The organism is Micromonospora sp. NBRC 101691 (assembly GCF_030269285.1).
In the GTDB taxonomy this organism is placed as follows: Bacteria; Actinomycetota; Actinomycetes; order Mycobacteriales; family Micromonosporaceae; genus Micromonospora; species Micromonospora echinospora.
Map to the genome: position 1 here is coordinate 284,167 of NZ_BSTB01000003.1, position 115,343 is coordinate 399,509.

At 72.9% G+C, this 115,343-nt stretch carries 94 protein-coding genes, 1 tRNA gene and 1 other RNA gene (1 of these 96 running past the window's edge); 33 read left to right on the forward strand and 63 right to left on the reverse strand.

Annotation, left to right across the window (positions count from 1 at the left end):
- Nucleotides 1-70: 70 nt before the first annotated feature.
- The 4 genes from QSK20_RS07985 to QSK20_RS08000 form a co-directional block, all read right to left on the reverse strand.
- Nucleotides 71-2,227: a sigma-70 family RNA polymerase sigma factor gene (locus QSK20_RS07985; RefSeq protein ID WP_285787929.1), complete on the reverse strand. Its 2,157-nt coding sequence runs from the start codon at nucleotides 2,225-2,227 to the stop codon at nucleotides 71-73.
- Nucleotides 2,228-2,371: 144 nt separating this feature from the next.
- Nucleotides 2,372-3,319, reverse strand: coding sequence for a hypothetical protein (locus tag QSK20_RS07990; protein WP_285787930.1), 948 nt, complete (start codon nucleotides 3,317-3,319; stop codon nucleotides 2,372-2,374).
- Nucleotides 3,316-4,473, reverse strand: coding sequence for a WxL protein peptidoglycan domain-containing protein (locus QSK20_RS07995; protein ID WP_285787931.1), 1,158 nt, complete (start codon nucleotides 4,471-4,473; stop codon nucleotides 3,316-3,318). The genes QSK20_RS07990 and QSK20_RS07995 overlap by 4 nt, the downstream gene beginning before the upstream one ends.
- A gap of 33 nt (nucleotides 4,474-4,506) precedes the next feature.
- A complete protein-coding gene (locus QSK20_RS08000; RefSeq protein WP_285787932.1) occupies nucleotides 4,507-6,030 on the reverse strand; it encodes an HtaA domain-containing protein in 1,524 nt (507 codons plus the stop codon).
- Nucleotides 6,031-6,164: 134 nt separating this feature from the next.
- Here QSK20_RS08000 and QSK20_RS08005 point away from each other — a divergent pair, with 134 nt between their 5' ends.
- The 4 genes from QSK20_RS08005 to QSK20_RS08020 are packed head-to-tail and all read left to right on the forward strand — an operon-like array spanning nucleotide 6,165 to nucleotide 9,866.
- Entirely contained in the window at nucleotides 6,165-7,001 is an 837-nt protein-coding gene (locus tag QSK20_RS08005) for a neocarzinostatin apoprotein domain-containing protein (RefSeq protein ID WP_285787933.1), read from the forward strand.
- Entirely contained in the window at nucleotides 6,998-8,014 is a 1,017-nt protein-coding gene (locus tag QSK20_RS08010) for a heme/hemin ABC transporter substrate-binding protein (RefSeq protein WP_285787934.1), read from the forward strand. The genes QSK20_RS08005 and QSK20_RS08010 overlap by 4 nt, the downstream gene beginning before the upstream one ends.
- Nucleotides 8,011-9,039 (forward strand): FecCD family ABC transporter permease, encoded by a 1,029-nt coding sequence (locus QSK20_RS08015; RefSeq protein WP_285787935.1) that lies wholly within the window; start codon nucleotides 8,011-8,013, stop codon nucleotides 9,037-9,039. The genes QSK20_RS08010 and QSK20_RS08015 overlap by 4 nt, the downstream gene beginning before the upstream one ends.
- Nucleotides 9,036-9,866 (forward strand): heme ABC transporter ATP-binding protein, encoded by an 831-nt coding sequence (locus QSK20_RS08020; protein ID WP_285787936.1) that lies wholly within the window; start codon nucleotides 9,036-9,038, stop codon nucleotides 9,864-9,866. Before QSK20_RS08015 ends, QSK20_RS08020 begins: the two co-directional genes overlap by 4 nt.
- Before the next feature lie 72 nt (nucleotides 9,867-9,938).
- Here the strand turns inward: QSK20_RS08020 and QSK20_RS08025 are convergent, their stop codons facing one another.
- From QSK20_RS08025 to QSK20_RS08035, 3 genes are all read right to left on the reverse strand, one after another.
- On the reverse strand, nucleotides 9,939-10,244 hold the full coding sequence (locus QSK20_RS08025; protein WP_285787937.1) for a DUF2470 domain-containing protein: 306 nt from the start codon (nucleotides 10,242-10,244) through the stop codon (nucleotides 9,939-9,941).
- Nucleotides 10,241-10,882 carry a biliverdin-producing heme oxygenase gene (locus QSK20_RS08030; RefSeq protein WP_285787938.1) on the reverse strand — a complete coding sequence of 214 codons (642 nt, stop codon included), beginning with the start codon at nucleotides 10,880-10,882 and terminating at the stop codon, nucleotides 10,241-10,243. Before QSK20_RS08030 ends, QSK20_RS08025 begins: the two co-directional genes overlap by 4 nt.
- Before the next feature lie 63 nt (nucleotides 10,883-10,945).
- Nucleotides 10,946-12,031, reverse strand: a complete 1,086-nt coding sequence (locus QSK20_RS08035) for a hypothetical protein (protein ID WP_285787939.1) — start codon at nucleotides 12,029-12,031, stop codon at nucleotides 10,946-10,948.
- A gap of 208 nt (nucleotides 12,032-12,239) precedes the next feature.
- On the opposite strand from QSK20_RS08035, the gene QSK20_RS08040 reads away from it, so the two are divergent.
- A complete protein-coding gene (locus tag QSK20_RS08040; RefSeq protein WP_285787940.1) occupies nucleotides 12,240-13,034 on the forward strand; it encodes a nucleotidyltransferase domain-containing protein in 795 nt (264 codons plus the stop codon).
- A 117-nt stretch (nucleotides 13,035-13,151) separates the two neighbouring features.
- Here QSK20_RS08040 and QSK20_RS08045 read toward each other — a convergent pair whose 3' ends face one another.
- From QSK20_RS08045 to QSK20_RS08055, 3 genes are all read right to left on the reverse strand, one after another.
- Nucleotides 13,152-14,081 carry a phosphatase PAP2 family protein gene (locus QSK20_RS08045; protein ID WP_285787941.1) on the reverse strand — a complete coding sequence of 310 codons (930 nt, stop codon included), beginning with the start codon at nucleotides 14,079-14,081 and terminating at the stop codon, nucleotides 13,152-13,154.
- 216 nt (nucleotides 14,082-14,297) lie between these two features.
- Nucleotides 14,298-14,370, reverse strand: a tRNA-Ala gene (locus QSK20_RS08050).
- Nucleotides 14,371-14,456: 86 nt separating this feature from the next.
- A complete protein-coding gene (locus QSK20_RS08055; protein WP_285788066.1) occupies nucleotides 14,457-15,047 on the reverse strand; it encodes a YqgE/AlgH family protein in 591 nt (196 codons plus the stop codon).
- Between the two features lie 200 nt (nucleotides 15,048-15,247).
- Between QSK20_RS08055 and QSK20_RS08060 the strand changes: the two genes are divergently transcribed.
- Both QSK20_RS08060 and mdlC read left to right on the forward strand, forming a co-directional pair.
- Nucleotides 15,248-16,051, forward strand: coding sequence for an S-methyl-5'-thioadenosine phosphorylase (locus QSK20_RS08060; RefSeq protein WP_285787942.1), 804 nt, complete (start codon nucleotides 15,248-15,250; stop codon nucleotides 16,049-16,051).
- Nucleotides 16,052-16,183: 132 nt separating this feature from the next.
- Nucleotides 16,184-17,779 (forward strand): benzoylformate decarboxylase, encoded by a 1,596-nt coding sequence (gene mdlC / locus QSK20_RS08065; RefSeq protein ID WP_285787943.1) that lies wholly within the window; start codon nucleotides 16,184-16,186, stop codon nucleotides 17,777-17,779.
- 54 nt (nucleotides 17,780-17,833) lie between these two features.
- Here mdlC and QSK20_RS08070 read toward each other — a convergent pair whose 3' ends face one another.
- The 8 genes from QSK20_RS08070 to pruA form a co-directional block, all read right to left on the reverse strand.
- A complete protein-coding gene (locus tag QSK20_RS08070) occupies nucleotides 17,834-18,769 on the reverse strand; it encodes a hypothetical protein (protein WP_285787944.1) in 936 nt (311 codons plus the stop codon).
- 117 nt (nucleotides 18,770-18,886) lie between these two features.
- Nucleotides 18,887-19,262: a transfer-messenger RNA gene (ssrA, locus tag QSK20_RS08075) on the reverse strand.
- Between the two features lie 106 nt (nucleotides 19,263-19,368).
- On the reverse strand, nucleotides 19,369-19,848 hold the full coding sequence (smpB, locus tag QSK20_RS08080; protein WP_285787945.1) for an SsrA-binding protein SmpB: 480 nt from the start codon (nucleotides 19,846-19,848) through the stop codon (nucleotides 19,369-19,371).
- A 130-nt stretch (nucleotides 19,849-19,978) separates the two neighbouring features.
- A complete protein-coding gene (ftsX, locus tag QSK20_RS08085) occupies nucleotides 19,979-20,854 on the reverse strand; it encodes a permease-like cell division protein FtsX (RefSeq protein WP_285787946.1) in 876 nt (291 codons plus the stop codon).
- 110 nt (nucleotides 20,855-20,964) lie between these two features.
- On the reverse strand, nucleotides 20,965-21,645 hold the full coding sequence (gene ftsE / locus QSK20_RS08090; RefSeq protein ID WP_088980521.1) for a cell division ATP-binding protein FtsE: 681 nt from the start codon (nucleotides 21,643-21,645) through the stop codon (nucleotides 20,965-20,967).
- A 119-nt stretch (nucleotides 21,646-21,764) separates the two neighbouring features.
- On the reverse strand, nucleotides 21,765-22,886 hold the full coding sequence (prfB, locus tag QSK20_RS08095) for a peptide chain release factor 2 (protein WP_285787947.1): 1,122 nt from the start codon (nucleotides 22,884-22,886) through the stop codon (nucleotides 21,765-21,767).
- Nucleotides 22,887-23,076: 190 nt separating this feature from the next.
- Nucleotides 23,077-23,595 carry a PadR family transcriptional regulator gene (locus tag QSK20_RS08100; protein WP_088985282.1) on the reverse strand — a complete coding sequence of 173 codons (519 nt, stop codon included), beginning with the start codon at nucleotides 23,593-23,595 and terminating at the stop codon, nucleotides 23,077-23,079.
- Nucleotides 23,596-23,914: 319 nt separating this feature from the next.
- Nucleotides 23,915-25,543 carry an L-glutamate gamma-semialdehyde dehydrogenase gene (gene pruA / locus QSK20_RS08105; RefSeq protein ID WP_285787948.1) on the reverse strand — a complete coding sequence of 543 codons (1,629 nt, stop codon included), beginning with the start codon at nucleotides 25,541-25,543 and terminating at the stop codon, nucleotides 23,915-23,917.
- Nucleotides 25,544-25,969: 426 nt separating this feature from the next.
- Here pruA and QSK20_RS08110 point away from each other — a divergent pair, with 426 nt between their 5' ends.
- Complete coding sequence (locus tag QSK20_RS08110) at nucleotides 25,970-26,983, forward strand: hypothetical protein (RefSeq protein ID WP_285787949.1); 1,014 nt, start codon at nucleotides 25,970-25,972, stop codon at nucleotides 26,981-26,983.
- Between the two features lie 66 nt (nucleotides 26,984-27,049).
- Here the strand turns inward: QSK20_RS08110 and QSK20_RS08115 are convergent, their stop codons facing one another.
- Nucleotides 27,050-27,559 carry a DUF6912 family protein gene (locus QSK20_RS08115; RefSeq protein WP_285787950.1) on the reverse strand — a complete coding sequence of 170 codons (510 nt, stop codon included), beginning with the start codon at nucleotides 27,557-27,559 and terminating at the stop codon, nucleotides 27,050-27,052.
- A gap of 178 nt (nucleotides 27,560-27,737) precedes the next feature.
- On the opposite strand from QSK20_RS08115, the gene QSK20_RS08120 reads away from it, so the two are divergent.
- Both QSK20_RS08120 and QSK20_RS08125 read left to right on the forward strand, forming a co-directional pair.
- Nucleotides 27,738-27,968, forward strand: a complete 231-nt coding sequence (locus tag QSK20_RS08120; RefSeq protein ID WP_285787951.1) for a helix-turn-helix domain-containing protein — start codon at nucleotides 27,738-27,740, stop codon at nucleotides 27,966-27,968.
- 99 nt (nucleotides 27,969-28,067) lie between these two features.
- The gene (locus tag QSK20_RS08125; protein WP_285787952.1) at nucleotides 28,068-28,664 is read left to right on the forward strand and encodes an Rv3235 family protein; all 597 of its coding nucleotides are present in this window, start codon (nucleotides 28,068-28,070) and stop codon (nucleotides 28,662-28,664) included.
- 109 nt (nucleotides 28,665-28,773) lie between these two features.
- Here the strand turns inward: QSK20_RS08125 and secA are convergent, their stop codons facing one another.
- A complete protein-coding gene (gene secA, locus QSK20_RS08130; protein ID WP_285787953.1) occupies nucleotides 28,774-31,692 on the reverse strand; it encodes a preprotein translocase subunit SecA in 2,919 nt (972 codons plus the stop codon).
- 169 nt (nucleotides 31,693-31,861) lie between these two features.
- Between secA and QSK20_RS08135 the strand changes: the two genes are divergently transcribed.
- Nucleotides 31,862-33,022: a GNAT family N-acetyltransferase gene (locus tag QSK20_RS08135; protein WP_285787954.1), complete on the forward strand. Its 1,161-nt coding sequence runs from the start codon at nucleotides 31,862-31,864 to the stop codon at nucleotides 33,020-33,022.
- Between the two features lie 119 nt (nucleotides 33,023-33,141).
- Entirely contained in the window at nucleotides 33,142-34,251 is a 1,110-nt protein-coding gene (locus tag QSK20_RS08140; RefSeq protein WP_285787955.1) for a GNAT family N-acetyltransferase, read from the forward strand.
- Between the two features lie 76 nt (nucleotides 34,252-34,327).
- Here the strand turns inward: QSK20_RS08140 and hpf are convergent, their stop codons facing one another.
- The 5 genes from hpf to mtrA form a co-directional block, all read right to left on the reverse strand.
- Nucleotides 34,328-34,954 carry a ribosome hibernation-promoting factor, HPF/YfiA family gene (gene hpf / locus QSK20_RS08145; protein ID WP_285787956.1) on the reverse strand — a complete coding sequence of 209 codons (627 nt, stop codon included), beginning with the start codon at nucleotides 34,952-34,954 and terminating at the stop codon, nucleotides 34,328-34,330.
- Nucleotides 34,955-35,196: 242 nt separating this feature from the next.
- Nucleotides 35,197-35,901: a ComF family protein gene (locus QSK20_RS08150; protein ID WP_285787957.1), complete on the reverse strand. Its 705-nt coding sequence runs from the start codon at nucleotides 35,899-35,901 to the stop codon at nucleotides 35,197-35,199.
- Between the two features lie 5 nt (nucleotides 35,902-35,906).
- Nucleotides 35,907-37,739 (reverse strand): LpqB family beta-propeller domain-containing protein, encoded by a 1,833-nt coding sequence (locus QSK20_RS08155; protein WP_285787958.1) that lies wholly within the window; start codon nucleotides 37,737-37,739, stop codon nucleotides 35,907-35,909.
- Nucleotides 37,736-39,412, reverse strand: a complete 1,677-nt coding sequence (gene mtrB / locus QSK20_RS08160; protein ID WP_285788067.1) for an MtrAB system histidine kinase MtrB — start codon at nucleotides 39,410-39,412, stop codon at nucleotides 37,736-37,738. Before mtrB ends, QSK20_RS08155 begins: the two co-directional genes overlap by 4 nt.
- A 91-nt stretch (nucleotides 39,413-39,503) precedes the next feature.
- Nucleotides 39,504-40,193, reverse strand: coding sequence for an MtrAB system response regulator MtrA (gene mtrA, locus QSK20_RS08165; protein WP_285787959.1), 690 nt, complete (start codon nucleotides 40,191-40,193; stop codon nucleotides 39,504-39,506).
- A gap of 171 nt (nucleotides 40,194-40,364) precedes the next feature.
- Between mtrA and QSK20_RS08170 the strand changes: the two genes are divergently transcribed.
- Nucleotides 40,365-40,517: a hypothetical protein gene (locus QSK20_RS08170; protein ID WP_285787960.1), complete on the forward strand. Its 153-nt coding sequence runs from the start codon at nucleotides 40,365-40,367 to the stop codon at nucleotides 40,515-40,517.
- 140 nt (nucleotides 40,518-40,657) lie between these two features.
- On the opposite strand, the gene ahcY is transcribed toward QSK20_RS08170, so the two are convergent.
- From ahcY to nfi, 8 genes are all read right to left on the reverse strand, one after another.
- Nucleotides 40,658-42,154 (reverse strand): adenosylhomocysteinase, encoded by a 1,497-nt coding sequence (gene ahcY, locus QSK20_RS08175; RefSeq protein WP_285787961.1) that lies wholly within the window; start codon nucleotides 42,152-42,154, stop codon nucleotides 40,658-40,660.
- Between the two features lie 288 nt (nucleotides 42,155-42,442).
- Nucleotides 42,443-43,606, reverse strand: coding sequence for a mannose-6-phosphate isomerase, class I (manA, locus tag QSK20_RS08180; RefSeq protein WP_285787962.1), 1,164 nt, complete (start codon nucleotides 43,604-43,606; stop codon nucleotides 42,443-42,445).
- Nucleotides 43,607-43,608: 2 nt separating this feature from the next.
- On the reverse strand, nucleotides 43,609-44,607 hold the full coding sequence (locus tag QSK20_RS08185; RefSeq protein ID WP_285787963.1) for a cation diffusion facilitator family transporter: 999 nt from the start codon (nucleotides 44,605-44,607) through the stop codon (nucleotides 43,609-43,611).
- Nucleotides 44,608-44,671: 64 nt separating this feature from the next.
- Nucleotides 44,672-45,865 (reverse strand): SIS domain-containing protein, encoded by a 1,194-nt coding sequence (locus tag QSK20_RS08190; protein WP_088980536.1) that lies wholly within the window; start codon nucleotides 45,863-45,865, stop codon nucleotides 44,672-44,674.
- Nucleotides 45,862-46,041: a Trm112 family protein gene (locus QSK20_RS08195; protein ID WP_088980537.1), complete on the reverse strand. Its 180-nt coding sequence runs from the start codon at nucleotides 46,039-46,041 to the stop codon at nucleotides 45,862-45,864. Before QSK20_RS08195 ends, QSK20_RS08190 begins: the two co-directional genes overlap by 4 nt.
- 62 nt (nucleotides 46,042-46,103) lie before the next feature.
- On the reverse strand, nucleotides 46,104-47,489 hold the full coding sequence (locus QSK20_RS08200) for a phosphomannomutase/phosphoglucomutase (protein WP_285787964.1): 1,386 nt from the start codon (nucleotides 47,487-47,489) through the stop codon (nucleotides 46,104-46,106).
- Between the two features lie 61 nt (nucleotides 47,490-47,550).
- Nucleotides 47,551-48,693, reverse strand: coding sequence for a hypothetical protein (locus tag QSK20_RS08205; RefSeq protein ID WP_285787965.1), 1,143 nt, complete (start codon nucleotides 48,691-48,693; stop codon nucleotides 47,551-47,553).
- A gap of 218 nt (nucleotides 48,694-48,911) precedes the next feature.
- On the reverse strand, nucleotides 48,912-49,562 hold the full coding sequence (gene nfi, locus QSK20_RS08210) for a deoxyribonuclease V (protein WP_502888871.1): 651 nt from the start codon (nucleotides 49,560-49,562) through the stop codon (nucleotides 48,912-48,914).
- Between the two features lie 179 nt (nucleotides 49,563-49,741).
- Between nfi and QSK20_RS08215 the strand changes: the two genes are divergently transcribed.
- Nucleotides 49,742-50,362 (forward strand): HD domain-containing protein, encoded by a 621-nt coding sequence (locus QSK20_RS08215; RefSeq protein WP_285787966.1) that lies wholly within the window; start codon nucleotides 49,742-49,744, stop codon nucleotides 50,360-50,362.
- A 76-nt stretch (nucleotides 50,363-50,438) separates the two neighbouring features.
- Here the strand turns inward: QSK20_RS08215 and QSK20_RS08220 are convergent, their stop codons facing one another.
- The 4 genes from QSK20_RS08220 to QSK20_RS08235 are packed head-to-tail and all read right to left on the reverse strand — an operon-like array spanning nucleotide 50,439 to nucleotide 55,853.
- Nucleotides 50,439-50,882: a hypothetical protein gene (locus tag QSK20_RS08220; RefSeq protein ID WP_285787967.1), complete on the reverse strand. Its 444-nt coding sequence runs from the start codon at nucleotides 50,880-50,882 to the stop codon at nucleotides 50,439-50,441.
- On the reverse strand, nucleotides 50,882-55,105 hold the full coding sequence (locus tag QSK20_RS08225) for a toxin glutamine deamidase domain-containing protein (RefSeq protein WP_285787968.1): 4,224 nt from the start codon (nucleotides 55,103-55,105) through the stop codon (nucleotides 50,882-50,884). The genes QSK20_RS08220 and QSK20_RS08225 overlap by 1 nt, the downstream gene beginning before the upstream one ends.
- Nucleotides 55,106-55,123: 18 nt before the next feature.
- On the reverse strand, nucleotides 55,124-55,471 hold the full coding sequence (locus QSK20_RS08230; protein WP_285787969.1) for a hypothetical protein: 348 nt from the start codon (nucleotides 55,469-55,471) through the stop codon (nucleotides 55,124-55,126).
- Complete coding sequence (locus QSK20_RS08235) at nucleotides 55,464-55,853, reverse strand: YbaB/EbfC family nucleoid-associated protein (protein ID WP_285787970.1); 390 nt, start codon at nucleotides 55,851-55,853, stop codon at nucleotides 55,464-55,466. Before QSK20_RS08235 ends, QSK20_RS08230 begins: the two co-directional genes overlap by 8 nt.
- 113 nt (nucleotides 55,854-55,966) lie before the next feature.
- Here QSK20_RS08235 and QSK20_RS08240 point away from each other — a divergent pair, with 113 nt between their 5' ends.
- The gene (locus tag QSK20_RS08240) at nucleotides 55,967-57,202 is read left to right on the forward strand and encodes an SUKH-3 domain-containing protein (protein WP_285787971.1); all 1,236 of its coding nucleotides are present in this window, start codon (nucleotides 55,967-55,969) and stop codon (nucleotides 57,200-57,202) included.
- A gap of 93 nt (nucleotides 57,203-57,295) precedes the next feature.
- Here QSK20_RS08240 and QSK20_RS08245 read toward each other — a convergent pair whose 3' ends face one another.
- Nucleotides 57,296-58,735 (reverse strand): aldehyde dehydrogenase family protein, encoded by a 1,440-nt coding sequence (locus QSK20_RS08245; RefSeq protein WP_285787972.1) that lies wholly within the window; start codon nucleotides 58,733-58,735, stop codon nucleotides 57,296-57,298.
- 264 nt (nucleotides 58,736-58,999) lie between these two features.
- On the opposite strand from QSK20_RS08245, the gene QSK20_RS08250 reads away from it, so the two are divergent.
- On the forward strand, nucleotides 59,000-60,574 hold the full coding sequence (locus QSK20_RS08250; protein WP_285787973.1) for a S8 family peptidase: 1,575 nt from the start codon (nucleotides 59,000-59,002) through the stop codon (nucleotides 60,572-60,574).
- Between the two features lie 80 nt (nucleotides 60,575-60,654).
- Here the strand turns inward: QSK20_RS08250 and QSK20_RS08255 are convergent, their stop codons facing one another.
- A complete protein-coding gene (locus QSK20_RS08255; RefSeq protein ID WP_285787974.1) occupies nucleotides 60,655-61,491 on the reverse strand; it encodes a G5 domain-containing protein in 837 nt (278 codons plus the stop codon).
- Nucleotides 61,492-61,880: 389 nt separating this feature from the next.
- Here QSK20_RS08255 and QSK20_RS08260 point away from each other — a divergent pair, with 389 nt between their 5' ends.
- From QSK20_RS08260 to QSK20_RS08280, 5 genes are all read left to right on the forward strand, one after another.
- On the forward strand, nucleotides 61,881-62,207 hold the full coding sequence (locus QSK20_RS08260; RefSeq protein WP_285787975.1) for a hypothetical protein: 327 nt from the start codon (nucleotides 61,881-61,883) through the stop codon (nucleotides 62,205-62,207).
- A 116-nt stretch (nucleotides 62,208-62,323) separates the two neighbouring features.
- On the forward strand, nucleotides 62,324-62,887 hold the full coding sequence (locus tag QSK20_RS08265; protein ID WP_285787976.1) for a hypothetical protein: 564 nt from the start codon (nucleotides 62,324-62,326) through the stop codon (nucleotides 62,885-62,887).
- 64 nt (nucleotides 62,888-62,951) lie between these two features.
- The gene (locus QSK20_RS08270; RefSeq protein WP_285787977.1) at nucleotides 62,952-64,253 is read left to right on the forward strand and encodes a sigma-54-dependent transcriptional regulator family protein; all 1,302 of its coding nucleotides are present in this window, start codon (nucleotides 62,952-62,954) and stop codon (nucleotides 64,251-64,253) included.
- A 39-nt stretch (nucleotides 64,254-64,292) separates the two neighbouring features.
- The gene (adh, locus tag QSK20_RS08275) at nucleotides 64,293-65,798 is read left to right on the forward strand and encodes an aldehyde dehydrogenase (RefSeq protein WP_145834032.1); all 1,506 of its coding nucleotides are present in this window, start codon (nucleotides 64,293-64,295) and stop codon (nucleotides 65,796-65,798) included.
- On the forward strand, nucleotides 65,798-66,226 hold the full coding sequence (locus tag QSK20_RS08280; RefSeq protein WP_285787978.1) for a DUF779 domain-containing protein: 429 nt from the start codon (nucleotides 65,798-65,800) through the stop codon (nucleotides 66,224-66,226). Before adh ends, QSK20_RS08280 begins: the two co-directional genes overlap by 1 nt.
- Nucleotides 66,227-66,300: 74 nt before the next feature.
- On the opposite strand, the gene QSK20_RS08285 is transcribed toward QSK20_RS08280, so the two are convergent.
- The 6 genes from QSK20_RS08285 to QSK20_RS08310 all read right to left on the reverse strand — a co-directional run bounded on the left by QSK20_RS08285 (nucleotide 66,301) and on the right by QSK20_RS08310 (nucleotide 72,440).
- A complete protein-coding gene (locus tag QSK20_RS08285; RefSeq protein ID WP_285787979.1) occupies nucleotides 66,301-66,975 on the reverse strand; it encodes a G5 domain-containing protein in 675 nt (224 codons plus the stop codon).
- A 165-nt stretch (nucleotides 66,976-67,140) separates the two neighbouring features.
- On the reverse strand, nucleotides 67,141-67,950 hold the full coding sequence (locus tag QSK20_RS08290; protein ID WP_285787980.1) for an ABC transporter permease: 810 nt from the start codon (nucleotides 67,948-67,950) through the stop codon (nucleotides 67,141-67,143).
- Nucleotides 67,947-68,858, reverse strand: a complete 912-nt coding sequence (locus QSK20_RS08295) for an ABC transporter permease (RefSeq protein ID WP_285787981.1) — start codon at nucleotides 68,856-68,858, stop codon at nucleotides 67,947-67,949. The genes QSK20_RS08290 and QSK20_RS08295 overlap by 4 nt, the downstream gene beginning before the upstream one ends.
- A 103-nt stretch (nucleotides 68,859-68,961) precedes the next feature.
- On the reverse strand, nucleotides 68,962-70,113 hold the full coding sequence (locus tag QSK20_RS08300; protein ID WP_502888872.1) for an ABC transporter ATP-binding protein: 1,152 nt from the start codon (nucleotides 70,111-70,113) through the stop codon (nucleotides 68,962-68,964).
- The gene (locus QSK20_RS08305) at nucleotides 70,113-71,297 is read right to left on the reverse strand and encodes a polyamine ABC transporter substrate-binding protein (RefSeq protein WP_285787983.1); all 1,185 of its coding nucleotides are present in this window, start codon (nucleotides 71,295-71,297) and stop codon (nucleotides 70,113-70,115) included. The genes QSK20_RS08300 and QSK20_RS08305 overlap by 1 nt, the downstream gene beginning before the upstream one ends.
- A gap of 771 nt (nucleotides 71,298-72,068) precedes the next feature.
- The gene (locus tag QSK20_RS08310) at nucleotides 72,069-72,440 is read right to left on the reverse strand and encodes a DUF3499 domain-containing protein (protein ID WP_285787984.1); all 372 of its coding nucleotides are present in this window, start codon (nucleotides 72,438-72,440) and stop codon (nucleotides 72,069-72,071) included.
- 197 nt (nucleotides 72,441-72,637) lie between these two features.
- Between QSK20_RS08310 and QSK20_RS08315 the strand changes: the two genes are divergently transcribed.
- The gene (locus QSK20_RS08315) at nucleotides 72,638-73,087 is read left to right on the forward strand and encodes a metallopeptidase family protein (RefSeq protein ID WP_088980571.1); all 450 of its coding nucleotides are present in this window, start codon (nucleotides 72,638-72,640) and stop codon (nucleotides 73,085-73,087) included.
- A 67-nt stretch (nucleotides 73,088-73,154) separates the two neighbouring features.
- On the opposite strand, the gene QSK20_RS08320 is transcribed toward QSK20_RS08315, so the two are convergent.
- From QSK20_RS08320 to QSK20_RS08330, 3 genes are all read right to left on the reverse strand, one after another.
- Entirely contained in the window at nucleotides 73,155-73,412 is a 258-nt protein-coding gene (locus tag QSK20_RS08320) for a WhiB family transcriptional regulator (RefSeq protein ID WP_088980572.1), read from the reverse strand.
- Nucleotides 73,413-74,080: 668 nt separating this feature from the next.
- The gene (locus tag QSK20_RS08325; protein WP_285787985.1) at nucleotides 74,081-76,639 is read right to left on the reverse strand and encodes a bifunctional FO biosynthesis protein CofGH; all 2,559 of its coding nucleotides are present in this window, start codon (nucleotides 76,637-76,639) and stop codon (nucleotides 74,081-74,083) included.
- Nucleotides 76,640-76,818: 179 nt separating this feature from the next.
- Nucleotides 76,819-77,883 (reverse strand): hypothetical protein, encoded by a 1,065-nt coding sequence (locus tag QSK20_RS08330; RefSeq protein ID WP_285787986.1) that lies wholly within the window; start codon nucleotides 77,881-77,883, stop codon nucleotides 76,819-76,821.
- Nucleotides 77,884-77,984: 101 nt separating this feature from the next.
- Between QSK20_RS08330 and cofD the strand changes: the two genes are divergently transcribed.
- Both cofD and QSK20_RS08340 read left to right on the forward strand, forming a co-directional pair.
- A complete protein-coding gene (gene cofD, locus QSK20_RS08335) occupies nucleotides 77,985-78,932 on the forward strand; it encodes a 2-phospho-L-lactate transferase (RefSeq protein WP_285787987.1) in 948 nt (315 codons plus the stop codon).
- On the forward strand, nucleotides 78,929-80,017 hold the full coding sequence (locus QSK20_RS08340; protein WP_285787988.1) for a coenzyme F420-0:L-glutamate ligase: 1,089 nt from the start codon (nucleotides 78,929-78,931) through the stop codon (nucleotides 80,015-80,017). Before cofD ends, QSK20_RS08340 begins: the two co-directional genes overlap by 4 nt.
- Nucleotides 80,018-80,146: 129 nt before the next feature.
- Here the strand turns inward: QSK20_RS08340 and QSK20_RS08345 are convergent, their stop codons facing one another.
- Both QSK20_RS08345 and QSK20_RS08350 read right to left on the reverse strand, forming a co-directional pair.
- Complete coding sequence (locus QSK20_RS08345) at nucleotides 80,147-81,136, reverse strand: ArsR/SmtB family transcription factor (protein WP_285787989.1); 990 nt, start codon at nucleotides 81,134-81,136, stop codon at nucleotides 80,147-80,149.
- A gap of 243 nt (nucleotides 81,137-81,379) precedes the next feature.
- Nucleotides 81,380-82,423: a hypothetical protein gene (locus tag QSK20_RS08350; RefSeq protein ID WP_285787990.1), complete on the reverse strand. Its 1,044-nt coding sequence runs from the start codon at nucleotides 82,421-82,423 to the stop codon at nucleotides 81,380-81,382.
- 159 nt (nucleotides 82,424-82,582) lie between these two features.
- Between QSK20_RS08350 and QSK20_RS08355 the strand changes: the two genes are divergently transcribed.
- Nucleotides 82,583-83,179 (forward strand): NUDIX hydrolase, encoded by a 597-nt coding sequence (locus QSK20_RS08355; protein ID WP_502888873.1) that lies wholly within the window; start codon nucleotides 82,583-82,585, stop codon nucleotides 83,177-83,179.
- Here QSK20_RS08355 and QSK20_RS08360 read toward each other — a convergent pair.
- On the reverse strand, nucleotides 83,148-84,239 hold the full coding sequence (locus QSK20_RS08360; protein WP_285787992.1) for a mannose-1-phosphate guanylyltransferase: 1,092 nt from the start codon (nucleotides 84,237-84,239) through the stop codon (nucleotides 83,148-83,150). The genes QSK20_RS08355 and QSK20_RS08360 overlap by 32 nt on opposite strands.
- 78 nt (nucleotides 84,240-84,317) lie before the next feature.
- Nucleotides 84,318-85,463, reverse strand: a complete 1,146-nt coding sequence (locus QSK20_RS08365; RefSeq protein ID WP_285787993.1) for a glycosyltransferase family 4 protein — start codon at nucleotides 85,461-85,463, stop codon at nucleotides 84,318-84,320.
- A gap of 137 nt (nucleotides 85,464-85,600) precedes the next feature.
- On the opposite strand from QSK20_RS08365, the gene QSK20_RS08370 reads away from it, so the two are divergent.
- Nucleotides 85,601-86,281 (forward strand): TIGR03089 family protein, encoded by a 681-nt coding sequence (locus tag QSK20_RS08370; protein WP_285787994.1) that lies wholly within the window; start codon nucleotides 85,601-85,603, stop codon nucleotides 86,279-86,281.
- 107 nt (nucleotides 86,282-86,388) lie between these two features.
- Here the strand turns inward: QSK20_RS08370 and QSK20_RS08375 are convergent, their stop codons facing one another.
- The 3 genes from QSK20_RS08375 to QSK20_RS08385 all read right to left on the reverse strand — a co-directional run bounded on the left by QSK20_RS08375 (nucleotide 86,389) and on the right by QSK20_RS08385 (nucleotide 90,301).
- Nucleotides 86,389-87,105 carry an SDR family NAD(P)-dependent oxidoreductase gene (locus tag QSK20_RS08375; protein WP_285788069.1) on the reverse strand — a complete coding sequence of 239 codons (717 nt, stop codon included), beginning with the start codon at nucleotides 87,103-87,105 and terminating at the stop codon, nucleotides 86,389-86,391.
- 471 nt (nucleotides 87,106-87,576) lie between these two features.
- Nucleotides 87,577-89,565 (reverse strand): acetoacetate--CoA ligase, encoded by a 1,989-nt coding sequence (locus QSK20_RS08380; protein WP_285787995.1) that lies wholly within the window; start codon nucleotides 89,563-89,565, stop codon nucleotides 87,577-87,579.
- 217 nt (nucleotides 89,566-89,782) lie between these two features.
- Nucleotides 89,783-90,301, reverse strand: coding sequence for an acyl-CoA thioesterase (locus QSK20_RS08385; RefSeq protein WP_285787996.1), 519 nt, complete (start codon nucleotides 90,299-90,301; stop codon nucleotides 89,783-89,785).
- Nucleotides 90,302-90,324: 23 nt separating this feature from the next.
- Here QSK20_RS08385 and QSK20_RS08390 point away from each other — a divergent pair, with 23 nt between their 5' ends.
- From QSK20_RS08390 to QSK20_RS08405, 4 genes are all read left to right on the forward strand, one after another.
- The gene (locus QSK20_RS08390) at nucleotides 90,325-90,978 is read left to right on the forward strand and encodes a phospholipase D-like domain-containing protein (RefSeq protein ID WP_285787997.1); all 654 of its coding nucleotides are present in this window, start codon (nucleotides 90,325-90,327) and stop codon (nucleotides 90,976-90,978) included.
- Nucleotides 90,979-91,381: 403 nt separating this feature from the next.
- Nucleotides 91,382-92,215, forward strand: coding sequence for a hypothetical protein (locus tag QSK20_RS08395; RefSeq protein WP_285787998.1), 834 nt, complete (start codon nucleotides 91,382-91,384; stop codon nucleotides 92,213-92,215).
- 5 nt (nucleotides 92,216-92,220) lie between these two features.
- The gene (locus QSK20_RS08400; RefSeq protein WP_285787999.1) at nucleotides 92,221-93,162 is read left to right on the forward strand and encodes a hypothetical protein; all 942 of its coding nucleotides are present in this window, start codon (nucleotides 92,221-92,223) and stop codon (nucleotides 93,160-93,162) included.
- Entirely contained in the window at nucleotides 93,162-95,441 is a 2,280-nt protein-coding gene (locus tag QSK20_RS08405; RefSeq protein ID WP_285788000.1) for a BREX system ATP-binding domain-containing protein, read from the forward strand. The genes QSK20_RS08400 and QSK20_RS08405 overlap by 1 nt, the downstream gene beginning before the upstream one ends.
- Here the strand turns inward: QSK20_RS08405 and QSK20_RS08410 are convergent.
- The 4 genes from QSK20_RS08410 to QSK20_RS08425 are packed head-to-tail and all read right to left on the reverse strand — an operon-like array spanning nucleotide 95,422 to nucleotide 101,901.
- Complete coding sequence (locus tag QSK20_RS08410) at nucleotides 95,422-96,675, reverse strand: cation:proton antiporter (RefSeq protein WP_285788001.1); 1,254 nt, start codon at nucleotides 96,673-96,675, stop codon at nucleotides 95,422-95,424. The genes QSK20_RS08405 and QSK20_RS08410 overlap by 20 nt on opposite strands.
- 4 nt (nucleotides 96,676-96,679) lie before the next feature.
- Nucleotides 96,680-97,834 (reverse strand): hypothetical protein, encoded by a 1,155-nt coding sequence (locus QSK20_RS08415; RefSeq protein ID WP_285788002.1) that lies wholly within the window; start codon nucleotides 97,832-97,834, stop codon nucleotides 96,680-96,682.
- Nucleotides 97,831-101,613: an FxSxx-COOH system tetratricopeptide repeat protein gene (fxsT, locus tag QSK20_RS08420; RefSeq protein ID WP_285788003.1), complete on the reverse strand. Its 3,783-nt coding sequence runs from the start codon at nucleotides 101,611-101,613 to the stop codon at nucleotides 97,831-97,833. Before fxsT ends, QSK20_RS08415 begins: the two co-directional genes overlap by 4 nt.
- A 27-nt stretch (nucleotides 101,614-101,640) precedes the next feature.
- Nucleotides 101,641-101,901 (reverse strand): hypothetical protein, encoded by a 261-nt coding sequence (locus tag QSK20_RS08425; protein ID WP_285788004.1) that lies wholly within the window; start codon nucleotides 101,899-101,901, stop codon nucleotides 101,641-101,643.
- A gap of 158 nt (nucleotides 101,902-102,059) precedes the next feature.
- Between QSK20_RS08425 and QSK20_RS08430 the strand changes: the two genes are divergently transcribed.
- Complete coding sequence (locus tag QSK20_RS08430; RefSeq protein ID WP_285788005.1) at nucleotides 102,060-103,388, forward strand: aKG-HExxH-type peptide beta-hydroxylase; 1,329 nt, start codon at nucleotides 102,060-102,062, stop codon at nucleotides 103,386-103,388.
- On the opposite strand, the gene QSK20_RS08435 is transcribed toward QSK20_RS08430, so the two are convergent.
- Nucleotides 103,370-104,533 carry an acyl-CoA dehydrogenase family protein gene (locus QSK20_RS08435; RefSeq protein WP_285788006.1) on the reverse strand — a complete coding sequence of 388 codons (1,164 nt, stop codon included), beginning with the start codon at nucleotides 104,531-104,533 and terminating at the stop codon, nucleotides 103,370-103,372. The genes QSK20_RS08430 and QSK20_RS08435 overlap by 19 nt on opposite strands.
- 243 nt (nucleotides 104,534-104,776) lie before the next feature.
- Here QSK20_RS08435 and QSK20_RS08440 point away from each other — a divergent pair, with 243 nt between their 5' ends.
- Both QSK20_RS08440 and QSK20_RS08445 read left to right on the forward strand, forming a co-directional pair.
- The gene (locus tag QSK20_RS08440) at nucleotides 104,777-106,204 is read left to right on the forward strand and encodes a UDP-glucose dehydrogenase family protein (RefSeq protein ID WP_285788007.1); all 1,428 of its coding nucleotides are present in this window, start codon (nucleotides 104,777-104,779) and stop codon (nucleotides 106,202-106,204) included.
- A gap of 195 nt (nucleotides 106,205-106,399) precedes the next feature.
- Nucleotides 106,400-111,343 carry an SCO7613 C-terminal domain-containing membrane protein gene (locus tag QSK20_RS08445; protein WP_285788008.1) on the forward strand — a complete coding sequence of 1,648 codons (4,944 nt, stop codon included), beginning with the start codon at nucleotides 106,400-106,402 and terminating at the stop codon, nucleotides 111,341-111,343.
- Nucleotides 111,344-111,506: 163 nt separating this feature from the next.
- Here QSK20_RS08445 and purE read toward each other — a convergent pair whose 3' ends face one another.
- From purE to QSK20_RS08460, 3 genes are all read right to left on the reverse strand, one after another.
- Nucleotides 111,507-111,998, reverse strand: coding sequence for a 5-(carboxyamino)imidazole ribonucleotide mutase (purE, locus tag QSK20_RS08450; RefSeq protein ID WP_285788009.1), 492 nt, complete (start codon nucleotides 111,996-111,998; stop codon nucleotides 111,507-111,509).
- Between the two features lie 44 nt (nucleotides 111,999-112,042).
- Entirely contained in the window at nucleotides 112,043-113,203 is a 1,161-nt protein-coding gene (locus QSK20_RS08455; protein ID WP_285788010.1) for a 5-(carboxyamino)imidazole ribonucleotide synthase, read from the reverse strand.
- A 169-nt stretch (nucleotides 113,204-113,372) separates the two neighbouring features.
- Nucleotides 113,373-115,343 carry the 3' portion of a thioredoxin domain-containing protein gene (locus QSK20_RS08460; protein WP_285788011.1) on the reverse strand. It continues 69 nt past the right edge of the window, so the window shows 1,971 of its 2,040 coding nt (coding positions 70-2,040); its start codon lies beyond the right edge, outside the window — the gene reads right to left on this strand; its stop codon occupies nucleotides 113,373-113,375.

Below are 115,343 nucleotides of genomic sequence, written 5' to 3' on the forward strand. Positions count from 1 at the left end.
GTCCGCACTGCCTCACCGGGCAACACCGCGCCGCGTCCCACCGCCTCACCGGGCAACACCGCGCCACGCCTCACCGCATGTCGGCACCGATGCCCTGGTCCCGGCGGTTGAGCAGGAACGTGCTCTGCGGCAGCGTCCCGTCGGCCGGTCGTGGCCCCTCGGCCAGGTCAGGGTCCCCGCTGCGCAGGGTCGTGGTGGTCCAGTCCGGCTGGTTCCACGAGTTGTCCTCGTCGTCGACCCGGTCCCCGAGCCAGGTCTCTCCGTCGTTCGCCAGGGCCAGGTTGTGCCGCAGCAGCGCCGCCGAGCCGACGAACGCGAACCCGGCCTTGCCGTTGCGGTACGCGGTGCTGCGGGTGACCCGCAGCGTCCCGTGGTTCCCGGACTCGGTGAACCCGTAGCCGGCGTTGTCCCAGGCGGCGCTCCGGGTGACCACGTGCCGCACCCTCGGGGCCGGGTCCCCGCCGCCGAGCTTGAAGCCGTTGCCGCCGCCCGCGTCGAAGCCGGGGGTGTCCCACCGGTCGACCCCGTTGCCGAACGCCCAGGACCGCTCGACCGTCACCGGGTCGGTGAACTCGCTGAGGTCCAGCCCGTCGGCCGAGTTGTGGTACATCCGGCAGCCGCGCACCAGGTTGCCGGTGCCCGAGCCGTACTTGAAGGCCAGTCCGTCCGCCGTGCCGCCGTCGTCGGTGGTGTCGTGGTTGCCGTGGAAGTCGCTCTCCAGCACCTGGTTGGCCACCGTCCCCGGGCCGCGCAGCAGCAGGCCGATCCCGCCGTTGTCGTGCACGGACAGCCGGGAGAACACGGTCTGGCGACAGGAGACGCAGACGTACGCGTGGCCGGGGGCGTTGGTGATCTCCACCCCGCGCACCGTCCAGTGACTCGCCCGCTGGGTGATCGCCCACTCGCCGGTGGGCACCCGACTCGCGTCGATCACCGCCCGCTCGCCCGGGTGGCTGCTGAGGGTGATGCGCTGCCCGGCGGTGCCGCTGGTGGTGATGACCACGGGTGCGGTCAGCCGGTGCGTGCCGCCACGCAGCACGATCGTCTGCCCCGGACGTACCACCGCGACGGCGTGGCCCAGCGTGGCGTACGGGCTCCCCGCGCTGCCGGTGCCGGAGTCCGAGCCGTCCGGTGCGACGTGGATGTCGGTCGCCCCGGGCGTGGGTGCGACGGTCGGGGCGGTGGTGGGCGGTGCCACACCGCCACCGGCCGGTACGGACGGCCGCACGGCCGCCGGGGGGCCGGCCGACACGGGTCCACCCGGATCCGGGTTCCGGAACACCACGTACCCGATGCCGCCGGCCGCGACCGCCGCGGCGGTCGCCCCCACCACGATCTTGTGGCTGAGGAAGCCCTGGATCACGGCCCAGAGCGACACGGCCCCCGGGACCGCCGGTACGCCCGCCACGAGGCCGGCGGCGACCGGGAAGGTCGCCACGCCGGGCAGCAGCCGTTCCGGGGCCAGCAACGCGGCCCGGTACGCCCCGCACCTCGGGCAGTCCCGGCCGTGCCGGCCCAACCGCTTCCGCCACAACGGGCCGGTCGTGCCGTCCCAGTCCCGGGTCAACGCATCCAGTTCCGGGCAGCGGGGCGTCACCCCGAGCGCATGGACGACGACCCGGGCGTCGTCGAGTCGCGTCCGCATCCGGCCCAGCCGTACCGCCGCGTGCTTCGGGCTGATCGACAGGGCGTCGGCCAGTTCGGCGCGGCTCAGCTCGCCGATCGCCTCCCGCCACCACCAGGCCAGCAGCCGCCGGTCGTCGTCGTCCAGCCACCGGGCGGCGTCGACCAGTTCCCGGCGCTGTTCGCTGAGGACCAGCTCCGCGACCGTCCGTTCCGCGAGGTCACCGCCCGGGTCCGGCAGGTCCGCGTCGGTCTCCTGCCGGCGGCTCCGGCTCCGCGCCTGGTCGCGGAGGTGCTGCTGCACCTGCCGGTACGCGATCGAGATCAGCCAGGAGCGGAAGCGGTCCGGGTCCCGCAGGTCGGGCAGGGCCCGGATCGCCCGGACCATGGTCTCCTGGACCAGGTCGTCGACGTCGGCGTGCCCGTTCAGCGCACGGCCGACGACCCCGTAGAGCACCGGCAGGTGCGCGGAGACCAGTTCGGTGAGCGCCGCCGCGTCACCCGCGCGTGCCGCGACGACCAGCGCGACCGTCTCCGGGTGGGGCGGCTCGGTCGGTTCCGGGGCGGCGGTCCAGGCCGGCGCGCCGACGTCACTGCCCGTCACGGCCGCGGTCCCTCCTCACTCACGTGCGACGCCCACGTGCGACGGTGGCCCGCAGGACCGGGCCGGACAACCGCTGCAAAGATAGACCATCGCCGCTGAGATGGTTGGGCTTCCCGCCGAACGAATCACCCCCGGTGCCGTGGCCTACCCGACGGACGGCCCTGTTCCCCCGGGGCGCTCCGCCGGCCGGGCCGGTCCGGTCCGGGGACGACGCCGGAGCAACTCCACCGCCAGCAGGACGACGACGGCGACACCGAGCAGCGCGGTCGGTCCCCACGGCCGGCTCTCGACGGAAGCCCGGAACGGGGCGGCCACCCCGGCGGTGACCACCCGGCCCTCGACCGTCCACGTGCCGAAGGCCAGGGCCGGCAGGGACACCGGGACGCGTACCGCCCGCTCCTCCCCCACCGCCAGGTCGGGCACCGCCGGGGGTGGGACGAAGCCGCTCGGGTCGTCGCCCCGCCCGACGGTCAGCGACATGGTGACGGAGGCGGGCGCGGTGCCGTCGTTGCGCAGCCGTACCACCAGGGTGTGTCGGGCCGGCCCGCCGAGCCGGCTCCACCAGCCCCGGTCACGTTCGACCGTCACGGCGGTGACCAGCGGCGGGTGGGTGGCCCGGTGGTCCGCCGTCGGGGCGGGTCGGGCGCCCGCGTCGCCGGTCAGGGCCAGCGGCGCGGCGGCGGTGAGCCGGCGGTCCAGCGTGGTCACCCGCACCTGGCAGGGACACCCGCCGGGCGGTACGGCGGTGGTCAACGCGGCCCCGCCGAGGCCGCTGCCGGCGAGGTGGGTCTGCACCGACGAGTCGACCGCGCACCCGGCCGGGCCGGTGCCGCACACCTCGATCACCACGGTGCCGGCCGGCCAGCCCGCGAGCCGGACGAGCACCCGGCCGCCCGGTCGTGCCTCGGCCCGGTCGAGCGTCACCGTCGGCGCCACCGGGGCAGAAGACGCCGCAACCACCGGGGTGGGGGCCGACGCAACCACCGGGACGGGTGGCGGTGCCGCGACCGGGGTCGGCAGCGCCCCGGCCGGGGTCGCCGCCACGGCCACGAGCGCTCCGGCGGCCAGGACGACTGTTCGGAGCGGCCTCATCCGGCCGGCGTGGTAACGGTGGCGGCAGGCGTGGGCCCGGGCTCGGCCGGCGCGGTCCTGGCGTCGGCTGCGCGGGCGCGTCGGCGGGTGCCGCGTACCCGCGTGACGATCAGCCACGCCGCCCCGGCCAGCAGCACCGCCACCCAGAACCAGGGCATCGCCCAGGTCGAGGCGGTACGGCTCAGCGTCGGCAGCGGACCGTCCACGGTGGCCGGGTCCACGGCGACCCGGACGCTCAGCCGGCCGGTCGGGACGATGCCGTTGATCTGCTCGGTCACCACGAAGGCGGCTCCGGGCAGCAGTTCGGGCACGGCGACCGGCTCGGTCCCGGCGAGCCGCCAGCCGAACGGGGCGGCGACGTGCACCTGCCCGCTGCCGGTGAGCCGGACGTTACCGGTGTTACGTAGCCGGTAGCTGACCACGACCGGACCGGTGCCGAACGGGTTGGCCGGGTTGTCGTACGCGATCTTGAGGGCCTCGACCTCCAGCGCGGGACGGACCGCACCGGCCACCCGGAGGTAGATCCGGGCGGCCACCCGGCGGTCGACCGTGACGGTCCGCCCGGCGGCGTCGGCCCGCGCCCCGGTGGCCGAGACGACGATGCCGCCGGCGTGGTCCCCGGGACTGGCGTTGGCCGGCACGGTCACCTGGAACGGCACGATCACGCGTTTCCCGGCGGGTATCCGGTAGGTCCGTTCGGCGAGGGTCACCCAGGAGCCGAGGTCGGTCGCCGGCCGGCTGGCGGGTTGCAGGGCGAAGCCACCGTCGCCGGTGGTGAACGCGCCGGCCCCGTAGACCGCGAAGGTCATCGGGGTACGGCTCAGGTTGGTGATCGCGACCCGGTCCTCGATCCGCCGGCCGGGTGCGGCGTCGTACACGAAGTAGGCGCGGCCGGTGGGGCCGGACGCGTTGGACGGCTGGACCGCCCAGGTGAAGCCGTCGGCGGCACCGGACGGGGCGGCCGGAGCCGGGGCGCTGGGAGCGGGGGCGGCAAGCCGGAGATCTGGCGTGGCGGGAGCCGGGGCGGCGTGCCGGAGGGCCGTCGCCCGCGACGGGGCGGCGACGGCGGCGGCCGGTCCACCGGCCAGCACGGTGACGATCGCGGCGAACGCCGCGACCACGGTCGTCAGGTGCGGGTGAGGGCACCTCGTCATCGTCGGTCGCACAACAAGGTGCCCTTCCGCTCGTCAGGACAGGGTCAGGGTGAGGGTGGCGGTGTAGTCACCGGGCGCGGTGGACGCCGGCACGCCGAGGTCCAGCGCCGCACCGCACTGGAAGGTGCCCGCGCTGACGCCGGCCGCCGCGCCGCAGAGCGTGCGCGCGCCGCCCAGCCCGGTGCCGGCGCCCGGCACCGCGCGGCTGCCCGGGGTGACCACCCCGGGCGTGCCGACCAGGCCGTCGGTGACCACCGACGCGCTCGGCGTCCAGCCGAGGTTGTCGGCGGCGATGACCCCGCCGGGGGTGCCGGTGAAGTCCTCCACCTGACCGACCACGTTCCAGCCGGCGTTGCTGCCCCGCAGGTCGCTGACGGTGACGGCGTTGAGCGCGCCGCCGGCCACCGCGCCGGGAGCGGCGGCGGAGAGCGCCACCGACGCGCCGGCCGAGGTCAGGGTCAGCGGGCCGGTCTGGAGCACCTGGGTGGTGATCTCCTGGTCGGCGCCGCCGCCCGGTCCACCGGAGCCGGCGAAGGTGACCGGCGTGGCGGTGTCCTGGCTCCGGTCGGTGGAGCCGTGCGCGGCGAAGGTCAGCACGTAGCACTGGGTCGCCGTGCAGTCGACCGGGTCCCCGTTGCCGTCGGTGTACGTCGGCAGCACGTCCAGCGTGGTGCTGAAGGTGCCGTCGGCGTTCAGTTTGGCCTGCCCGCCGGAGGAGGACGCCGCCTTGTGCACCCACTTGACCGGCTTGTAGGGGCGGGCGTTCGTCCAGAACTCGGCGGTCTTCGGTCCGAAGGCGACGTAGAAGCCGACACCGTTGTTGGCGTCGGCGTCGAAGCCGGAGCCGGTCACGGTCAACGTCGCGCCGGCCGGGTCGACCGCCGCCGACGGGGTCACGGTGACCGAGGGGGCGGCCGGTCCACCGCCGCTACCGGTGCCGAACCCGAACGACAGCGGGTCGAGGACCGTGCCGGCGGCGAAGAAGCCGTTGAAGGCGGTCGCGCCGGTGGCGGTCATCGTGGTGGTCAGGTTGCTCCAGTTCACCGTGTCGCCGGAGACCACCGGGGCGACACCGGAGGTGCCGAGGGTGGCGATCTCCGCCTGGTCCAGGCTGACCGGCTCGAAGCCGCCGCCGCTGACCTCCAGGTCGACGTCGGCGCGCAGGGAGCCGCCGGCCGCGTCCACCGCCACGGTGGGGTTGGCCAGCGTGATGGTGAAGAAGTGCGCCGGGTACGAGAAGACGACAGTCCCGCCGTACCGGACGGTGGTCGCCCCGGTCGCGGCGTCGTACGAGCCGCCGGTGGCGGTGAAGCGGAACGTGCCGTCGGTGTTGCGGGTGGCCCCGTCCTCGACGGCGATCGGCGGATTGCCGTTGCCGGTCGAGACGTAGCTGCGGAACGAACTCTTGAAGCCCCAGTCGAGGCTTCCCCCGCTGACGTCGACGGGTGCCGCCACGGCGGCACCGACCACGGTCAGCGACGCGGCGGCACCGAGCACGGCCGCCGCCGCCCAGGGAATCGACCGGCGGAGTGTGCCGCCGGTCCTGAGTACGGGCATCGGGTGTTCCTCTCTTTCAGGGGAGGGCCGACTTAGGTTAGCCTCACCTAACTTTTGCGAGAATCCACCGATCACCCTCTTGCGTCAGCCACAAGATCCTCTTAGGTTAGCCTAACCTAATCGAGGAGGTCACGATGACTGCCCGCCTGGTGACGGCGCTGGTCGGCACCGCCGCGGTCGCGGCGGGTGTGTTCGCCGCCGCTCCGGCCCACGCCGACACCGTCGGCAGTGGACCGAACGGCCAACGACTGACCGTCAGCCGCACCGCCGACCTGCCCCGTGGTGGCGCCACCGTGACCGTCTCCGGTTCGGGCTACGACAGCACCAAGGGCATCTACGTCGCGTTCTGCGTCGACAACGGCAGCGGTGCGGCGCCCTCGCCCTGCGGTGGGGGCGTCGACATGGGCGGCACCTCGGGCCTGTCGCACTGGATCTCCTCGAACCCGCCCTCCTACGGCGAGGGGCTCGCCGTGCCGTACGGGTCGGGCGGCACGTTCCGGGTCCAGCTCCGCGTCTCGCCGAAGGTCGGCGACGTGGACTGCGCCGTCCGCCGCTGCGTGGTCTCCACCCGCAACGACCACACCCGGGGTTCCGACCGCAGCCAGGACGTCCGGGTACCGGTGACCTTCGCCGGTGCCGCAGTCACCCCGACCAGGACCACCGCCGCACCGCCGTCCGCCCCCGCCCCCGGCGCGGGTGCCCCGGCCAGCAGCCGCCCCACCGGGGGCGCGCCCGCCACGGCCCAACCGACCGGCGGACCCGCCGGGGTGACCGCCTCCGCCGGCTCCGCCGCACCGGCCGACGGCGGCGGGGCCGGCGCACCCACCGCCGGCACGGAACCGGCGGCCAGCCAGGTCACCGACAGCACCGGCACCGGCCGCTGGTGGACGGTCGTGACGGCCGGTCTCGCCGTCCTGCTCGTCGCGCTCGTGGCGGTACGCGTCCGCAACCGCCGCCGGGAGCGGGCGTGAGACGACCGGCCCTCCTGCTCGGCGCCCTGGTCCTGCTCGGCGGCTCGGTGACCGCCTGCGGTCCGGGCGGCTCCCCGACCGCCGCACCGGCCGCCGGCTGCGGCCCCGCCACCGCCGTGGTCACCGACACCGACGTCGACCCGGTCGGCCCCGATCCCGGCAGCGTCCTGCCGGTCACCGTGGGCTCGGCCGACGGGACCAGGGTCACCGTCACCGACGCCAGCCGGATCCTCCCGGTGAACCTCTACGGCTCGATCGCCGAGATCGTGTTCAGCCTCGGTCTCGGTGACCGGGTGGTCGGCCGGGACACCTCCACCACCTTCCCCGCCGCCGCGCACCTGCCGGTGGTCACGCCCACCGGGCACGACCTCTCCACCGAGGCGATCCTCCGGCTGGCCCCCACCGTCGTGCTGGCCGACGAGAGCATCGGCCCGCCGGAGGCCCTCAAGCAGCTCCGCCGCTCCGGCATCGCCGTGGTGCTGGTCGACGACGAGCAGACCCTCGCCGCCGTACCGGCGCACATCCGGGCGATCGCGGCGGCCCTCGGCGTGCCGGAGCCCGGCGAACGCCTGGTCGCCCGGGTCGACGCGGAGATCACCGCCGCCCGGCGCAGTGCCCCGACGGACGCCGACCCGCTGCGGATCGCCTTCCTGTACGTACGTGGGACGGCCGGCGTGTACCTGATGGGCGGCCGGGGCGCCGGATCGGACGAGATGATCCGGGCCATCGGCGCGGTCGACGCCGGCACCGAGATCGGACTCACCAAGTTCCGGCCGCTGACCAGCGAGGGGCTGATCAACGCGGCCCCGGACGTGATCCTGGTGATGTCCGAGGGGCTGGCGTCGGTCAAGGGCGTGGACGGGCTGCTCGCCCTGCCGGGGATCGGGCAGACGCCGGCCGGCCGGGACCGGCGGATCGTGGACATGGACGACGGGCTGCTGCTCACCTTCGGGGCCCGCACCGGCCGGGCGATCCAGGCCCTGGCCACGGCGGTGCACGGGACGTGCCGATGAGACGGGTGGCCCTGCTCGCCGGACTCGGGGTGACGCTCCTCCTGCTCTGTCTCGTCGCCGCCGGCACCGGGCAGGTCCGGGTGCCCCCGGCCGAGGTGCTCGGCTCGATCCTGCACCGCGTCGGCCTCGACGTCGGACCGCTGCCCGGCGTCGCCCACGGCGAGGACGCGCTCTGGGTGGTCCGGTTCCCCCGCGTGGTGCTCGCCGTGATCGTCGGGGCCTCGCTCGGCTGCGCGGGCGCGCTGATGCAGGGCGTGTTCGGCAACCCGCTCGCCGAGCCGGGCGTCATCGGCGTCTCCTCCGGCGCGGCCGTCGGGGCGGCCACCGCCATCGTCACCGGGCTCTCCGTTTTCGGCGGGTGGACCGTCGCCGGGGCGGCCTTCCTCGGCGGTCTCGCCGCCACCGCGCTGGTGTACGCGATGTCCCGCACCGACGGACGGACCGAGGTGGTCACGCTGGTGCTGACCGGCATCGCGGTCAACGCCGTGGCCGGGGCGCTGATCGGTCTGCTGATGTTCTTCGGTGACGCGGACGCCGTCCGGGCGATCGCCTTCTGGCAGCTCGGCAGCCTGGCCCAGGCCAACTGGGCGAGCGTGGCGGTGACCGCGCCGTGCGCGGCGGTCGGCGTCGCGATCGCCGTCGCCACCGCCCGCCGGCTGGACCTGCTCGCCCTCGGTGACCGGCCGGCCCGGCACCTCGGCGTCGACGTGGAACGGCTACGGGTGGGCATGATCGGCGTCACCGCCCTGCTCGGCGCGGCGGCCGTCGCCTTCACCGGCGTGATCTCCTTCGTCGGCCTGGTGGTGCCGCACCTGGTACGGATGGTCGCCGGCCCCGGGCACCGGGTCCTGCTGCCGGCCAGCGCGCTCGGCGGCGCGATCGTCGTGGTGGCCGGGGACCTCGCCGCCCGAACCCTGGTCGACTACCAGGAACTGCCGCTCGGGGTGCTGACCGCCGTGGTCGGCGGACCGTGCTTCTTCTGGCTGCTGCGCCGCACCCGGGCCAGGGCGGGAGGCTGGGGATGAGCCGGCGCGGGTCCTTCCGTCCCCCGGTACGGCCCGACCGGGGCGGCGTCCACATGCGGGTCCGTGGTCTGGACGTACGGCGCGGGACGCGCGACGTCCTCAGCGGCGTGGACATCGACATCCGCGCGGGCGAACTGCTCGCGCTGGTCGGGCCGAACGGCGCCGGCAAGAGCACGCTGCTCGGCGCGGTCTGCGGAGACCTGCCGGTCAGCGCCGGCACGATCGAGTTCGACGGCGTGCCGCTCTCCGGCTGGGCGCCGATCGACCTGGCGCGCCGCCGGGCGATGCTGCCGCAGCGGTCCACCCTGTCGTTCCCGTTCACGGTCGCCGAGGTGGTGGCGATGGGCCGCGCGCCGTGGACCGGTACGCCGTACGGGGCACAGGACGACGAGGCGATCGCGGAGGCGATGCGGCTGACCGGGGTGGAGTCCTTCCCGGGGCGGGTCTTCTCGGCCCTCTCCGGGGGCGAGCAGGCGCGGGTGGCGCTGGCCCGGGTGCTCGCCCAGCGGACCCCGATGCTCCTGCTCGACGAGCCGACCGCCGCGCTCGACCTGCACCACCAGGAGCTGGTCCTCACGCTGGCCCGGGACCGGGCCCGCAGCGGCGACACCGTGGTGGTCGTGTTGCACGACCTGGGGCTCGCCGCCGCGTACGCGGACCGGATCGCGTTGCTCGCCGGGGGCCGGCTGGTCGCCGACGGGCCGCCGGCCGAGGTGCTCGTCCCGGAGTCGCTCAGCACGGTGTACCGGCACGAGATCGAGGTCCTGCCGCACCCGCGCACCGGCACGCCACTGGTGCTGCCCAAGCGCCCGGCCGACGAGCGGTGACCGGCCCGTCCTGATCGCGCCGCCGACCGGGCGGTCTGGCGGCGGTGTTCGGTGCGGTGGCGGGCGGTGGCCTCAGGAGGCGTCGGCGCGGGGCGTGATCCCCAGCTTCCCGCACGCCTCCCGGTACATCCAGGCCGCCTCGGCGCGGATCTGACGCCGCTCGGTGAGCCGGCTGCGGAACGGGATCCGGACCGGCACCGGCGCGCCGTCGACGGTGGCGACGAACTCCATCGCCTCGTCGTCCATCCCGGACATCCGCGCCTCGGTGGCCCGGGGCTGGCCGCCGAGGCCCTGGCAGATCAGCCGGCAGTCGTCGGCGTGGTCGTCGTTCATGTGCCGGGTCACCGCGGCGACCACGTCCGGCCCGAAGGTCGTCACGCGGCGGCCCCCGGCAGCACGGTCCGGCCGAGTTCGGCCAGCATCGCGGTGTTCAGCCGGTAGGCGAGCGAGACCTCGTCCAGGAAGCGCTGCCGCTCCACCTCGTCCCAGGGCACCTCGTCGAGGAGGTTTCGGTAGTGCTCCTTGAAGGTCCGCGCCTCGATGCCGGGGAAGAGGAAGAACCGGACGCCGTCCTCGGCGAGCCCGAACGACCGCTGCACCGCGCGCAGCATCACCTGCCCGCCGGAGAGGTCACCGAGGTACCGGGTGTAGTGGTGCGCGACGTATCCCGCCGGCCAGGTGAAGGCGATCTCCCGCAGCCGGGCCCGGTACTCCAGGGTGGCCGCCCCCGGCACGATCCGCTCGGCCCAGTCCGGGCCGTGCAGGAACTCCAGGTCCGCCGCGAGGGACGGTGCCCGGTGCAGCGCGTCGGTGACGAAGGGGCCGGCGACCGGGTCGGTCCGCATGACCTCCGCCGCCTCTTCGAGCGTCTGGTAGACGACGAAGAGCTGCTCGGGCAGGGCCGCGTAACCGCCCCGGTCCAGCTGGCCGCCGAGCAGGGCGTCGAAGTACCCGAGGTGCTGCGCCACCCGGTGGTCCGGCCTGGTGCGCTCCCGCAGTTCCGCCGCGAATCCCATGATCCACCTCCCTTAGGTAAGGCTAACCTTAATGATCGCCGAGGGGAAGGGTTCGTCCGCGGATCAGACGTGATCTCGCCCGTTCGGTCCCGCCTCCTTCCGGGAATGGTTGCTCAGCCCCCGGTCCCCGGCAAGGAGCCGGATGTCCCGGATCGAGGAGCGAGGGAAGACCACCCGGCCGAGCAGGGTGAAGTCGGCGGAGTACACGTCGACGAAACCGTCGTCGTGGTCGCGGTCGGCGTACTCCTCGGCGAACAGCGACGCGCCGACCAGCAGGTGCCGGCCGTCGTAGGCGAGACCGCGACCGAAGCCCTCGGTGGTCAACAGGTCGACACCGTCCAGCGCGACGGTCTGCTCGACCGACCGGCAGACGAGCATGCCCCGCTCGTGGATCACCACGTTGTGACAGCACATCCCCCCGGCCGGGACGATCTCCCGCAACCGGAACCCCTCGTCCAGCAGCCAGACGTCGCTCTTGCGGCCGGTTCCGGCGCTGTGGTTGTGCGCCACGACGTAGATCGTGTCCCCGTGCCGGTAGACGGAGTTGAAGTGCCGGTAGTGCGGGGAGGCCCGTCCCCTGCGGTCGGCGGGGGTCAGCTGGACCGTGCGGTGGGCGGTCGACCAGTGCCGGCCGGACCGGCGGTCGACGTCCGGGTAGCACAGCAGCCGGTTGCGCAGGGTGTCGACCACGACCAGGTCGTCGTCGACGAAGTCGATCTGGTGGACCCAGCGGCTGAGCCCGTAGAGGTGGGTGACCATTCGCCATCCCCCGCCCGGCTCCGGGACATGGTCGGGACCGAGGGGGAAGGAGACGATCCGGCCGTGCCGGCCGGTGATCTGGAACGCGTAGAGCCGCCCGTCGCGCAGGGTCAGACCGAAGTGCCGCCCCGGCGAGAGCATCCTCGGCCGGCCGTCGGCCCACACCACGATCCCGTGGCTGGTGGACGTCACGAAGGACAGGTCCGCCGGAAGGTCACCGACCGCGTGCGGCACGGCGGCCCAGGGGGCGTGCGGCGGCACGTCGAGGGCCCGCGCGAGTTCCCACCGGCCCACGATCCGGTCCGCGCCGAAGGCGTCGGCGAAGCGGTCGTACCGCGCGGAGAACCGGGTACGCGGCGCCTCCGGCGGTACCCGACGGAACGGCGTCATGCGAACTCCCTTCGTCGCGGTCCAACGCCCGACCGGTTGATGGCAGGCTGGGAAGCTTGGAGAAACATGGCAGCATTTGCGGTGTTCACGCCCCTGGTAAACGTCAGTGCCCCGGGCAGCGGGAACCGGGCTAAGCTGCCCGGGAACCACCCTGTCGCGGACACCGTCGCGAGGGCCCGCCCCGGAAGGGCGCTGCTACGTTCTCCCGGTGGAGACAGTGGAGCAGACGGTCGCCCGGTACCTGACCGCAGTCGACGCGGCCCTGCCCGGGTTCGTCGAGATGCTGTACCTCACCGGCTCGGTCGTGCTCGGGGCGTACCAGCCGGGCCACAGTGACATCGACACGGTGATCGTCACGGCCCGCCGCCCGACGTCCGGGGACCTCGCCGCCCTGGCCGCCGTGCACGCCGACCTGCCGCCGGAGCCACCCCTGGGCGGCGTGTACCTCGACCGGGAGACCTTCCGCCAGCAGCCCGCCGACGCCCGGGTGGTCCCGTTCGCCGTCGACGGGGAGTTCCGGGCCGACCAGCCCTGCGGCGACCTCAACCCCGTGTTGTGGCTGCTGCTCGCCCGGTACGGAAGGGCGGTCCGGGGCCCGGCCGTGCCGGAACTGGGGCTGACCGTCGACCCCGACGGGCTGCGCCGCTTCAACCTGGACAACCTGCGGACGTACTGGCAGCCGTTGGCGGCGGCCGCGCGGGCAGCCGTCGACGCGACACCGGACGACCTGCCGGCCGAGCGGACCCGGGTGGGCGCGGCAGGTCTGGCGTGGTTGGTGCTCGGCCCGGCCCGGCTGCACTTCACGCTGGCCCACGGGGACGTCGTCTCGAAGGCCGGTGCCGCCGCCTACCTGGCCGGGATCCTCCCCGCCTACGGGCCGCTGGCCGACCGGGCACTGCGCTGGCGGCGGGACGAGCCGGTCACGTTCACCGTGGCCGACATCCGCGCCGCCGCCGACTCCGTCGACGCCGTCGTGGCGGACGCGCTCCGCCGCTGGGGCTGATCACGTGCCGACGAAGGGACGATGGGCTGTCGTCGGCCTCCCCGAGCAGGAGGCTGGGTCACCGTTCCGCCCACCACACGGTCGCGGGCGAGTCGGCGCCTCGGCTACCGACGTGGTTCAGGTGATCGCCGCGACGCTCACCGCGCCGAAGATCGCCGCCAAGGCGCTCAGAGCGGCGATGGCAGAGGTGACGACGGGGCGAAGCGCGGCGCCTGCTACCCGTCCCGGAGCGGGTAGCAGGCGCGCGACGGGAAGGATCGCCGTCTCCGGCAGCCGTGCGGCTATCGCCACCGTCACCAGCCAGCAGGCTCCGAGCATCCAGCCGGCCAGGACATCGCTGAGGTAGTGCACACCGAGATACACCCGTGACAGGCCCACCGCCACGGCGAGGATGCCGGCGGCCGTCCAGGCCGTGGCCCGCAGGGTACGGCTGGCCGTCACCATGGAGACCAGCCATGCCACCGTGCCGAGGATGACCAGCGTGCTGGCCGTGTGCCCGGACGGGAACGAGAACCCGGATTCGAACACCGCCCGGTGCAGCGGATCGGGCCGGTCACGGCCGATCAGCACCTTGATGCCCGCCACGAGCACTGCCCCGCCGCCGCCAGCGATGGCGGCGAGCACGACGGGCCGCCACGATCGCAGCCGCAGCGCGACAGCGCTGGCCGCTACGACGAGGACGCTGGCGAGCAGTACCTTGCCGCCGATGTCGGTGACGAGCACCACGACAGTGTCGACGCCTGCGGTGCGCCGATCGGCTATCCACTCGACGACCGGCCGATCGACGACCGTGAAGTCGTCGTTGTCGAGCACCCCGTCCAGGATCTCCAGGAAAGCCATGATCAGCGTAAACGCTGACGCCGCGCCCGCAGCGAGGACGAGCAGGCCCCGTGCCGTCGGATTCTCGTCGAGCCAGAGTGCCAGTCGTCTGCGGCCCGCGCGTGCGCGAACTCGGCGTACGGCCGGTCGCGCGCAGACCACGACTCCGAAGGCGACCGCCACCGTGACCAACGCGATCGCCAGACTGATGAACGTGGTTGCGCTCAACGACGATCCCACCTTCGCTGCGCAGTGGCTCGGAGACATCGCACGGATCCAGCATTCCGAGTCGACCGTTAAGGCGTTTCCAAACAGAGGTTAACGGTCGACCAAGGGCTCCCCGAGCCCGTGCGGTGGCCGCGCGCGGTTCGCGGCGTCAGCAGGCCGGACGCAACGAACGCCCTGGTTCGGGATACCGTCCCGTACCAGGGCGTTTCACAAGGGTGGAGCCGAGGGGACTCGAACCCCTGACCCCCACACTGCCAGTGTGGTGCGCTACCAGCTGCGCCACGGCCCCTTGCCGGTGTCCCCGGTCGCCCGGGCACGGACGAAACTATACACACACCGGCGCGCATGGTCATCTCGCGGGGGTGCCCCCCTGGGTCAGTTGAGCGACACGTCCGGCGGGAAGTGGGCCACGGCCGCCATCATCCCGCCCTGCCGGCGCAGCACCATCGGCCACAGGTCGTCGGGACGGTCGACGAAGGCGTCGCCGGGCAGGGCGTCCAGGACGAGCCAGGAGCCCTCCTCGATCTCCTGCTCCAGCTGCCCGGCACCCCAGCCGGAGTAGCCGGCGAAGACCCGGATGCCGGAGACGTTCTCCCGCATCCGCTCCGGGTCGACGGAGAGGTCGATCGTGCCCACCGCGCCGAGCACCTGGTGGAAGCCCTTGAGCCGGCGGACCGGATGGCGCATCCGGGCCAGGCAGATCGCCGAGTCGGGTTGCACCGGGCCGCCCTCGAAGAGCACCGCCGGATCCCGGGCCAGCGCGCTCCAGTCGCCGAGCACGTCGGAGACGGGCACCTCGGTGGCCCGGTTGAGCACCACCCCCAGCGCCCCACCGGGCTCGTGCGCGACCAGCAGCACGACGGTGCGGTCGAAGTTGGGATCCTTCAGAGCCGGGGTCGCGACCAGCAACTGCCCGGTCATCGACGCCATCGAACGACCGCCGATCGCCTGTCCCTCTCCCTGCATACCGCCCATCCCCTAACCGTGCCGCGACGCGGTCACGCCACCTGCGGAACCTCCTGCCAGGACGTCGCCGAGTGCACCGGGTCGACCCGGTGCACCGGGAGCGTCCGTGTTCTCAACGCCATGCCTGGCACCATAGCCTGCACCTTGCACGGTGGCTAAGGTCTGACCGGCCGGTAGTGCTACGAGTTTGGGGAGAATCGATGGATCCTACGGCGGAGATTGCGGTCATCGGTGGATCGGGCCTCTACGCCCTCCTCGACAACGCTGTGGAACACCGGGTGGAGACGCCGTACGGGCCACCGTCGGACGCCATCACCGTCGCCGAGGTGGCCGGTCGGCCGGTGGCCTTCCTGCCCCGGCACGGACGCGACCACCGGCACCCGCCGCACCTGATTCCCTACCGGGCCAACCTGTGGGCGCTGCGGTCCCTCGGGGTGCGCCGGGTGCTGGCGCCCTGCGCGGTCGGTGGGCTCCGGCCGGAGCTGGGTCCGGGCACCTTCGTGGTGCCGGACCAGCTGATCGACCGGACCAGCGGCCGGACGCAGACCTACTACGACCGGGGCGCGGTGCACGTCTCCTTCGCCGACCCGTACTGCCCCGCCGGGCGGCGCACGCTGCTGGACGCGGCGGCCGGCCGGGGGGTGTCGGCGGTCGACGGCGGCACGGTGGTGGTGGTCGAGGGACCGCGCTTCTCCACCCGTGCCGAGTCCCGCTGGTTCACCGCGATCGGTGGTTCGGTGGTCAACATGACCGGGCACCCGGAGGCCGTCCTCGCCCGTGAGCTGGCGCTCTGCTACACCTCCATCGCCCTGGTCACCGACCTGGACGCCGGGGTGGAGGGCGGCCACGCGGTGACCCACGAGGAGGTGTTCCGGGTCTTCGGCGAGAACACCGACCGGCTGCGGGAGATCCTGCTGGACGCGGTCGCCGCCCTCCCCGCCGAACGGGAGTGCACGTGCGGCGCCGCGCTGGACGGCATCAAGCTGCCCTTCCCGCTGCCCTGACCAGCGTCGCCCCCGAGGGGGGCATTGGCAGATTGCCGGCGTGATCCCCTCCCACGTTGGTTAGATTCGTCCGGTCGGGGCAGCCCCGCAGGCCGCCCCGACCACCGGACGAGGGCACGGGGGGCCGAGGCGATGGCGACGGTCCGCGACACCAGCTACGAACTGCTCCGCGCCCTCGGCATGACCACCGTCTTCGGCAACCCCGGCTCCACCGAGCAACCGTTCCTCCAGGACTTCCCGGCGGACTTCCGGTACGTGCACGCCCTCCAGGAGGCGTCCGCGGTGGCGATGGCCGACGGGTACGCCCAGGCCACCCGCCGGCCCGCGCACGTCAACCTGCACACCGCGCCGGGCACCGGTAACGGCATGGGCAACCTGGTCACCGCCTGGCACAACCGCACGCCGCTGGTCGTCACCGCCGGCCAGCAGACCCGGCAGATGCTGCTGACCGAGCCGCGCCTGGCCAGCCCCCGGGCCGTCGAGCTTCCCCACCCGTACGTCAAGTGGAGCCACGAACCGGCCCGCCCGCAGGACGTCCCGGCGGCGCTGATGCGGGCGTACGCCACGGCGGTGCAGCCGCCGGCCGGGCCGGTCTACCTCTCCCTGCCGCTGGACGACTGGCACCAGCCGGCGGACCCGCCACCACAGGTGCGTACCGTGGCGACCCGTGTCGCGCCCGATCCGGACCGGCTGCGGGAGTTCGCCGGGATCCTGGCCGGCAGCCGCGATCCGGTGCTGGTGCTCGGCGCGGCCGTGGACCGCGCGGACGGGTGGCCGGCGGCGGTCGCCCTGGCCGAGCGGCTCGCCTGCCCGGTCTGGTCCGCCCCGGCCCCGGAACGGGCCGTCTTCCCCGAGGACCATCCCCAGTTCCGGGGGGTCCTCCCGTTCGCCATCGGCCCGCTCGCCGAGCGGCTACGCGGGCACGACACGGTGCTGGTGCTCGGCGCGCCGGTGTTCCGCTACTACCCCCACGTTCCGGGCGACCACCTGCCGCCGGGAGCCCGGCTGCTGCACGTCACCGACGATCCCGGGGAGGCGGCCCGCGCCCCGGTCGGGGACAGCCTGCTCGGCGACGCCCGCCTGGCCGCCGAGGCGCTGCACGACCTGTTGCCCCCGGCCCGACGGACGCCACCGCCGCCCCGTCCGGATCCGCCGCCACCGGAGACCGGGGCGCCGCTGAGCGCGGACGCGTTCTTCGCCACGCTGGGCGGTCTCTGGCCCGCCGACGGGGTGCTCGTGCAGGAGTCACCGTCCAACCTGGCCGCGTTGCGTCGGCACCTGCGGATCCGTCGACCGGCGTCGTACTTCACCATGGCCAGTGGCGGGTTGGGTTTCGGGTTGCCCGCCGCGGTGGGCATCGCGCTCGCCGAACGGGACACCGGGCGCGACCGGCCGGTGGTGGCGGTGGTCGGGGACGGCTCCTTCCACTACTCGGTGCAGGCCCTGTGGACCGCCGCCCAGCTGCGCCTGCCACTGGTCGTGCTGGTCCCGGTCAACCGCCAGTACGCCATCCTCAAGGCGTTCGCCGCGCACAAGCAGACCCCGGGCGTGCCCGGACTGGACCTGCCCGGGCTGGACGTCACCGCGATCGCGGGCGGCTACGGCTGCGCCACGGCGGTGGCCGGCACCCCGGACGAGATCGCCACGGCGGTGGCCGCCGGCCTGCGCGCCGACCGCCCCACGGTCGTCCCGGTGCCGATCGACACCGAGGTGCCGCCGCTGCTCTGAGCGGCCCGAGGGGGCGGTCCGCGCCGGTCGCCCACGCGTCCGCCCCTCAGGTGGTCATCCGCCGAGCAGCGACACCGGCCCCCCGTTCACCACGTCCAGCACGGTACGGGCGCCGAGCGGTGCCTTGAGCGTCGCGCTGACCGGTTCCAGCTTCAACTGGTCGGTGCAGACCCCGGTGCTCCGGACCACCCCGGCACCGACCACCACCACGTCGTCGAACTCGGCGACCAGCGGCTCGATTCCGGTGTCGCAGGCTCCCACGCCGACCCGCCAGGTCAGCTCGGTGCCCTCGGCGGAGACGACGTTCTGGGCGGCGGCCAGTTCCGGGGCCGGCGTCCCGCTCGGTCCACCGCCGTCCGGTACGGCGGTGACCGCGCTGGGCGCCACGGCCACCCGGGCGACCGGTACGGCGAGTTCCTCGACGGTGAACAGCCAGGCCGGCACGGTGGCCTCGCCCCGGCTGGTGCGCAGCTCGGTGGTGCCGAGCTTGACCCCGGTGACGGTCAGCGGCGTGCAGGACACCACCGTGGAGGTGCCGGCGACCGGCCCGTCCGGGCCCGGCTCGACCGTCGGTCCGGGGACCTTGGGCCGCCCCTCGCACGGCGGCGGGTCCCCCAGGTCCAGCTGCCGGTACGCCTCGGCGGCGCTGAGCAGCGGCACCTTCAGCGTGCCGTCCGGGAAGCTGACCGTGCCCTCCGCCGGGCGGGCCGTGGGGATCGGGACCTGCTCCCGGTACCAGCCGGCCTGGAAGGCCTGCTCGCTCTCGGGGGTGAACTTCGGATCACCGGCGAGGACGGTGGGGCTCTCCAACGGGATGTAGCTGGTCGTCCAGGCGGGGCCGGGCTGCCACGCCTCGGCCACCTCGGCGGCCCGCCGCTGGAACGACTCCCAGCGGTCCTCCGGTTCGGCCGGCGTGGCCCCGTTCTGGGCGCAGCCGGTCAGGGCCAGCATGATCGGCAGGCCCAGCAGCAGAGTCACTCGTCGACGCATGCCGGTTCGACGTACGCCGGGGCGTTCCCGGTTCCCACCGACCGCGATGTGCCGACGACTCCCCGCAGACGGCGATGCGCCCCGGTCCGCTGGTGGGACCGGGGCGCATCGCGATGCTGGTGGAGGTGCCGGGAATCGAACCCGGGTCCTTCGCCGCCTTGTCAGGGCTTCTCCGAGCGCAGCTCGCTGTGCCTCTACTCGGCCCCTCCGATCACGCGAGCGAGTCGGTGTGACGGGCCCAGTCGCTGATTCATCTCGCCGCACGGACCCCGCGACCGGGTCCGATTGGCCAGCCTCCTAGCTGATGCCGGCTAACTGGGTCGAAGGCGCTCCCAGGCCGACAGACTTGCTACTCGCCTCAGGCGGCGAGAGCGAAGTCAGCGCGATTGTTCTTGGCGCTTATTGGTTTCCGACGACCGATTCACGAGACGACGTCGGCTTCCTCGGCTCGCTTCCCCTGACGCCACGCACGAAGTCGAAACCAGTCACCCCCTCGAATGGCTGCCCCTGTCGGCAGCTCCACCAAGCCTAACGCCTGCCGCAACGGGTTTCATCCCGAGCCCCTCCCCGCGCCAGCCAGCCGGACAAACGGGGACGAATCACTCAGACATTCCCTTACCGCGCCGGCCCATCGCCCGGTTGATCTCCCGGTCCGCGTCCCGCTTGGCCAGGTCCTGGCGCTTGTCGTACGCCTTCTTGCCCTTGGCCAGCCCGATCTCGACCTTGGCCCAGCCGTCGGAGAAGTAGACCTGCAACGGCACCAGGGTCAGCCCGCCCTCCCGGCTCTTGCCGATCAGCCGGTCGATCTCCAGACGCTTGAGCAGCAGCTTCCGGGTCCGCCGGGGCTCGTGGTTGGTCCACGTGCCCTGGACGTACTCGGGGATGTGCATGCCGTGCAGGAAGAGCTCCCCGTCACGCTCCTGGGCGAACGCGTCCACCAGGGACGCCCGCCCCGCGCGCAGCGACTTCACCTCGGTGCCGGTCAGCGCCATGCCCGCCTCGTACGTGTCGAGGATGCTGTAGTCGTGCCGGGCCCGGCGGTTGGAGGCGACGACCTTCCGCCCCTTCTCCCGTGGCATCGGCCCACACCCCTTTCGTGATCGACCCGGCGGACAGCCCGCATGCTACCTGAACGTAAAGGACCCTCCGGCACCATTTGTTCCCGGTGCCGGAGGGTCCTCATCGCCCGGAGGTGACCCGCAGGAGTGACTAGACCCGCAGGTAGAAGCGGAGCGTGACCCAGGCGGTGACCGCGCTGACCAGACCGCCCACGCCCGCCATCAGCGGGAACATGATCAGGATGTCGCCCCAACTGACCGGGGAGAGCAGGCCCTGGAGCGACTGCAACGACCCGTCGAAGAGGAACTGTTTGGCCCCGACCAGGGCGAGCAGGCCGAGTAGTGAGCCGATCAGACCGGCGACCACGGCCTCCAGCACGAACGGCGCCTGGATGAACCAGTTGGAGGCACCGACCAGCTTCATGACCGCGACCTCACGCCGCTTGCTGTACGCCGCGACCTGGATGGTGTTGGCGACCAGGAGGAGAGCCGCGATGGCCATCACGGCGGCGGCGGCGAGCGCGATGTTCTGGATCGCGGTCAGGATGTTGAAGATCTTGTCGAGCAGTGCGCTCTGGTCGACGATCTCGTCGACCGCCGCGTCGTCCTTGTACTGGTCGTAGATCGACCGGTACTCCTGCGGATTGGTCAGCTTGAGCCGGAACGACTCGGGCAGCACGTCCGCCTGGACGGCGCCGACCAGGTCCGGCGCGTCCTGGAACATCTGCTGGAAGCGCTGGTACGCCTCGTCCTTGTTGACGTAGACGACCTCCTCGACCAACGGGTCGCCGTCCAGCTTGACGCGGAGCGCGTCACGCGCCTCGGCGGGGACGTCGGTCTTGAGGAAGATCGACACCTCGATGTTCTCGTAGTAGAGCTCCTTCATGTCGGAGACCTGGCGGTACATCAGACCGCTGGCGCCGAGCATGGTCAGGGACACCGCCATCGTAATGATCATGGCGATGGTCATGGTCACGTTGCGCCACAGTCCGACCAGCACCTCGGACAGGACGTATTTAACGCGCATCGGGTATTCCTCCGGGTCTCCGGCAAGTGTTCGTCGTCAGATCGGGCCGCAGGGCCCCGTACCGGGGGCGGCGAGCCGCAGGCCCGCCTGGGGGCGGCGGGCCGGCAGGCTCAGCCGTAGACGCCGCGGGCCTGGTCCCGCACGATGCGCCCGCTCTCGATCTCGACGACCCGGCGGCGCATCTGGTTGACGATGTTGGAGTCGTGCGTGACCATCACGACCGTGGTGCCGGTGCGGTTGATCCGGTCCAGCAGGCGCATGATCTCGATGGAGGTGTCCGGGTCGAGGTTTCCGGTCGGCTCGTCCGCCAGCAGGATCAGCGGCCGGTTCACGAACGCCCGGGCCACCGCCACCCGCTGCTGCTCACCACCGGAGAGCTCGTGCGGGTACCGGTGCTCCTTGCCACCGAGTCCGACCAGCTCCAGCACCTCGGGCACGACCCGGCGGGCGACCGCCTTGGTCTTACCGATCACCTCGAGGGCGAACGCCACGTTCTCGTACGCGGTGCGGTTGGGCAGCAGCCGGAAGTCCTGGAACACACAGCCGATGGAGCGCCGGAACTGGGGCCGCTTCCAGGACCGCATCGACGTGACGTCCTTGCTGTTCACGATGACCCGCCCCTTGTTCGGGCTGACCTCGTGCAGCAGAAGCTTGATGATGGTGGACTTGCCGGAGCCGGAAGGGCCGATGAAGAAGACGAACTCGCCCTTCTCGATCGAGACCGACACGTTGTCGAGCGACGGGCGGGACGCCTTCGGGTACGTCTTCGTCACTTGCTCAAGCTGAATCACGGAGAGGGAGTCTACGCCGTGTGACGGGCGGGGCGTCCCCCACGCCCCGCCGACACGTCCGGAGTCATCGATTTAGTAGGTTACGCGACAATCGATCAACGCGCAGCGCCCGGAGTCGATCACGCAGCGTCAGCAGCGATCTGCCGCTGCTTCCGCCACCGGATCCCCGCCTCGATGAAGGCGTCCAGCTCACCGTCGAAGACCGAGGTCGGGTTGCCCGTCTCGTGCTCGGTACGCAGATCCTTCACCATCTGATACGGGTGCAGGACGTACGAGCGCATCTGGTCGCCCCACGAGCCGGCGGCGTCGGTCTTCAGCCCCTCCAGCTTGGCCTGCTCCTCCTGGCGCTTGCGCTCCAGCAGCCGGGCCTGGAGCACCCGCATCGCGGACGCCTTGTTCTGGAGTTGGGACTTCTCGTTCTGGCAGGTGACCACGATGCCGGTCGGGATGTGGGTGATCCGGACCGCCGAGTCGGTGGTGTTGACGCTCTGGCCGCCCGGCCCCGAGGACCGGTAGACGTCGATCCGCATCTCGTTCTCGGGGATGTCGATGTGGTCGGTCTGCTCCACCACCGGCAGCACCTCGACCCCGGCGAAGCTGGTCTGCCGCCGCCCCTGGTTGTCGAAGGGGCTGATGCGGACCAGCCGGTGGGTGCCGGACTCGACGCTGAGGGTGCCGAACGCGTACGGGACCTTCACCGCGAAGGTCGCCGACTTCAGCCCGGCCTCCTCGGCGTACGAGGTCTCGTAGACCTCGGTCGGGTAGCCGTGCCGCTCGGCCCAGCGCAGGTACATCCGCAGCAGCATCTCGGCGAAGTCCGCCGCGTCCACGCCGCCGGCCCCGGCCCGGATCGCCACCAGCGCCTCCCGGGAGTCGTACTCCCCGGAGAGCAGGGTGCGGACCTCCATCTCCTGGATGGCCTTGCCCAGCCCGGCGATCTCGCTCTCCACCTCGGTGAGCACGCTGGAATCCGACTCGGCCTCGGCCAGCTCCAACAGGACGCGGGCGTCGTCGAGCCGGGACCGCAGGCTGCCCAGCTTGCTGATCTCGCCGTTGACGTACGACAGCTGCGAGGTCACCTGCTGGGCGCGGGCCTGGTCGTCCCACAGGTCCGGCGCGGAGGCCGCCTGCTCGAGCCGGGCCTTGTCCTCACGCAGCCGGTCGAGGTTGAGGACGGCCTCGATGTTGCGCAGGGTCGCGTCGAGTTCCTTGAGCTGTTCGGCGTAATCGGCAGCGGTCACGACAGCCAAGCGTACCGGCGGGAGCAGGCGACTGGCCGGCGAGCCCCGCCGACGGAGCGGAAAGCTTCCGGGCGAGGGGCGCGGCGGGCGTCGCCGGCCCCTGATCCGGGTGCGTGGTGGCGTCGTGCGGGTGGGCAGCGGGCTGGTGCGGCCCCACGGTCCGCGGGCGGGCCCGGCGGCGGATCGGCGCTCAGCCGGGGACCGGGGCGTTCTTCAGCCAGGTCAGCGCGGCCTTGTGGTAGGCGACCGCGAACTCCAGGGCGCTCGCGTCGAAGGAGGCACCCTCCTTCTTGGCATTGCGCACCTGTTCACGGACGTGCGCCAGCGCCTCGGCGTGGTATTCGTTCGCCGAGGTGTAGAGGTTGCGCAGCTGGGTCGCCGAGTGCAGTTCGCCGAAGGCGATCCGCAACGCGACCGGGTTGCGGATGGTGTCCTTGCCCGGCCCCTCCGCCAGCCAGCGGGAGAACGTCCGCTTCCCGGAGGGGGTGATCGCGTACGGCTGGCTGGAGCGTGGACCGGGCTTGCCCATCCGTACGAGTCCGCGCTCGGCCAGTACCGGCAACTCTCGGTAGACCTGACTGCGGGTCATCGACCAGTAGGGCGCCAGCCGGCGCTCGGCGGCGGCCATCAGTTGGCCGCCTGTCATGGGACCCTCGTGGAGCAGCCCGAGCAGGGCCGCCGCTGTGGGGTTGATTCCGGAATCCGCCATGCCCATTACGCTGCCACTTTGCTGACCTGGCGTCCAGGATTTGGCGCAATCAGCACACCCCGTGACTTCCTATGTGCACTGTCGGAGGACGACAGTCCGTTGAGGATGATCGATATGTTCGGGGGCCTGGAGAACGCCTACCTATATGATCATCTGGTTACGCAGGGTACAGGATGCAAGGATCCGCCTGTCCGTTTTCGCCCAGATTCCGCCTCGACGGGTCAGTCCGACGGCACGCCGAGGGCCCCGCCCCGCCGATCGGCGGCGGAACGGGGCCCGTCGGGACGACACCGTCCGGACGCGATGCGCCCGGACGACCTCAGCCCATGTGCGGGTAGGTGTGATCCGTCGGTGGGACGAAGGTCTCCTTGATGGTCCTCGGTGACATCCAGCGAACCAGGTTGTGCCAGGAGCCGGCCTTGTCGTTGGTTCCGCTGGCCCGGGCCCCTCCGAACGGCTGCTGCCCGACCACCGCGCCGGTCGGCTTGTCGTTGACGTAGAAGTTGCCGGCCGCGTACCGCATCTTCTCCGCGACGGCCTCCACCACCCGGCGGTCCGTCGCGAAGATGGACCCGGTCAGCGCGTACGGGGCCACCGACTCGGCCTGGGCGACCACGTCGTCGAACCGCGCGTCGTCGAAGACGTGCACGCCGAGGATCGGACCGAAGTACTCGGTGGTGAACGTCTCGTGCGTGCCGTCGGTGCACTCGAACAGGGTCGGCCGGACGAACCAGCCCACCGAGTCGTCGGCGGTGCCGCCGGCCAGCACCCGGCAACTGTCGTCAGAGGAGATCAGCTCCAACGCGGCGGTGTGCCGGTCGAACGCCTTCGAGTCGATCACCGCACCGCCGAAGTTCGAGAGGTCGGTCACGTCCCCGTAGGTCAGTGACTCGGCGGTGGCGGCCAGCCGGTCCCGCAGCCCGCCCTCCCAGATGGAACGGGGGACGTACGCCCGCGACGCCGCCGAACACTTCTGTCCCTGGTACTCGTAGGCGCCCCGGATCAGCGCGGTGTGCAGCGCGTCCACGTCGGCGCTGGAGTGCGCCACCACGAAGTCCTTGCCGCCGGTCTCGCCGACCAGCCGGGGGTAGCCCCGGTACCGGGCGATGTTCTCCCCGACGGTCCGCCAGAGGTGCTGGAACACCTTCGTCGAACCGGTGAAGTGGATGCCGGCCAGGTCGGGGTCGGCGAGCACCACCTCGGACACCTCCTCGCCCCGGCCGGTGACCATGTTGATCACACCGGGCGGCAGACCCGCCGCCTCGAACAGGCGCATGGTGAAGTGCGCCGCGAACTGCTGGGTCGGCGCGGGCTTCCACACCACGGTGTTGCCGAGCAGCGCCGGCGCCGAGGGCAGGTTGCCGGCGATCGCGGTGAAGTTGAACGGGGTGATCGCGTAGACGAAGCCCTCCAGCGGGCGGTGGTCGAACCGGTTCCACACCCCGGGCGACGACAGCGGCTGCTCCTCCAGCAACCTCCGCGCGAAGTGCACGTTGAACCGGAGGAAGTCCACGAACTCGCAGGCCGAGTCGATCTCCGCCTGGATCGCCGTCTTCGACTGGCCGAGCATGGTGGCGGCGTTCAGCGTGTCCCGCCACGGGCCGGCGAGCAGCTCGGCCGCGCGCAGGAAGATCGCCGCCCGCTCCTCGAACGGCAACGCCCGCCACATCGGAGCCGCGTCCAGCGCGGCCTTGACCGCCGCCCGCGCGTCGGCGTGGTCGGCGTGCGCGGTGACCCCCAGCACGTGCGCGTGCCGGTGCGGCTGCACCACGTCGATCCGCTCGCCGCCGGCCATCCGCTGCTCACCGGCGACGGTCATGGTCAGGTCCAGCCGCTCGGCGGCCAGCTCGGCGAGGCGCCGCGTGAGCCGCTCCCGGTCGGCACTGCCCGGCTCGTAGGCGCGTACCGGCTCGTTACGCGGTTCGGGTACGGAGAACACGGCGTCCATCACAGCTCCTGGCGATCTCGACGGCGGTGGCGAAACCGGACCCGCAGCCGCCGACCGGACGGCCGGCAACCGGGCGTGACGCCTCACCGGATCGCGGCGACGGGACCTGCCGGGATTCTCCCACGGCCCAACCCGCCCACCTAGCGCGGACGCGGCCCACCCGGTCGGTGTGGTCGCAGGGGCCCGTCGGGTGGTTGCAGGGGTCCGTCGGGTGGTCGCAGGGGTCCGTCGGGTGGTTGCAGGGGTCCCCTGTTCAGCAGAAAGCGGTAACAGGGGACCCCTGCTCACACCCGGGCCGGGCGGCCCGGGCGGGCGCGTACCCTGGGGAGCCGGTGACCCCGCTCGCCACCTTCCCGTACCCGGCGGAGACCATGCCCGTACCCGTCGGAGGCGGGGCTGGCGCGCGTTCGCGTCGAAGGGGAGACGATGACCCAGCAGTCCGGCAGCTCGACGGCCGCGGACCCGGACCAGCCGGTCGACGGCCCGTCGACCGGGGAGACCGGCGTCCCGGCGGGGGCACCGGCACTCGCCCCGGCGGCCGTCGTCCTCGCGCTGCTCGCGCTCGGCTGGCTGACCGCCATGCTCTGGTCCACCCGGGCCGCGATCACCTCCGCACAGGCCGGTGTCACGGCGGTCAGCCTCTCCGCGTACGCGCTGCCCGGGGTGATCTCGGCGGCCCTGGTCGCCGGCGGTGGCTCCGCGCTCGCGGTGACCAACCTGCTGGCCCGCCGGGGCGTCGACCGGGCCACCCTCCGCTTCGTCACGGCCACCGGGGTCGGCCTGCTCGTCGGGCTGCTCACCGCCGTGGCGATCAACCTCTTCTACGCCGACAACGCGACCACGAACGTGATCGCCGGCACCACCGCCGCAGCCGCCGTCGTCGGTGGCGCGCTGGCCGGCGCCCGTAACGCCAGGGTGGTCGGGGCCATGGTCGCCGCCGCCCTCGCCGTCCTGGTCTTCGTGGTGGTGTTCAGCCGGGTCCGCGACCCGCTCTTCGAGCTCTACGGCGGTGGCGGCAGCCAGGAGGCCATGTTCGGGGCGGCCCGGTGGGTCTCCCGCACCGAGTCCCTGCTCGCCGGGCTGGTGACCGGCCTGGTCGCCTTCGGCTACCTCCACCTGGCCCGGCGGCGGTCGCTGCGGCGGGACCCGGACGCGCCGGCCGACCGGTGGCCGGCGTACCTGGTGGCCGGCGCCGGGTCCGGCCTACTGCTGTTGCTCACCGAGGTGATCATCCGGATCGGCGGACGCGACCTGCTCGACCTGGCCGCCGCGCTCAGCGAGGCGGACGCGGTGGCCCAGACCACCCTGGGCACCTCCCGGCTCGACAACGGCATCTGGGTGCTCTTCGTGGGCGCGCTCACCGCGATGATCGCGTTCGGCCGTACGCTCGGCCCGACCCCGGCCGGCGACGCGGACGGCACCGACCCGGCCGAGGGCTGACCGGCCGAGGGCTCGACCGACGCCGCCGACGGCCGCGTCGAGGTCCGCCGGGTGGCCGGCCGGCGCTCAGGAGACGGTACGCAGCAGCAGGTCCAGCTCGGAGGGGTCGTACCACTCCAGTTCGTGGTCCTCCACGCCGTCGACCGTGAACTGGGCGTCCTCGTCACCGGCGAGGGCCCGGTCGACGACCGCCACGGCGGCGGTCACGTCCACGACCGCCTCCTCGCCGTCGACGTGCAGGGCGGCCACCGCCTTCAGCGTGACGGGCCGGGCCAGGTGGACGGCGCTGGAGCCCAGCTCGCCGTCGGGCCGGCCGAGCGTCGCGGCCGGCACGTCCACCGAGACCACCACGCGGCGGCGGGGCGCGGACGGGTCGTCGTGCAGCAGTCGCAGCGCGTCCTGGGCGGCCCGGGTGAACGCGACGTACTCCAACTCCTCCTCGTCACCCTCGGCGTACCACTCGCGCAGGCCGGGCGTCACCGCGTGCACCGCGCCGGCCGGCAGGCCCTCGTCACGCAGTCGGGTCAGCATCGGTACGGTCGCCGGCACGTACACCCGGACCCGGTCGTCGGTCACGCTGTTCTCCCCGCTCGAGGCCCGGCCGGTCCGCCGGCCGGGACGCCGGCCGTGCCGGACGCCGTGACCGTAGTACACCGGGGGCGACCGGCGGGAAGGCATCCCCGCGCAGCCCGGTGCGCCCGGGACCGCACCGGTGGCAAACTGAGGCAAACGCCGTCAACGCGAGGGGTCTGACATGGAACCGAGGTTCCTGCTGCTGTCCGACGTGGCGGCCGAGCTCAACGTCACCGACTCGCAGGTGTACCACATGGTCCGTAGTGGCGAGCTGCCCGCCATCAAGATCGGCGGCCGGGGGCAGTGGCGGGTGGAACGCGTCCGCCTGGAGGAGTACATCCAGCGCAAGTACGCGGAGACCGCCGAGTGGGTGCGAGCCAACCCGCTCAACGAACGCGACCCCGCCGAGTAGCCGACCGGTAACCGAAGGACATTGACCGTAGCCGCTCCATGCCAGAAGATGAAGGCTGTCGGAGGCAAACGTAGGCAAACGAACGAATCGGGGGATCTGATGGTCGACTCCTGCGGTCCGGTGCCGTCACGTCCCCCGGTCCGGTTGCGCCCCGCGCCGCCGCTCGACCCGCCGTTCGCCGACGACCAGCTCGCCGATCTCTGGCCTCGTCCGTCCGCCGCCCAACTCGCCCTCGACCTGGTCGACGCCGGTCGCCCCGGCCGGGGTCGCCCCGTCGGGCACCCCACTCGCCGCTCCACCGCACCGCGTCCGCCCCGGCCGGCCGCTCCCGCCGTCGGGCCGCCCGCCACGGCCACCCCGGAGGCCACCCGGGCGGCGCACCGCTTCGTCGGCACCTGCCTGGAGGTCGTCAACGGCTACCGGCCACCGGGCCAGCTCCGGCCCCTCACCGACCCGTTGCGCACGGCCGCCGTGCTGGAACAGTTGGCCCTGGCCACCTCCCGACTCGGGCCGGTCCGGCGCCGGGCGACCCGCCCCATGGTGCGGCTACGCCGCCTCCGGGTGTGCCAGCCGCAGCCGGCGGTGATCGAGGCCGCCGCGGTGCTGGCCGCCCCGAACGGACGGAGCTGGGCGATGGCGGTACGCCTGGAACGCCGCGGGCCGGGCTGGATCTGCGTCGTCCTCCAGATCCTCTGAACCGAACCCGGAGAACGTTCCCGCCCGCCGCCGGTCGCGCGGTGGCCGGAACGCCGCGAGGGGCGCCCACCGCGTACGGTGGGCGCCCCTCGCCGGGCGTGCTCGTCGGTCAGTTGCCGCCGTTGGGCGCGCCGTGGCAGCGCTTGTACTTCCGGCCGGAGCCGCACGGGCAGGGCGCGTTCCGGGACGGCCCGTTGCCCCCCTCGGCCTGGCCGGTGGGCGCCCGGCGGGCACCCGCGTTCGGGGCGGAGGGCCCACGCAGGCCGGCCGACGGGCGGGACGGCGCGGGACGCTGCGGAGCGGGTCCACCGACGCCGAGCGCCGGGGCGGACTGGCGCGGCGGCTCGGCCGGCTGCTCCTCCGGCCGTTCCACGGTCACCGCACCCGCGCCGGCCTCCCCGTCGATGGTCGGCGCGGAGTACTGGAGGCCCTGCTGCTGCGGGGCCCGGTTGAGGCCCTTGGCGCGGATCTCGACCGGCTTCTCCAGCAACTGCACCTGCTCCGGCTCCGGCGTGGGCTCCTCGACCTGGACCTCCAGGTTGTAGAGGAAGCCGACCGTCTCCTCCTTGATGCCGTCCATCATGGTGGCGAACATGTCGAAGCCCTCGCGCTGGTACTCGACCACCGGGTCGCGCTGGGCGTACGCCCGCAGGCTGATGCCCTCCTGGAGGTAGTCCATCTCGTAGAGGTGCTCACGCCACTTACGGTCGATCACCTGGAGCAGGACCATCCGCTCCAGCTGGCGTACCGCCTCCTCGCCGAGGGACTCCTCACGGCGGTCGTACGCGGCGTTCGCGTCCTCCTTGAGCCGGCTCACCAGGAAGTCCTGGTCGAAGGCGGCCCGCGAGCCGCCGGCCTCCTCCTCCAGCTCCTCGATGGTCACGCCGACCGGGTAGAGCTGCTTGAGGTTCGTCCAGAGCTGTTCGAGGTCCCAGTCCTCGGCGTAGCCGTCGCTGGTGGCTCCCACCACGTACGCCCCGACGACGTCATCGATCATGTTGCGCACCTGGTCGGAGAGGTCCTCACCGTTGAGCACGCGCAGCCGCTCGGCGTAGACCACCTGCCGCTGCTTGTTCATGACCTCGTCGTACTTGAGGACGTTCTTGCGGATCTCGGCGTTCTGGCCCTCGATCTGGGCCTGGGCGCTCTTGATCTGGCGGGTCACCATCTTCGACTCGATGGGCACGTCCTCGGGGATGTTGAAGCGCTCCATCACCGCCTCGACCGCGCCGGCCCGGAACCGCTTCATCAGCTCGTCCTGGAGCGAGAGGTAGAAGCGCGACTCACCCGGGTCGCCCTGCCGGCCGGACCGACCGCGCAGCTGGTCGTCGATCCGGCGGGACTCGTGCCGCTCGGTGCCCAGCACGTAGAGCCCACCGGCGGCACCGACCTCCTCGGCCTCCGCCTCGCAGGCCTGCTTCCACTTGGGCAGGATCTCCTCCAGCGCCTTGGCGTACTCCTCCGGCTCCTCGGCCGGGTCGAGGCCGCGCTGGCGCAGCTCGGAGGCGGCGAGGAACTCGGGGTTGCCGCCGAGCAGGATGTCCGTACCACGACCGGCCATGTTGGTGGCGACGGTGACCGCGCCCTTCCGGCCGGCCTGGGCGACGATCTCCGCCTCCCGGGCGTGGAACTTCGCGTTCAGCACCGCGTGCGGGATCCCCCGCCGCCGCAGCAGCGTGGAGAGGATCTCGGAGTTCTCCACCGAGACCGTGCCGACCAGCACCGGCTGACCGGCCTCGTGCCGCTCGGCGATGTCCTCCACCACCGCGTTGAACTTGGCCTTCTCGGTCTTGTAGATCACGTCGGGGCGGTCCTGGCGGACCATCGGCCGGTGCGTCGGGATGCTGACGACGCCGACCTTGTAGACCTTGTTGAACTCGCCCGCCTCGGTCTGCGCCGTACCGGTCATGCCGGAGAGCCGGGTGTAGAGGCGGAAGTAGTTCTGGAGGGTGATCGTGGCCAGGGTCTGGTTCTCCTGCTTGATCTCCACCCCCTCCTTGGCCTCGATCGCCTGGTGCATGCCCTCGTTGTACCGGCGGCCGTGCAGGATGCGGCCGGTGAACTCGTCGACGATCATGACCTCACCGTCGTTGACGATGTAGTCCTTGTCGCGCTTGTAGAGCTCCTTGGCCTTGATCGCGTTGTTGAGGTACCCGACCAGCGGGGTGTTCACCGACTCGTACAGGTTGTCGATGCCGAGCCGGTCCTCGACCTTGGCCACGCCGCGCTCGGTGACCGCGATGGTGCGCTTGGCGTAGTCGACCTCGTAGTCGCCCTCGCCGTCCTTGCCGGCCTGGAGGCGGGCCACCACCGTGGAGAACTCCTGGTACCACCGGGCCGAGTGCTCGGCCGGGCCGGAGATGATCAGCGGGGTCCGGGCCTCGTCGATCAGGATCGAGTCGACCTCGTCGACCACGGCGAAGTTGTGGCCGCGCTGGACCAGGTCGTCCTTGGACCAGGCCATGTTGTCGCGGAGGTAGTCGAAGCCGAACTCGTTGTTGGTGCCGTAGGTGATGTCGCACTCGTACGCCGCCCGGTGCTCGGACGCCGGCCGGTTCGGCAGGACCACGCCGACGGTCAGGCCGAGGAACTCGTGCACCCGCCCCATCCACTCGGCGTCGCGCTGGGCGAGGTAGTCGTTGACGGTGACCACGTGCACGCCCTTGCCGGAGAGGGCGTTGAGGTAGACCGGCATGACCGAGGTCAGGGTCTTGCCCTCACCGGTCTTCATCTCGGCGATGTTGCCGAAGTGCAGCGCCGCGCCCCCCATCACCTGGACGTCGTACGGCCGCTGGCCGAGCACCCGGGCCGCCGCCTCCCGGCACACCGCGAACGCTTCGGGCAGCAGGTCGTCGAGGGACTCCCCGTCGGCGATCCGCTCCTTGAAGTGGTCGGTCATGCCACGCAGTTCGTCGTCGGTGAGGTTGACGTACTCGTCCTCGATCGAGTTGACGGCGTTGGCGATGGCCTTCAACCGGCGCACCATGCGGCCCTCGCCGGCGCGAAGGACCTTTTCCAGAATCGACACGGATCAACGCTCCCCTAGACAGTCTCGACCCATCGTAGGCGCTCCATCGGCCCAATGGTCACTGGTGGCGTACGTGAGGTCCACGGAAACCGACATAAGGCGCACGCCACGACCGTGGCGCGGGGATATGCGGTTACGCCCAGCGCGAACGGTCGGGCACGATGGCTCCGTGGAGCCTGTGGAGATCATCGAGGACGGCCTGCTGCTACGCCCGTGGCGCCCCACCGACGCCGACGACGTGCACCGGGCCTGCCAGGACCCGGACATCCAGCGCTGGACCACGGTACCCCGGCCGTACCTGCCGGAGCACGCCACGGGCTTCGTGACCGACCTCGCCCCCCGGGGATGGGCCGACGGCACCTCGGCGCCCTTCGCCGTCTGCGACGCCGGCAGCGGCGAACTGCTCGGCTCCTGCGGTCTGGTGAGCATCGACCGTGGGCTGCGCTCCGGCGAGATCGGCTACTGGACCGCCCCGTGGGCCCGGGGGCGCAACCTCTCCGCGCGGGCGACCCGGGCGGTGGCCCGGTGGGCGTTCGACCGGCTGGAGCTGCGCCGGATCGTCTGGCAGGCCGGGCTGGGCAACCACGCCTCCCGGCTGGCCGCGCTGCGCGCCGGCTTCCGGATCGAGGGCCGGCTCCGGCTGGCCGCGCCGCCACCCGAGGGCCCGGCGGACGGCTGGATCGGCTCGCTGCTGCCCGGAGAGGTGCCCGAGCCCGGCGCCACCGGCCCGGCCGGACCGGGCACCCTGGTGGCCCGCCGCGCGGCGGTCTTCGGCCGGCCGCACCCCGAACTGTTCGCCACCGTCGGCCCGACCGAGTTGCGGCTGCGGGCGATGGACGAGCGGGACCTGGACGCCCTCGTCACCACCTGCCGGGACCCGGAGACCGTCCGCTGGACCAGCGTGCCCGACCCGTACCAGCGTTCGGACGCCGAGGCGTACCTCGCCTACCACCGGTCGACCTGGGCGGACGGGCGGGCCGCCTGCTTCACCGTCGCGGACCCCGACGACGCGTACGTGGCCAACGTCGACCTGCGCATCTCCCCGGTGGACCCGGGGCTGGCCGACGTCGGCTTCCTGGCCGCACCGCACGCGCGTGGCCGGGGCTACCTGCCGGCCGCCCTGGCGGCGGTGTCCACCTGGGGGTTCACCACCCTCGGACTGGCCCGGGTGGAGTGGCGGGCCAACATCGGCAACGCCGCCTCCCGGCGGGCCGCCGAGAAGGCCGGCTTCCGGATGGAGGGCGACTCCCGGGCGGCCATCGCGTACCGGGACACCCGCGCCGACGCCTGGGTCGGCGCGCTGCTCCCCGGCGACCAGGCCAGCCGGTGAGCCGCACCGACGGGCCACCCGGCCGGCGGGACCATCCGGACAGCGTGGACCGGCCGGTGGAACCGCGCCGCCGGCCGGGAACGGACAGCAGTCAGGATCCGAGCAGGAACGGGGACGAGATGGAGCACGGGGAGATCGAGGGCGACGGGGTACGGCTGCGGCCGTACCGGGACACCGACGTCGCGGATCTGGTGGCCGCCTGCAACGATCCGCTCGTCCGCCGCTTCCTCAGCGGGCTGCCCAGCCCGTACACCGAGGCGGACGCCCGCCGCTGGATCACCGAGACCGCCCCGGCCGTCGCCGCCGGCGGTGGGGCGGCGTACGCCGTCACCGACCCGGAGTCCGACCGGCTCCTCGGCGCGGTGGGCGTGGACCGGCTGGTGCCGATGCGCCGGCAGGGGGAGATCGGGTACTGGGTCGCGCCGTGGGCCCGGGGCCGGGGCGTGGCCACCGCCGCCACCCGGGCGCTGGCCCGGCACTCCTTCGCCAACGGCCTGGAGCGGCTGGAACTGCTCACCGACGGGGACAACGTCGCCAGCCAGCGGGTCGCGCTGGCCGCCGGCTTCCGGCACGAGGGGGTACGCCGGGCCGCCGCCCCACGCCACGGCGGGGGCCGGTACGACCTGATCGCCTGGGTGCGCCTCGCCGACGACCCGCCCGGACCGGCGCCCCGGCTCCTGCCGGACCTGCCGCCCGGCGGGCTCACCGACGGCGTGGTCGCCCTGCGCCCGACCGGCCCGGACGACGTCGACCTGATGTTCCGCCTGCACACCCTGCCCGAGGTGGTGGCGAACCGGGTGCCGCCCGAGCCCCCGCCCCGGACCGAGGTCGAGCAGCGGTGCCGGCGGGCGGCGAGCAGCTGGCTGGTCGGCACCGTGGCGGACCTGGTCGTGGTCGACGTGGCCAGCGGCGAGGCGGGCGGCGGGCTCGCCCTGCGGTACGACGAGCCGCTCACCGGTCAGGCCATGCTCGGCGCGAGCATGCTGCCCGACTGGCGGGGTCGTGGCCTGCTCACCCGGGGGGTACGTCTGCTCGCCGACTGGGCCTTCGACACGGTGGGAATCGCCCGCCTGTGGGCCGGCTGCCGGCCGGACAACCCGGCGCCGCAGCGGGTGCTGGAGAAGGTCGGCTTCCGTCGGGAGGGTGTCCAGCGCGGTCGGCTGCCCGGCCCGGACGGCACCCGCGTCGACTCGGTGATCTACGCGCTCCTTCCCGGCGACCGCACCTGACGCCGGGGCGCGGAGTCCCGGCCGGCGCGGGACGCCGGTGGGGGTCGCGGGTGCGCGACCCCCACCGGCGGGTGGCTCAGATGTCGAGGGAGATGAGGCCGTAGTCGTAGGCGTGGCGACGGTAGACCACGCAGGGCCGACCCGACTCCTTGTTGTGGAACAGGTAGAAGTCGTGGCCGACGAGTTCCATCTGGAACAGGGCGTCGTCGACGGTCATCGGCTGGGCGGCGTGCACCTTCTCGCGCGCGATGTGCCAGGGCTGGTCGTCGGGCTCCTCGTCCCGTTCGGCGACCGCGGTGGCGGTGGTGGACGAGCCGGTGGAGAACGTGGGCTCACCGAGGTCGGCGACCGGCAGGCCGGCTGTGGCGGCGGCGACGGAGATCGGCGCGTGCCGTCCCCGGTGGACGCGACGGCGGTCGGCCGCCCGGCGGAACCGGGTGTCCAACTTGGCGATGGCGGCGTCGAGCGCGCTGTAGAAGTCGTTGGTGCAGGCTTCCGCCCGGATCACCGGCCCGCGTGACACGCAGGTGATCTCGACGCGCTGGCAGTGGTCCGCCTGGCGCGGGTTGCGCTCGTGGAACAACTCGACGTCGACCCGGATGAGCTTGTGGTCGTAACGCTCGATCTTGGCGAGTTTCTCTGCTACGTGCACCCGGTAATGGTCCGGCACTTCGACGTTACGGCCCTTGACCACGATGTCCACGTGACCTCCCTTGATCGGATGGCCTTCTATCCTGATCCGGCCGACCCTGGGGGCATCCCTGCGGCGTCGACCGGTTGGTACGGCTACGCCTCCTTCCACGCCGGGAGCGGTGGATGGCACCCCTCCTACCCCCGACACGGAAACGCTAACTCCTCCTCGCCAACCAGTCACCCCCGGTTGTCATGGCGGACCAGAGAATTTCACAGCTCGGTCACCAAGGGGTGAAACGGAACAACGGAGAGTTACCGAGATCGGCGTTTCCGGGTCGCCGCGAGCACCGCCGCCACGGCGGGAGGAAGTCCGGCCGCATCGAGCACCCTCCCGACCGCCGCCAGGGTGGCCCCCGTGGTGAGGATGTCGTCGAGCACCACCACGGCGCCGGCCGGGTCGGCCGGGCCGACGGAAGGCCACGCCCGCAGCCGGAACGCCGAGGCGGCGGCCGCCGCCCGGCCGGCGCTGTCCAGCCCCACCGAGTCCGGTCGGGGCAGGGCCCGGACCGGCCGCCGCACCCGCACCGGCCAGCCCGCCGCGCGCAGCCGGGTCGCGGCGTGCCGGGCCAGCCGTCCGAGGTGGTCGCCGTAGCGGGCGCGCGCCGCCGCGGCCGTGTCCGGCACCGGCACCAGCAGCACCGGCCGGACCTCGCCGACCGCCGCCGCGACCACCTCGGCCAGCAACCCGCCCAGCGGCCGGGCCAGGCCGTGCCGGCCCCGTTCCTTGTACGCCAGCAGCGTCTCCCGCAGCACCCCGTCGTACGCGCCGAGGGCGACGCAGGGCGGCAGACCGGCCGGGGCGGGATCGGGGCGTACCGGAACGGGCCGCAGCGCGCCCAGCGTGGCCACGCAGTCGGCGCAGACGCCGTGCCGCAGCGGGGTCCGCCGGGCCCGGCAGCCGGCACACTCCACCGGCAGCACCAGGTCGGCGAGATCCGCCCAGAGACCACCCGGCATGCGGATCAGTAGAGGAAGAAGGGGGCGGTCGGGCTGCCCGGCCGGGCGTCGGCGTCCGCCGGGCCGACCCCCTGGACCTGCTCGCGCAGGACCTGGGTCAGCGGCGGCCCGGCCCACGTCACCCGGTTCGCCTCGTACATCACCGGGCTGCGGGTGAACGGGACGACCGGGTTGTCCGGATAGGTCGCCAGGTGGGTGACCTTCGCGCCGAGGTCGGTCCGGAGCGCGACCTCGGCGCCGGCCCCGTCCACGCTGACCTCGAAGACCGCCGGCTGCCCCTGCGCGCCGGCCAGGACCAGCCGGGACTCCCCGGCCCAGTCCACCGCGCTGAGCGCGGTCAGCGAGGTGGGCACCGGCCGGGTCGGGCCGACGGTGACGCCGTCGCCGTCCACGCTCACCGCCGCCACGTACAGCCGGCCGTCGACGACCAGCGCGATCCGGTGCCCGTCCAGCGCGGCGGCGACCGCGGTGACCGGGCCGGGCACGATCAGCGGCACCGGGGTGAGCTGGGCGTGGGTGTCGAAGCGGTGGAGTTCGCCGTCGGCGACCACCAGCCCGTGCGCGCCCCGGACGTCCGGGGTCTTCAGCCACACCGGTCGGCCGATCGAGGTGTACGAGGCGGCACTGCGGGCGGCGACCCGCACCGGAGCCGTCCCGCTGCCCGCCACGAGCCGCTGACGCCGGCCGTCGGCCACCACGAGCGCGGCGAGGATCTGCTCCCCGGCCCGGCTGAGCCCGGCGGAGACGACGGTCCGGTTGTCCGCCGGGGCGACCGGGTCGGTACCGCTGACCTCGCCCAGGAACGCCAGCGGACGCACCGCTCCCTCGTAGACGCAGAACCGCTGCGGATCCTGCCGGAGCTGGTACACCGGGTGGGTGCGCCGGTGTTCGGCGGCGCTGGTGATCGTCCGGCGGGTCTGGTTGCGGACCTTCAACTCCAGCGGGCCGTCGATGTCCGGCAGCGACCAGGCGAGCTGGGTGACGAGCCGGTCGAGCTTGGTCCCGTCCTCGCCCGACATGGCGATGTCGATCTCCCACCGGCCGTCGGTCTCGGTGGCGTTGTTGATCAGTTGGGTGCCGTCGGGCAGTCGCGTCACGGTCGGGGTCAGCCACTCCGACGGCCCGTCGGTGAGCCAGCCGACCGCCTCGGTGACCCGACGTTCCCGGGGCACCGCGAGGGGGAGGTACCGCTGGTCCGGGACGAGCCGGGTCTGGTCGGAGTTCCAGAAGTAGATCGTCGAGGGCTGGTAGTACTCCCGGAGCGCGTCGACGCTCAGGAGCAGCGTGCTCGGGGGGTCCACGACGTAGTAGCCGGCGTCCTCGTCGCCGGAACCGGCCGGCGCGGCGCCCCGCAGGTCGAACTGGTACTGGGCCTCGGTCGCCACCGGGGGCGCGAGCGTGCCGTTGGCCCGCAGCAGCCCGACCTGCTGCACGGTGACCCGGACCGAGAAGGTGGCCTCCTCGCCGGTGGTGCCCTGCGGGTTCACGGTGGTGACCGGATCGTCGAGCAGGCGGACCACGTTCACCGCGAAGTCGCTGCCCTGCTTCGCCTGGATCCGGTTGCGGTCCTCCGGGGCGACGAACTGCACCACACGCTCGTACGCCCGGTTCGGCTCACCGGCCGGCGCGGCGAGGAAGTTGCGGACGAACGCGGCGGAGTCGCTGCCGCTGGCCCCACGCGCCGGTGGCTCGCGGTTGCGGCCGTTGACCGACCCGGCCTCCCCGACCGGACCCGGGCCGTCCACCCGCACCTCGGAGAAGCGCGGGATGCCGCAGCCGGTCGTCCCGGCGGCCAGCAGCGCCCCGGAGAGCAGCACCGCCACCACCCGGCGGTTCACGGGCCGACCTCGGCCCGCTCGCCGTCACGTGCCGGGCCGATCGCCAGCGCCCCGCCGGGCCCGGGACCGATCGCCAGCAACTCGCCGTCGCGCGGGCCGCCGAAGGGCAGGGTGGCGTCGGCGGGCACCAGCCGCAGCGGCGAGGTGGTCAGCCGGTCCCCCGCCCGCGCCGGCAGGGTGAGCCGGAACTGCGCGCCCTGCCCCGGCGCTCCCCACGCCTCCAGCCAGCCGCCGTGCAGCCGGGCGTCCTCCAGGCTGATGGAGAGACCGAGGCCGGTCCCCCCGGTCTGCCGGGCCCGGGACGGGTCAGCCCGCCAGAACCGGTTGAACACCAGCTTCTCCTCCCCCGGCTTCAACCCCACCCCGTGGTCGCGCACGGTCACCGCCACGGCGGTCTCGTCCACGCCGAGGGTGATCCGGACCGGCCGTCCCTCACCGTGCTCGACCGCGTTGCCGACCAGGTTGCGCAGCACCCGCTCGACCCGGCGCGGATCCACCTCGGCGATCACCGGGCTGGCCGGCACGTCCAGCTCCAGCGGCACCCCGACCCGCTCGGCGAGGCTGCCGAGCCGGTCGGCCACCCGCTGCACCACCGGCACCAGGTCGGTCGGTTCGGCGTCGAGCATCGCGAACCCGGCGTCGAACCGGCTGATCTCCAGCAGGTCGGTGAGGAGTTCCTCGAACCGGTCCAGTTCGGCCTGGAGCAGCTCGGCGCTGCGGGCCACCGCCGGGTCGAAGTCGTCCCGCTCCGCGAAGATCAGGTCGGCCGCCATCCGGACCGTGGTCAACGGGGTGCGCAGTTCGTGCGACACGTCGGAGGTGAACCGGCGCTGGATCCGGGACATCTCCTCCAGCCGCAGGATCTGCCGCTGGAGGTTGGTCGCCATCTGGTTGAACGAGGCGGCGAGCAGGGCGAGGTCGTCCTCGCCGTTGACGGTCATCCGCTGGTCGAGCAGACCGGCGGAGAGGCGCTGGGCGGTCCGGGCCGCCGCCCGGACCGGGCTGACCACCAGCCGGGTCACCAGGGCGGCCAGCAGCCCGAGCAGGAGCACCAGCGCCGCCCCGGTGGCGACCACCGTGGCCCGCGCGTCGCCGGCCGTCTCGGCCTGCCGGGTCAGCGGCACGAAGTAGTACAGCTCGACCTGACCGAAGCGGGTCGGCACGGGTGATCCGTAGACCAGGTAGGTGGTCCGTTCGCCGGTCAGTTCCCCGGTGCGGATCTGGTGGGCGACCTGGCCGTCGGCGACCGCGGCCCGCAGCTCCGGACTGATCAGGGGCCGGACGTCCGCGTCCAGCGAGGTGCGGGACTGGAGCACGCCGGAGTGCTGGTCGGCGGTGATGGCGACCACCACCCCACCGGTCTGCGCCGGGTCGCCCCCGCCGGCCAGGTAGTTGACCGTGCCGTCCAGGGTCTCCTGGAGCTTCGCCTCCTGCGGCTGGCTGAACACCCGGAACTGCTTCTCGGAGTACTCCCGCCCGCTGGTGAGCCGCAGCAGCACGTCGGTCTGCGCGTTCTCCAGCAGGATGCCGGTGATCTTGTCGGCGATAAGGTAGGCGAACCCGCCGACCAGCAGGCTGGACGCAACGAGTGTGATGGTCACCACACGCACCTGGAGAGAGCGTCGCCAGGTCTGCCGCACCCCGGCGGTGAGCCGGGCGGACCATCCGACCAGGGCGTGCCAGAAAGCCCACACGGCGGCGAACCGGTGGGTCCGGGAAGGCGGGTCGGTGAAGGCCGGGGAGTCACGCACAGTGGTCCCCAGGTTATCCCGTACCCGCCTTGTAGCCCACGCCCCGCACCGTCAGGATGATCTCCGGCCGCTCCGGGTCCGGCTCGATCTTGGCGCGGAGACGCTGCACGTGCACGTTCACCAGCCGGGTGTCGGCCGCGTGCCGGTATCCCCAGACCTGCTCCAGCAGGACCTCGCGGGTGAACACCTGGCGCGGCTTGCGGGCCAGCGCGACCAGCAGGTCGAACTCCAGCGGGGTGAGCTTGACCTCGTCGCCGTTGCGGCTGACCGTGTGTGCCGGCACGTCGATGGTGATCTGGTTGTCCGGCGGGCCGATGGTCAGCATCTCCGGCGCGGCGTCCTCGCCCCGGCGCAGCCGGGCCCGCATCCGGGCCACCAACTCCTTGGGCTTGAACGGCTTGACCACGTAGTCGTCCGCCCCGGACTCCAGCCCCAGCACGACGTCGACGGTGTCGCTCTTGGCCGTCAGCATGACGATCGGCACGCCCGACTCACCCCGGATCGCGCGGGCCACGTCGATGCCGCTCATTCCGGGCAGCATCAGGTCCAGCAGGACGATGTCGGGCCGGCTCTCCCGGAAGGCGGCCAGGGCGCGCTCCCCGTCGGCGACGAAGGAGGGCTGGAACCCCTCGTTGCGCAGCACGATGCCGAGCATCTCGGCCAGCGCAGGGTCGTCGTCGACCACCAGTACCCGTGCTCTCATGGGATTAATATTCCATCCCCGTTCGTCATCGTGGGATCGGTGTCACCGGCGGGAGGTCCGCGCCGGCAAGCTTGCCACAGAAAACCCGCGATCAGCAGGGCCCGCCACCCCTACGAAGGTCGGTGCCGGGACCACCACCGGCCAGGGCCGGTGCGACAGGAGGGACACGGCATGCGTGTCTTCGGCCCGTGGCTGGCCGTGCTGGCGGTCGTCCTGCTGCTCAGCGCGCTGCGGTTGCGCGCGCTCGCGGCGGCGGTGTCGGTGGGCTGGCTGGTGTGGTGCGTCTGGACCTGGATCCGGGCGGCGGCGCGGCGCGGCGGCTGAGCCGACCGCCGCCGCGTTGGCCGCGCTCGGCCCGCTCGGCGCGCAGCCGGGGCGGCACGTCGCCGCCCGGGCGGCGACCCGGTTGGACGGACACACCCGACCGGGCCGGCTGCGCCCAGCCGGCCCGGTCGTGTCGGTGCTCAGTAGCGGTAGTGCTCCGGCTTGAACGGCCCCTCCGGGGAGACGCCGAGGTACGCGGCCTGCTCCTTGGTGAGGGTGCTCAGCTTCGCGCCGAGCGCGTCCAGGTGCAGCCGGGCGACCTTCTCGTCGAGGTGCTTCGGCAGCACGTAGACGCCGACCGGGTACTGGTCGGTCTTGGTGTAGAGCTCGATCTGCGCGATGGTCTGGTTGGCGAACGAGTTCGACATGACGAAGCTCGGGTGCCCGGTGGCGTTGCCGAGGTTCAGCAGCCGGCCCTCGGAGAGCACGATGATCGCGTGGCCGTCGTCGAACCGCCAGACGTCGACCTGCGGCTTGATGTTCTCCCGGGTGACGTCCGACCGCCGGGCCAGGCCGGCCATGTCGATCTCGTTGTCGAAGTGGCCGATGTTGCCGACGATGGCCTGGTGCTTCATCCGGGCCATGTGCTCGTTGGTGATGACGTCGAAGCAGCCGGTGGCGGTGATGAAGATGTCCGCCTGCTCCACCACGTCGTCGAGGGTGGCGACCTGGTAGCCGTCCATCGCCGCCTGGAGGGCGCAGATCGGGTCGACCTCGGTCACCACGACCCGGGCGCCCTGGCCGCGCAGCGACTCGGCGCAGCCCTTGCCGACGTCGCCGTAGCCGAGCACGACCGCCATCTTGCCGCCGATCAGCACGTCGGTGGCCCGGTTGATGCCGTCGATGAGCGAGTGCCGACAGCCGTACTTGTTGTCGAACTTGCTCTTGGTCACCGAGTCGTTGACGTTGATGGCCGGGAAGAGGAGCTTGCCGTCCCGGTGCATCTCGTAGAGGCGGTGCACGCCGGTGGTGGTCTCCTCGGTCACGCCCTTGATGCCGGCGGCGATCCGGGTCCAGCGCTGGTTGTCCTCGGCGAGCGAGCGGTGCAGCACGCCCAGGATGACCGCGAACTCCTCGGAGTCGGCGGACTCCACCGGCGGCACCACACCGGCCTTCTCGAACTCGGCGCCCTTGTGGACGAGGAGGGTGGCGTCACCGCCGTCGTCGAGGATCATGTTCGGCCCCTGGCCGTCGGGCCAGGCGAGCACCTGCTCGGTGCACCACCAGTACTCCTCCAGGGTCTCGCCCTTCCAGGCGTACACCGGCACGCCGGCCGGCGCCTCCGGAGTGCCCTCGGGGCCGACCACGATGGCCGCCGCGGCGTGGTCCTGGGTGGAGAAGATGTTGCACGACGCCCAGCGCACCTCCGCGCCCAGCGCCACCAGCGTCTCGATCAGCACCGCCGTCTGGATGGTCATGTGCAGCGAGCCGGTGATCCGGGCGCCGCGCAGCGGCTGGGCCTCGGCGAACTCGCGACGGATCGCCATCAGGCCGGGCATCTCGTGCTCGGCGAGCTGGATCTCCTTACGCCCGAACTCGGCGAGCGACAGATCCGCCACCTTGAAGTCGCCCTCGGCAACGGTGCGTGGCCGGGCCTCGGACGGCGCACTGCTGGACGCCGGGAGGGTGCTGGTCATGAGAGCTCCTGTCGGAACGAGATTCTTGGGCGGCTATCCACCTTACGCGAGACAGCGCGCGGGGCGGTCGAGCACAGACGGAGAATCCGTCCAGCATCGGCCGCCCCGCGCATCCCCCCGGTTTGGTTCCCCGCCCGTTTTCCGGACCTGCGTCGCGACAACGGTGCGTACTCAAAGGTTCACACCACCAGCCCGGCACGTCAAGCATTTCCGGAATATCCGGCATGCGTGTTGCGTCGCATTCGACCCTGTTCGTGGAACGTACCCGATCGTCCGTCCGGACCGGCGTCAGCGCAGGCCAGCAGCGGCGACGAAGGCCTCGCCGGGACCCGAGACGACCAGTGGACCGGTGCCGGCGGTGCCGATCGCCGCCTCGCCGCACCGCAGCGTCACGCTACCGGCGTCGTCGCCCACGGTGATCGTCCCCGCCACGCAGAGGACCACCCGGGGACCGGGCACCGGCAGCGGCACCGCCGTGGATCCCGCCGTCGGGGCGACCCGGTAGAGCACGAAGTCGTCGACCGGTACCGGCCAGGTCACCACACCCGGTACGACCGGACGGGCGGCGACCACCGGATCGTCGAGGACGTCGAACCGGAGGATCCGCAGCAGCTCCACCGGATCGACGTGCTTCGGGGTGAGCCCGCAGCGCAGCACGTTGTCGCTGGCCGCCATCAGCTCCACACCGGTGCCCCGCAGGTAGGCGTGCAGATTGCCGGCCGGCATCCAGATCGCCTCGCCGGGCGCCAGCCGCACCCGGTGCAGCAGCAGCGCCACCAGCACGCCGGGATCGTCCGGATACCGGGCGGCCAGCTCGCGGACCAGCACCGCGTCCGGGCCGGTGGCCGGCGCCGTCACCACCGCGTCGACCAGCCCGGCCCGCTGGGCCGCCGGCCAGTCGAGCAGCAGCCGGACCGCCTCCCGCAGCCCCGACGCGCCCTCGTGCAGAACGGCCACCACCGGTGCCAACGCGGGCACGCCGAACCCGGCCAGCGCCGCCGCCGAGACGGCCGGGTCACGGAACCCGCAGAGCGCCTCGAACGGCGTGAGCGCCACCAGCAGTTCCGGCTTGTGGTACGGGTCGACGTAGTTGCGGTGCCCGTCGACGCGGGCACAGTCGGCGGCGTAGCCGTCCCGGGCCTGCTCGGCGTCCGGATGGACCTGGAGACTCAGCGGAGCCTCGGCCGCCAGCACCTTGAGCAGGAAGGGCAGCCGGGGGCCGAACCGGTCCAGCACCTCCACACCGAGCCAGTGGTCGGGATCGGCGTCGAGCAGGTCGAGCAGGCTCACCCGCGCGCCGTCCCGGTCCACGGTCGCCGGAGCGCCCGGGTGGGCGCCCAGCCACAGTTCCGCCTCCGGCCCGTCGCTGGGCACCGGCCGTCCCTGGAGTCCGGCGATGGCCGACCGGGACCCCCATGCGTAGTCCCGGATCGGCCCGTACAGCTGCTCCACGGTCACTTCCCGGACCGCTCGCCGGCCGGCCCCGTGCCGGGCGACGCGGCGGTTCCCGCCGCACCGTCACCACCGGCCCGCGCCCGGGCCGCCGAGTAGATGTCCGGCTCCAGGTAGATCACCCGGGCGACGGGCAGCGCCGTACGGATCCGGGCCTCCACGGCGTCGATGCCGTCGGCCAGCTCGGCGGCGGTCTCCCAGGCCGGTACGCCGATCTTCGCGGCCACCATCAGCTCCTCCGGGCCGAGGTAGAGGGTCTTCATGTGGATGATCCGCTCCACCTCGGGGCCCTCGGTGATGGCCCGCTCGATCCGGGCCACGTCGTCGGCCTCGGCGCCCTCACCGAGCAGCAGGCTCTTGGTCTCGACCGCCAGCACCACCGCGATGGTGACCAGGAGGATGCCGATCGCCGCAGTACCGGCGGCGTCCCACAGGCCGTTGCCGGTGACCAGGGTCATCCCCACCCCGATCAGCGCCAGGACCAGGCCGACCAGCGCGCCGAGGTCCTCCAGGAGCACCACCGGCAGCTCGGGAGCCTTGGCCCGGCGGACGAACTGCGTCCAGGAGGCCTTGCCCCGGACGTGGTTGGACTCCACGATCGCGGTCCGGAAGGAGAAGGACTCCATCGCGATCGCCACCACCAGCACGGTCACCGGCACCCACTGCCAGCTCTCGATCCCGTGCGGGTCGTGCCACTTGTGGTACGCCTCGTAGAGCGCGAAGAGGCCACCCAGGCTGAACAGCACGATCGACACGATGAACGCGTAGACGTAGCGCTCCCGGCCGTACCCGAAGGGGTGTTGCGGGGTGGCCCGCCGCTTGGCCCGGCGGCCGCCGAGCAGCAGCAGCCCCTGGTTGCCGGAGTCGGCGACCGAGTGGATCGACTCCGCAAGCATCGACGACGAGCCGGTCAGCAGGAACGCGACGAACTTGGTGACGGCGATGCCGACGTTGGCCAGCAGCGCGGCCACGATGGCCCGGGTGCTGCCACCGGCGCTCACGCCACCGCTCCGCGCGGGGTCGGAGGGTGCGGCACGGGTGTGCCGAGCCGAGGGGTCGACTCGTTCACGGGTTGGCCAGCTCCTTCATCTCCGAGACGGCGGGCACCGCCATCGGGTCCAGGCCGTGTGCCAGCGCGAGGTAGATCGAGGCGAAGTCCGGAACGGCGACCAGGGAGGCCAGCCGCTCCAACGCGGACCCGCCCTCGGCGGTCACCACGTCGCAGCGCACGCCGCGCCGTTCGGCGAGGGTCTGCACCGCGTCGGCCCGGCGCTCCTCGACCGCGAGCGGCTCGTCGGAGTCGTCGTCGGCGTTGAGCCCGCCGTCGCGCAGCAGCACCACGCGCAGCCGGGTGCCGTCGGGGGTGTCGTCCGGGTCGGCGAAGATGTCCCGCGCCGACTCGACCAGCCCACCGAAGACCCCGTCGAGCAGACCCACCCGGCCGCGGCCCGCCTCACCGAGCGCCCCGGCCACCACCGGGTAGCGGGCGTTCGCCGAGAGCGTGTCGCCGAAGCGGCGGGCCGCCACGGTGGCCAGCGGCGACGAACCCCAGACGATCGGAATCGAGCCGGCCAGCCCGAGCGCCAGCGACTTCGCCGGGTTGACGAAGGACTCGGCGGTCGGACGGCACCGGTCCGCGTCGGCGTCGAGCCGGGCGGCCGTCTCGGCCAGGTCGGCCTCGTTCACCTTCACCAGGCCGAGCGTACGGGCGGCGAGCAGGACCGGCACGGTGAGCGCCCAGAGGCTGGCCCGGGCCGGGGCCCGACGCGGCACCGGGATGAACGGGGCACGGGCCCGCTCCGCCACCGACTGGAGCTGGGAGTCCGGTGCGCCGACGGCGACCAGCCGGGCACCCCGGCGGTGGGCGGCCTCGGCCGCGCCGAGCGCCTCGGGGCTCCGGCCCGAGGCGCTGACCGCGATCACCACGTCCGCCGCGCCGACCCAGCCGGGCACCCCGGCGCTGCGGTGCGGGATCACCGGCACCGGGCAGCGCGGCCCGGCGACCGTGGCCAGCACGTCCCCGGTACGCCCGGCGGTGCCGATGCCCGCGATCACCACCGCCCGCGGTCGTCCCTCGTCGGCGAGCAGCTGCAGGTTGGCCTCGGCGGCCAGCGCCGCCGTCTCCCGCACCTGGGCCCCGGCGGAGGCGATGTGCCGGAGCATTCCGCCCGGGTCCTGTTCGGCGAGCGCGTCCGGGTTGTCCAGCAGCGCCTCGTTCGCCTCGCGGTGGCCGCTGACTCCGGCCGTGCCCTCGATCACGACTGCCGCCCCGGGCGGGCCTCATCCAGCAGCAGCACCGGCACGTCGTCCCGTACCTCGAAGATCCGGTGACACTCGGTGCAGGTCAGCGTCTGGGCCTGCGGGTCGTAGTCGAGTGGGGCGTGGTGCGTGTCCGGACAGGCGAGGATCTCCAGCAACTGCGGATCCAGGGCCACGGCGCGGCTCCTTCCACGTGTGTGGTCTCACCGGTCGGTCCCGCCGACCGGCGCACGCGATCTTATCGGCGAACGCGGTCGAGCACCTCGTCACGGAGTGCGGCCATCCGGTCCGGGGTGGTCGCCTCGACGTTGAGCCGCAGCAGCGGCTCGGTGTTCGAGGCGCGCAGATTGAACCAGGAGCCGTCCGGGAAACGCAGGGTGAGCCCGTCCATCGTGTCGACCGCCGCCTCCGGGTACGTGGCCCGCACCTCGGCCACCTTCGCGGCCTGGTCGGCGACGGTCGAGTTGATCTCCCCGGAGGCGACGTAGCGCTCGTACCCGGCGGCCAGCTCGGAGAGGGGACGCTCCTGCTCGCCGAGGGCGGCCAGCAGGTGCATGGCGGCCAGCATGCCGGTGTCGGCGAACCAGAAGTCCCGGAAGTAGTAGTGCGCGGAGTGCTCCCCGCCGAAGACCGCGTTGGTACGGGCCATCTCCGCCTTGATGAACGAGTGACCGACGCGCGCCACCACCGGGTTGCCGCCGTTCTCCCGGACGATCTCCGGCACCGCGCGGGAGGTGATCAGACCGTGGATGATCGTCGAGCCGGGGTGCTTGGCCAGCTCGCGGACGGCCACCAGCGCGGTGATCGCGGACGGGGAGACCGGCTCGCCCCGCTCGTCCACCGCGAAACAGCGGTCGGCGTCGCCGTCGAAGGCCAGCCCGACGTCCGCGCCGTGCGCGACGACCGCGCGCTGGAGGTCGACCAGGTTCGCCGGGTCCAGCGGGTTCGCCTCGTGGTTGGGGAAGCTGCCGTCGAGCTCGAAGTAGAGCGGGACGATCTCCAGCGGCAGGGCCGGCAGGACGGCGTCGCCGAGCACGCTGGGCACGGTGTGACCACCCATCCCGTTGCCGGCGTCGACCACCACCTTCAGCGGTCGGATCGCGGAGAGGTCGACCAGGCCGCGCAGGTGGGCGGCGTACTCCGGACGCAGGTCGCGCTGCGCGCCCGGGGCGGCCGGCTGCCCCGCCCCGACGGGCTCGCCCTTGTCCAGCAGGGCCTGCGCGTGGTCGCGGATCTCGGCCAGGCCGGTGTCCTGCCCGATCGGCCGCGCGCCGGCCCGGCACATCTTGATGCCGTTGTACCGGGCGGGATTGTGACTGGCGGTGAACATCGCCCCGGGCAGCCCGAGCGCGCCGGAGGCGTAGTAGAGCATGTCGGTGGAGGCGAGACCGATCTCGACCACCGAACGGCCCTCGGAGCGCACGCCAGCGGCGAAGGCGGCGGCCAGACCGGGCGAGGTGGCCCGCATGTCGTGCCCCACGACCACCTGCTCCCCGGGTTCTCCGGTGGTGTTCAGCAGGTGCGTGAAGGCGGCGCCGAGGGCTTCGGCGGCCCGTTCGTCCCACTGGTCCGGCACCGTCCCCCGGACGTCGTACGCCTTCACGATCTGGGACAGATCAGACACCGAATCAGCTCCCTTGCCCACGGGTCGTCAACGCCACTGAGCGTATCGGAGGGTACGGCGGCTACTCGGGTAGGCGAGGCATGATGGCCGTCGAGTCACCACCGTCGGTGGAACCCGGAGGTGGTGACGTGCCCGCCTGTCCGGATCTCGGCGTCGGGTAGACCGGGCCGGCCGGTCCGTACGTCTGGCCCGGCGGCCGCGCCGGGTACACCGTTCCCGGTGGGGCCTGGTCGGCGCTCCGGGACGGGGCCGGGTACACGCTGCCCGACGGAGGCTGGTCGGCGCTCCGGGGCGACGCCGGGTAGACCGTGCCGGCCGGCGGTGCGCCGTAGTAGCCTCCGCCGGCCGGCGTCGCCGGGCCGGGCTGGCCCCCGGAACGGTAGGTGGTGCCGCCCGGGTTGCCCGGCAACGGCGGCACCGACGTGGACGCCCCGCCACCCACGTCCCGCCGGTCCGCGCGGGACCGGCGGAACAGCAGGGCGATCAGACCGAGCCCGACCACCACCAGGGCCACGCCGATGATCATCACGGGGGAGAACCCCCCGCCCGAACCGCTCTGCTCGGCGGCCCGGTCACCGCCCCCGGCGGCACCCGCGGCGGCGAGCGAAGCCTCCACCATCGGGTCCTCGGTCGGCGGTCCGGTCTCCACCGGGCTCGGCGTCGGGCTCGGGGTCGGGCTCTTCGTCGGCTTCGGGCTCGGGGTGGCGTTCCGGCCCGCCCGGACCTGGGACGTGTCCGCGCCACGGCCGATCATCTGGCCGCCCGCGGTGGTCGCCTCCCCCGCCACGGTGAGCTTGCCGTCGGGCGCGCCGGGCAGGAAAGCCACCCGGTACCGAACCGTGATGCTCTTGCCCTTGCAGAGGGTCGGGTTGGCCGGAGACGTCCGCGCGGTGGCCAGCACGCCGCCACCGGAGACCGGGACCGGCCACCACTGGCCACCGGCGGACACCTGCACCTCGACCTGGTCGGCCCGCACCCCCTCCAGCCGCAGCCGCAGTCCGGTCCGGAGCAGGACACATCCCTCGCTGCGCTTGCGCACCTCGACCGCCACCGAGCCGGCCGAGCCGCCGGCGGTGAAGCTGCTGGAGGTACGCACCTTGACCGAGTCGTCGTCGGCCGACGCCGGTGTCGCACCGAGGACCACGGCACCGCCCAGCAGCGCGCAGACCACCGCCAGGCGCGCCGCTCTCCGACGTACCGTCATGATCACCTCGCCGTTCCTCCCCGGTTGGGGTCCGGTCGTCAGGCTACTACCGGAGGCCGACCGCCCCACGGCATCGACCACCGGCGCTACCTTCGTCCCGCCCCGGCTCCTCCGGTCCCCACCTCGCCTTCGTCGCTCCGCCCCGGTCGTCTCTCCGCCCGGTCGTCGTCGCTCCGCCCCGGTCCGGCTCCGCCTCGGGCGTCCCGCCTTCGTGCGGGTCAGATCCGACCGGCGAGCGCCGACCGGCAGAGCCGGTCCGCCGTACGGGTGGTCTCCGGCAGGCGGTAGCGCGGGGCGAGCGCGAGCACCCGGGCGCAGGCATTCTCCAGACCCATCCGGTGCCCGACGGACACGAAGACGGGCTTCACCCCGGCCTGGGTACGCAGCACCCGGCCCACGATCTCGGCACCGTCCACCAGCGGTGACCAGGCACCCCGCTCCTCGCCGGGCGGATCCCCGGTGCCCACCAGCGGAGTCTTCCCCACCCCGATCGCCGGCAGACCGGTGAGCACCCCGAGATGGCAGGCGAGCCCGAACCGCCGTGGGTGCGCCAGCCCGTGCCCGTCGCAGACCAACAGGTCCGGTCGGGTCGTGAGCCGCTCCAGCGCGTCCAGCAGCGCCGGCAACTCCCGGAAGGCGAACAGGCCGGGCACGTAGTCGAAGGCCGGCCGACCGATGACCACCGCCGAGTCGACGACCCGCAACGTCCGCGCGTCCAAGACGGTCACCGCCGCCGCGAGCCGGTCACCGTCCTCGGAGTAGGCCACGTCCAGGCCGGCCACCGTCGCGGGCTCGGCAGGGCCCGGCCCGACCAGGTCGACCAACGGTCGCAACCGATCCTGTACGCCCAGCGCCTCCGCCACCGTCACGGGCCACCCGGCATCCGGGCGTTCCGCCCTGTCCGGACCCGGAGGTCCAACGCTCTCGGGTCCGTACCCGCTCCCAGCGAACTCGTGATCACTCCACCGTTACACCGTATCGGCTGCCTGCGGGGGTACCGACGCCCGGCACTGGCAACGGCACGGTGCCCGCAGATAACCTCACTCCGATGAGGACAGGCACCGGATCTGGTGTGCGGATTCCCACCGACAGGCAGATCCGCGCCCTACACGAGCGGTTCGCGCCAACCCTCGACGCCTTCAACCTCGTCTACACCCATTGCCGGATCGTCTGCGAGTTGGCCGAGCAGTTGCTTGCCGACCGGGAGCACGATCTCGACGTCGACCTCGTTCGCGCCGGGTGCCTGCTCCACGACATCGGCGTGTATCGCCTGTATGGCTCATCCGGCGGGTTTGAGCAGGGCAACTACGTCCGCCACGGACTGCTGGGACACGAACTGCTGCGGGATCTCGGATATCCGGAGATTCTGTGCCGGTTCTGCTCCTGCCACACCGGGATGGGGCTGAGCTGCGATGACGTGGTCCGGCAACGGCTTCCGATTCCGGTCGACGACTACCTGGCCGAGTCCGACGAGGAACGGCTCGTGATGTATGCCGACAAGTTCCACAGCAAGAGGACCCCGCCGGTATTCGTGTCCGCCGCCACCTACGTGTCCGGCGTCCGGCAGTTCGGCAGCGACAAGGTTGATCGCTTCGCGAAGATGGTGGAGCAGTTCGGCGAACCCGATCTCGCGCCGCTGGCGAACGACTACGGACACGTCATCGTGTAGTGGTCGGTCATGCCGACACGTCCGGGAGGAGAGCCCGGCGAATCCAGATCAGCAGGCCACCTGAAGGCGACCGGGGTCAACTGTTCGCCTGCCCCACCGAGGGGTCGGCACCCGGATCGCCCTGCTGTCGTAACTGCTCCTCGAACATGACGAACGTCTTCCGGCGGATCCCCCTGACCAGAGCCCGCTCCCGGTCGTCCAGATAGCGGCGTTCCCGCTCCTCGACGTCGACTATCGCCTTGACGGTCTCGTACAGGGCGAAGATCGGCCCCTGCCCGGAGAGGTAGCGCGCCCGATAACGCTCCACCGCCTGAACGAACTCTTCTGGCGAGAGCGTGAAGATCTCCTCCTCACGCGCGAACAAGATTTCGTCAATAAGCTCATTGGCCTTCTCCCATCCCCCATTGTCGATGGATACGCGCCAGGCACACATGCCGCCGTCCGGCGTCTCGACCATCTTCACGGGAGTTCCGTAATAGCGCGCGTAGGCCGGCAGCACCAGGCCCGGGGTAGGCGTCATCAGGCATCCTCTCTCAAGCTACTGGACAGCGCTTGCCAGAATATCCGCTGCCCATTGAGAAGCAAGCCGTCCCGGATGGCCTTCTCCACGGATGACAAGTCTCGACCATCTGCACGCGCGAGCGCGTCCAAGTCACGTCTGACCTCGTAGAGAGCATGCTCCCACGCAGCCACCTCGTCCATTCCAGCGAGATGCAGCCGCATCTCAGCAACGTGGCCATTCGTCATTCGCAACTGCGTCAGAATATCTCGGTATCCACTGATTTGCGGACGCCTGAAGCGGTCCTCGACCATCAGAAGCCGGATTTTCGGGTCTTGAGATAGTTGCTTTAAGGCGACGTAGAGCCGATCGAGGCTCCGAAATTCGACTTTCGCCGCAGCCAGATCGGTGAGTCTTGCCGCGTCTCCTCCGTACTTGGCAAGCTTGTCTTCCGCCCGTTGTCGATCCTTGGGCCGCTCCCTCCAGCCAGCAACCCCGACCTGCTCTGCTCCATAGCCGGCCAGCCGCTTTGCGAGATCCGTCAACTCGGTCTGCGCCTCCGCAGCAGCGACGTAGAGGTCATCCAGGTATTCCTTACGATAATCCGGGTCAGCGTGTCGCCCGGAGTCGAATCCCGGTTGCCGGGCCGGGTCCGCATCGCCCGGCGTCGAATCACTGATCTGCAACTGTTCGTCAGTCAGTGGCGTGGGTTCGGGTGGTGGAACTGCGCCCGCTGCCACAGCGTTCGGGCCGAGCCGGTCGATGTCGTCGAGCACGGAGCCGAGGACGTCGATGGCCTGCTGGTGGCTGGCGAGGTGGTGCAGTGTGACCGGACGCGCCGTCAGCGACGCCATCAACTCCGGCGTCGCGAGGATCATGGCGACCAGGTCCGCTCGCTGCGTCAACTGCCGGACCAATGTCTCGGCCAGCAGCGGCTCGCCTTTTGGCGGAGCCTGCCACGTGTCGAGGAGCATCCGCTGCACACGCGGTTCGGCGAACATCGTGGCCAGATTCCGTACGGCCGGCTCGTCCAGGTGGGGAGCGAGTCTCCGCAGAAGATCCTCGTCCACCGCTGTTGCAAAGTCGGCCGGGCTGACACCGGCGGCGAACACCGCGTCCAGGTCGGGGGCCGAGGCCAGCGGGTGTGCTCTGGATCCGTCGGACGGCTCGGGCATCTGCCCGGGAGCACCGGTCCACCGCGTCCGGCCCCGGTCCGGACCGTCGTCGTCCGCACCCGACCGGACCGGACCGAGGGGTTGCTGCTCGCTGAAGTCGCCCACCTCGCGGCCCGGCAGGGGCATCGGCTTGCCATCGGGCCCTACCACCAGCGCGTCGAGTCCGGCGACGTTCCCCGGATGCGCCACACCCCGGTGGAAGTACGGCGGGCGGTCCGACACCGTGCCGATCTGCGGGTCGAGGTACAGCACCGTGCCGTTCTGGTTCAGGGCGACCCACGCGTGCGCGCCACCGCCCTCCCAGGTGTTCACCAGGAAGGCGAAGCTGCCATGGCCGCCCGAGAGCAGTTGCCCGTGCAGGTCGGCGTAGCCCTGCATCACCTGCTGTCGGGCAGCGGCCGGCGACAGACCCTCGGTCGACGGGGTCACCCGCTGGTAGACGCCACCGGTGGCCCGCTCGACCCGCCCCGGTCCGCCCCACTCACCGTCGATCGGCCGGTCGACGTCTCCCTCGTAGTAGCCGTCGAAGGTACGCGGCGCGGAGACCCGGGGGCGGCCGTGCAGCCATGTCTCGTACAGGGACAGCGTGCAGTCGAGGCAGTTGATGCCCCGGGTCGCGTCGGCGCTCGGCCCGCCGTCGTTGACCAGCGAGAACCATCGGCCCCGTCGAGGATCGGCCGTCCGGGTAACGCTTCCGCCGGCCTCGCGCGGCATCTGCCGTTCCAGGTCGGTCTGGTGCAGCGCCAGCGGCGGACGCAGCCCGCCGCGTTCCCCGTACGGCCGGGTCTGGTCGGTGGGCGGCGGATCGTCGCCTCCGGTGAGCGCCGATCGTCCACCCGTCTCGACTCCGCCGGTCGCCAACTGCGCCACGTCGTCGTTGATCCGCCAGAAGTCCGCGTCGTCGTCGACGAAGGTGACCTCCGGCAGAAGCAGGCCTTCCCGGACCTCCTCAGCGAGATCCGCCTGTCGATGGCCGAGACGTTCCTCCTCACGGCCACGCGCGATGAACTGGTCGGACAGTTTCCGTTTCCCAGCCCGGTGCAGTCCTTGAGCCTGCGATACGAACCAGCGCGCGCTCTCGTAGTGCGCTTCCGCCTCACTACGAAGCTCCCGAACGAGGTTGTCCCTCCGCTGTTCCTCGAACCAGGCGCGTTGGGCCTCGTAGTAGCCGCGGTAGCGCCGCCGTTCGAGTGCCTCCCGATCTGCCGCCCACCTCGTCTCGTACCACTGGCGGCTCCTGAACACGGGCTCCGTCGTCTGCCGTGGCATGGGCTCCGGGGCGGGAGTGGGCGGCTCCGGCGGCTGCGACGTTGACGTCTCTGGAGCCAGCGCCTCCAGCAAGGAGAGGTCGAGCACAGGAGGTTCCTGCCGGTCCGGTTTCCTGCCCGGCACGGTCGAGGCCGGTCCGATGGTCACGGAGGGGTTCGGCGTGGCTGTCGACATTCCGGCACCCGGCACCGGTGCCGCGGCCGGTCTGGTCATCGTGGCGACGGACGGGTTCACTCCGGAGGTCGCTACCGGGGCCGGCGTGACCGCAGGTGCGGGGCCAGATGCCATGGCGGTGGGCACACCGATGTGCATGCCGACCGAGCCCGCGTTGGTCAGGGTCGGTGGCGGTGCGCTGGTGACGGTCGCCGCCGTCGCAGTCGCCGTCGCAGTCGCGGCCGGGCTCGTCGTGCCCGCCAGGTCGAGCGCGGGCGCGGTGACCGAGGACGCAGCCAGCACCGGATCCGTCGGTACGGACGACAGACTCGGCGTCGCGGCGACCGGGGCAGGTGTCAGGGGCGGGACCGCGGTCGACAGCGGAATCGTGCCGGCGGTCATCGGCACGGAACTCGCCTCGGGGCCAGCCTCGGTCCGACGGTCCGATCGCGCGTCCGCCCCGCCGGAACCGCTCGCCTCGGCCGGACCACGTACGTTCGCATCGGCGGGACCACTCATGTCAGCTGTCGGTGGCGACACCGGTCCCGGCGTGACGTCCGCCTCAGGAATCCTGGGCGGCACTGCGCTCGTGGTGGTGTCGTCGACCACGGAGAGGGACGTAGCGTCCAGTGCGACCGTCCGAGCGTCGAGTCGCGCCTGGAGCGCCGCATCGCTCTGGCTGACGACCGAGCCGGTGGCACCGGACGCAGCGGCGCGGGCGGCGTCCTCCAGACCGGTGAAGCCACCTCCGGTCGCCAGGCTGGCCGCCTGATCGGCGATGATCTCGCCGCCCATCTCCCGGCCGAGGTGCTCGGCGAACTGCCCGCCGCGGCTGCTGGCGTGCTTCCCCAGCCCGGCCAGGGGGGCAGCGGCACCGCCAGCGAGCCCGCCGAGGGCGGATGCGCCGAGGTCGGCCAGGTCCACGCCGTCCCGCCGGCCGGTGGAGTTCTGGTAGCCCTGGATGGCGAGGTTGACGCCCCCCTCCTGGGCGGCCTCCAGCAGGCCGCCCCGCAACGCGTTGCGCCCCAGCCCACGCAGACCGTCCTCGGAGACCTGCTTCGCGGCCCGCTCGGTGGCCTCCCGCAGGCCCTTCTTGAGGGTCTTGCGAGCGAGTTGCGCGATCAGTTTCCGGAAGATCTGCTGCACGACGTATCGGGTTGCGGTAATCGCAGCGGCTGCGGCCGGTGAGGCGGCTCCGGCGGTGAGGACGACCGCGACCGTCATGGCGAGCAGTTCGACCACCAGGATGCCCAGCTCGATCCAGACCTCGAGCTTGGCGCCCTCGATGTCACAGCCGCACTCCTCGACGAGGCGACCGAGGTCGGTGCTGACCGCGAGCAGCAACGGCAGGGGAGCTTCGTCCCCCTCGGCCACCTTCCGCCAGGCGGCGTCGAAGGCATCCGCCACCGCTCCCACCGCCCCGTAGCCGCTGAGCACCTCCCCGGCGGCGGTGACGGCGTCGTCGCGTGGCCCGGCCAGCGCGGCGGCCACGCCGTACCACTCGTCGGCGAGGTCCCAGACCGCCCGCTCGTTGCCCTCCGGCCACTCGACGCCGACCACCCAGTCAAGCGCCTCGTAGACCCAGCCCGGCAGTTGCCAGGGGCAGAAGTCGAGCGGGTGCGGGATAGGACTCGGCAGTACGGTCACCCCGGCGCTCCTGACCGATCAGGGAACATCGGGTCGGGGCTGGTTGCGTACCCGGGTCAGGCGTCCGGCGTTGCCGGTGTCGGTCTGCACGTTGGCGTCGACCGAGCGGACCACGTCGGCACCGATTCCCTCGACATGCCGGCCCAGCCCGTCCCAGGCGCGCAGGACGGTCGCTTCCAATCCCCGGTAGGTCTTCTCGAACGCCGCGCCGATGTCGTCCCGGCCCCAGGGCCGCTGTGCGCTCACCGCCGCGATCTCCGTGCCGAGACTGTCGCGTTTCGCCCTGACCGCACGGCCGGCGAGCGAGAGATCCGCGCCGGCACGCCGGGCCCGCCCCGGGTCGAGCCATAGTTGTCCGTCAGTCACGTCGGCCACCGTCGCGGCTCATGATCGTGTCTGCCCGGCGGAGCAGAGAGCCGAAGTCACCCGAGCGGAGGAAGTCCGGTGCCCCGGAGCCGGCGGGCAGGTAGCCAGCGACCAGTTCCTGCGTCGACGCGGTCGCGGCGGCGGTGGCCCTCTGGACCGTAGCGGTGATCTTCCGGCCGAGCGCCTGGGCATCGCGCCCCTGGTAGACCGAGGGGTGCAGGTCGAGTGAGATCAGTTGCCCGCGGGCGCCGACGGTGGCGGCCACCTGGCCGTCGTCGGAGCGTTCCGTGACCCGCAGTTCCGCCAACCTGGCCTGGAGTTCGTCCAAACCGGACCTCAACTGCTGGTACTGGCCGTGCACCTCGTCGAACCGTGCTCGCAACGCACGATTGGCGTCCCGGTCCACGCTTCCCGCCAACGCCGCCTCCCGTCACCTTGGGTAGGCCAGACCATACCGGTCCGTCACCGATCCGTGGGGTCGGGTAACTTCACTCCGTGATCGACCGTCAACAGGCCGAACAACTCGCCACCATCTGGGCGGGTCGGGAGTCGCAGCGCCTCGGGCACGAATGCACCCCGCTGGTCGAGGAGTTCGACCTCGGATACGTGATCTGGTATTCGGTGCCGCGCGATCTGCCGATGCGCCCGGGTGACCTGCCGAACACCGTGATCGACCGGGAAACCGGGGAGGTCACCCACTGGCCGCGGGTTCCGGCGGACGTCATCGCGCAGGCGTACCGGCAGCGCCGCCCCGACCGGACCGCGCCTCGCACCGTCGACCCGGCCGCCCAACTACTGCGCGAACTGCACCGGTCGTCCACCCCCGGCACCACGGCGCACCTCACCATCGATGGCCGCGCCTACGTCGCCCGGGGCGCGAAGGGCGACGTCGTCCTGAACCATCACCCGCTGGTCCAGGGCTATCTGGACAGCGTCCCCACCGGACGGTTGGTTCGCGGCGTCGACCGCCACGCCGAACTGATCGTCATCTCCGACGCCCTGCACGACCAGGACCACCGACGGGAGTCGGAAGGGCTGCACCCGCTGGACTTCGAGGAGCAACTGGCACTGCTCAACAGCGCCCGGCTGGAGGTCTTCCGGGTACGCGAACCAGGCGACCCGGCCGGTGGGCGGGCGGACGAGGTCTGCGACTCGTGCGCCACCGCCCTGTCCCGGATGCGGCTGCTCCCCTGGTACGACACGGTCTGGGGAGTCAGCGAATGGCGGCCCCAGCCCCAACCCGTCCCCGACCCCGACCGGTTCCCGCCCGACGTTGCGCACGCACTTGTCGCAGCGGGTTGGGGAAGAATGGACCTTGTCGAGGAGATCGTTCCTGCCGCGATCGAGGAGACCCTCGGAGTCGGCACGGGAGCCCACCGCCACCAGGCATTCCCTGCCGCCCAGGCGGCACTGGGCAGTTTTCTGTCGCTGTTCTCCAAGCGCCGGGGCCCCGGCGAGCAGGTATGGATCAGCCGCTTCACCCTCAGCCCGCTACGCGGGGCGCACAGTGCTGCCAGCTTGGCGGATTTCGGGTCGGTGCTCGGTATGCGGCTCTTTCCGATCGGTGCGGAGCGCCCGCCGGAGAGCATCCTCGCCGTCGACGAGCTCGGACGGGTCTTCGCCCTCGACCAGGCCGGCGAGTGGTTCCTCGGGGCGGACATCGACGCCGCCCTGACCACCCTCCTGCTCGGCCGTGCTCCCGCCCGGGTGCGCGACGACGGCACCTGGTGAGCGCCCTGCGGTGGTAGCAGGGGACCCCTGCTACCCAAAAAGCGGTAACAAGGGTCCCCTGCTACCACCTCTCCCCGCTACCACCTCGGCAGCTCACAACTGCATTCCGGTGAGCACCAGCACCCTTGGTTCGGTGTAGTCGTCCATGGCGCTGCGGACGCCCTCCCGCCCCACCCCGCTGCCCTTCACCCCGCCGTACGGCATCTGGTCGGCCCGGTACGCCGGCACGTCGCCGACGATCACGCCACCGACCTCCAGGGCCCGGTGCGCGGCGAAGGCGACGTCGAGGCGGTGGGTGAAGACACCGGCCTGGAGCCCGTACGCGGAGTCGTTGACCGCGGCGAACGCGGCCCGGTCGTGCTCGACCCGGGCGACCACGAGCACCGGCCCGAACACCTCCTCGGCACTGACCCGCGCGTCGGAACGTACCCCGGTGAGCACGGTGGGCGGGTAGCTGGCGCCGTCCCGTCGGCCGCCGACCTCGATGGTGGCCCCGGCGACGACCGCCTCGTCCACCCACGCCTCGACCCGGGCCGCCGCGTCGGACGAGATGAGCGGGCCGACGTCGGTGTGGTCGTCGGCGGGGTCGCCGGTCCGCAGTTCCTCGACGGCGGCGACCAGTCGGGGCAGGAACGCGTCGTAGAGCCATTCGTGCACGTAGACCCGCTGCACGGCGATGCAGGACTGGCCGGCCTGGTAGTTGGCGAAGGTGGCGATCCGGTGCGCGGCGAAGGTGAGGTCCTCGTCGGTGTTCCAGTCCTCGCAGATCACCGCCGCCGCGTTGCCGCCGAGTTCCAGCGTGACGTGCTTCTCCGGGACGGCCCGTCGGATCGCCGCGCCGACCGGCCCGGAGCCGGTGAACGACACGACCGGCAGCCGGGGGTCGGCGACCAGGTCGGCGGCGCGCTCGTTGGGCAGCGGCAGCACCGAGAACGTCCCCTCGGGCAGGTCCGTCTCGGCGAGGATCTCGCCCAGCAGCAGCGCGGACAGCGGGGTGGCCGGGGCCGGTTTGAGCACGATCGGCGCGCCGACGGCGAGGGCCGGGGCGACCTTGTGGGCGACCAGGTTGAGCGGGAAGTTGAACGGCGTGATCCCCAGCACGGGGCCACGGGGCACCCGCCGGACCAGCGCGATCCGTCCGGCGGCGGTCGGGTCGGTGTCGAGGCGTTGCAGCTCGCCGCTGAAGCGCCGTGCCTCCTCGGCGGCCCAGCGGAAGGTGGAGACCGCCCGGGTGACCTCGACGCGGGCCCACTTGACCGGCTTGCCGTTCTCGGCGGTGATCAGTCGGGCGATCTCCTCGGCCCGTTCGGCGAGCCGGCGCGAGACGTGGTCCAGGGCCGCCGCGCGCATGTGCGCGGTCAGGGCCGCGGCCTCCGTGGTCGCTGCGGCGGCTGCCGCGACGGCGGCTTCGACCTGCGCCGGTGTGGCATGCGTGGTACGCCCGACCGGGCGTCCGTCGTACGGATGGTGGACGGTCAACTCGCCCTCGCCGTGGACGGGACGACCGGCGACGAAGAAGGCACGTGGCTCCACGCCGCGAGCGTAGAGCACGAGGGGCGACCAGGGCTGCGACCCGCACCGCGCCGACCCTGCGGGTATCCGACCCATGACGGCGGGTGACGGCAGGTCTGATCTACCCCGGATTGCGCCCGCTGACCGCCCCCACCAGGTCACGAATAGATCAACACATCTCTCTATTTCACTGCCGGTGCCATACGATCCCCGTCAATCGATCAGCCTTGATCGATCTGCGTGTCGGGTTCCGGCATGCTGTTGAGCGGAAGGAACACCCCAGGGATGACAGACTCCCCTGCCACAGGACGCCGCTGGCGTCTCGCCGTGGCCGCCGCCGCCGTCACCGCTGCCGTGGCGTCCGGCACCCCGGCGTCCGCTGCTCCCGCCGAGGGTCAGATCCTGCTCGCCGGTGGCGCGACCGCCGTCGAGAACTCGTACATCGTGGTGTTCAAGGACACCGCGGTCGGCCAGCCCGAGGTCAGCACCCGGGCCCGCGGCCTGACCGGCAAGCACGGGGGCGCCGTCAACCGGACGTACTCCAACGCGCTGCGCGGCTTCGAGGCCCGGATGTCGGAGACGGCCGCAAAGCGGCTCGCCGCCGACCCGTCGGTCGCCTACGTCCAGCAGAACCACACCGTACGGATCTCCGCCACGCAGACCCCCACCCCCTCCTGGGGCCTCGACCGGGTCGACCAGCGTGCCCTTCCGCTCAACAACTCGTTCACGTACGCGAACAACGGCGCGGGCGTGAAGGCGTACATCATCGACACCGGCATCCGGACCTCGCACAGCGACTTCGGTGGCCGGGCGATCTCCGGCTTCGACTCGGTCGACGGCGGCACCGCCGACGACTGCAACGGCCACGGCACGCACGTCGCCGGCACCGTCGGCGGCACCGCGTACGGCGTGGCCAAGGGCGTCACGCTGGTCGGCGTCCGGGTGCTCGACTGCCAGGGCAGCGGCACCAACGCCGGCGTCATCGCGGGCGTGGACTGGGTCACCGGCAACCACGCCGCCGGTGAGAAGGCGGTCGCCAACATGAGCCTCGGCGGCGGCTTCGACCAGGCCACCAACGACGCGGTGGCCCGCTCGATCGCCGACGGCGTCACCTACGGTCTCGCCGCCGGCAACGACTACGGCGCGAACGCCTGCAACAGCTCGCCGGCGAGCACGCCGGCCGGCATCACGGTCGGCGCGACCCAGTCGAACGACGCCCGGGCCAGCTACTCGAACATCGGCTCCTGCCTGGACATCTTCGCCCCGGGCAGCTCGATCACCTCGGCCTGGCACACCAGCAACACCGCCACGAACAGCATCAGCGGCACCTCGATGGCGACCCCGCACGTGGTCGGCGCCGCCGCGCTCGTGCTCGCCGCCAACCCGACCTTCACCCCGCAGCAGGTGCGCGACAAGCTGGTGAACGACGCCACCAGCAACGTGGTGACCAGCCCGGGCACCGGCTCGCCGAACAAGCTGCTCTACGTCGGTGACGGCGGCACCACCCCGCCGCCCACCGGCTGCTCGCGGACCAACGGCACCGACGTGACCATCCGCGACCACACCACCGTCTCCAGCACCGTCGCGGTCTCCGGCTGCACCGGCACCGCCTCGGCCACCAGCACGGTGGCGGTCAGCATCGTGCACACCTACATCGGCGACCTGGTCGTCCGGCTGGTCGCCCCGGACGGCAGCACGTACACCCTGCACAACCGCACCGGCGGTTCCGCCGACAACATCAACCAGACCTACACGGTGAACCTGTCCTCGGAGACCCGTAACGGCACCTGGACCCTGCGGGTCCAGGACGCGGCCAGCGGGGACGTCGGCTACCTGAACAGCTGGACGCTCAACCTCTAGTCAGCACCGCACACCCGTCGGGTGGTAGGAGGGGACCCTTGCAGGGCAAAAATCGCCTGCAGGGGGCCCCTCCTACCACCTCAGTCGTCGCAGCCGTAACCGTCGTTGTCGCGGTCCAGGTCGTAGATGTCGCTGCCGATCACGCGGACCGGGCCGGTCACGTAGGCCGGGCCGTTGCCGCCGCCGCCCGCGCAGTCGACGTCGCTGGCGATCGGCACGCAGCCGCTGTAGTTGGGGTCGCAGCGCCGGGCCGGTTTCGTGCCGACCGCCACGACCTCGGTGACCGGTTTCCGGGTCACCGCCGACCGCACCAGCTTTCGTCCGGTCTGCACGCCGTCGGTGACGGTGACCTGGTAGGTCAGGGTCCGCACACCGTCGACACCCGGGGTACGCACCACCCGCTTCCCCTCGGCGAGGGAGGAGTCCTTCACGGTCCGCACGCCGTGCCGGAGCCGCTCCGTCTCGGTGACCGTACGCACCTGCACCTCGGGTGACGGCGTGGGCGGAGGCGTCGGGGGCGGCGTGGACGCCGGAAGCGGCGACGGGGACCGGTCCACGGGCGACGTCGGGGCCGACGGCACCGACGGCGGCTCGGAGCCCGCTCCGGCGATCGGGCGCGACGCCGGCGGTGCGGTGTTCGCCCCGATCACGGCGAGTCCCCCACAGCAGAGCAGCACGGTCGTGAGCGCGCCGCCGAGGAGCAGGAGGATGCGCTGCCGGGAGGTGAGCCGGTTGAACCGGCCCGGCCGCCCAGCGGGAGGCGGACCGTACCCGGGCGGGGTGGCGGCATACCCGGGCGCGGTGGCGTACTGAGGCGCGGTGGCGTACCCGGGCGGCGGAACCGGCGGGGACGGTACGGCGTGCCCCGGCGGCGGGTCGTACCCGGCGGGTGGTGGGGGCGGGGGCGGCGATGTCACAGCGACGAGTGTTCGTCGCCGACGACGTGGCCGGTAACCGCCGTACCGCCGACCCTCCACATCGAACAGGCCGCGTCTCGCGCGTCTCGGACCAGCCCTGTCCTCCGGACACCGTGCCCCGATCACCCGCTCGCCGGCCCTGCCGACCCGTTGGTCCACAGTGGCGGTGAACGCAGCCCATGACCACGGCGCCAGGCTGGTCGGACCTCAGGTGCGGGACGGTCCGCGTCGGCAGGGGCCCGCCGCCGGGACCGGCCGCCACCGCGTCGGCGGGGCCGCCACGAACCGACGGACGACGCTCGACCGCCGACAGTGAACACACGACTACCATTGGTGCATCCGCCTCGTAGAATCGCAGCTCACGAGGGCTGGCCGCCGGGAGGTGTCGGATGCCACGTCGTAGCGCCGGTTGGATGTGGGCTGGTCGGGTCGTGGCCGGGCTGCCGGTGGCGGGCCTGGTCGCCTACCTGGCGGTGGTCGGGCTGGACCGGGCGGACAAGATCGGAAGCGCCGCCGGAGTGGTGGTCGCGGTGCTCGGACTGGTCGCCCCGTACCTGCTGCCGCCCCGCCGGCAGCCCCCGACCGAGGGCAACTCCCCGGCGCCGGAAGCGGGCTCCCCCGCGCCGCCGGGTCGCATCGACGCCCACGGCAGCCAGGGCGTGCAGGTCAATCTGGCCGGCACCAACACCCAGAACAACACGTTCGGATCCCGGTGACGACCGACCGGCCCGGTGACGGGCCCACCGCCGTCCCGACCGGCGGCTCCGAGCCGGAGACGAACGCTCCGGGCTCGCCGGGTCCGTACGTGATCCATGCCCACGGAAGCCAGGGGATGCAGATCACCCTGGGCGGCACCAACACCCAGACCAATGCTCTCGGGTCACCGGCGACCGCGCCGGTCGGTGGTCAGCCGACGGCCACCGACGCGGGACGGGGCCGTCCGCGCCTCACCCGTAGGACGGTCCGCATCCTGGTGGTGGCAGTCCTGGCCCTGGCCCCGATGGGCGGGGCTGGCCACTGGTGGAGCTCACGCGGCGAATCCTCGCCACCACCACCGACGACGTCCCCGACGCCCACACCGACACCGACACGCACCGACAGCCCTCGAACCTGGTCGGCCAGGATCACCAACACGCCGAACGGCACATTCGGCTACCCGGGACCCTTCGCGGACCCACGGCACCGGGAACCCGCCGCGTCCTTCTTCGAGGGCAACCTTCTCCGGATCGTCTGCCAGGAGCGGAACGGACGACTGATAAAGGACAGGACGGACGACATCCAGTCCACGGTCTGGTACCGGCTGGACACCGGCATCTGGGTCTCCAGCCTGTACACCGACCTTCCGCAGGAGGACGCCGGCCGCCCGCCGCCGGGCATCCCGAACTGCACCCACTAACCGTGGTGGTCAGCCCTTGGCGACCGGCGGTGAGCTGGGTCACGATGGGCGGGAGGAGGTCGCCGTGGCTGACCCGTGGCTCGCCCTGGAATTCGGTGCCGATCCTGACGAACGGATCGCGCAGGTCGGTGCCGCCCACGAGGCGTTCCTCAGCGACGGCACCAGCCCACGACAGGTACGCGACGTGGTGCACCGGTCGTGGCGGCGCTCGGCGCACGCGCTCCTCGACCCGGAGGCCACCCCGCCGGTCGAACTGACCGGCCGCGACCTGGAGAGCTACCGGGCGGCCCATCCGCTGGCCCGGGTGCTGCCGCTCTTCCGGGACCTGCTCGGCGGGACCGCCACCGACGGGGCCCACCTGATGGCGGTCTGCGACGCGTACGGGCGGCTGCTCTGGGTGGAGGGGCATCCGGGGGTGCTGCGGCGGGCGGAGCGGATGAACTTCCTGCCCGGCGCGCGGTGGGACGAGGCGCACGCCGGCACCAACGCCCCGGGCACCGCCCTCGCGGTCGACCACAGCGTGCAGATCTTCGCCACCGAGCACTTCAGCCGGCCGGTCCAGCCCTGGACCTGCGCCGCCGCGCCGATCCACGACCCGATGACCGGGCGACTGCTCGGCGCGGTCGACATCACCGGCGGCGATCACCTGGCGAACCCGCAGAGCCTGGCGCTGGTCCGGGCCACCGCGAGGGCGGCCGAGGCGTGGCTGGCCGGGCCGCTGGGCCGGGGCGGGCCGGTCGAGCCGGACGTGGTCACGGTGACCGCGCTCGGGCGGGACGAGGCGGAACTACGGGTCGCCGGGCGGCGGATCCGGCTCGGTCGCCGGCACAGCGAACTGCTCGTGCTGCTGCTCCAGCATCCGGAGGGACGGACCGGGGAGCAGCTCGGCCTGGACCTCTACGGCGACGACCGGCTGCACCCGGTCACCCTGCGCGCCGAGATGTCCCGGTTGCGCCGCATCCTCGGCCCGGAACTGCTCGACTCCCGCCCGTACCGGCTGCGCGGGAACGTGCGGGTCGACTTCCGTACCGTCGTGGAGCTGCTGGAACGCGGTGAGGTGGCGGGCGCGCTCGACGCGTACCCGGGAAGTCTGCTGCCCGTCTCGGACGCGCCGGGAGTGGCGCGACTGCGCCGGCTGGTCGACGGGCAGGTGCGCGCGGCGGTGCTGGCCGGCGGCGACCCGGCGCTGCTCGCGGCCTGGACCGCGACGCCCGCCGGGGCCGACGACCTGGCCGCGTGGCAGGCGCTGGCGCGGGCGTTGCCGCCGGGCGCGCCCCGCCGGCCGCTCGCGGCGGCCCGGGTCCAGCAGCTCCTGCGGGAGTACGGACTCACCGGCGCAACGTCGTTGCAACGTCCCGGTAACTAGCGTGGCCGCCGTCACATCCTTCCGACGGCGGAGGTATCCATGACGCGCTACGACGCGCCGACGCACTGGCAGTCCCGGTACGACCACTTCATCGGCGGTGAGTACGTCGCACCGCACGGCGGCCGGTACTTCGAGAATCCGACGCCGGTGACCGGGCAGACGTTCTGCGAGGTGGCCCGGGGCACCGCCGAGGACGTGGAGAAGGCGCTCGACGCGGCGCACGGCGCGGCCGACGCCTGGGGACGCACTCCGGTGGCCGAGCGGGCCCTGCTGCTCAACCGGATCGCCGACCGGATGCAGGAGCACCTGGAGGACCTGGCGGTCGCCGAGACCTGGGAGAACGGCAAGCCGGTACGGGAGACCCTGGCCGCCGACATCCCGCTCGCCATCGACCACTTCCGCTACTTCGCCGGGGCGATCCGGGCGCAGGAGGGTTCCCTCGGCGAACTGGACGACGACACGGTGGCGTACCACTTCCACGAGCCGCTCGGCGTGGTCGGGCAGATCATCCCGTGGAACTTCCCGCTGCTCATGGCGACCTGGAAGCTCGCCCCGGCGCTGGCCGCCGGAAACGCGGTGGTGCTCAAGCCGGCCGAGCAGACCCCGGCGTCGATCCACTACTGGCTCTCGCTGGTGGCCGACCTGCTCCCGCCCGGCGTGGTCAACATCGTCAACGGCTTCGGCGTCGAGGCGGGCAAGCCCCTCGCCTCCTCGCCCCGGGTGGCGAAGGTGGCGTTCACCGGAGAGACCACCACCGGGCGGCTGATCATGCAGTACGCCAGCGAGAACATCAAGCCGGTCACCCTGGAACTGGGCGGCAAGAGCCCGAACATCTTCTTCGACGACGTCAGCGCGGCGAACGACGACTTCTTCGACAAGGCGCTGGAAGGGTTCACCATGTTCGCCCTGAACCAGGGCGAGGTGTGCACCTGCCCGTCGCGGGCGCTGATCCAGCAGGGGCACTACGCCGACTTCCTGCCCGCCGCCGTCGAGCGGACGAAGGCGGTCCGGCAGGGGCACCCGCTGGACACCGAGACGATGATCGGGGCGCAGGCGTCCAACGACCAGTTGGAGAAGATCCTGTCGTACCTGGACATCGGCCGGAAGGAGGGCGCGAAGGTGCTCACCGGCGGTGAGCGCGCCGACCTGGGCGGCGAGCTGTCCGGCGGCTACTACGTGCAGCCCACCGTCTTCGAGGGCGACAACTCGATGCGGATCTTCCAGGAGGAGATCTTCGGCCCGGTGGTCTCGGTGGCCTCCTTCGCCGACCTCGCCGACGCCGTGAAGATCGCCAACGACACCCTGTACGGGCTGGGCGCCGGCGTCTGGACCCGGGACATGAACACCGCGTACCGGGCGGGCCGGGCCATCCAGGCCGGGCGGGTCTGGACGAACTGCTACCACGCGTACCCGGCGCACGCCGCGTTCGGCGGGTACAAGCAGTCCGGCATCGGCCGGGAGAACCACAAGATGATGCTGGAGCACTACCAGCAGACCAAGAACCTGCTGGTCAGCTACTCCACCAAGAAGCTCGGCTTCTTCTGATGTCCGGTGGTCCCGACGCGGCGGAGCCCGGCGGGCCGGGCGGCGGGGTGACGCCCGGCCCGGAGAAGCGGTCGGGCTCCACCGCGTCACCCGTCACCCTGACCCCCGTAGCGGCCGAGCTGATCCGGTCGCTACGGGGGCGACACGGGCCACTGATGTTCCACCAGTCCGGCGGCTGCTGCGACGGCAGCGCGCCGATGTGCTTCCCGGCGGGCGAGTTCCGGACCGGGGCGTCGGACGTCCGGCTCGCGGCTCTGGAGGTCGAGGGGGTTCCGGAGCCGGTCGAGTTCTGGATGTCGGCGAGCCAGTGGGAGCTGTGGCGGCACACCACGTTGACCGTGGACGTGGTGCCCGGCCGGGGCAGCGGATTCTCGCTGGAGGCCCCGGAGGGCGTCCGCTTCCTCATTCGCTCCGACCTGGCCACCTGACGCCTCGCGCGTGGATCGTGGTGACGACGTGCCCCGGCGGGGCCGGTCGTCACCACGATCGCCTGCGGGACGGGTCAGTTCTTCTCGTCGCAGCCGACGCCGTTACGGTCGCGGTCGAGGCGGTAGACGTCGGAACCGGTCACCTTGACGGTGCCGGTGATCCAGGCCGGGCCGTCGCCCCGCCCGGCGCAGTCGACGTCCTCGGCGACCGGCACGCAGCCGCTGTAGTTCGGGTCGCACGCCGCCGTGGTGGCCGTCCCGACCGCCACCACCTGGGTGACCGGGGCCCGGGTGACCGCCGAGCGGAGCAGCCGCTTGTCGGTCGGCTCGCCGTCGACGTGGATCACCTCGTAGGTCAGCGTCTTCACCCCGGTGACCCCCCGGATGCGGACCTTCTGCTGCCCCTCGGGCAGCGCCGGGTCGTCCACGATCTGCACCGGGAAGGGGATCCGGGCCGTCTCGGTGACCTGCTTCGTCTCCACCTTTCCGGGCGGGGACGGGCTACCGGTGACCGGCGTGGGCTGCGGCGTGTCCGGGTCGGACCACTCCGCGAGCGGTCCCTGTGCCGCCGGTGCCCCGCCGGGGCGGATGCCGAGCAGCGCGCCGACCACGGTCAGCTCCGCGCCGCAGGTCAGCACGAAGGTGAGCATCCCGGCGAGGAGCGCCAGCATGGTCCGGCCACCGGAGCTGCCGCTGGCCGGACGCGGCCGGTCGGCGCCCTTGCGACGGGACGACCGAGAAGACGTCATGAAGGAAGTCTCGAACGCATCGCACGCGGTGGCAATGGCCAACCGGCGGCTTCCGCTGACCGGGGTCGGGTGGTTGCAGGGGACCCTTGCTCATCAAAAAGCGGTAACAGGGGGCCCCTGCTACCACCCCAACCGCTACCACCCCAACCGCGACCACCCCACCAGCTACCCGGAGGTCGGGCGGCCGGCGGATCGGGAGGTGCGGAGGGTGGTGGACAGCACGAGGAGCAGGGCGATCGCGAACATGGCGGTGCCGACCACGTTGACCTGCGGCGGGATGCCCCGCTGGGCAGCGCCCCAGACGTACATCGGGAAGGTGACCGTGGTACCGGCGTTGAAGTTCGTGACGATGAAGTCGTCGAAGGAGAGCGAGAAGGCGAGCAGCCCGGCGGCGACGATCCCGGGCAGCGCCAACGGCAGGGTGACCCGCCGGAAGGTCTGCCACTCGCTGGCGTAGAGGTCCATCGCGGCCTCCTCCAGCCGCCGGTCCATGCCGGTCAGCCGCGCCTTGACCGTCACCACCACGAACGACAGGCAGAACATGACGTGCGCGACGACGACGGTCCAGAAGCCCTGCGGCACACCGGCGGAGACGAAGAGGGCGAGCAGGGACGTCCCCATCACCAGTTCGGGGGTGGCCATCGGCAGGAAGACCAGCACGTCGATGCCGGCCCGGCCACGGAACCGGTGCCGGGTCAGGGCGAACGCCATCAGCGTCCCGAGCACCGTGGCGCCCACCGTGGCGAGGAAGCCGATCTGCACACTACGGACCACCGCGTCGCACATCTCGACGGTGGCACACGGGTTCCGCCAGTTGTCGAGGGTGAACTCCTGGAAGTCGTAGGAGAGACGGCTCGCCGGCCGGTTGAACGACAGGGCGGCCACCACGGCGACCGGCAGGAGCAGGTAACCGAGGACGAGCAGGGCCACCCCGACCACCCAACGGTCGGCCAGCCACCGGAACATCCGGGTCATCGGGGCACGCCCCGGCGCAGGTAGCCGAAGACCACCGCGAGGACCGCCGCCATCAGCAGGAAGGAGAGCGCGGCGCCCTGCGGGTAGTCCAGCCGGACCAGGAACGCCGAGTCGATCACGTTGCCGATCATGTACTCGTTCGGCGTGCCGAGCAGTTCGGCGTTGATGTAGTCGCCGCTGGCCGGGATGAAGAAGAGCAGCGTCCCGGCGGTCAGGCCGGGCATGGACAACGGCAGCACGACCCGGCGGAACGTCTGCACCGGGCCGGCGTACAGGTCGCCCGCCGCCTCCAGCAGCCGCGGGTCGAGCCGCTCCAGGCTCGCGTACAGCGGCAGCACCAGGAAGGGCAGGAAGTTGTACGTCAGCCCGAGCACCACCGCGACCGGCGTGGCCAGCAGACGCCCGTCGGCGTCGAGGAGACCGACGTCGCGCAGCAGCCCGACCAGCGCGCCGTTGTCCGACAGGATGGTCTTCCAGGCCAGCGTACGGACCAGGAAGCTGGTGAACATCGGGGCGACCACGCACACCAACAGGACGTTGCGCCATCGTCCTGCCTTCCGGGCGATCGCGTACGCCAGCGGGTAGCCGAGCAGCAGCGCCAGCGCGCACGCGGCTCCGGCGTAGAGGAACGAGCGCCCGAACTGCGGCCAGTACGCCGCCACCGCGTCCGGATAGTTGCCGAAAGCCCAGGTCATCGCGTACCCGGTGGCCAGCGAGCCGGCCGGGTCGTAGAGGCTGGCGGCGGCGAGCTGCCCCAGCGGCACGACGAAGAAGACCGTCAGCCAGGCCACCCCCGGCAGCAGGAGCAGGTACGGCAGCAGCCGGTGCCGCCCGGGGCGGGGTGGGCGGGCCGGGGTGGTGCCGGTGGCCGGTCCGGCCCCGCCCGGCAGGTGGGCGAACGCGGTCACGCCAGGACCCGGTGGGGTCCGGCCCGGTGGCTTCCGGTCCGGGGCGTCCCGGCCCGGTGGGGCGTCCCGGCCCGGTGGGGCGTCCCGGCCCGGTGGGGTCCGGTCACCGGGCCACCGTCACCGGCTTGTCCCGCGACGGGCTGCGCCGGTCGGCCGGGCCGGTGGCGCGGGGCAGCAGGAAGGCGTGCTCCGGTCGCCAGTACGCGACCACGGAGGCGCCGACGGGGTGCCGCCCCTCGGTGCCGTTGTTGGCCGAGAACACCGACAGGTCGACTCCGGCACCGGTGCGGATCAGGTACTGGGTGCTCACCCCGACGTAGGCGACGTCGCCTACCACTCCGGCGACGTGCTGGTGCCCGGCGGGGACCTGGTCGGCGGAGGTGGCGAGGCGCAGCTTCTCGGGGCGTACCCCGAGGTGGACCGGCCCCCGGTCGACGCGGGCGCGGGCGACGGGCACGGTGAAGCGCGCGCCGTGCGCGGTCACCGCGACCTCGCCTCCGGTCGGCCCGGCGGCCTCGGCGGCGAGCAGGTTGGACTGGCCGAGGAAGTTCGCCACGAACACGGTGGCGGGGAACTCGTAGAGGTCGGCGGGGGTGCCGACCTGTTCGATCCGCCCGGCGTCCATCACCGCGACCGTGTCGGCCATCGTCATGGCCTCCTCCTGGTCGTGGGTGACGTGGACGAAGGTGGTGCCGACCTCGGTCTGGATCCGCTTCAGTTCGCTCTGCATCTGCCGGCGCAGCCTCAGGTCGAGCGCGCCGAGGGGCTCGTCGAGCAGGAGCACCTGGGGTTGGTTGATCAGTGCGCGGGCCAACGCGACCCGTTGCTGCTGCCCGCCGGAGAGCTCCACGGGGCGACGCCGCTCGAACCCGTCGAGCTGCACCAGGGCGAGCATCCGCTCGACCTGGGGGCGGACCTGGCGGATGCCCCGCCGGCGCAGGCCGAAGGCGACGTTCTCGGCGACGTCGAGGTGCGGGAAGAGGGCGTAGCTCTGGAAGACGGTGTTGACCGGCCGTCGGTACGGGCGTAGCCGGCTGATGTCCTGCTCGCCGAGGAGGACCTGCCCGGCGGTTGGTTCCTCCAGTCCGGCGACCATGCGCAGGGTGGTGGTCTTGCCGGAACCGGATGCCCCCAGCAGCGCGAAGAAGGACCCCTGCGGGACGGTGAGGGTGAGGTCGTCAACGGCGGTGACGGCACCGAACCGCTTGGTCAAATCGACCAGCCTCAGGTCCCCGGGGGGTGTGCGGGTCGCCATCACGCCCCGACGACCTGCTGGAACTTCGACTCGTACGTCTTCTCCTGCTCCTCGCTGAGCGCCATGAAGACCGTGGACTTCGCGAGCATCGCGTCGTCCGGGAAGATCAGCGGGTTGGCCGCCAGCTCCGGATCGATCTTCTCCATCTCGGCCTGCGCGCCCTGCACCGGGCAGATGTAGTTGACGTGCGCGGCGAGCTTCGCGGCGACGGCCGGCTGGTAGTAGTAGTCGATCAGCGCTTCGGCGTTGGCCCGGTGGGTGGCCTTGTTGGGCACCAGCAGGTCGTCGGAGTAGAGGATGGCGCCGGAGTCCGGCACCACGAACCTGATCTTCTCGTTCTCGAAGCCGAGCTGGATGATGTCACCGGACCAGCCGATGCAGGCGGCGATGTCGCCCCGGGCCAGTTCCGGGGCGTAGTCGTTGCCGGTGAACCGGCGGATCTGCCCGCTGTCCACCGCGCGCTTGAGCGTGGCGAGGGCGTCGTCGAACTGGGCCTCGGTGAAGTTGGCCGGGTCGTGTCCCTTGGCCTGGAGCAGCAGTCCGATCGTGTCGCGCATCTCGCTGAGCGCGGTGACCCTGCCCTTGAGATCGGGGCGGGTCAGCAGCTCGTCGACGGTGCGGATCTCCTTGGTGACACTGCCGTTGTACGCCAGGCCGGCGAGGCCGGTCTGCCATGGCACGGCGATCCGGTTCTCCGGGTCGAACGAGCGCCCCTTCAGCGAGGGCAGCAGGTTCGCCTGGACGTTGGGCAGCCGCGCCGGGTCGAGCTTCTGGATCCAGCCGAGCCGGATCATCCGGGCGGCCATCCAGTCGGTCAGCACGATGAGGTCCCGGTCGATGCTCTGGCAGCCGGCGAGCTGGTTGCGCACCTTGCCGAAGAACTCGTTGTTGTCGTTGATGTCCTCGGTGTAGGTGACCTGGATCCCGGTCTCGGCCTGGAACGCGTCCAGGGTCGGTCGCTTCGACTCGTCGGCGGAGTCGACGTCCAGGTACTGCGGCCAGTTCGAGAAGATCACTTTCTTCTCGCTGGCGGAGCGGTCCTCGCTGACGCAGCCCGCCTCGGTCTGCTGGGCCGCCTCGGTGCCGCAGCCGGCGAGGGCGCCGCCCCCGGCGAGCAGCGCGGCCGAGCCGAGCGCACCGGAGAGCAGGCCACGCCGGGAAACCGTCCGGGGGTGACTACGCATGTGACGGCTCCTGGGGTCGTCGTCGGCGAGGGGCGAGGTCCGCCGGCGGCAGCCGGGCGATGGGTCGAACGATAATGGCATGCAAAACCCACGGGGTACGCCAGCGGGTGCAGCGGTTGTCCGACGCGGGAGTGCCGCAGCCCGTCGGGGGCCCGACAGCGGCCCGGAACCGCCCCCCAGGGTGCCCGCGCCGCCGGACCGGGCCATCCTCCGCCACTCCGCATGGACGCACGCCGTGACGAGCGGTGGGCGCAGCCCCAGACACCTTGCATGTAGGCCCTTTGGAGCTGCCCCGTCTCTGCTACCGGTGCCCGGACCATCCGCAGAGCCGCAGAGCCGCCGACCTGCTTATCTGCCGAGCCGCCGGCCTGTGGAGCCGCCGACCTGCCGGACCACCGCCCCCGCCGAACTGCCGAGCCACCGGCCTGCCGAGCTGCCGACCTGCCAAGCCACCGACCCGCCGAGCCGCCGAGCCGCCGAGCTGCCGACTTGTGGACCTGCCCGTGCCGTCACCGGTCCCAGGCTCCGGCCGGAGTCCTGCCACCCGCCCACCCGCGATCGTGCGGTAGCACCAGCGGGGCAGCTCTAAAGGACCCGGACCCCAAGGTAGCCACCACCGCCGGAACGAAGCCCCGCGCAACGGTCCGTGGGCCGATGCACGGCAGCGGGATTCACCGGGACGCGATCCGCCGGACCGGCCCCGTTGCCGTCCCGAGGGGATCCTCCGTGCCGGCGTCCTCTTCCGGGCGTACGTGGGTCGGTAGGGACGGGTCAGTGGGTGGGCGGGATGACGCGGAGGTGCCCCCGACGGCCGGTCTGCGGCGTCTGGGGCTGGTCCTGGTTCGAGTGGTCCTGCGGCGGGCGGGGGGCGGGGCGGGCCGCCTCGCGGACCGCCTCGGCGAGCGCCACCAGGTCGTCGGTGGTCGGCGGGGGTGGCTCGAACTCGCCCTCGTGCCGAACGACGTCCCAGCCCCGGGGCGCGGTGAGGTTCCGCGCGTGCGGCTCGCAGAGGTCGTAGGTGTGCGGCTCGGCGAAGGCCGCGAGCGGACCGACGACGGCGGTCGACTCGTTGTAGACATAGGTCAATGTGGCGACCGCTTGCCGGGGGCAGCCGTTTCTGGAGCAGCGCCGTGATGACCTCACGTGCGGCAGGGTATCTCCATTACCGGGTTCGCCGCACTGGTTCACGGTGCGACACGCCCGTCAGCGAGATCACAATTCGGCCGCCGGAGGCACCGGCGGCGGGAGGGATCGCCGCAGAACGGGCGCGACACACCCGGCCGGCGCTCACGGGAGTGCCGGAGCGGCAGGCCAGCGGGGACGGGGACTACCCTTGCCCCATGACCAGTCCGGAACACCGCCGCCCCGGCTCCGGTCGGCGGGTGCACCGCGACCGGCACGGCCGCGGTCTGCGCGGGCGGCTGGTGCCGGCGACCGTGCCGCTGGCCCGGACGAAGGCGGAGGTCTTCGACGACCTGGTGCTGGACACGGTGGAGACGTTGGAGCGCCGCTTCGCCAAGGAACTGGCCGGGGTCGAGTTCGCCGTCGAGGACGTGCCCCCGGATCTCAACGTCTACGACTCCGACGTGCTGGAGGACGGAGAGGTGCCCCTCGCCCGGCTGCTGCCGGGACGTCCCGGCCGGCAGGAGATCCCGCCGCGGATCGTGCTCTACCGGCGTCCGCTTGAGTTCCGCGCGATGGACCGGGAGGATCTCGCCGACCTGGTCCACGATGTCATCATCGAGCAGGTCGCGAACTTGCTCGGGGTCGATCCCGACGAGTTGGCCTGAGTGGCCCGGACCGAGGGCCCGCCGGGGGCCCGGACCGGGCGGCCCCCACCGCCCGGCACCGGGAACGTCAGGCCACCCGCCGCTTGAGCTTGCGGCGCTCCCGCTCGGAGAGGCCACCCCAGATCCCGAACCGCTCGTCGTGACCGAGTGCGTACTCCAGGCACTCTGTCTTGACCTCGCATCGGGAACAGATTCGCTTCGCCTCGCGGGTCGAGCCGCCCTTCTCGGGGAAGAACGCCTCCGGATCGGTCTGCGAGCAGAGCGCCCGCTCCTGCCACTCCGGCGCGTTCCCGAGCAGGTCGGCCACCTCAAGCTGGCCGTCCATCGAATGCCTCCTTGTCGCGCACCGACGTCATCGCCGCTGCAACCCCCACGCGGAAAGGCGCGTTTGTCCCTCCGGTACCGATTTGTTGCGTTCCGTGTAGACAACCCCATTCAAATTACACGCGTGTAATACGTGCGCCGTCAAGCCGGACTTGATAATGGAGTCGTCCTCCCGACACGCTCCGGACGGCCATCCGGGCCGCCCGACCCCGCAACCTGCCCTATCGATTCAGACCCCTGAGGAGTAACGCCCTCTCCGGCGAGTTGGTCGAGATTTCTCCCGTGGCGCTCCACCGTCCGACCCGGACCACGCCGTCGTCACGGACGGCCGGAGAACCCTCGCCAAGATCAGCGATCTTGGTGGGGCACAGGTTAACGCGACTTCCCCGGCACCGCCCGCCGAGCCCCGGGCAGCGCCGAGGCGTCGCCCACCATGTGGACAAAAGATGCCGGCCACCGCCCGTCCGGTTGACCGCGACAGGAGACCTTCGCTGCTCGCGACACCTGAATCGACATCACGTCCGGGCCCGGAAAACCTGACCGATCGCTCCATTTCGTCCCACCAAACGGTACGGACCACCGCCCGGGGAACGGGGACGACGAGTCTGCTGTCCCTCCTACCCTCCCCGCCCAGGGCGTAACCGCCGCCGGCCCGGACGGGTTCACCAGTCAGGACGGCTGGCCGTAGGCCGTGGTCCGCCGCCGGGCCGGACGACCCGCCCCGGCGGCGATGGCGCGCAACTGCTCCTCGGTACGCGCCGACCCGTTACCGGACCCGGCCATCCGGGAGATGGTCTCCTCCATCAACGTGCCGCCCAGGTCGTTGCAGCCGCCCCGCAGCATCGCCACCGTGCCCTCGTCGCCGAGTTTCACCCAGGAGCACTGGATGTTGTCGATCCGACCGTGCAGCAACAGTCGGGCCATCGCGTGCACCACCCGGTTCTCCCGTCGGGTGGGTCCGGGGCGGGCGATGCCGGCCAGGTAGATCGGCGCGTTGGTGTGCACGAACGGCAGCGCCACGAACTCGGTGAACCCGCCGGTGCGGTCCTGCACCCCGGCCAGCACCCGGAAGTGGGCCAACCAGTGCGCCGGATGGTCGACGTGGCCGTACATCATGGTGGAGCTGGACCGGATGCCCAGCTCGTGGGCGGTGGTCACCACCTCGACCCAGGCGGCGGTGGGCAGCTTGCCCTTGGTGAGCACCCAGCGCACCTCGTCGTCGAGGATCTCGGCGGCGGTGCCCGGGATGGTGTCCAGGCCGGCCTCGCGCAGCTGCTCCAACCACTCCCGGATGGACACGCCGGCCTTCGCCGAGGCGGTGACGACCTCCATCGGGGAGAAGGCGTGCACGTGCATCCCGGGCACCCGCCGCTTGATCGCCCGGACCAGGTCCGCGTACGCGGTGACCGGCAGCTTCGGGTCGATGCCGCCCTGCATGCAGACCTCGGTCGCACCGGCCGCCCACGCCTCCTCGGCCCGGTCGGCCACCTGCTCCACGGAGAGGCGGTACGCGTCGGCGTCCCGCTCACGCTGGGCGAACGCGCAGAAGCGGCAGCCCACGTAGCAGACGTTACTGAAGTTGATGTTGCGGTTGACCACGTAGGTGACGTCGTCGCCGACGGTGTCCCGGCGTACGTCGTCGGCGAGCCGGCAGAGCGTCTCCAACGCCGCGCCGTCGGCGGAGAAGAGCGCCAGCGCCGCGTCGGCGTGCCGGGGGTCGAGCAGCGCCGCCGGGTCGTCGGCGGCCAACCGCAGTCCGGTACGCAGGTCCGCGTCACCGCCCCCGGCGGTGACCGCCACGCCGACCCGGGTGGCGACCTGCGCCCAGTCGCCGTAGACGCTGTCGAAGTCGCCCCGCCGGTCGCCGGTCCGGCCGGTGGTGTCGATGGTGGCGTGCAGGTCGACCCGTCCGCCGTTGGTCTCCTCCGGCTCCTGCCACGGCCGACCCACCGGACGGGCCGCCTCGACGGCGAGCCCGGTCTCCGGGTCGGCGAGCGCGGTCACGTGCGGCAGCAGTCGCGGATCGAGCCACGGGTCGCCGGCCCGGACGTACTCCGGGTAGACCGTCAACCGCTCGCGGAGCGTGAAGCCGGCGGCGGCGGTGCGCTTGGCCAACTCGTCGAGCTGCGGCCAGGGGCGCTCCGGGTTGACGTGGTCCGGGGTCACCGGGGAGACCCCGCCCCAGTCGTCGATCCCGGCCCGCAGCAGCAGGTCGTACTCGCCGGCGATGAGGTTCGGCGGGGCCTGGATCCGGGCCTTCGGGCCGAGCAGGATCCGGGCCACCGCCACCGTGGCGGCGAGGTCGTGCAGCTCGGCGTCGGGCATGCCCCGCATGGCGGTGTCCGGCTTCGCGCGGAAGTTCTGCACGATCACCTCCTGGAGGTGGCCGTACTCGCGCTGTGCCCGGCGGATCGCGAAGAGCGCGTCCACCCGCTCGGCGAGCGTCTCGCCGATGCCGAGCAGGATGCCGGTGGTGAACGGGACCCCGACCCGCCCCGCGTCGTCGAGCACCCGCAGCCGCACCGCCGGTTCCTTGTCCGGCGAACCGAAGTGCGGGCTGCCTGGCTCCGACCAGAGCCGGGTGGCCGTGGTCTCCAGCATCATGCCCATGCTCGGCGCGACCGGCTTGAGCCGTTGCAGCTCGGACCAGGTCAGCACGCCCGGGTTGAGGTGCGGCAGCAGGCCGGTCTCCTCCAGCACCGCGACCGCGCAGGCGCGCAGGTAGTCCACTGTGGAGTCGTAACCCCGTTCGTCAAGCCACTCGCGGGCCGCCGGCCACCGCTCCTCGGGGCGGTCGCCGAGCGTGAACAGGGCCTCCTTGCAGCCCTGCGCCGCGCCCTCGCGGGCGATCGCCAGCACCTCGTCCCGGTCGAGGAAGGCCGCCGGGAGCCGGTGCGGCACGGTGGCGAAGGTGCAGTAGTGGCAACGGTCCCGGCAGAGCCGGGTCAGCGGGACGAAGACCTTCTTCGAGAACGTGATCACGCCGGGGCGGCCGGCCTCGCGCAGCCCGGCGTCCCGGATCCCGGCGGCGACGGCGAACAGCTCCGTCAGGGCGTCACCCCGGGCGGTCAGCAACGCGACGGCCTCGTCGGTGTCCAGTGCCCGACCGGTATCCGCACGGCGCAGGGCGCGGTGCACCCCCGCCCCGGTCGCCGCGTCCACGGTGGCCGGCCCGCCAGCCGTCGTGTCCGCCCCGCCGGCCGCTCCCGCCTCGGTGTTCTCCCGCATTGCCCAACCCTATTCCGGCCCGCTCCCCCGGCTGCGCCGTCCTCCCCACCAGGTCACGCCGATCGATCCGGGGGAACACGGGCCGGACGAGTTCGGGGCCGGTCGACATCCGGTGGGACGTCGACCGGCCCCGGACCGAGCCGGAACGGCGGCGCGGGTGCGGGATCGCGGACCGGAGGTCAGCGGGCCTCGGAACCGGGGTCGCGCGGAACGGCCTGGGTGCGGTCGCCGTCGGCGTCCGACGAGACGACCTGGGTACGGTCGCCGTCGGCGCCCGGTGCGACGACCTGGGTACGGTCACTGTCGGCACCGGTGGCCGGAGCCGGAGCCGGGGCCTGGGCGGACTCGGTGGACTGGCGCGGGATCGCCTGCGTCGGGTCGGCCGACGGCGGCTGCCCGAAGGGGGGCGCGGACGGCGTGCCGCCTGCCGGGGCGCCGTACGACGGAGTGGACGGGGCCGCCGTGCCGAAGGACGACGGGGTGCCCGGCTGACCGAACGGCGCAGCGGACTGCGGCGGGGCACCGAACGGCGGAGCCGACTGCGGCGGGGCACCGAACGGCGGAGCCGACTGCGGCGCGCCGGGGAACGGCGGAGCGGACTGCGGGGTCGGCTGGCCGTACGGCGGGGCCGGGTAGCCGGGCTGCGCGCCGTACTGGCCGGGCTGGGCCGGGTAACCCGGGTAGCCCTGCTGCTGCTGTTGCTGCGGCCAACCCGGCTGGGGCTGGCCGTACACGCCGGGCTGCGGCTTCGGCTTGGGGACGTGGTACTGCGCCCGCCACACCTTGTGCACCACGACGGCGGCGACCGCGAGGACGGCCAGCAGCGCGACCGAGGTCAGCAGCAGCAGGAAGGCGTTGCCGACCTCGCCCTCGGCGAGCTGGCCGATCACGCCGATCAGGAAGGCCAGCACGCCGAGCACGGCGCTCACCGCGTACTCGACGAGGGCGATCTGGGTGATCTGCTTGGCCTTCGGCACCGCCGGCTGGACGTGCGTGGCGAGCAGGAACGCCAGCACCGGCAGGACGATCGCCTCGACGCCGAGGAAGGTGTGGACGACGCTGACCGCTCGGCCGGTCAGGGTGCTGTACTCGGACATCGGCACCAGCAGCCGGATCAACCCGACGAAGAGCAGCACCGCGTTGGCGCCGAGGAGCACGAGGGCGACGAGTTCCCGGAGTGGTTTGGTGTGCTGGGCGGCCTGCGGCGCGTCGGGAGTCGACGCGGGCTCGGCGGGGCTGGTCAAGGGGCTCCCCCTCTTCGGGCGATGTCGGACAGGTGCGACGTGAGCCTAGTCTCTCCGGACCATGCCCGAACGGGGACGCCACGTGCGCGAGGATGGTCGGCATGCGCATCGTGGTTCTGGCCGGCGGCATCGGGGGTGCCCGATTCCTGCTCGGCGTCCGGGCGTACGCCCGTGAGGTGGGTGCCGAGGTGACCGCCGTGGTGAACGTCGGCGACGACCTCTACCTGCACGGACTCAAGATCTGCCCGGATCTGGACAGTGTGCTCTACACCCTCGGCGGCGGCGCGGACCCCGAGCGCGGCTGGGGACGGGCCGACGAGACCTGGACGGTGAAGACGGAACTCGCCGCCTACGGGGCGGAGCCGACCTGGTTCGGCCTCGGCGACCGGGACGTCGCCACGCACCTGGTCCGCACCAACATGATCAACGGCGGGTATCCGCTCTCCGCCGTCACCACGGCACTGGCCACCCGCTGGCAGCCGGGCGTACACCTGCTGCCGGCGACCGACGACCGCCTGGAGACCCACGCGGTGGTCGACCTCGACGGCGGCCAACGCGCGATCCACTTCCAGGAGTGGTGGGTACGCCACCGCGCCGAGGTCCCCACCCACCGGTTCGTCTTCGTCGGCGCGGAGAGCGCCAAACCCGCGCCCGGCGTCCTCGACGCGCTCGGCGCTGCCGACGTGGTGCTGGTCGCGCCGAGCAACCCGGTGGTGAGCATCGCGCCGATCCTCGCCGTGCCGAGGCTCCGGGAGGCGGTGGCCGAGGCTCCCGGCCGGGTGGTCGGGGTCTCGCCCATCATCGGTGGCGCACCGGTGCGCGGGATGGCCGACCGGTGCCTGGCCGTACTCGACGTGGAGTGCAGCGCGGCCGGGGTGGGCCGCCTCTACGGCGGGCGGCGGGCCGGCGGGCTGCTGGACGGCTGGCTGGTCGCTCCGGAGGACGAGCAGGCGGCCGTGCCGGACGTGACCGTCCGGGCGGTGCCGTTGTGGATGACCGACGAGGCGGCGACAGCCGACATGGTCCGGGCCGCGGTGGAGCTGTCATGAGGCTGGAGATCCTGCCGGTCGTCGGTATCGGCGACGTGGCCCGCGGCGACGACCTGGCCGCCCTGATCGCGACCGCCGCCCCGTGGCTGCGCGACGGCGACGTACTGGTGGTGACCAGCAAGATCGTGTCGAAGGCGGAGGGCCGGTTGGTGGACGTCCCGGCGGACGGGCCGGACCGGCTCACCGCCCGGGACGAGGTGCTCGCCGCCGAGACCGCCCGGGTGGTGGCGACCCGGGGTGCCACCCGGATCGTGCAGACGCACCACGGCTTCGTGATGGCCTCGGCGGGAATCGACGCGTCCAACGTGGAGAAGACCCGGCTGGTGCTGCTCCCCGAGGATCCGGACGCCTCGGCCCGGGCGTTGCGCACGGCCCTGCGGGAGCGGTACGACGTCGACGTCGCGGTGATCGTCAGCGACACCATGGGCCGCCCCTGGCGCAACGGCCTGACCGACGTCGCGCTCGGGGTCGCCGGGCTGCCCGCCATCCGCGACCACCGGGGCGAGATCGACCCGTACGGCAACGAGCTGCACGTCACCCAGATGGCGGTGGTCGACGAACTGGCCGGCGCGGGTGAGCTGATCAAGGGCAAGTGCGACCAGGTGCCGGTGGCCGTGGTGCGCGGCTACCTCACCGGCGTCGGCGCGGCGGACGGGCCGGGCGCGCGGGTGCTGGTCCGCGACGCCGAGCAGGACCTCTTCTCCCTCGGCACCGCCGAGGCGAAGGTCGCCGGGATGCTCGCCGCCGCCACGCTGGACGACGGCCCCGGCCCGGAGCCGGCCGACGAGGCAGCGGTGCGCCGGGCGATCGACGCGGTGACCGGCGCGGTCGCCTCCGGCACGGTCTTCACCCTGGTCGGCGACGCGGAGACCCGTGCGGTCATGACGGCCGCCGTCCCCGGTTGGCCGGCGACGGCGACCGGGCTGATCCTCGGCGAGGCCCCCACCCCGGTCAGCCAGCCGGATCTGGTGCGGTTCGGGGCCGACACGCAGCGGCTGCGGTCCGCGTTGGCCGCCCACGGGGTGCCGTCGCTGCTGCTGCCGCCCCCGGCGGGCAGCACCGCAAGCGCCGCCCTGGCGATCTGAGCCCAGCCGCCCGCTTTTGTTGGTAGCAGGGGTCCCTTGTTACTCATCAATGAGTAACAAGGGACCCCTGCTACCACCGCACCCCGCGCAAGCCACCGCAGCCCCGCGCAAGCGGCGGACCTGTGCGGATCAGCCGTTGAGGACGGCGCGGCCGAGCGGCGTCAGCGTGTGCAGGACGGTGTTGCGGTCCCGGTGACTGACCAGCAGGCCGGCGTTGCGCAGCACGGAGGTGTGCTGGCTGACCGCGGCCGGCGAGATGTCCAGCCGGCGGGCCACCTCGCCGGTGGTCAGCCCGGCGTCGCTCGCCGCCAGCACCGCCGCCCGGGTCCTGCCGAGCAGCGCGGCGAGCGCCGTCCGGTCGCCGCCGCCGGCCGGACCGGCGGCCGGGACGAGCGCGCCGAGCCGGTCCACCGGGTAGACCAGCACCGGCGGCCGGGTCGGGTCGAGCAGGGCCACCGGGGTCCGGGCGCAGAAGAAGGAGGGCACCAGCAGCAGCCCCCGCCCGTCGAGGTGCAGCTGCCGGCTGGCCGGGTAGTCGGGGACCTCCAGCACTCCGGAATCCCAGCGCATCGTCGGGCGCAGGCTCTCCAACAGCCCCTCCGCGCCACCGTCGAGCATGGCCCGGGCCCGACGGGTACGGTCCGCCTCCACCGCGGCCTGGATCCGGCTCCAGTACGGGCACAGCGCCAACGACCGGTACCGCTGCAACGAGTCGGCGAGGTGGTGCAACGCCTCCGGCTCGCCCCGGGCCAGGGCGGCTGCCGGGGCGGGTAGCTCCCGTCCGCCCGCCAACGTGGCCAGGTCCCGCCGGAGCAGTTCCGGCGAGGTGGCCCGGACGGCGTCCAGCCCGGCTTCGAACCCGTCCACGCTCTGGTACGGGGTGAGGAAGTCGGGAAAGTAGCCCTTCGGCGGGTTCAGGGTGAGCAGCAGGCGCAACCGGTCGGCGTCCTGTTCCTGGCGCAGTCGCGCGGCGACGGCACGTCGCCAGCCGTTGACCAGCGGGTCGGCCTGGCGCTGCTGCAACAGGTGCAGACTGAGGACCAGTTCCCACAGCGGGTCCGCCGAGGGCGCCACCCGGGTGCGGAGGACGTCCTCGCGGGAGAAGTGGATAGTCAGCATCGGAGCGCTCCCGTGGACGCGGGACAGCGCTTGCCACCCAGCGACCGTCTGCACTGTACCGGCCGTGATCTCGGCTTTTAAGTGTGAGATGAAAGGCATCGACGTCCGGTGGCCGCTTCGGCATGCTGGTGTCCGGCCGGGCGACGGCACGAGGGTCTGCGGCCGACCGCGTCCGCAGAACCGTCGCCCGGCCTTTCCGCGCGTGCGCCCGGCCCGGCACGCCGGACGGTCACTTCCGGTGGTTCACCCGCGCAGCCAGAGCGCCACCCGGTGGTCCTCGTCGGTGACGTAGAAGCACCGGCCGTCCGTCTCGGCGATCCCCTCCACGTGGTGGAACGGGGCGAGGTCGGCGACGAGTTCGCCGGGCACCAGGTGGGTCGGCTCCGCCGGCAGCCGGAACCGGACGTGCCGGGAGGTCACCTCCCCGCCGTGCGGGTGGTCGTCGAGCAGCACCGAACCCTTGCCGAGCGCGTCGATGGAGCCGATCACCGCCGTGTAGCCGCCGTCGTCGGTCGGCGCGACGGCCCGGAAGCCGGTGAGCACGCCGGGCGGGGTCACCCCGGTCACCGCGTACGCCCGCACCGCCCGGGGCCAGGCCCGGGGCTCGGCGAACATCTCCGCCACCCCGGTCACCTCGACCAGGATCGGCTCGCCGTCGGTGGTGACCGGGAAGCGCAGCCCGAGCAGGACGGAACCGGTCGGGGTGAAGGCCGCGCCCTCGACGTTGAGCGGCAGGTCCCCCTCGGCCAGCCGGCGCGTCCAGCGCTTCTCCCGGGACGTGCCCCGGGCCAGGGTCTCCACGATGAAGCGGGTGCGGACCTGCTCCCCCGGCGGCAGGGTGTCCAGGTCGGCGGCGGCGAGCGCGTCGTTGAGCACCCGGTGCAGGCGGAACGAGTTGCGGACCACCCGTACCGGCAACGGGCTGCCGGCCGCCGCGTCGTCCTCCCGGAACCGGGCGACGAAGGCCCGGCGGGGACGCAGCGGCCCGCCCTTGGAGCCGAAGTGCGAACCGAAGACGTACACCCAGCCGTCGTGGTGGGCCAGGGCCTCACCGTCCTCGGTACGACCGTTCTCCACACCGGCGTCGGCGCGTACGTGTTCGGCGGTCCACTCGCCGTCCTCCCGCTCCAGCAGCAGGGCCAGGCACTCCTCCACCGGCCCCTCGTCCAGCACGGTCCAGAAGCCCCGGCGCGCCCCGTACCGGTGCAGCAGCGCGGCGGAGCGGACCGGCAGCAGATCGCTCGCCTCGTTGCCGGCGACGACGAATTCCAGCAGCTCAAGTGTCACCCGGCCAGGGTAGAGACCGGGTGCTCGTAGAGTGTCGGGATGCCCGACGCCCGTGCCGACTCCACCGTCCCGCCCGCCGACGGGACGCCCCCCGTCGACGCCGCCCCGGCCGCAGCCGGTCCGCTGCCCGTCGACACCGTCGCGCCCGCAGCCGGTGCGCTGCCTGTCGGCCTCGCTCCGCCGGTCGACAGCACCGCCGCCCTGCACGCCGACGCCACCGCTGTCCTGACCCGGTGGGAGCCGACCAGCTCCGCCGCCGCCGAGGCCCGGGACCGTACGCTGGCGCTGCTCGCTGCCGGACCGGTGGCGGTGACCCGGGCGCACCGCCCCGGTCACGTCACCGCGAGCGTGCTGATCGTTGACGCCAGCGGCGAGCAACTGCTGCTCTGCCTGCACGGCAAGTTCCGGCAGTGGGTGCAGCTCGGCGGGCACTGCGAGCCGACCGACCGGACGCTGGCCGGCGCCGCCCTGCGCGAGGCGACCGAGGAGTCCGGTATCGCCGGCCTGCGGATCGACCCCGTCCCGATCGACGTGGACATCCATCCGGTGCCCTGTCAGGGCGGCTCGTTCCACCACGACGTCCGGTTCGCGGTCGTCGCGCCGCCCGGGGCGGTGGAGCGGGTAAGCGACGAGTCCGAGGCGCTCGGCTGGTTCCCGCCGGACCGGTTGCCCACTCCCCGGCTCGGCGGGGTCGACCAGCTCCTCGAACCGGGGCTGGCCGCGCTCAGACGTGGCCTTCTTCGCCCCGTTCCTTGAGTTCGTCGACCAGCTTCTTGACCTCCTGGGCACGGTCGCGGGGGCAGACCAGCACCGCGTCGTGGGTGTCCACCACGATCAGGTCCCGGACGCCGAGCGCGGCGACCAGCCGACCGGACTGGGCGACCACCACCAGGTCGTCGGTGTCGTGCAGCAGCACGCCGGGCTTGGCGTCGCCGCCGAGCACCACGTTGCCGCGCCCGTCGGCGGGGAGCACCTCGCCGAGGGTGTGGAAGTCGCCGACGTCGTTCCAGCCGAAGTCACCGGGGACGGTGGCGACCCGTCCGGCGGTGGCCGCGCCCTCCATCACCGCGTAGTCGACGGAGATCTTCGGCAGGGTCGGCCAGACCGTGCCGAGCACGTCGTCCTGCTCGGGGGTGCCCCAGGCGGCGGCGATGGCGGCGATCCCGGCGTGCAGCGCCGGCTGCTGCCGGGCCAGCTCGGCGAGGAAGACGTCCACCCGCCAGACGAACATGCTCGCGTTCCACAGGTGCCGGCCGGAACGGAGGTACGCCTCGGCCACCGTGGCCTCCGGCTTCTCCTTGAACTCGGCGACCGGGCGCAGCGGCCCACCGTCGACCGGGTCGCCGGTCTCCAGGTAGCCGTAGCCGGTCTCCGCCCGGGTGGGGGTGATCCCGACCGTCATCAGCAGGCCCTGCTCCGCGCCACGGACCGCCTCGCGGACGGTGTCCGCCCAGCGGTCCGGCTGCCCGATCAGGTGGTCGGCCGCGAACGATCCCATCACCGCTTCCGGCTCGCGTTCCGCGATCACGGCGGCGGCGAGCGCGATGGCTGCGCACGAGTCCCGGGGCGAGGGCTCCACCAGGATGTTCTCCTCCGGCAGGCCGGTGAGCTGCCGGGCCACCGCCGCCACGTGCGCCGCTCCGGTGACCACGAGGGTCCGCTCCGGTGTGGTGAGCGGCGCGAGACGGTCCACGGTGGCCTGGAGCAGCGACCGGGTGGAGCCGGTCAGCGGGTGGAGGAACTTGGGATGCCCGGCACGGGACAGCGGCCACAACCTCGTGCCGCTTCCTCCCGCCGGAATGACGGCGTAGAGCATCAGCACATCATGCCCGAACCGGCACGGGACGGACGCCTGCCGCACCGACCCGGCCGCTGACCGGATCGACGCGGACGGTCAGGCCCGGACCCGGCTCCACGCCGCGATGTGCACCTCGGCGCTGGACTCCCAGGTGAACTCCTTGGCCCGGTCGAAGCCGGCCTTGGCCAGCGCCAGCCGGCGGGACTCGTCGTCCAGCAGGGCGGCCAGGTCGGTGGCGATCTGGTCCGGGTCCTCGCTGGTGTAGGCGACCGCGTCGCCGCCCACCTCGGGCAGGGAGAGCCGGGGCGTGGTCAGCACCGGGGCGGCGCAGGCCATCGCCTCCAGGATCGGCAGGCCGAACCCCTCGCCGTACGAGGGATAGGCCGCGACCAGCGCGCCGCCGAGGAACCCGGGCAGGTCGGCGTAGCGGAGATAGCCGGGGCGGAGCAGGCGCAGGTGCGCCGGGACCTCGACCACCGCGCGGTCGATGTCGTCGTCGTGCCCCTGGCCGCCGGCCACCACCAGGGCCGGCGGGTCGGTCCGGTCGGCCACCGCGCGGGCCCAGCCCCGGATCAGGTTGGGTACGTTCTTGCGCGGCTCCTTGGCGCCGAGGAAGGCGACGTAGGTGCTGGAGCCGAGGCCGAGCCGGGCGCGCACCCGGGCCTTCTCCTCGTCGCTCGGCGCGTGGAAGGCCGAGTGGTCGACACCGTGGTAGGCCACGTCGATCCGGGTCGGGTCGGCGTCGAGGAGGCGGATCAGCTCGTCGCGGGTCGCCTTGCTCGGCACGATCACCCGGCTGGCACGACGCAGCGACGTCTTGATCGCGCTGCGGAAGAAGGTGCGCCGGGACTTGTCGTAGTGCTCCGGCTCGGTGAAGAACGTGGCGTCGTGCAGGGTCACCGTCACCGGGCAGCCGGCCCGGAGCGGGCAGGTGTAGAAGGGCGAGTGCAGCACCTGCGCGCCGACCTGCTGGGCCAGCAGCGGCAGTCCGGTCTGCTCCCAGGCCAGCCGGGCCGGCCGGTGGGCCACGGCGGCCGGGGCGGGGATGACCTCGGCCCCCGGCAGCATCCGGGCGTAGCGCTCCTGGTCGGTGCGGAGGCTCACCACGACCAGGTCCACCCCCGAGCCGGTGACCTTGCCGAGGGCGCCGAGCAGGCCATCGACGTATCTACCGACGCCCCCACGATCGGCGGGGACACTCGTGGCGTCGATGAGCACGCGGGGCGGGCGACCGGCGGTCACGGGGCAACTCCTTTGTGGGGAACAACACTCGGTGCAAGCCTACGCCGCCCGCCGCCCCGTGCGGTGACTGCGACCCGACGGTCAGCCGGTCTCGAGTTGGCATCGAGGCCGGACGGCGGGGGCGTATCCTTCGCCCGATGGCCGACGACATTCCCCGGGTCTTCGCCGACGCGATCGCGGCCGACCCGGCCCGCCCCCTGCTGACCTGGTACGACGACGCCACCGGTGAGCGCACCGAACTCTCCGGCGCGACGCTGGCGAACTGGGTGGCGAAGACCGCCAACCTGCTCGTCGACGACGTAGCCGCCGGTCCCGGCAGCGCCGCCGGCGTGTTGCTCCCCCCGCACTGGCAGACCGCCGCCGTGCTGCTCGGCTGCTGGTCGGCGGGGTTGACGGTGGTCGGCACGCCAGGGCCGGTGGACGTGCTCTTCGCCGCCGCCGACCGGGTGCCCGAGGCGGACGCCTGGTCGGCCGGGGAACGCTACGCGCTGGCGCTCGCCCCGTTCGCCCTCCCGCTGCGCGAGGTGCCGGCCGGCTTCGCCGACTACGTGGTCGAGGTACGCGTCCACGGCGACCACTTCTCCCCGTACCCGGGGGGAGGCGCGGACCTGGTGGCCCGCGCGGCGGAACGGGCGGGCGAACTGGGCCTCGCCACCGGTGACCGCGTGCTGATCGACGCGGCCCGCCACCCGGACCCGGTGGACTGGCTGCTCGCCCCGCTGAGCGTGGGGGCGAGCGTCGTCCTCTGCGGCAACCTCGACCCGTCCCGTGTCGAGTCCCGCACCACGTCGGAGAAGGTCACCCGCTCCCTGACCTGACCGGCCGTCTCGACGCCGCCGTTCCGCCGATGACGCGGTCTCCCTCCCGCCGGACACCGCGTTATCGGCGATGGACCCGGGTGCCCGCACGACCAGCCCGACAGGATTCAGGAACCAGGCGCGACGGCCTGCTCGAAGCGAAACTCGCGGATGAAACAGTCCCGTGGCTGACCGACCGCGAACAGCACACAGGCAACGACGGACTCTGCGGTGAGACTGCGGTTCGCGTCACGTGGACCGTGTTGCACGAAGTCCGGCGGGAAGAGGGAGATCACCCGCACTCCTTCGGCCCGCAGCCGATGAGACATGATCTCTGCGAACCCGGCCTGGGCGTGCTTGGCGGCGTAGAACGCCGGGTGGGCCCCGGAGCGGTGGTGACCGACCTCGCCGCAGGCGGAGATCATGTTGACGACGTCGGGCCGTGTCGACGCTCTCAGCAGCGGCAGCACGTGTTTGGTCAGCAGCACCGTGCCAGTCGCGGTGCCGCTGATCGTGGCGACGATGTCGTCGTCCTCGGCATCGTCGAGGTCCTCACCGTGGAGGTAGCCGGCACCGTTGTTGATCAGGACGTCGAGGTGGTCCGTTCGATCGGCCAACGCCGCCGCGAACGCGCGCACCGAATCAGGACTCTGCAGGTCGCAGACGAATGCTTCCCCTGTTCCCCGCCCGCGTTGCCTGATCCATTCCGCGGTGCTCTCCGCTGCCGCCTCGTCACGGGCGGAGACGAACACGTGCGCGCCGCGTTCAGCGAAGGCCCGGGCCAGTAGACGTCCAGAGTCGCGCCCGGCACCGGTGACAGCAACACGCAGTCCGTCGACGTCCATCATGAGATCAGGCCAGTTGAACCTGGCTTCAGGTCAAGCGCGGACCACCGGCGTCGTCACCGCTCGGGCGTGGAGGAATCCGATGCCGGGCGGGTCGACGGTGCAGTCGCCGGGAGCAGCCGCCGTCGTGGCCGGTCACGAAGGGCAGAGCCACTACGCCAACTCGTAAGGGCCGCAGAACTAATGTCACTGTGCAGGCGGTGCCGTCCTTCGGCGGGTCTGAATGCGCGCGATGGCACAGTTGTGGCAGCTCAGATATACGACACGCCGAGCGGATCACACCTCAGGCAGCCACGAAGGCTCGGACAGCGGGCGATCCGTGCCGAGCACTGCGGGCACCTCGTCGGCGACCGGGGGGTGTGTACCTCGACAAGCCCCCGGAAACGCGACGTGCTTCTCGGCACAGGCAGACACGGGTAACCCCTGGAACGAACGCGATTGACGCGCAGCCTCCACATGCGGCGCCTCGGCTCAGCCGACCGTGGCGTCCTCGTCACTCGCGCGGCGCTGGGCGAAGGCAGCGAACGCGGTAAGCGACTCCGGGTTCGCCAGCGCCCCCTTGGCGGCGGCCGAGTCCACCGGCGTACCGGTGAGGATCTTCTTCACCGGCACCTCCAGCTTCTTGGCCGACAGGGTGCGCGGCACCGCCCGCACCTGGTGGATCTCGTCGGGCACGTGCCGGGGGGAGAGCGCGGTCCGCAGTTCGCGGGCGATCTTCTTCCGGAGCGTGTCGTCCAGCTCCAGCCCCTCGCCGAGCACCACGAAGAGCAGCAGCTCGCCGGGGCCGCCGTCGGCGTCCTCCAGGTGCACCACCACCGAGTCGACGACCTCGTCCAGCCCTTCGACCACCGAGTAGAACTCGGCCGTGCCGAGCCGGACGCCGCCCCGGTTCAGGGTGGCGTCCGAGCGGCCGGTGATCACGCAGCCGCCCCGGGAGTTGACCGTGATCCAGTCACCGTGCCGCCACACGCCCGGGTAGAAGTCGAAGTACGCCTCCCGGTAGCGCCGCCCGTCCGGGTCGTTCCAGAATCCGACCGGCATGCTCGGCATCGGCGCGGTGATGACCAGTTCGCCCAGTTCGCCGATGACCGGGGTGCCGTCGGCCGACCGTGCCTCGACCTTCGTGCCGAGCGCCCGGCAGGCGATCTCCCCCGCGTGCACCGGCAGCAGTGGCACGCCGCCGACGAAGCCGGTGCAGACGTCCGTGCCGCCGGAGAGCGACTGGAGCTGGAGGGTCTCGCCGACGGCTTCGTACACCCAGGTGAAGCCCTCGGGCGGCAGTGGCGCGCCGGTGGAGCCGAGGCCGCGCAGCGCGGAGAGGTCGGCGATCTCCTTCGGCACCAGGCCGGCCTTGCGGCAGGCCAGCAGGAACGGCGGGGAGGTGCCGAGGTAGGTCATCCCGGTCTCCTCGGCCAACCGCCACACCGTGCCGAGGTCGGGGTGGCCGGGGTTGCCGTCGAAGAGCACGATCGCCGCGCCGACCGCCGGACCGGAGACGAGGAAGTTCCACATCATCCAGCCGGTGGTGGTGAACCAGAAGAACCGGTCGCCCGCACCGAGGTCGTGGTGCAGGGCGAGCATCTTGAGGTGCTCCAGCAGGATCCCGCCGTGGCCGTGCACGATCGGCTTGGGCAGGCCGGTGGTGCCGGAGGAGTAGAGCACGTAGAGCGGGTGGTCGAACGGGACCGGGGTGAAGGTCAGCGGCTCGTCGGTCTCGACAGCCAGCTCGGCCCAGCCGATCGCCCCCTCAGGCGGCACGCCGGCCGGGTCGAGGTACGGGACCGCGACGGTGTGCCGCAGCGACGGCAGGGCGGCCCGGATGGCGGCCACCTCGCCCCGCCGGTCGACCGGCTTGTCGCCGTACCGGTAGCCGTCCACGGCGACCAGCACCGTCGGCTCGATCTGCTGCCAGCGGTCGGTGACGCTGCGGGTGCCGAACTCCGGGGCGCAGGAGGAGAAGACCGCGCCGAGGCTGGTGGTGGCGAGCATCAACACGAACGTCTCGGGGATGTTCGGGGCGTACGCGGCCACCCGGTCGCCGGTGCCGACGCCGAGCCGGCGCAGCCCGGCGGCCACCCGGCGGACCTGCTCGCGCAGGTCGGCGGCGGTCAGCGTCTGCGGCGCGCGGGTCTGCCCGTGCGCGATCACCACCGGGTCGTCGTCGGCCAGGCCGGGCATCCGCAACACGTGCTCGGCGTAGTTGAGGGTGGCGCCGGGGAACCAGCGTGCCCCCGGCATGGTGGCGTCGGCCAGCACATCGGTGGCCGGGGTGTGGGCGATCACCTGGAAGTAGTCCCAGACCGAGCCCCAGAACGCCGACAGGTCGGTGACCGACCACTGCCACAGCTCGGCGTAGTCGGTGAACTCCAGCCCACGGTGCGCCCGCAGCCAGCGCAGGTAGTCGCCGATCCGGGACCGTTCGAGCACGTCCGCCGGTGGCTCCCAGAGCACGTCAGGCACGGTTCCATCCCTCCCCCGCGACCCGTCACGACACTGTGCGTGGGCCGTGACGCCATCTTGCCCTACCCCAACCCCACCATTCTCCGCCGCCATCGCCTTGATCGATGTGTGCTCATCCCACATAAAGTTCAAGCAGGGGTCCCCTGTTACCGCTTTTTGCCGAACAAGGGGCCCCTGCAGGCACCTCAGCCGTGGCGGTCGGAGACACAGGGTGGGGTCAGGTGGCGCGGTGGGCCTGGATGGCGCGGCGGCGGGCCAGTCGGTGCGCCCGACGGATCTCCGCCTCCCGGAACCGGCGTTCGTCCTCCGGGTTCTCGGGCAGCACCGGGCGGACCGAGCGCGGCGCGCCACCCACGTCGACCGCGACGAAGACCAGGTAGGCGGTGGCGACGGGGACCGGCTCGTCCTCGGCCGAGTCCCACCGCTCGGCGACGACCCGGACGCCCACCTCCATCGAGCTGTGTCCGGTCCAGTTGACCTGGGCGTGGGCGTGCACCAGGTCACCCACCCGGACCGGTTCGGCGAAGACGATCTCGTCGATCGCGGCGGTGACCGCCGTGCCGCCGCTGTGCCGGGCCGCCGCCGCCCCGGCCACGTCGTCGACGAACTTCATCAGGACGCCGCCGTGGACCGTGCCGTAGAGGTTGACGTCCACGGCGGTCATGATCCGGCTCAGGGTGACCCGGGAGTAGGAGGTCGGCTTGCCCGGGGGCGCGGCGGTGGGGTGCTCGGTCATGACGAAGACGGTACGGTGCGCGGATGCGACATCTCTGGAGCTTCCTCGCCGGTCTGGTGGTGGCACCGGTCACCTGGGTGCTGGTCGCCCTCGGTCAGGACGGATCAGGCCGCACGATCGACCGCTGGGTGGAGTTGGGTACGTTCAACACGGCGAACCTGATCGAACCGGCGGTGTACCTCGGTGTCGCCGGCCTCCTGTTCGGGCTGGTCGGCATGCTGCGTGTCTCGCCGCTCGGGCCGCTCGTGGCCGGCCTGCTGCTGATCGCCCCGTACGTCGGCATGCTCGTCGCCCCGTTCGACGTGCGTGACCGGCTACCGGACGACTGGAAGGTGTTCGGCGACCCGCTGCCGCTGCTGCTGCCGGTGCGCAACGGCACGCTCTTCCTGATCGGCGTCGCACTGCTGGTGGCCGTGTTCAGCGGACAACGCTGGCGGCGCTGGCCGAGGCCCGCCCCGGCTCCCGTCCCGGAGACCGGCCCGGCGGTGTCGGCGGAGGAGCCGACCTTCGCGTTGACCGACTTCGACAGCCCGGCCCGGTCGGACGACCGGGACACGCCGCCGCTCAGCCTCGGCTACCCGGACGAGCCGCCCACCGAGCCGCTGCCCCGGCGTACCGCTGGTGCCTCGCCCTGGTCGCAGCCACCCCGCTCGACCCAGCGGGACGACGCCGACTGAGCCGGACGCGAGACAGCGGCTCGACGCCGACTGACGAGCGCAACAGCCGACCGAGACGGGCACGGTAGCCGGCCGACGCCGACCGGCACGGGAGAGCCAGCCGACCGACGCCGACCGGCACGGGAGGACCAGCCGACCGACGCCGACCGGCACGGGAGGACCAGCCGACCGACGCCGACCGGCACGGGAGGACCAGCCGACCGACGCCGACCGGCACGGGAGAGCCAGCCGACCGACGCCGACCGGCGCGGGAGAACCGGCCCGGCGACGCCGACCGGTGCCGTGCCGGGCCGGCTACCGTCCCGGATGGACGGACAGTGGAGTCGGCGGGCGGCGTCGGTGTCGGATCTCCGGCCGGGCGGGCGGTACCCGGACGGGCCGCCATTCACTACAGTCAGCCGCTATGCGAGTGCCATCCGTCATCGGTCGGCGCGCCGTGGCCGCCGCGGTGGCCTTCGCCCTGGTCGCCGTGGCGGTCGCCGGTGTCTGGGCGTACCGGCGGCACCGGGCGGGCACGGTCGACGACGCGGCCGTCGTCTGGTGTCTGGCCGCCGACCGACGGCCCACCCTGGTCCAGGCCGCCCACGCGCTCGGGGTGGTCCGCCCGGAATCGACCGCCGAGCGGCTGGACTGGCCGGGCGGGAGCGGCGGCGCGGAGCGGTGGCGCGGCGAGCGTCCGGCGGACTTCGCCCGGACCTGCCGGGCGCTGCTCGGTGCGGAACAGCGGCCGTCGGGAGGTGGGTCGTCCCCGTGGTCCGGCTTTACCCCGGCGCTGCTGCTCGCCGTGGTCAGCGCCGCGCTGGCCGCCTGGTTCAGCCGGCGGTCGGCCAGTGCGGACGCCCGGCGGGTCGAGGCGGAGGCGTTACGGGCCGCCGCCCGCGCCTACCGGGCGGCGGTCGAGCGGCTGTTGCGCGAGTTGGAGCAGCGGCGGCCCGGGATGGCGCCGGACGACGGCGAGGTGCAGGACCGGCGGCTGGAGTTGGCGACCCGGCTCCGGGCGGCGGCGACGGCGTACCGTCACTGGTCGCTGCCCCGCGCGCTCGGTGAGACGCTGGACCGGGAGCCGCTCGGTGCGGGGATGACGGCGCGGTGGACCGCTCGGACCCCGCAGGAGCGGCCCGGCTGGGTCGCCGAGACACGGGCGGCGCTGGTCCGGTTGGAGGCGGAGGTGGCGCAGGTGGCAGAGGCGATGCAGGAGCCACGGTTCCGGACGCGGACCCCGGCGGGGCGACGATGACCGGGGTGATCAGCTCGCGGCACGAGCCGACCGAGAAGGTGCCGACGAACCCGTTCGCGGTGCCGGGACTGATGCGGGACGTGGACCCGCTCAACCCGGTCCGCAACGACGGGCACCTCTCGCTCTACGTGCCGGTGGACAACACGGAGGCGGCCTTCACGCGCTGCCGGGCGGAGTTCCACGACCCGTCGTACCTGCTCGACACCGGGCGGCTCGTGGTGGTGACCGGCGACCGGGGATGCGGCAAGACCGCGCTGATCAACCGTTGCGCGTACTGGCTGCGGGAGCAGTTGGCCACCGTCGGCCTGCGGGGCGAGGTCGTGGACGTGACCCGGCAGGCCCGGGAGAACGAGCCGATGGCCGAGCGGCGCGCCAAGGTGTGCAAGGCGCTGGTCGACACGGTGTTCCAGCGGCAGCTGTTCACCTCGGAACTGGCCCACCAGATGCGCGAGCAACCCGACGACGCGTACTTCAACCTGGCGAGCTGCCTGCCGACGGACCTGGTGCTGATCGTGCTGCTGCCCCGTTCGGCGGATCTGACCGAGGAACTGGTCACCTACGCCACCGACGCCCGGGCGCGGATCGTGTTCTTCGGCGAGACGTCGTACCAACTGCCGGACGAGCGCCGCCAGCGGCTCGACCAGGCCGGCCACGCCCCGCCCGTCTTCCTGGAGGTGGGTGGGCTGCGGGAACACGACGCGGCCCGCTTCGCCGAACAGCGCCTCGGCGCCGTGCCCGACGGGGAACTGCCCCGGGTCGCCGCCAAGGCCCTTGACGACTACACGACGTTCCGTCGACATGTGTCCATCGGTGAGGTGCAGCGGCTACTCTACGGCATGTACGAGAAACTACGCGTACAAGATGACCGACCGGATGAGGTGACCTACCAGCACATCAGTCAACACTTTCTGAGTATCGCCGTGAGTCTGCTGGAGAATCCGCGCTGATGGACGCCTTCGACCACCTGGACCTGAGCGGTGAGGTGAACCCTTATCCGTCGAGCGCCGTCGCCCAGATCGCGGACGCTGGATCGACCTCGGTCACCATCCCGACCGTCGCCGTCCGGCGGGCCGTCAACGCCATGGACTCCTACCTCTCCGCCGTCCGGGCCCGCCCGCAGACCCCGTCGGGACAGGTGCTGGCAATCGTCGGCGACTACGGCACCGGCAAGACCCACCTCGCGTCGTACCTGATCCGGCACGCCGCCACCAGCCTCGGCGGCGCGGTGCAGTCGGTGCACCTGAACGCCCCGCCGGACACGTTCGCCTCGCTCTACCGGGCCTTCGCCGACAAGCTGGCCGAGCGGCGGGAACTGGTCCACGAGCGGGTCCGCAGCCTGTACGCCGAGATCCTCGCCGACGAGCTGCGCGTCTCCTCGGCGACCGCGCCGGTGGCCGAGCAGCTGCGCGCCGGGACGATCGACCCGGTCGCGCTGGTGGAGATGTTCGGGCTGATGGAGAGCGCGTTCCTGCGGCAGCTGCGGGAACGGCTCCGGGAGGTCACCGACAACGCCGAGTTCAGCCAGGCGCTCACCCTGCTGCTACGGGGAGGTTTCGAGGACGCGGTCTGGGAGTGGTTCAGCGGCGCGGCCCCCTCCGACGTCCTCCGCGAGCGGGGCATCACCGAGGCGATCACCAGCAGCGAGACCACCGCGCTCCAGGCGATGGGGGTCTTCGCCCTCCTCATCGGGCACGGCGACCACCCGTTCGTGATGGTGATCGACGAGCTGGACCAGTTGCTCACCGCCGCCGGCCTGCGGGCCGACGAGGCGATCGACGCGTTCAAGGAGATGCTGCGGGTCTTCGCCGCCTCGAACACCTTCCTGATCCTGGCCGGGCTGCCCGACCTGCTCGGCTCCCTGCGGCGGGACGTGCGCGACCGGATCACCGAGCACATCACGATGTCCACGCTGACCGCCGCCGAGGTGCAGGACTACGTCCTGAACCGGCAGGGCGGCCGGCTGGAGCCGTTCACCGAGCAGACGATCGCGCAGATCGTCGACCTGACCAGCGGGGTCCCCCGGCAGGTGATCTCGCTCTGCCACCGGCTCTGGCGGCGGGCCCACGACCAGCGGTCCCTGGTCACGCCCCCGATGGTCCGGCAGACCGCGCGGGAGATCTACGACGCCGGCAACGCGCAGAACGTCCGCGCCGAGATCCGTCAGGTCCTGGTCGGCGCGGGATACGACACGTACGTACCGGACCACTTCCTGGACAGCGGCGTGGACAGCCGGGTGGACTACTGGGTGCCGGTCGCCTCGAACGACGTGGGCTGCGCCATCCTGCTCTCCGAGCCGCTGCTCGACGACACCGACATCGCCGCGGTGGAACGCCGGTGCCGGTCGATCCGCGCGCACCGCGACTGCGAACTGCTGCTGGTCGCGCTGGAGCCGCCTCCGGCCCGGTACCGCCAACGGCTGCGGGAGGCGGTCGGCCGGGAGCCGTTGACCTACCATCCCCGCTCCTTCGTCGACCAGTTCGCGCTGGAGTTCAAGGCGATGGCGAGCCGGCTGGAGGAGCGGTACCCACAGGACGGTCCGCTCGCCGCGGTCGCGCCGCACCTGACCCGGCTCGACCGGCGGCAGTCGGCCACCCAGCACCTGCTGACCGTGTTGACCGGCTCGTTGGAGGAGCTTCGGGGACGCAACGACCAGCAGCTCGCCGCGATCTACCGGGAGCTGCACGACATCCAGCGCGGGCTCTCCACCACCGGTGGCGAACGCCGCGGGCACGTCGCCGTCGTCGCCACCCTGCCCGCGCCGGTGGTCACCCTCTTCGACGCCGCCTTCACCGCGGTCGACCTGCTCACCCCGGCCCGGGAACTGCTCCGCCGGGCCTTCCAGGAGGACGAGGGCGGGCGCGGGGCACGGCAGTCGGTACGGGCCCGGATGCGGACCTCTGAGGTGCACGCCGCCACCGGGGTCACCGCGTTGCTGACCTCGCTGATCGAGGCGTTCGGGCACGCCGTGGTCGAGTGGTACAGGTCGATCGATCAGCCTCCGGGCAGCGGCCTGACCGCACGGCACCGGGAGCGGCTCGACACGATCTGTCGGGTCTTCGACGTCGTCTACGAGTACCTCCCCCTCTACCAGCTGCGCAGCCTCCAGGGGATGGTGGGTTACACGGTGCCCGACCGGCAGCAGCAGGAGGCGGAGGACCTCCTCGGCGACTTCAGTTCCCGGGTCCGGGCGGAGCTGCTGGTCGCGCTCACCCCCGTCGAGGGCTGAGCGGAGGCCCGAGCGGCGGTGCCGGCAGGTCGACCGCCGGCCCCGGTCTGCGGTACGCCTCGCGCAGCCCGTTGGTGAGGGCGTGCAGCACGTTGATGGTGAGGATGGCCGGACCGACCACCGCCACCGTGCCGACGAACTGCCGTTCCAGCACCAGCGCGAGGATGATCGCGGTGATCCCGTTCTGCTGGCCGAGCAGCACGTCGACGCGGTCGGAACGGGGCAGCCGCGCGCCGATCACCAGGGCCACCACCACGTGCGCGCCGACCGCCGCGAGGCCCAGCACCATCCCGGCCAACGGGCTGATCCCACCGACCAGGACCAACCCCAGCGCGAAGCTGGCGGCCAGGAACGCCCCCTGGGTGAGTCGGTCCAGCACGGCCCCGAGGGGCGGTCGGTAGAACAGCCCGGCCACGGCGAGGGCCAGCATCAGGAACTGCCACACCGCGAAGGCGGCGAGTCCGGCCAGCAGCACGATCTGGAGGGCGGTCACGAGCCGGCCGGATCTCACCCACCGGCGCAGTCGTTCGGTGCCCCACCAGACGAGCGCGGCCACCGCCGCCAGGGCCAGGTTCTGCGCCAGGGAGAGCCCGAACGACTCGAACCCGGTGTGCGGGGGCGCGGGGGCCGCCGCCGGATCGGCGGGCACCAGCGGCCAGACCCAGGCGGCGGCGTACACGGTCAGCAGGACGGTGATCGGGTCGTCGAACGACGCCCACGCGGAGAGGATCGTCTTGGCCTGTGCGGACATCCGGGACGTGAGCCGCGCGGCGGCGAACGAGACGGGGTCGATCTGGGCTACCGCGACGCCGAGCACGAGGTACGCCGGTTCCTGGAAGGCCAGGTACATCGCCGCCGAGATCAGTGCGGCCTTGACCACCACGCCGCCGCTGACGGCGAGCACGACCAGTCGGGCGTTCCGGCGGGCGGCACCCAGGTCGATGCCGTACGTGCTGGCGTAGAGGCCGACGGCGAGCAGCGTCCCGGCCAACGCGAGGTACGCGTCCGAGCGGTACGTCCCGACCCAGTCCCGGTTCTCGGCGAGCAGCCAGCCGAGCGCCGCCACCAGCACGAACGTGCCGGTACGCGTCAGCGACGGCAGGACCGCCTCGCGCAGCCCGGCCCGCCGTCCGGGCCGGTCGGCGGTCAGCCGGGGCGGGCGCTGCCGACGCCGGAACCGGGCCCGGGTGGACCCCCGCGTTCCGCGGAGCGGCCCGGCCTGCCGCAGTGGCACCGCGTCACCCGCCGAGCTGGTGGGCGAGTTGGGCCGCCTTGTCGTCGGCCGCCCAGACCAGGTGCTGGTCCAGGGTGACCGCGAGCAGGTAACGGTCGAGCCCGACCGGGTAGCAGAACAGGGCGCCCTGCTCGACGTCGAGCACCAGCCGCCGGACCCGGGAGCCGAGGGCCAGGTGGGTGGCCCGGACCAGGGTGCGCAGGTGCACGTCGATGCGCTGCCCGAGCAGGGCGTAGAACTGCCGGCGCCCGCGCGGGGTGACGTCGTCGAAGAAGCGCGCCAGCCCGGGGTCGTCCAGGATGTCCTCGGTGACCTCCACCCGACCGGCCCGACAGACGGCCACGTAGTGCAGGTCCTCGACGTTCAGGTGGCGGCGGCAGGTCGCGGCGGGCGACGACGCGGACGCTCCCGCCCCGGGCCGGGATGCCGGCGACGTACCGCCGGGCGGCCGTCCGTCCGGCGGTGTCTCGGTGGGGACCGGGGTCACCGGCGTCGCGGGCGGGCCGGAACTGGGCCGGATGTCCCGGATGCCGGAGGTGAGCGTCGGCTCGTTCAGCCCGAGCCAGCCGCCGTAGTCGGTGGGTTGCTGACTGACCGCCTCCCGCAGCCGGTTGGCCAGCCCGGCCAGTTCGATGTCGGCGGCCCGGACGGCCGGGTCCTGCGGCGGCAACTCGTCCCGGGTGCCGCTGGACCAGCCCAACGCCACCAGGAACTGCTCCCGCAGCACGGAGAGACCGAACAGGGCGCCCCGGTCGGTGTGCAGCAGCAGCCGGACGAGGTCGCCGCTGCACGCCGGGCGGAGCTGGTCGTCCAGGTCGGTCATCACGTGCACCACGTCCCGGCCGATGAGCTGCCGCTCGTCGGCGGTCAGGCCGAGCGGGCCGTGCGGGCCGGCCGGTTCCCACGCGTCGAGCGCGAAGTCGCAGGTGCCGGTGCGGTAGCGGGCCAGGTGGGAGATGCTGCCCACCTCGTCCATCAGTTCCTCGCACGCCCCGAGGGCCGGGGGCCGCCGGTCCCCGAGGTGGGTGCCGAGCGTGACGCTGACCCGCCGCCGGGGCACGTCGTCCCGGTCGGGAACGGCCGGCACGGCCGGGGCCGGATGCTCGGCCGGCGGGGTGGTTCCGGTGGCCGTCGCGTCGGCCGGCGTCTGCCCGCTCATGTCTCCGGCACCTCCATGTCGACGAAGTCGAAGGGCACCCGGCCCTCTCGGCCCGGGCCGGTGACCTCGCCGGCGCTGACCACCGCCGCCAGCGCCCGACGGGCGGTACGCAGGCACGGGTGGTCCGGTCCGAGGAAGTCCCGCCCCTGTTCGACGGCCGTCCGCAGCAGCTCCTCGGCCACCGCCGGCCGACCGGCCGCGACGACGACGGCCTGGTTGACCAGCGCGCCGATCGCCCACGGGTGCGGTTCGCCGAGCGTGGCGGTGAGTCCGGCCGCCGCCTTCTCCGCCTCGACGACCGCCTCGTCGAGCCGCCCCCGGGTGTGCAGCACGACCGCGCGCAGGCTGCGGCAGATGTGCGCGAACGGGTGCTCCGGGCCGAGGTCGTGTTCGTACCCGGCGAGGCTCTCCTCGATCAGCCGCGTCGCGTGCTCGCCGTCCCCGGCCAGGTGGTAGTCGACGGCGAGGCTGACCCGGCAGGACCGGGTCAGCGGGTTCTGCTCCCCGACCAGCCGCCGCAGCGCGAGGTACGCCCGGCTGTTGAGCTCCTTGGCCCTGTCGGGCAGGCCGCGTCGCCGCTCGGTGACCGCGAGGTTGCGCAGGATCCGCAGCAGGAGGGTGTCCTCGTCGCCGCGACCACGGCCGCCCCGCCGCCGGTACGCCTCGGCGAGCAGGCGGCGGGCCTCCTCCAGGTCGCCCAGCTCACGTCGGAAGCTGCCGATGTCGCTGGCCAGCCAGAGGGTGTCGGCGTTGTGCCCGCCGAAGAGCCGCGACCGGCGCTGACGGGCCCGTTCCGCGACCCGCAGCGCCTCGTCGGTCCGCCCGGCCAGGTGGAACGAGTTGGCCAGGTTGTGCGCCGCGATCAGCGTCTCCGGGTGGTCGTTGCCGAACTGGTCCCGGAAACCGCGCCAGGTGGCCTGGTCCTCGACCAGCGCGGCCCGGAACTGACCCAGGCCGCGCAGGTCACCGGCCAGGCCCCGGCGGGTCACCAGGACCCAGGGGTGGTCGGGGCCGAACAGGGCCGTCCCCTCGCGCAGCGCCGTCCGGCTCAGCTCCAGCGCCTCCCCGCCACGACCGAGCGAGCGGGTGACGTCGGCCAGCCGGGTGGCCAGGCGGAGGGTGAAGCGGTCGCGCCAGCCGTGCCGGGCCAGCCACCGGTCCAGCGCCGGACGCCACCGGCGCAGCGCGTCCGGGGCCTCGCCGTCGCCCCGGGCGATCAGGTGTTCGAGCTGCTCGACCAGCCACCGCCGCACCTCGTCGGGACCGTCCACGTCGAGCGCGCCGGAGCTGATCAGGTGCCGGTGCAGTTCGCGGCGCACCGGTGAGTCGGCGGCGATCGTCCGGGGCGCCACCTCGGCCAGGCCGCGCAGGAACTGCCCGCGCCGTTCCTCACGCTCCTGGTCGGACATCCCGGCCAGGACGATGGCCTGCACGGCCGGGTGCATCCGCACCACGCCGCCCCGCCCCCAGGCGACCTCCACCAGCCGGAACCGGACCCCCGCCGCCAACGCCCGGTCCATCTCCCAGCCGTCGGCGCACAACATCGCGCCGTCGGCCTCGGAGAGGCCATGCGCGACCTGTGCCCGCATCGACCGCGACCCGATGATCGACAGGGAGAGCCCCAGCGGGGAGGCGAAGGCGCACATCTGCGCCACCACCGCCGCGACCCGGCCGCTGAAGTCCTCCCGCATCAACGCCGTCGCGACGCGCACGATCCGGGCGGCGGCGGGCTCCCTGGCCGGTTCGGCGACCGCCGCGCAGAAGGCGGGCACCGCCGTGTCGGCACCACGGGAGTCGGCGACCGCGTGCGCCGAACTGAGCAGGATGCCGGCCTGCCCGAGCAGGCCCGAGGCGAGCCGCAGGTCGAGCGGGGACGCCCCGACGGCCTCCACCACCGCCGTCGCCGGCACCCGGGAGAGGCCGCGCACCCGCGCGGTGAGCAGGCGTACGGCATCGGCCTCGACGAGGTCGCCCACGGTGACCGTCACCGCGCCCGGTGGCAGGGCGGCGTCGGACCGGCGGGTCACCACGACGTGACCGGCGCCGCTCGGCAGCAGGTCGGACAGTTCCTCGTCCCCCGCGCCGTCGTAGACGACCAGCCACTGTCCGCTGCGCCGGCCCAGCTCGTGCAGCACCTCCTGGACCGGGTTGCCCCGGGGCTCGACGCCCAGTTCGGCGGCGAGCTCGGTCAGCGCGGCCCGGACGTCATGCAGCCCGCCCGCGCTGATCCAGACGATCAGGTCGTAGTCCCAGCGGAAGCGGTGGGCGTACTCGCCGACGAGGCTGGTCTTGCCCACGGCGGCCGGCCCGGTCACCACGACCGGCCGCCCGGGGGGACCGGCCAGCAGCAGGTCGCGCAGCTCGGCCAGGTCCCGGTCGCGGCCGACGAAGAGCCGGGGCCGGGACGGCAGCTGGAACTCCCGGGGCGGTTCCTCCCGGTCGCCGGGAAAGCCCGGCCGCCAGGAGCCCACGACCGGGACCGGACGGATCCCGGCGAGCCCGAGCGTGCCCCGCAGCCGTTCGCGGGCCTGCTCCTCGGTGCACCCGGTCAGGTCGACCACCCGGACGTCGTCGGGCGGCAGGGCGTCGTCGGTGGCCGGGCCGGTCCGGGCGACCAGCAGCTCGGTCTCCGGGTCGGCGCGGACCGCGCCGAGCAGGCCGGCCAGCCACTGTTCCTCCGAGTCGTCCGCCGGGGCCACCGCCAGCACGGTCGTCCGGCGGGCGGGGCGCCGGCCCTCGTCGTCCGGCGGCCACGGGCGGGCCCGGACACCCACCGCCGCCAGCTCGGCGCGGAGCCAGTCCGCCCAGGGCCGTTGGCGCGCCGGGTGGGCCAGCTGGACCTCGCTCTGGTCGTCGGCGGCCTGCCGGCCCAGGCCGTACCGGTAGCGGGTGCGCAACGACTCCGGCTCCGGACGGGCGGTGTCGACCACGCCGTCGGTGACCAGCCGCAGCAGGTCGCCGTATGCGGCGAGCACCCGGTCCCGGTGGGGTGACTCCTCCAACAGCGGGGCGAGCGTCTGCCCGGTCGGGCTCCCGGGCACCTCCACCAGCGGCAGCTCGAACGATCCGGAGGGCTCGTCGAGCACGCTGCCCAGGCCCCGTCGGATGGCGTCCCGTCGCTGCGCGGCACGGGTCGGGTCGGGCTCGTCCACGGCGGTCGCCACGCCGACCAGCCGGACCCCGGCGGGCGCGGCCCGGTGCACCCGCCGGGCCAGCGCCGCCACCTCGGGCAGCCGGGGATAGCGGTACGGGAAGCAGAGCACCACCGTCTCGCAGAGCACCGCCGCCCAGCGGTCCACATTCGGATCGGTGTCGACGGGGTCGAGGAGGACGACGTCGTACTCGGTGAGGCGTAGTTGCCGGCGCAGCTCGGTGAAGGAGGTGTCGCCGAGTTCCTCCGGGGGCGGCCACGGGGCGGAGTCGGGCATCCACACCACGTCGAGCCGGCCGGGCGGGGCCGCGTACCGGCGCAGGACGGGCTGTTCGGCGAACTGCCGGGCGACCCCCACCGAGGCGGGGAAGAGGGACCGGGCGAGTTCCGGCGGGAGCTGGTCGGCGACCGGCCACTCGTCGGTGTGGAACATGCGCAGGTGCTCGTGCACGCGTACGGTGCCCCGACCGGCGTCGACGACGAGCACCCGGCGTCCGGACCGGGCCAGGATCCAGGCCAGGTTGCTGACCAGGTTGGTACGCCCGGTCCGGCTGGTCGGCGCCAGGAAGGCCACCACGCTGGTGCCGGTCGGACCCCGGTCCGCCCGGGACGGCCCCGATCCGGTCATCGCGGCTCCGACCTGTCTGGACGGCGGTCACCCGTCATGTCCATCCCTCTCCGTTCGGTCGACCTCCGCTCGCCTCCGCCCGGTGGCCGGCGCGACGCCCGGGTCGCTGGTCTGGTTGGGGAACCACAGGAAGTGCCCACGGGGCTCGCCGGTCTCGTCGATGAGCCGCCGCAACGACTGCCGCAGGAGTTCCCGGGGCAGCGCGTCGAGATCCGACGGGTCCAGTTCCTCAGCATTGAGAAGATCAGATATCAGGGGGCGGTCATGACTGCTCATCCTTTCCGGCATGCTTTGCCCCACCTTCGATCTATTGAGAACCGCACCGTAAGCAGCACAGCCAGCGCTCCGCCAGTAACCTATCGTAGCGTTCATCGATATTCAGCAGTCATTTCGGGGGAACCGTGCGTGACCCGGAACGGTCGACGGGGCAAGCCGACCGGCACGTGATGCCTCCCGGAACGTTTCTGGCGCTGGCCCGGGGCGGCGGCGGACGGTCCGCCGTCCGGATCCTGCTGGCCGCCCAGTACAGCCGGAACCTGTTGACTCTGCGTGAGGTCGTGGAGCGGTGCGCCGAACTCGACCACCCGCACACCGACGCCGTCCGGCAGGCCTGGCAACTGCTCGGCGGGCTCCGCCGGACCGACCCCGACGCGGTCCGCCGGGTGCTGACGTACCCCAGCGTGAGCGCCTGGGCGGCGGAGACCCTCACCCGACTGACGCCGACGGACCACGGGCGCCCGGACGCCACGGGGGGCGACCCACGGACCGGCGCGTGGCCGGCCATGCTCGCGCCGGTCGCCGCGGCGGCGGCCCGGTACGCCGGATCGTCGGCCACCGTCGGGTTTCCGACACCGCCCGGGTCGGCGTTCCCGCTGCCCATGGCCGGTCATGTCCGGCTCGACCGGGACGGTCCGGCGAATGTCACGCTGACCGTCACCGCGCACGGCCTGACGGTCGACGGCCTGCCACCACGTCCCGGCGTGGACTGGTGGCCGCTGCCCCGGCTGCACGCCGGCGGGCGGCTGGAGCTGCGGCTGGACGACCTCTGGTCGCTCTCCCGACCGGCCGCCCCGGTGCCCCCGGACGAGGCGGCCCGGTGGCGCGCGGCGCTCGCCCCGGGCTGGCGACTGCTCGCCACCCGCCACCGGGAGTACGCCGACGAGCTGGCCGCCGCGATCTCCGTGGTCATGCCGCTGTCGCCCGGGGCACCCGAGCTGACCGGCTCCGGCGTGCCGGCGGAGGTCGGGGCGGCACTGATCAGTGGGACGTTCCCGGCCGGGGTGGGCTGCGTCGCGCTCTCCGGTGGCGGGGACGCCGCGACCACGGCCGCGACGCTCGTGCACGAGCTGGCCCACAACAAGCTCGCCGCGCTGGAGAACCTCTTCCCGCTGCTGCGGCCCGGCGACGACGTCCGGCTGCCCGCCCCCTGGCGGGTCGGGCCGCGGCCGTTGCCCGCGCTGCTCCAGGGTCTCTACGCGCACGTCTGCGTGGCCCGGTTCTGGCGTCGCCAGCAGCATCACGAGGCCCGGCCGGGTGGGCGGCACCGGGCCCGGACGGAGTTCCGCCGGGCCGGGGCCGCCTGCCGGGAGGTCGCCGAGCTGCTGCTCGCCGGTGACCGCCTCACCCCGCACGGCCGGCTGCTGGTGGAACAGCTGCACCGGGTGGCGACGGGCTGGGACCGGCGGGTGACCGGCGCCGCCCCGCGCCCGGGAGCGGGCGGGGGCGGGCGGGTGCGGACCGGTCCCTCGCCGGCGGGTCAGTCGCGCAGGAGCTGACGGGCCATGACGATGCGCTGCACCTGGTTGGTGCCCTCGTAGATCTGGGTGATCTTGGCGTCCCGCATCATCCGCTCGACCGGGTAGTCCCGGGTGTAGCCGTAGCCGCCGAGCAACTGCACCGCGTCGGTGGTGATCTCCATGGCGACGTCGGAGGCGAAGCACTTCGCCGCCGCGCCGAAGTAGGTCAGGTCGGCGTCACCACGCTCGGACCGGGCGGCGGCGGCGTAGGTGAGCTGCCGGGCGGCCTCCAGCTTCATGCCCATGTCGGCGACCATGAACTGGATGCCCTGGAACTCCGCCACCGGCTTGCCGAACTGCTTGCGCTCCCGGACGTACCCCTTGGCGTAGTCGAGCGCGCCCTGCGCGATGCCGAGCGCCTGGGCGGCGATGGTGACCCGGGTGTGGTCCAGGGTCCGCATGGCGGTCGCGAACCCGGTGCCCTCGGCGCCGATGATCCGGTCCGCCGGGATGCGCACCTGGTCGAAGTAGACCTCGCGGGTGGGCGAGCCCTTGATCCCGAGCTTCTTCTCCGGGGCGCCGAAGCTGACCCCGGGGTCGGACTTCTCCACCACGAAGGCGGAGATCCCCCTGGACCGCGCGGCGGGATCGGTCACCGCGAACACGGTGTAGTACTCCGAGACGCCCGCGTTGGTGATCCACCGCTTGACCCCGTCGAGCACCCAGTGATCCCCGTCACGTACCGCGCGGGTGGTCATCGAGGCCGCGTCGCTGCCCGCCTCCGGCTCGGAGAGGCAGTACGAGAACATGGCCTCCCCGGCGGCGACCGGGGTCAGGTAGCGGCGCTTGAGCTCCTCGGAGCCGGCCAGCAGCAGCGGCATCGTGCCCAGCTTGTTGACCGCCGGGATCAGCGAGGACGAGGCGCAGGCCCGGGCCACCTCCTCGATCACGATGGCCGTGGCCAACGCGTCGGCGCCGGCGCCCCCGTACTCGGTCGGGATGTGCGGGGCGTGGAAGTCGGCGGCCCGCAGCGCGTCGTAGGACGCCTTCGGGAACTCGCCGGTCTCGTCGGCCTCCGCGGCGTGCGGGGCGACCTTCGCCGTACAGACCTCCCGGACCGCCTCCCGGACCGCGTCGTGCTCCTCGGGCAACCGGTAGACGTCGAACGACTGCTCTGCGGGCATGTTGGCCCCTCCCCTTCGCCGCTATCATGCGCAGACCGTGGCTTCGTGGGTCACGGAGCACGCAGACTGAGGATAGCGACCAGAGTTCAGGTGATGCCTACCGGCGCGTAGGCTCCTGCCCCAACGGCCCCTACAGAGCCAGCGGACCATGAAGACGACAGAATTGTCACCCGGTGCCCGGCCAGGCGCCGCAGCCGATTGCGACGCGACGAAGCGCCGCCAGCGCGAGCGGAGAAGACAGGCGTGACGATCCCGTACCCGAACACCCAGCCGATGCCGGCGATCCCGGCGGTGACTCCCCCCTCCGGCGCCCCCCGGCCCCGGGTCACCTTCCTCGGCACCGGCTACCTCGGTGCGACGTATGCGATCTGCTATGCCGAACTCGGCTACGACGTGCTCGGCTACGACGTCGACGTGGACAAGATCGCCAAGCTGAACGCGGGCGAGGTGCCGATCCACGAGCCCGGCCTGGACGAGCTGCTCAAGCGGAACCTCGCCGCCGGACGGCTGCGGTTCAGCACCGACATCGCCGAGACCGCCGACTTCGGTGACGTGCACTTCATCTGCGTGGGCACCCCGCAGCGCGCCGACGGTCTCGGCGCCGACCTCACCTACGTCGAGGCGTCCGTCAGCAGCCTGGCCCAGCACCTCACCCGCAAGGCGCTGCTCGTCGGCAAGTCGACCGTGCCGGTCGGCACGGCCGAGTGGGTCGAGCAACTGGTCGGCAAGCACAGCTCCCCCGACCTGGGCGTCGAGGTGGCGTGGAGCCCCGAGTTCCTCCAGGAGGGCTTCGCCGTCGACGACGTGCTGCGCCCCAACCGGATCGTGGTCGGGGTGAAGAGCGAGTGGGCCAACGGCATGCTCTACGCCGCCCACAAGGGAGTCTTCGACCTGGCCGCCACCGAGGACCGCGAGGTGCCGCTGGTGGTCACCGACTTCGCCACCGCCGAGCTGGTCAAGGTCGCCGCGAACGCCTTCCTCGCGACCAAGATCTCCTTCATCAACGCGATGGCCGAGGTCTGTGAGGTCGCCGGCGGCGACGTCACCCAGCTCGCCCGCGCCATCGGGTACGACCCCCGGATCGGCAACCGCTTCCTCCAGGCCGGACTCGGCTTCGGTGGCGCGTGCCTGCCCAAGGACATCCGTGCCTTCCAGGCCCGCGCCCAGGAACTCGGGGCCGGCGAGGCGCTGCGCTTCCTGCACGAGGTCGACCTGATCAACCTGCGCCGTCGCAGCCGGGTGCTGCAACTCGCCGCCGACCTGCTCGGCCGCCGGTACGGTCCGGCGGGGCCGGACCTCACCGGCACCCGGATCGCGGTGCTCGGGGCCACCTTCAAGCCGAACACCGACGACGTCCGCGACGCCCCGGCGCTCGCCGTGGCCGCGCTGCTCGGCAAGGCCGGCGCGGACGTGCGCGTCTTCGACCCGGAGGGCATGGAGAACGCCCGCCGGGCCATGCCCGAGCTGCACTACGAGCCGAGCATCAACGACGCCGTCACCGGAGCCGACCTGGTCTGCGTCCTCACCGAGTGGGCGGACTTCCGCAACGCCGACCCGGTCGTCCTCGGCGAACTCGTCGCCCAGCGCCGGGTGGTCGACGGTCGCAACTGCCTGGACTCGACCCTCTGGCTCCAGGCCGGCTGGGAGTACCGGGGCATGGGTCGGCCCTGACCCGCTGACCGGGGCGCACCGCCTCCGGACAGGTGACCGGAACCGGTCGCGGAACACTCTCCGCGACCGGTTCCGTGTCTGTCCGCGACTTTTCTCGCCGCGACGCGGCGGCAACTATCGAAATCCGTGCCGGGTTTGGGCATGCTGCCACAGTGGGATTCCACAGTGCGGGGCGACCGGGTGGAGGAGTTGTTCGTGGCTAGCTTCCAGTGCTCCTCGTGTGGTCGGGAGATCAAGCCGGCACGTCGCTGCCCGGCGTGCGGTGCCGAGCAGCCACAGTGGGCGGGCCACATCGCCGAGGTCGAACGGTCCATCGCGGAGATGAAGGCGCGGGACGCCGAGATCGCCCGAGAGCAGCGGCAGATCGCCCAGAAGATGCAGGCGGCCCTCTTCCAGCGGGACATCCTCGCGCACGCCGGCGAGGAGAAGCTGAAACAGGCCACCAAGACCCGCCGGGTGCTGCTGCGCCGCCGCGCCCCGCGCCGGCCACCCGGCGCCCCGGCCGCCGCCTCCACCGACGCCCCGCCCGGCACCTCCGGCCGCGCGCCGACCGACGCCCCGCCCCGGGTGCCCCGCCAGGGCAACCGTCCCCCGGACGATCCGCCCACGACGACCACCGCCACCTGGCTCGACGCGGACGACCCGGAGCACCCGCCGGAGGCCTCCTCGCGCGAGGTGCAGAACATCCCGCTCGGCCTGGGCGCGCTGCTGATCGGCGTCGCCGCGGTGGTCTTCGCGGGGGTGGCGACCTCCTCGATGGACGCGCTGGCCCGGCTGCTCATCCTCCTCGCCGCGACCGCGCTGATGCTGTTCACCGCGCCCGTGGTCGCACGCCGGGGACTGGTGTCCACGGCCGAGACGATCGCCGCGGTCGGGCTGATCCTGGTGCCGCTGGACGGGTACGCGCTCTACGCCGTGGCGTCGTCCGGCTCGGGCACGGTCCCCGGTACGGTCTTCGCCGGGCTGATCTTCGCGGTCACCGCCGGGGTCGGCTACGGCTACGCCCGCTGGACGGGACTGCGGGTGCCCCGGTTCGCCGCCGTGCTCGCCGTGCAGCCGGTGCTCCCGCTGCTCGTGTCCGCCCTGGTGCACAGCGCCACCGGGTGGGCGCTGGTCTTCACCCTGGTCGCCGCGATCGACCTCTGGCTGGCCCGGTCCGCGCTGACCACCGAACGTCCGGTCACCCCGACGCCCGGTTCCGGCCCGGACCGCCGGGCCACGGCCCGGCCGGAAGGCGCACCGGAGGAGGCCGACGAGGTCTTCAGCGATCCGCGGGCCACCCGGCCCGACCGGGTCGACGCCCGGCCGGTCGCACCGGCCCGGCCGGTGCCCTGGCTCAGGGAACTGGCCTGGGCCCTGCACGCCGTGGCGCTCGCCCTCGCCCTGGCGTACGCGGTCACCGCGCTGCTGCGCACGGACACCCTGCCCGCCGTCCTCGGCGCGGCGGTCGTGCTCCTGCTGGCCGCCGGGGTGACCCTGGTCGGGACGATGGCGACCCGCCGCCCGCCGCTGCCGGACCTCGGGGCCGCGATCGCCACCCTCGCCGTGATCGGCGCGTTCAGCCGGCTCGCCGCAGTCGCCCTGCCCGGCCAGGTGGTGCTGCTGGTCGCCCTCGTCATCGCGCTGACCAGCGTCGCCGTCCGGGCCGTACCGGACCGGATCCGACGCGGCCCGCAACTCGCCTCGGCGGTCGCGCTGACCGTCACCGGTCTGTTCGTCGGAGCCGGCGCGCTGTACGCCGGGCTCGCTCCGGTCCGCGCCGCGCTCCCCGCCTGGTCCGCCGACCTCGACCGGTATCCTGCGGTGCTCGCCACCTCCGCCGGGCCCGGCTGGCAGCTCGCGGTCAGCGCGCTGCTGCTCACCGTCGCGGCGGTGCTCGCCCTCCCGGCCGAGATCCGGCGGGAGTTCGCGGTGGCCGGGGCCGCGGTGACCGCGCTGGCCGTGCCGGCCTCGTTCGGGCTGAGCTGGGTGCTCGCCCCGTGGCCGCTGGTGCTCACCGCCATCGGCCTCGGGCTGGTCGGGCTCTCCGCCCGCACCACCCGGGCCGCGCGCGCACACGTCGTCGCCGCCGCCGTGGTCGGGTTGGTCGGCGCCGGGGCGTCGCTGGCCCGGCCGGCGCTCACCGCCGCCGTGCTGCTCACCCTCTTCGCGGGCGGAGTGCTGGTGACCCTCGCCCCCCGGGTACGGGTCGCCTCGGCGGCGGCAGCGGACACCCTCACCGCCTGGGCCGCCGGCGGCGCGGCGTTCGCCCTGCCCGGGGCGGTGGCCGCCTTCGTCGCCGCGCTCACCCCCACCGGTCCGGTGCTCACCCCGGCCGCCCTGCGGGAGCTCACCGTCCCGATCCTCGCCTCCAGTTTCCTGGCCGTCTGCGTCACGCTCGGCTACTCGGCGATCGTGCAGGTGTCCCAGCGGGAGATCAGCCCGCCGTTGGCGATGGGGGCCGGGCTCGGGGCGCTGGTCGTCGCCGCAGCGGCCTTCGTCGCCCCCGGCAGCACCTCCGCCGACGCCTGGGTCGCCGCGCTGCTGCTGGTCGCCGCGCTGCTGCTCTTCCTCGCCCCGGCCATCGACGCCCGGGGCCGGGCCGACTTCGCCCTCGACGGCTCCGACTTCGCCGCGGCGGCGGCCACCGCCGCGCTCGTCGCCACCCTGCTGCGGATCGCGGCGGTGCTCGCCCCCGGTGCGCAACTGGTGGTCGCGGCGGCGCTGGTGCTGCTGGTCGCGGTCGCCGCCCGGACGCTGCCCGACGAGTGGCGACGGGGACCGGTCCTGGGCATGGCGGTCGCCGGGGCGATCGTCGGCGCGCTGGCCGGTTGGATGGCGCTGCGTGGCGGGTTCGGGGTGATCGCGGTGCCCGGACCGATCTGGGCGGGTGACCTCACCGGATGGCCGGCCGCGCCCACCGGCGGCGCGACCGCCCAGGCCCCGGTCGCGCTGGTCCTGCTCGGCGTCGCCGCCGCGATCCTCCTGCCGGAGCCGTGGAAGCACGACGTCTCCGGCGCGGCGGCGGTGCTGGCCACCATCGGCGCACCCGCCGCGTTCGACCTGCCCTGGTGGTCGCCGGTGCTGGTCGGCGGCACGGTCGCCACCGTCTTCGGAATGGCCGCGGTCGCGGCGACCGATCCCCGGGCGGCGCTCTCCCGGGCCACCGTGGCCGCGCTGGTGGCGCTGCACGGGGTCGGCGCGGGGCTGGTCCGGCCGTGGACCACCGCGCTGGCACTGAGCATCGTGGTGCTGGTCGGGGCGACGGTCGCCGGGCTGGCCCGGGTGTTCGCCGCCCGGCAGACCGAACGGGTCGAGATCGACGGCATGCCGCCGCACCTGGTCACCATGGGTGGCCTCGGCACGGCGGCGGCCCTGCTCGCCCTCCCCGGCGTGGTCGCCGCACTCGGCGCCGAGGCCGGGCACGGTCCCGAGGTGCTGCTCACCGCCGCGCTGGCCGGGTCCAGCCTCGGGCTGGCGGCGGTGGCCGCCCTCCGGCGGCGGGTACCGCAGTACCTGCCGTACGCGAGCCTCGGCATCGCCGCCGGGGCCACCGTCAGCGCGCTCGCCGCGATCCCCACCGACCTGCCGGTCGGCGTCTTCGCGGCGGCGGCCGCCCTGCTCGGAGTCCTCGCCGAGCTGGTCCGGGCCGCCACCGTGCCACCGGCCACCTCGGCCCAGCCGGTCGGCCGCTGGGCGGTGATGATCGACGGGGCGCTGCGCCGGATGCCGGACCGGCTCGCCGACCGGCGTTGGCGGGTCAGCCCGGCGGCCGGTGCCCTCGCCGCCGCTGTGCTGCCGGTCGCGCTGGCCGTGGCCTCGATCGCGCCGGCCCTGGTGGTCGCGCTGGTCGAGCCGTACGCGACACTGTCACGGATCTGGGAGGGACCACCGCCGCAGCTGTTCACCCCACCGGCGGGGGCGGCCGACCCGACCCACGTACTGACCGCCCTGCTGCTCACCATCTGCGCGGCGCTCGCCGCGACCGCGTTCAGCGGCGGGCAGTACTTCCGGGCGGTTCCGGTGGTGCTGCCCGGACTCGCGGTCACCGTGCTCATCGCGCCGATCGCGCTCGGCCTGGGCTGGCCGCAGACCACGCTGGCCGCGCTGGCGGTGTTCACCCTGGCGATGCTCGGGCTGGCGCTCACCCCGCCGCCGCCCGGGGTCGAGCGGGCCCGGTCGCTGCGCTGGACCCGGATCCTGACCTTCGGCATCGGGCTGGCCGGAGGCGGGGCGGGACTGGCCGGCAGCCTCGCCACCCGGGACCTCACCGTCTTCACCCTCGCCGGGGCGGTCGCGGTCGGCACGATCGCGGCGCTGTTCGGCAGCACCGAGCGCGCCCGCATCCTCGGTTGGCTGTTCGCCTCCCTGATGGCGCAACTGCTGGTGCTCACCATCGGCCTGGTCGCCGGACTCGCCCCGGTCTGGTCGGCGTTCGGGGTGCTGGCGGTCGGCGCGGCGCTCCAGGTGTTCGCCGCCCGCCTGCCCCGGCTGCGCCGACCGGAGGCGCACCGCGAGGCGGCCACCGTGGAGTGGAGCGGGTACGCTGCCGCGCTGATCGCGCTGGCCCTCGCCTTCGACTCGCCACGGCACATCGCCGCCCTGCTGGCCGGCTGGGGCGCGGTGCTCGGAGTGGCCGCCACCCGGCCGGGCCGCCGCCCGACCGAGCGACGCATCCTGTTCTGGTCGGTGGTGGGCTGCGAGATCGTCGCCTGGTGGATCCTGATGCGGGTCGCCGACGTGGCGCTCCCGGAGGCGTACACTCTGCCGTTCGCGGCGCTCGCCCTGCTGGTCGGCGTGATGGAGCTACGGGAACGACCGGATCTGAGCAGCTGGGTGGCGTACGGGCCGGCGTTGGTGGCCGCGTTCGTGCCCACCCTGGCGATCGTGCTGGCCACCGAGTCCAGCATGCTCCGGCAGGTGCTCCTGTTGCTCGGCGCGGTGGCCGTGCTGGTCTGGGGTTCGATGACCCAGCAGCAGGCCCCGGTGATCGTCGGGGCGGTGGTCACCACGTTCGCCGCGCTGCACGCGCTGTTCAGTTTCGGGCCCTGGCTGGCGCTGCTCCTGGTCGGCCTGGTGCTGCTCGTGCTGGGCGCGAGCAACGAGCGACGCCGCCGCGCCCAGGACCGCCTCCAGACCGCCCTCCGCGGCATGCGCTGAGGTGGTAGCAGGGGACCCTTGTTACCGCATTTTGAGTAGCAGGGGTCCCCTGCTACCACCTGGGCAAGAGCTGGCGGAGGTTCGGCGGCACGGCGGGAACGGCACTCAGGTCGGTGCGGCACCGAGTGCGGCGGGCGCTGACGCCTCCGCCGCGGTCACTCGCTCAGGTCAGCGAGGCGCGGAGTGCGGCTTCCTTCTCGGCGACCAACTGCTCCAGCCCCACCTGGTACGCCGTCATCCGCTCCCGCAGGGTCGGATCCGCGGCGGCGAGGATACGGACGGCGAGCAGGCCGGCGTTGCGCGCGCCGCCGATGGACACGGTGGCCACCGGCACGCCCGCCGGCATCTGCACGATGGAGAGCAGGGAGTCCATCCCGTCCAGGTGCTTCAACGGCACCGGCACCCCGATCACCGGCAGCGGCGTGGCGGAGGCGACCATGCCGGGCAGGTGGGCGGCACCGCCGGCGCCGGCGATGACCACCTTCAGGCCCCGGTCAGCGGCGGAGCGAGCGTACTCGATCATCTTGACCGGGGTCCGGTGCGCGGAGACCACGCCCACCTCGTACGTCACGCCGAACTCGTCGAGCGCCTCGGCGGCGGCCCGCATGGTCGGCCAGTCCGAGTCGCTGCCCATGATCAGCCCAACCGTCGGCACCGCGCCGTCCCTTCGTCCTCGGCTCTCCGAGCCGACCTCCACGCTCACGCCCGACCCTCGCGCAGCCAGCGCGCGGCCCGCGCGGCCCGCGCCCGTACGTCGTCGAGGTCGTCACCGAGCACCGTGACGTGCCCGATCTTCCGGCCCGGTCGGACCTGCTTGCCGTAGAGGTGCACCTTCGCGCCCGGTTCGGCGGCGAAGAGATGGTGCAGCCGCTCGTCGATGCTCATGCCACCGGGCTCGCCGCCGAGCACGTTCGCCATCACCACGACCGGCGCGGTGAGCGAGGTGTCCCCCATCGGGTAGTCGAGGACCGCCCGTAGGTGCTGCTCGAACTGCGAGGTCCGGGCCCCCTCTATGGTCCAGTGCCCCGAGTTGTGCGGCCGCATGGCCAGCTCGTTGACCACCAGCCCGGTCGGTGTCTCGAACAGTTCGACGGCGAGCAGACCGACCACGCCCAGCGCGGTGGCCAGGTCGATCGCGAGCTGTCCGGCGGCGAGAGCCACCTCCTCCGGCAGGTCGGGGGCGGGGGCCAGCACCTCGACGCAGATGCCGTCGGACTGCACCGTCTCCACCACGGGATAGACCGCGACCTGCCCGAACGGCGAACGGGCCACCTGCACGGCCAGCTCGCGGCGCAGCTGGACCCGCTCCTCGACGATCAGCGGGGTGCCGCTGGCGAGCAGCGTGCCGGCCAGCTCGGTGGCCTGCTCCGGACCGTCGACCAGCCAGACGCCCCGGCCGTCGTAGCCGCCCCGGGCCGCCTTGAGGACCACCGGCCAGCCGGTCCGCGTACCGAAGGCGACCAGGTCGTCCGGGACGGTGACCGGCTGCCACGCGGGCACCGGCGCGCCCAGTGCGGTGAGCCGTTCCCGCATGACCTGCTTGTCCTGGGCGTGGACCAGCGCGTCGGCCGGCGGGTAGAGCTTCACCCCCTCGTCGGTCAGGGTGCGGATGTGCTCGCTCGGGACGTGCTCGTGGTCGAAGGTGACCACGTCGCAGTCCTTGGCGAAGGTGCGCAGCGCCGCCAGGTCGGTGTGGTCGCCGTACTGCACGTCGGCGGCGACCAGGGCCGCGCCGTCGTCGGGGCTGAGGGCGAGCACACGCAGTGACTGGCCGAGGGCGATAGCGGCCTGGTGGGTCATCCGGGCCAGCTGGCCACCACCCACCATGCCGACAACGGGGAGACCGGTACGGGAGTCCATAGCGGCGCCCAGCCTATCCGGGCCGCCGGAGATGCCGGCACTCACCGCCTGATCTGCGTTTGCAGGGGTCCCCTGCTACGCAAAAAGCGGTAACAAGGGTCCCCTGCTACCACCTCAGCCGGGCAGGCGGGTAACGGAACCAGCGCGTGGGCGGGCGGACGGGGCTGCGTCAGGTGAGTTGGGCGACGAGGTCGTCGACGGTGGTCACCGGGCGTCGACAGACGAAACCCCGGCAGACGTACGCGGTGGGACGGCCGTCGACCATCGGCCGGTCGGCGAGCAGCGGCACGCCGGGCTGGTCCGGTCGGCCGGCGACGAGCACCGCGCCGGGCGGGGCGTGCCGGTACGCGGCGGCGACCAGTGGGTCCCCGGCCGGGTCGTCGGTGACCACGGCAATCTCGTACGGCCCGGAGAGCAGCGCCTCACCGGCGGCGGCCGCGTACCCGGTGAACCGGGCGTGCCGACCGACCAGCGGGGCGAGGGTGGCGAGCGCGGCCTCGGCAGCCTCCCGGTGGCGGGTCGACCCGGTCAACGCGGCGTAGGCGACCAGCGCCGCAACGATCGCCGACCGGCCGGAGGGGCTGGCGTTGTCGGTCGGGTCGGCGGGTCGGGTGATTAGTTGTTCGGCGTCGTCGGCGGTGTCGTAGAAGCCGCCACCGGGCGCGGCGAACCGGGCCAGCGCGGTGTCCAGCAGCTGCCCGGCCAGGTCCAGCCAGCGTCCCTCGCCGGTGAGCTGGTGCATCGCGCAGAACGCCTCGGCCACGCAGCCGTAGTCCTCCAGCACGCCGGCCGGGTCGCCGACCACGCCGTCGCGGGAGACCCGGCGCAGCCGCCCGTCGACGAGGTGCACGGTGGCGAGGTGCTCGGCCGCGTCCCGCATCGCGCCGTCGGCGACGATGGTGACGCCCTCCAGCAGGTTGTCGTCCCCCTCCTCGCCGGTGCCGCCCCGGGTCTCGACCATGCGGACGAACTCCGCGATCGCGGTGATCGCCAGGCCGTTCCAGGCGGCCACCACCTTGTCGTCGCGGGCCGGCTGGGGGCGGGTGTCCCGGGCGGCGAGCAGCCGGCGTGCGACGTCCTGCCACCGGGCGCGTACCGCCGGGTCGGCGTCGTCGACGTCCCGGGCCAGCCGCAGCACGCTCATGCCATGTTCGAAGGTGCCGGCCTCGGTGACCCCGAACAGGTCGGCGGCGAAGCGGCCGTCGTCCTCGCCGAGCGCCTCGACGAGCTGGGCCGGGGTCCAGGCGTAGGTGAGCCCCTCGACGCCGTCGGTGTCCGCGTCGAGGGCGGAGGCGAAGCCCTCGCCGGGGCGGTGCAGCTCGTCGGCGAGGAACCGGGCGACGTCCCGGGCCACGCGGGCCGCCAGCGGGTCGCCGGTGAGGCGCCAGAGCTGGGTGTACGCCCGCAGCAGCAGGGCGTTGTCGTAGAGCATCTTCTCGAAGTGCGGCACGGTCCAGTGCCCGTCGACGGAGTACCGGGCGAATCCGCCGGCGAGCTGGTCGTAGATGCCGCCCCGGGCCATCGCCTCGCAGGTGTGCCGGACGATCTCCAGCGACTGCCCGGAGCCGGTGCGCCGGTGGTGCCGCAGCAGGGCGAGCAGGTTCATGTGCGGCGGAAACTTCGGCGCGCCGCCGAAGCCGCCGTTCGTCGCGTCGTACTCCCCGGCGAGCTGGTCGGCGGCGGCGTCGAGCAGCTCGGCGGTGAGCGGGGCGGTGGGGCCGCCGACGGCCTGTGCGCCGCCGATCGCCTCGACCACTGCGGCGCCCTGCCGGAGCACGGCGTCCCGCTGCTCCCGCCAGGCGGTGCCGACCGATTCGAGCAGCCGGAGGAAGTTGGGCTTGGGGAAGTAGGTGCCGCAGAAGAACGGGGTGCCGTCCCCGGTGGTGAAGACCGTCATCGGCCAGCCGCCCTGCCCGGTCATCGCCTGGGTGGCGGTCATGTAGACCGCGTCGACGTCGGGACGTTCCTCACGGTCCACCTTGATCGCCACGAAGCCCTCGTTGAGCAGGCGACCGACGGTCTCGTCCTCGAAGGACTCGTGTGCCATCACGTGGCACCAGTGGCAGGCCGAGTAGCCGACCGAGACGAGCACCGGCACGTCCCGCCGTCTCGCCTCGGCGAACGCCTCGTCACACCAGGG

Coding starts and splice junctions, on each gene's coding strand:
- QSK20_RS08055 (WP_285788066.1), bottom strand. CDS start 15,047: ATGCAGGGAGAGGGACAGGCGATCGGCGGTCGTTCGATGGCGTCGATG.
- mtrA (WP_285787959.1), bottom strand. CDS start 40,193: ATGAGAGCACGGGTACTGGTGGTCGACGACGACCCTGCGCTGGCCGAG.
- QSK20_RS08205 (WP_285787965.1), bottom strand. CDS start 48,693: ATGACGGTACGTCGGAGAGCGGCGCGCCTGGCGGTGGTCTGCGCGCTG.
- QSK20_RS08015 (WP_285787935.1), top strand. CDS start 8,011: ATGAGACGGGTGGCCCTGCTCGCCGGACTCGGGGTGACGCTCCTCCTG.
- QSK20_RS08035 (WP_285787939.1), bottom strand. CDS start 12,031: ATGACGCCGTTCCGTCGGGTACCGCCGGAGGCGCCGCGTACCCGGTTC.
- ftsX (WP_285787946.1), bottom strand. CDS start 20,854: ATGCGCGTTAAATACGTCCTGTCCGAGGTGCTGGTCGGACTGTGGCGC.
- QSK20_RS08220 (WP_285787967.1), bottom strand. CDS start 50,882: ATGACGCCTACCCCGGGCCTGGTGCTGCCGGCCTACGCGCGCTATTAC.
- QSK20_RS08455 (WP_285788010.1), bottom strand. CDS start 113,203: ATGGACTCCCGTACCGGTCTCCCCGTTGTCGGCATGGTGGGTGGTGGC.
- QSK20_RS08375 (WP_285788069.1), bottom strand. CDS start 87,105: ATGGACGTCGACGGACTGCGTGTTGCTGTCACCGGTGCCGGGCGCGAC.
- QSK20_RS08345 (WP_285787989.1), bottom strand. CDS start 81,136: ATGCTGACTATCCACTTCTCCCGCGAGGACGTCCTCCGCACCCGGGTG.
- QSK20_RS07995 (WP_285787931.1), bottom strand. CDS start 4,473: ATGACGAGGTGCCCTCACCCGCACCTGACGACCGTGGTCGCGGCGTTC.
- QSK20_RS08405 (WP_285788000.1), top strand. CDS start 93,162: ATGGACGCCTTCGACCACCTGGACCTGAGCGGTGAGGTGAACCCTTAT.
- QSK20_RS08430 (WP_285788005.1), top strand. CDS start 102,060: ATGCCTCCCGGAACGTTTCTGGCGCTGGCCCGGGGCGGCGGCGGACGG.
- QSK20_RS08030 (WP_285787938.1), bottom strand. CDS start 10,882: ATGGGATTCGCGGCGGAACTGCGGGAGCGCACCAGGCCGGACCACCGG.
- QSK20_RS08395 (WP_285787998.1), top strand. CDS start 91,382: ATGCGAGTGCCATCCGTCATCGGTCGGCGCGCCGTGGCCGCCGCGGTG.
- pruA (WP_285787948.1), bottom strand. CDS start 25,543: ATGGACGCCGTGTTCTCCGTACCCGAACCGCGTAACGAGCCGGTACGC.
- cofD (WP_285787987.1), top strand. CDS start 77,985: ATGCGCATCGTGGTTCTGGCCGGCGGCATCGGGGGTGCCCGATTCCTG.
- QSK20_RS08215 (WP_285787966.1), top strand. CDS start 49,742: ATGAGGACAGGCACCGGATCTGGTGTGCGGATTCCCACCGACAGGCAG.
- QSK20_RS08325 (WP_285787985.1), bottom strand. CDS start 76,639: ATGCGGGAGAACACCGAGGCGGGAGCGGCCGGCGGGGCGGACACGACG.
- QSK20_RS08385 (WP_285787996.1), bottom strand. CDS start 90,301: ATGACCGAGCACCCCACCGCCGCGCCCCCGGGCAAGCCGACCTCCTAC.
- QSK20_RS08150 (WP_285787957.1), bottom strand. CDS start 35,901: ATGCCGGGTGGTCTCTGGGCGGATCTCGCCGACCTGGTGCTGCCGGTG.
- QSK20_RS08250 (WP_285787973.1), top strand. CDS start 59,000: ATGACAGACTCCCCTGCCACAGGACGCCGCTGGCGTCTCGCCGTGGCC.
- QSK20_RS08170 (WP_285787960.1), top strand. CDS start 40,365: ATGCGTGTCTTCGGCCCGTGGCTGGCCGTGCTGGCGGTCGTCCTGCTG.
- QSK20_RS08120 (WP_285787951.1), top strand. CDS start 27,738: ATGGAACCGAGGTTCCTGCTGCTGTCCGACGTGGCGGCCGAGCTCAAC.
- QSK20_RS08280 (WP_285787978.1), top strand. CDS start 65,798: ATGTCCGGTGGTCCCGACGCGGCGGAGCCCGGCGGGCCGGGCGGCGGG.
- QSK20_RS08000 (WP_285787932.1), bottom strand. CDS start 6,030: ATGCCCGTACTCAGGACCGGCGGCACACTCCGCCGGTCGATTCCCTGG.
- QSK20_RS08005 (WP_285787933.1), top strand. CDS start 6,165: ATGACTGCCCGCCTGGTGACGGCGCTGGTCGGCACCGCCGCGGTCGCG.
- QSK20_RS08435 (WP_285788006.1), bottom strand. CDS start 104,533: ATGCCCGCAGAGCAGTCGTTCGACGTCTACCGGTTGCCCGAGGAGCAC.
- ahcY (WP_285787961.1), bottom strand. CDS start 42,154: ATGACCAGCACCCTCCCGGCGTCCAGCAGTGCGCCGTCCGAGGCCCGG.
- QSK20_RS08300 (WP_502888872.1), bottom strand. CDS start 70,113: ATGGCGACCCGCACACCCCCCGGGGACCTGAGGCTGGTCGATTTGACC.
- QSK20_RS08415 (WP_285788002.1), bottom strand. CDS start 97,834: ATGAGCGGGCAGACGCCGGCCGACGCGACGGCCACCGGAACCACCCCG.
- QSK20_RS08305 (WP_285787983.1), bottom strand. CDS start 71,297: ATGCGTAGTCACCCCCGGACGGTTTCCCGGCGTGGCCTGCTCTCCGGT.
- QSK20_RS08315 (WP_088980571.1), top strand. CDS start 72,638: ATGACCAGTCCGGAACACCGCCGCCCCGGCTCCGGTCGGCGGGTGCAC.
- QSK20_RS08390 (WP_285787997.1), top strand. CDS start 90,325: ATGCGACATCTCTGGAGCTTCCTCGCCGGTCTGGTGGTGGCACCGGTC.
- QSK20_RS08290 (WP_285787980.1), bottom strand. CDS start 67,950: ATGACCCGGATGTTCCGGTGGCTGGCCGACCGTTGGGTGGTCGGGGTG.
- QSK20_RS08100 (WP_088985282.1), bottom strand. CDS start 23,595: ATGGCGGATTCCGGAATCAACCCCACAGCGGCGGCCCTGCTCGGGCTG.
- mdlC (WP_285787943.1), top strand. CDS start 16,184: ATGGCGACGGTCCGCGACACCAGCTACGAACTGCTCCGCGCCCTCGGC.
- QSK20_RS08340 (WP_285787988.1), top strand. CDS start 78,929: ATGAGGCTGGAGATCCTGCCGGTCGTCGGTATCGGCGACGTGGCCCGC.
- QSK20_RS08060 (WP_285787942.1), top strand. CDS start 15,248: ATGGATCCTACGGCGGAGATTGCGGTCATCGGTGGATCGGGCCTCTAC.
- QSK20_RS08360 (WP_285787992.1), bottom strand. CDS start 84,239: ATGCTCTACGCCGTCATTCCGGCGGGAGGAAGCGGCACGAGGTTGTGG.
- fxsT (WP_285788003.1), bottom strand. CDS start 101,613: ATGACCGGATCGGGGCCGTCCCGGGCGGACCGGGGTCCGACCGGCACC.
- QSK20_RS08260 (WP_285787975.1), top strand. CDS start 61,881: ATGCCACGTCGTAGCGCCGGTTGGATGTGGGCTGGTCGGGTCGTGGCC.
- smpB (WP_285787945.1), bottom strand. CDS start 19,848: ATGCCACGGGAGAAGGGGCGGAAGGTCGTCGCCTCCAACCGCCGGGCC.
- QSK20_RS07990 (WP_285787930.1), bottom strand. CDS start 3,319: ATGAGGCCGCTCCGAACAGTCGTCCTGGCCGCCGGAGCGCTCGTGGCC.
- adh (WP_145834032.1), top strand. CDS start 64,293: ATGACGCGCTACGACGCGCCGACGCACTGGCAGTCCCGGTACGACCAC.
- QSK20_RS08425 (WP_285788004.1), bottom strand. CDS start 101,901: ATGCCGGAAAGGATGAGCAGTCATGACCGCCCCCTGATATCTGATCTT.
- QSK20_RS08020 (WP_285787936.1), top strand. CDS start 9,036: ATGAGCCGGCGCGGGTCCTTCCGTCCCCCGGTACGGCCCGACCGGGGC.
- QSK20_RS08070 (WP_285787944.1), bottom strand. CDS start 18,769: ATGCGTCGACGAGTGACTCTGCTGCTGGGCCTGCCGATCATGCTGGCC.
- QSK20_RS08320 (WP_088980572.1), bottom strand. CDS start 73,412: ATGGACGGCCAGCTTGAGGTGGCCGACCTGCTCGGGAACGCGCCGGAG.
- QSK20_RS08125 (WP_285787952.1), top strand. CDS start 28,068: ATGGTCGACTCCTGCGGTCCGGTGCCGTCACGTCCCCCGGTCCGGTTG.
- QSK20_RS08285 (WP_285787979.1), bottom strand. CDS start 66,975: ATGACGTCTTCTCGGTCGTCCCGTCGCAAGGGCGCCGACCGGCCGCGT.
- QSK20_RS08140 (WP_285787955.1), top strand. CDS start 33,142: ATGGAGCACGGGGAGATCGAGGGCGACGGGGTACGGCTGCGGCCGTAC.
- QSK20_RS08110 (WP_285787949.1), top strand. CDS start 25,970: ATGACCCAGCAGTCCGGCAGCTCGACGGCCGCGGACCCGGACCAGCCG.
- QSK20_RS08370 (WP_285787994.1), top strand. CDS start 85,601: ATGGCCGACGACATTCCCCGGGTCTTCGCCGACGCGATCGCGGCCGAC.
- QSK20_RS08265 (WP_285787976.1), top strand. CDS start 62,324: ATGCAGATCACCCTGGGCGGCACCAACACCCAGACCAATGCTCTCGGG.